The following is a 114089-nucleotide window of genomic DNA, read 5'->3' as shown; positions in this document are numbered from 1 at the left end:
CCGCGGGCGAGGTGGCGGAGGCCCGGCGCGATCGTGACTGCCTTGCGCTGTTTCGCGACCGCGTGACGCAGGCCGCCCTGCTGGAAGCATCGGCCCTGGATGAAATCGACGCGGCCGTTGCCGACGAAATCGAAAGCGCGGTCCTGCAGGCCAGGGCGGATCCGCTGCCGCAGCCGTCGGACCTGCTGGCTGATGTGTATGTGCGCTACTGATCGCGATCACGCGCGATCGGCAGGGGAGCATTATCCCGGAAGCATTGTTCGGGAACCATTGTCCGAAAGAACGAAGAATGAGCAGAAAAAGCTTTCGACAGGCCATTAACGAGGCCATGCGTCTGGAAATGCGGCGCGATCCGAACGTCATCATCATGGGCGAGGACGTGGCCGGTGGCCGTGGCGGTTCCGCCGGGATCAAAGATGCCTGGGGCGGCGTGCTGGGCGTGACCAAGGGACTGCTGGAGGAATTCGGGGAGGAGCGGGTCCTCGACACCCCGATTACCGAGGCCTCGTATATCGGTGCTGCGGCGGGGGCCGCGATGACGGGGCTGCGTCCCGTGGCCGAACTGATGTTCGTCGATTTCGTCGGCTGCTGTCTGGACCAGATCATGAACCAGACGGCCAAGTTCCGCTACATGTTCGGCGGAAAGGCGCGCACGCCGCTGGTGATCCGCGCGATGTATGGCGCGGGCTTCAACGCCGCGGCACAGCACAGCCAGGCGCTGTATCCGCTGTTTACCCACATCCCCGGCCTGAAGGTGGTCATCCCGTCCTCCCCCTATGAGGCGAAGGGCCTGCTGATCGAGGCGATCCGCGATGATGATCCCGTCATCTTCCTTGAAAACAAGGTCATGTATGACGAGGAGGAAGACGTCCCGGACGAGGCCTATACCATTCCGTTCGGCGAGGCGAACCTGACGCGCGAGGGCGCGGATGTCACCATCGTCGCCTTTGGCCGCATGGTCGGCCTTGCCAATCAGGCGGCGGACCGTCTGGAACGCCAGGGCATCGGCTGCACGGTCATCGACCCGCGCACGACCTCGCCGCTGGATCGCGACACGATCCTTGAATGCGTGGCGGACACCGGGCGTCTGGTGATCGTCGATGAATCCAGCCCGCGCTGCAACATGGCGACCGACATCGCGGCCCTGGTGGCGGAGGAGGCGTTCGATGCCCTGCGCGCGCCGATTCGTCGCGTGGTGCCGCCCCATACCCCCGTGCCCTTCGCGACGGTGCTTGAAAGCCTCTATCTTCCCAGCGTGGAGAAAATCGAGGCCGCCGTCACATCGGTCATGAACACGCGCGTTACGGAGAAAGCCTGACATGGCAAGCGAAATCACAGCCATCACCATGCCGAAATTCGGCCTTGCGATGACCGAGGGCAAGATCGCCGGATGGATGATCGCCCCCGGCGCGAAGGTTCAGGCGGGCGAGGAACTGGTTGATATCGAAACGTCGAAGATCACGAATGCGTTTGAAAGCCCGGTGTCGGGCACCCTGCGCCGGCAGGTCGCGTCCAATGGCGAAACGCTGCCGGTTGGCGCGCTGATCGCGGTGGTGGCGGATGCATCGGTGCCCGATGCGGAAATCGACGCGTTCATCACCCGGTTCCAGTCCGAGTTTTCCGAGGCCAGCGGCCCGGCCGAGGCCGCGGGCGCTTCGGCGGAGCCTGTCCTTGTAACGGTGGGTACACACACGCTGCGGGTGCATGAGCTGGGCGGTGGCGACGCAACGCCGCTGGTGCTGGTGCATGGCTTTGGCGGTGATCTGAAAAACTGGATGTTCAACCATGCGGCGCTGTCGCACGCGCGGCGGGTCATTGCCTTTGACCTGCCGGGACATGGCGGATCGTCAAAGGACGTGGGGCCGGGCACGCTGAAATTCTTTGCCGACGTGACGGCGCAGCTGCTGGATCACCTGAACCTGTCGCGGGTGCATGTGATGGGCCATTCGCTGGGGGGCGGGGTCGCGCTGACGCTGGCGCGCGATGTGCCACAGCGCGTGGCCTCGCTGTCGCTGATCGCGCCCGCCGGGCTGGGGCCGCAGATCAACATGGCGTTCATCAACGGCTTTATCGAGGCGGATCGCGCGCGCGCCATGCAGGACGTGCTGAAATACCTTGTGCATGACAAGTCGCTGATCGGGCGGCGCATGGTCGATGACGTCCTGCGCTACACGCGCCTCGATGGCGTGCAGGCCGCGTTGCGGACGGTGGCGGCCGCGTGTTTCCCCGACGGCAGGCAGGGGGACGACCTGCGCGACGTGCTGGAGACGACGCAGATTCCCGCGACCCTGATGTGGGGGGCGGCGGACGAGATCCTGCCCGCGACGCAGGGCGATGGCCTGCTGCCGGATGGCGCGCGCCACGGCTTTGGCGATATCGGGCACATGCCGCAGCTGGAATGCGCCTCCGACGTCAATGGCATTGTCGGGACGTTCCTGGAACGCCACGATGGCTGAGATACCAACGCGTAAGATATTGGCGTGCGGTAGCTCACCCATCCGGTGATGGCACGGGTGCAATCCGTGGAAGGGGATGCGGGGATTTGCCCCTGCGTCCCCTTCTTTCGCATCCCACCATCGTGGTCGTGATGCAACGCTGTGGCATTTTCCCGCTGACCCGTCCCGATAACCGGAAGGTGTGCAGCACGTGCTTGCCAAGCCGCATTGCGTGTGTTTTCAGTTGTAACAACACACAGAACGGCAAAGCAGTACATGCCGCACGGGACGGCGCCACGGGCGTGGTTCCCGCCGGTACGGGATAATAATAACAATGTTTGTCGGAATCGATCTGGGCACGTCGGCCATCAAGGCCGTGCTGGTGGATGACAGCCAGACGGTGGTGGGCAGCCAGTCCCATCCCCTGACCATCAGTTCCCCGCATGACGGATGGAATGAACAGGACCCCCATGACTGGTGGGTGGGGACGCTGGCGGTGCTGGACGCGCTGGCGGCGGCCCATCCGCAACAGATGTCCGGGGTGCGCGGCATCGGCCTGTCGGGACAGCAGCATGGCGCGGTCCTGCTGGATGCAGGCGGGGAGGTGCTGCGTCCGTGCATCCTGTGGAACGATGTGCGCGCCACGGCGGAATGCGCCGAATTCGAACATCGCTTTCCCCACAGCCGGCAGGTATGCGGCAATGTCGCCATGCCGGGCTTTACCGCGCCCAAGCTGATCTGGGTCGCGCGCCACGAACCCGAAATCTTTGCCGCCACCCGTCATGTCCTGCTGCCCAAGGCATGGCTGCGTTACCGCCTGACGGGCGAGATGATCGAGGACATGTCCGATGCCTCCGGCACGTTGTGGCTGGATGTGGGGCATCGCCGCTGGTCCGATGACGCGCTTGCGGCGTCCGGGCTGACGCGCCACGCCATGCCCGCCCTGGTGGAAGGCACGGCCCCGGCCGGTCGCCTGCATGACGTACTTGCCCGGCGATGGGACATGAAGACGCGACCCGTCCTTGCGGGCAGTGCCGGGGACAATGCCGCCGGGGCCGTGGGGCTGGGGGCCGTGCAGGCCGGTTCCGCCTTCCTCTCGCTGGGCACGTCGGGGGTCCTGTGGGTGACGACGGATCGTTTCCGTCCCCACCCGCAGGGCGGGATTCACGCATTCTGCCATGCCGTGCCGCGCATGTGGCACCAGATGGGGGTCACGCTGTCGGCGGCCTCGTCCCTTGCATGGTGGTCGCGCACCACCGGGGTGACGGAAACGGCGCTGCTGGCGGAACTGCCGCCGCAGGTGACGCGCCCGTCGCCCGTCCTCTTCCTGCCTTACCTGTCGGGGGAGCGCACGCCCCATAATGACGGGACCATCCGGGGTGTTTTCGCGGGCCTGTCATCGGGCACGACGCGGGCCGAAATGACGCAGGCCGTGCTGGAGGGGGTCGCGTTCTCGTTCCGCGACGTGGTCGATGTGCTGGCGGAGGCGGGATCGCACCTGACGCAGGCGGACGTCATTGGCGGCGGATCGCGCAGCCGCCTGTGGATTTCCATCCTGGCCTCGGTCACGGGCCTGTCGCTGCACCGTCTGGCGCATGGGGAACAGGGCGGGGCGTTCGGCGCGGCGCGGCTGGCGCGGCTGGCCGTAACGGGGGAGGCGGTGGACAGTGTCTGCCTGCCGCCGCAGCGGGTGGAGACGGTCTCCCCCGATGCGGCGCTGGCGGCGACCTATGCCACCCCGCTGGCGCGTTACCGTGCCCTGTATCCCGCCGTGCGCGACGCCATGCGCGTTTCCGCCCCCTCAATGGTGTCCCCCTGACCGGCATGTCGGCCGTTGCGGCGTGGCAGGGCCGGTCCCCGATGAACACAGGGAACGACATGGCATGTCCTGTCTTCATGGTCGCGTTTGACGAAAAAGCCGGTTTTCCCGCCGGTCCGATCGGTACAGCGGGGCCGTTCGGGAAAAGCGGTCATGGGGGCATGCGCCGCGCGCCATGGCATGTAAATATCGGCCTCCCGCTCCGGCCGTTGGTCCCGGATGGCAGAAAAAGGAAAAAGCCTGCATGAACATTTTCCCGTTTTCCCCCCGTTCGTATCGCGCCATGCGGGTGATGGGGCTGATGCTCCTGCTGGGCGCGCCGCTGCAGGCGCATGCGGGCGACAGCGTGGATCATGGCGCGATCCCCACGCGCAACATCTCTGTCGTTGCGCGGTTTTCCGACATGCAGCCCTCCGGCATCGCGGCGCTGCCTGACGGGCGCCTTGTGCTGGCCTTTCCGCGCAGCGCCGCCGATCACAGGGGGCCGCGCCTTGCCGTGCTGAAGGATGGCAGGCCGGTGCCGTTTCCCGACGCGGCGACGCAGGACCGGCTGATATCCCCGCTTGGCATGACGGTGGATGCGACCGGACGCCTGTGGGTCGTGGACGAGGGGACGGTCGCGGGGGAAAAGACGCCGCCCCGTCCGGCCCTGATCGGGATGGACGCCCGCACGGGGAAAATCCTTGCCACCATCGCGCTGGACCCTTCCACGGGGGCGACGCGCGATGACGGTCACGTCAATGACGTGCGGGTGGACATGACGCATGGCGCGGGCGGCACGGCGTATGTCAGCGACACGTCAACGGCGGACCACCCGGCGATCATCGTGGTGGATATCGCGACCGGCAGGGCGCGGCGCGTTCTGGAAAATGCGCCCTCCACCCGGGCGCAGCCGGATTTCGCCATGGAACTGGATGGCCAGATGCTCCAGTACAGCCCGACCCATCCCGTCATGGGACAGGGCGGCATCGACGGCGTGACGCTGAGCGCCGATTCATCGCGCCTGTACTGGCAGCCCCTGTCGAGCCGCAGGCTGTACAGCGCGCCGACGGCCGTGCTGTCGGATCCCGCCGCGACCCCCGCGCAGGTGGAACGCGCCGTCCGGGACGAGGGCGAGACGGTGGTCGTCGACGGGATGGCCACCGCGCCGGACAATTCGCTGTACCTGACCGATATCGAACATCATGCCATCGTGCGGCGCGCGCCTGACGGGCACCTGTCGATGGTCGCACATGACCCGCGCCTGATCGCGCCCGACAGCCTGGCGCTGGTGGGCAAGACGCTATGGCTGACGGTGGGGCAGTGGTCGCGCCTGCCCGTCTTCCATGACGGACACGACATGGAGGAACGTCCGTGGCTTCTGGTCAGGATCTCGCTTCCCTGACCCCGGCTACATCGCCGGACATCGAACTACGCTGAAGAAAGAAAAGAATAATGGCGCAGGACAAGAACGTGGCTTCCACCCCTCCCATCGTCGGGCTGATCGCGGCCGTCGCGGCGACGGGGGGACTGCTGTTCGGGTATGACACGGGCATCATCTCCGCGGCACTGCTGCAGATCACGGGCGATTTCGCGCTGGGCACGCTGGGGCAGCAGGTGGTGACGTCGGCGATCGTCGCGGGCGCGCTGGGTGGATGCCTGGTGGCCGCCCCGCTGTCGGACCGGCTGGGGCGGCGTTACATGATCATGTTCGCGGCACTGGTGTTCATTTTCGGCACGCTGATGGCCTCGTTTTCCCCCGGCGTGTCGCTTCTGGTCTTTGCGCGCTTCATCCTTGGCCTTGCGGTGGGGATGTGTTCGCAGATCGTGCCGGTCTATATCGCGGAAATCGCCCCGCCTGAAAAACGTGGGCAGATGGTGGTCCTGTTCCAGATGGCGGTGGTGGCGGGCATCCTGATTTCCTTCATCGCGGGCTATGTGCTGCGTGATCAGTCATGGCGGCTGATGTTCGGGCTGGGCGTGGTGCCGGCGGTGGTGCTGTTCGTGGGCATGTCGCTGCTGCCGCGCAGCCCGCGCTGGCTTGCGATGAAAGGCAACCTCGAAGGCGCGTTCGAGGTGCTGCAGCGCCTGCGGCGCGACCCCGCCCTTGCCCGTACGGAGCTGGAGGCCATCGTCGCCATGCATGACGAGCAGGCGCCGTGGTCCGCCCTGTTGCAGCCCTGGGTGCGGCCTGCGCTGGTCGCCTCGGTCGGGGTGGCGCTGTTCTGCCAGATCACGGGCGTCAATGCGGTGCTGTATTACGCGCCGACCATCTTCGCGGGGGTGGGGTTTGGCAAAAGCTCCGCCCTGCTGACCTCCATCGCCATCGGGGTCGCGATGCTGGCCTCCACCACGTTCGGCAGCTGGGCGGTCGATGCGTGGGGACGGCGCACGCTGCTGCTGCGGCTTATTCCCGGCGCGGTGGTGTCGCTGCTGGTGCTGGGGACGATGTTTGCCATTGGCGCGACGCAGGGGATCAATACCTGGATCACGGCGGCGGCGGTCGTGTGCTATGCCATCTTCAACGTCGGCAGCCTGTCGGTCGCGGTCTGGCTGGTGGGGGCGGAGGTCTATCCCCTGTCATGCCGCAGTAAGGGGATGAGCCTTGTCGCCGCGACGCACTGGGTGGCGGACCTGGTGGTGTCGCTGACGACGCTTTCGCTGGTGCAGACGCTGGGTGCCGCGGGCACGTTCTGGATGTTCGCGGCGCTGAATTTCGCGGCGTTCGTGTTCGTGCTGCGCTATGTCCCCGAAACGCGCGGACGCTCTCTGGAAGAAATCGAGGCGTCGCTCAAGAACGGGACCTTCGGCGTGATGGGCTGAAAGTAAAGTCTCAAGCATAACGGCGCGGGGATGGATGTGACATTCCCCGCGCCGGGCCGGTATCCCGCCTTGTGGCCGTCTTGCTCAGCTCGCGGACGGGGTGGGCGGCAGGGTCTGGGCCCCGCCATCGCGCAGGTCGTCAAACGCCTCATCCAGCGTTCCTTCGGAGACGAAGCAGACCAGCACGTCCTCGCTTTCCTCCTTGGCGCGGCGCGCAGGCGTGATCACGCTGTCCCAGTCGCGGCGCAGGGAGTGGACACGGCCGATTTCGGGGCTGAGGAATTCCCATGATCCCCCCTTGGTGGTCGATCCCATGACGGTGGTCAGCAGGAAAATCGCCGGCTGGTCCGGGAGGTCCTCCGGCGGGCGCTTGAACTGGTAGATCGTGCCCGATTTTCCGAACTCGGTGAACGAATGCCATGGTTCCATCGTGGGTGTCTCCTTTTCATCTTCCCTGTGCCATAGGCCTGTCCATTCTCCTGCATACAAAAGCGCATGCAACCAATGCGTACGGGCGCGGGGCGTGCTTACTTCGTGCCCGTCAGCGGCCCGTCGGTCATCACCCCGTGCTGCCATACCTGCGCGATATGGTGCATGTCCCCGATGTCATGGTCGGGATGTCCCTCCACCACCAGCAGGTCGGCGCGCCTGCCCGGTGCGATGATCCCGCGGTCCGGCAGCTGCAGCAGTGCCGCGGCATTGCCGGTCGCCAGCGAGATCGCCTGCAACGGCGTAAGTCCCGCCGCGACCGAGAGGTAGAGTTCCCGATGTTCGGCAAATCCGGGGATGCGCGTGGGCATCGCGCCTGAATCGGTGCCGAAGCCGACATGGATGCCCGCGCGGTACAGCGTCAGCAGGTTGTGCATGTTCATCGCCAACGCCTTGCGCGATGCCGCCGTCAGGGGCGCGGACAGGGTCTTTGCCCGCCACGCGGGATCGGCGAACTGCGCGCGCAGGGCGGGATCAAGGCCCGCGGAAAGGAACGGGTCATCCAGCCATTCGGGGTGTTCGGCAAAGATGTAGTTGGCCTCGTCCAGATCAAGCGTCGCGATGTACCATGTGCCACGCTGTTCCATATCTTCGATCAGCGCGACATCCACCGCCTGGTCGCGCACGCCATGCGCCAGGATGTCCACCCCCGCCGCGACCAGGGCGCGGGCATCGGACAGGTCGTGGATATGCGCGGCCACCCGCTTGCCACGCAGGTGGGCCTGCGCGATGGCGGCGCGATAGACTTCGGGTGACATCTTTGGCAGCGGCTTTGCCCCCGGCACGCCATTGCGGAAATCATCGACCCACAGCTTGATGAGGTCCGTGCCCTCGTCCGCCATGCGGTCCACGGCGGCGCGGGCCTCATCCGCCGTGGTGGGGCGGAAGACCTCGTCCGGGGCGAGGTTGAAGCGGTTCTGTGGCGGGACGCCATCCGGCGCGCCAATGCCCTGGTCCACGCCGAACAGGTCCGCCCCCGGATTGCGTCCCGCGTGCTGTTCACGGCGCAGTTCGTCGAACAGGGGGGACTTGTTCAGCCCCAGCGCCGTGACCGTCAGCACGCCATACCGTTCGTACTGGCGCAGGGCGGACAGGATATTGGCCCGCGTGTAATTCTGCGACCCGTTGGTGGTGCCCGACACCTGTCCGACATGACTGTGGTCGGAAATCAGGCCCGGCAGGACCGTGCGGCCCGTCAGATCCACCCGTTGCGCATCGCGGGGCGCGGACAGGTCGTGTCCCACGCCCACGATCTTTCCCCCATCCATCAGGATGGAGGTATCGGCCTGCGCCTGTGCGCCCGTCCCGTCGATGACGGAAGCATGTTCCAGCAGTACCGGACGTGCAAGGGCGCTGCCGCCATAGGCCAGCGCGAGGGTGGTCGCCAGGATGAATTTTCCCGCAGTCTGCATCTTTACGTCCTTCGTGCCGGTCAGGAGGGCAAGCATGATAGCAGTAAAACTGCATACAGGCGCCGTGTGGCGAAAGCGCCCGAAAACCCGCAAGGTCACGTAATGCTGTACACTCAGGCAACGGGCAGGCAACGGACAGGCAGCATGCAGGCGGCGGGAATGCGGATTGTCTTTACGAACGGCGGCTGCGACCTTATTCACCCCATCAGGAAGGGAGACCTTGCCCCGCCCGCCGATGGGCATGGCATGGCGCGACAGGCAGGCCCACGGGTGGCCCGGAGTGGAAAAGGCGCGGACGGGCCATGCGGGGCGCGTCGGTGGGAACACGAAAGAGGGTGTCGAATTGTCTCAAGACGCATGGCGTCTCTGGCTGTCGCGGGGCGCGCTGCCCCTGTGGTCGGGAATCGGCTTTGATACCGCGCGGCGCCTGTTCCACGAACGCCTGACGTTCGACCGGCGGCCCATTCACCTGCCTGAACTGCGCCTGATGGTGCAGGCGCGCCAGATTTCCACCTATTGCCGCGCGCAGCTTGACGGATTCTGTCCCACCGCGGGACAGGCGCTGGAATGCCTGCATGAGGTGGAACGCCGTTACTGGCGCAGCGACGACGCGCCGGGGTGGATCTTCTCCCTCGGGCCGGACGGACGGCCCGCGGACCGGCGGCGCGACCTGTATGCCCATGCCTTCATCCTGTTCGCCTATGGCTGGGCCTACCGGGCGTCGCGCGATGACGCCTACCTTGCGGTCGCGCGTGAGACGGCGCTGGAAATCGACCGGATATTCCTGACGGGGCAGGGCGGCTATCTCGACACCGTGCCGCCTGCCGACACCATCCACCGGCAGAACCCGCACATGCACCTGCTGGAAGCCTATCTTTTGCTGTTCGAGGTTTCGGGCGAGCTTTTTTATCTGGAGCATGCCCGCGATCTGGTCCTGCTGGCGCTGGAACATTTCATCCTGCCGGGGACGGGCATGCTGCTCGAAACCTTCAACAGTGCATGGGCCCCGCTGCAGGCGGCGGGACATAACCGGGTGGAACCGGGGCACCTGCTGGAATGGTCGTGGCTGTTTTCGGAATTCGCGCGGCTTGCACCACGGGCGGCGGAGGTCCCGGCGGTGCTGGCGGCCCGGGACCGGCTGGCGGATACGGCCATCACGTGTGGCGTGGATCCCGACAGGATGGTGGTGTGTGACGCGATTACCGAAGATGGCGCGCGGCTGGAGGAATCAACGCGTATCTGGCCGCAGACGGAACTGATGCGCATACTGGCCCGCCGGGCGCGTGATGGCGATGCGCGCGCGGCCACGGCGCTGACGCGGCAGAGCGGGAATTTCTTCGAACATTATGCGCCCGCCCGCCTGCATGGTGGATGGATCGACCGGCTGGACGTGCATGGCGTCTCCCTGACTGATCATATGCCCGCCAGTTCGCTGTATCACATCTATGGCGGGGCGGTGGATTTCATCCTCGGCCGGTGAAGGGGGCAGGCCCGTTCACGGATACGGGAGGGTCCTGTCCAGATCATGGCCGGGGCGTGCCCTGTCGCCTCCATCGGTGACATCATTGCTGATAGTGGTGGGTGCATGTCCACAATCATTGCGGAAAGCCCCCATGCCGATACCTGTTCTTTATTCGCCCGATGATGTCCGCAGGCTCGCCGCAGAGGGAAAGGCCCTTCTGATCGATGTGCGGGACAAAAAGGACTTTGACGCCGGGCATATCGCCGGGGCCGTCAGCATGCCCGACATCTTCACCTATCTGGCGGAAACCACGCAGGACGGTCTGACAACGCTGCAGCGGACCTTTGCCAGCCTTTTCGCGGAATACGGGCTGGATGGCAAAAAGACCGCCATTGTCTATGAAGATGCGCTGCATACCCGGTATGGGGCGTCCTGCCGTGGATACTGGATCCTGCGTTACCTGGGGTATCCCAGCGTCGGCATCCTTGATGGCGGGCTGAGCGCGTGGCGCAGGGCGGGGGGCACGTTCACCACCGAAACCACGACGCCCGTGCGCACCGAATTTCCGCTCACCATAAATGGCGGCCTTATGGCCACGTATGAGGACGTGATGGCCGCCCTGCGTTCGGGTGGCGTCAAACTGCTGGATAATCGTGACAGGGTCGAATGGCTGGGTGAAAGTTCATCGCCCTATGGCGTCGATTTCGCGCCACGCAAGGGACGGATTCCCGGCGCGGTGTGGATCGAGTGGTACGATTTCATGAAAGTCACGGACAATCACGCCTCTTTCCGCGATGCGGCGGAAATCCGTGCCCTGGCGGCGTCACGCGACCTGCATCCGGATGATGACATCATCATCTACTGCTTCAAGGGCGCGCGGGCGGCCAATACCTATGTCGCCCTGACGGCGGCGGGCTTTACCCGCCTGCGCATATATATGGGGTCGTGGAACGAATGGTCCCGCAATCCGGCCCTGCCGATCGAGGACGGCCTGCCCAAGGCAGCCGCGCCCTATTCGGGGCGTTAGGAAATCGTCAGAATATAACAGAAGTTTTTGGGTGTCGCCTTTTTTTAAAAAGGCGGCGTTCTTCGAAGATTTTTGCAAAAAGCTTTATCAGGAACGTCCCTGATGAGTGCGCCGGACGTTCGCTGGGGATGGGGGACACTTCCCTGAACGCAGTGTCCGGCGCATTTCCGATCAGGCATATGACGGAACCAGATGAAGAGATGCCAGACGAACACCTGATCTTCAGGTGATTTCGTGTTCAATGATTCATGAAGAATAGAATGATGTCCTGACAGGCATGGCATGAAAATCTGCCATGAATCAGGAAGGCAGGCATTTCCATAATAATGGAAAGCACTTACATGCCGTGGCGTCCCGTACGGGATTCGAACCCGTGTTGCCGCCGTGAAAGGGCGGAAGGAATGCTATGACTTACCTTGGAATTTTGCAGAAAATCCCTGACTTCCGCCACTTTTATATAACCGGACGTCACTGCTTGTCACGGGGTATCTCCCTCCATTTGGCTCAAAATTGGCTCAATGGCTCAGGCCGAAACATTGACATTTTGGGCTGCCTCGCCCAGAAATTTCATTGATAATTTTGTAGCAGAGTGATGGCGTCCGAACTTCCTGAAGGTATGAGGCCCGCTGTCCTGACATACGGGCAGGCGGCAGAATATCTGGGCATCAGTCCAGGGCGGTTGCGGAATCTGAAATGGATGGGCCGAGGGCCCCGTTCTGTCACATATGGAACTCGCGACGTAAGGTTCCGAATCGCTGACCTCGATGCCTGGCTGGATCAGAAAGCTGGTATTCAGCCTGCCCCACAACCTGCACGGAAGCGTGCGCCACGGCCCAGACGTCGCGGCGTCGGTACGTTGGCTACATTGGTGTTGCTTGGCGGCATGGCGATATTGGCAATCTTGATTAAATTAATTTTTGAATAAAACGCAACCGCACTCGCGACGTATTCGGGGTTAATTGAGGCGTCGCCTGTCTCGTTTAGGTCATGGCAGGTACCAGAAACCGCAGACTGGCATCCGAAGCAGAAGTCAGTATCCGCGATGATCGTCAGCAGGTGCAGGACTGCTCCCGTCTATGTCCCTCTCGACGATTAAGACCTGATCAGGCAAATTGTAACGACCTGTTCTGGATAGTGAAAGCCTGTTTCCATGCCTCGTGGCCGCCCCCGTAAGAATCCGGACGCTGCTCCGGCCCCAAAAAAAACAACACGGACGAAAGCGAAGGCGACTACCGCCAATCTCGGTTTTGAGCAGCAGATGTTCCTTGCTGCTGATAAGCTACGCAAGAATCTGGAACCCTCAGATTATAAGCATGTTACGCTTGGGCTGATCTTCCTGCGTTATATCTCCACCGCTTTCGAAGCGTATCATGAAGCCCTTCTGCATGATGATCCGGCGGCGGCGGAAGATCCGGACGAATATCTGGCCGAGAACATTTTCTGGGTGCCGGAGACGGCTCGCTGGTCGCATCTTCAGGCTAATGCCCGCGCATCCAACATCGGCAAAATGATTGATGATGCCATGCTGGCGATTGAACAGGCCAATCCGGACCAGCTCAAGGGCGTTCTACCCAAGGATTACGGACGCCCTGCACTTGATAGTGTGATGTTGGGTGAACTGATCGACCTGATCTCCGAAATTGGCATGGGTGGCAGCGAGGATCAGGCCCGTGACGTTCTGGGGCGTGTCTATGAATATTTTCTTGGCGGCTTTGCCGGTGCGGAAGGCAAACGCGGGGGGGAATTCTACACGCCATCTAGTGTCGTGCGCACGCTGGTCTCCATGCTCGAACCTTATAAGGGCCGCGTGTATGACCCCTGCTGTGGGTCCGGTGGCATGTTTGTTCAGTCTGAACGGTTTGTGGAAAGTCATGGCGGCAAGCTGGGCGACATAGCCATCTATGGGCAGGAGAGTAACCACACGACCTGGCGTCTGGCAAAAATGAACCTCGCTGTTCGGGGCATTGGTGCAGACATACGCTGGAACAACGAAGGCAGCTTCCTGCGTGATGAATTGAAAGATCTGCGGTTCGATACCATCCTTGCTAACCCACCATTCAACATCTCGGACTGGTGGAATGCCTCGCTGGAGGATGACCCGCGCTGGCAGTATGGCAGGCCCCCTGCAGGCAATGCCAACTATGCGTGGCTCCAGCACATCCTGTGGCACCTCGCCCCAAATGGCACGGCAGGCGTGGTGCTGGCCAACGGGTCCATGTCGTCCAACCAGAACAGCGAAGGCGAAATCCGCCGCCGCATGGTCGAGGCAGACGTGGTGGACTGCATGGTTGCGCTGCCCGGCCAGCTTTTCTATTCGACACAGATACCGGCCTGTCTGTGGTTCCTTGCCCGCAGCAAGAACCCGAAAGGCTGGCGTGACCGGCGCGGGGAAATGCTGTTCATCGATGCCCGCAAACTCGGCAGCATGGTTGACCGCACCCGTCGTGAACTGACGGATGCCAATGTCGCCCGTATTGCCGATACCTATCATGCTTGGCGCGGGGAGAAGGACGCGGCCCCCTACGAGGACGTTCCCGGCTTCTGCAAATCCGCCACACTCGATGAGGTGGAACAGCACGGCTTCGTGCTGACACCTGGCCGCTATGTCGGCGCGGAAGAGGCCGAGGAAGATAGCGTGCCGTTTGCCGAACGCTTCGCGGCGCTGGAGAAAACGTTGCAGGAGCAGTTCCGTCAGGGCGAAGAACTGAACGCGAAAATTACAGCGTCCCTGAAGCTGGTTGTTCCGCAGGAGGCTTCATGACCCTTTATCTGATCCCGCTGGAACGGGCGCTGGACCGCCTGAAGGAAGGGTGGGCGCGACATGTTGCCCATCCTTATGATGAGCAGCTACGCGACGGGTTGATCCAGCGTTTCGAGTTCACTTACGAACTGAGCCACAAGACCCTGAAGCGGTTTCTTGAAGCCAACGCGGCCTCGCCGGAAGAATATGACCGCATGGGCTTTCCGGACCTCATCCGCTCCGCCAATGAAGCCGGGCTTCTTAAAAGCGCCTGGCCGCAATGGAGCGTGTTTCGCAAGATGCGGAACATGACCAGCCACACCTATAACGAAGCCTCTGCAAAGCAGGTCGTGGCGACAATCCCGGATTTTATCGACGAGGCGGCGTTCCTGCTGGCCGTTCTGAAAGACCGGGCCGCGTGACGGATAAGATCGACATTACGCCTGAAGAGCGGGCCATCGTGCTGCGTATTCTCCACGAGATCGTGCCTGACCGGGAGGTGCGGGCATTTGGCTCGCGCGTGACGGGCGATGCCAAGCCGTTTTCTGATTTTGACTTGGCAGTGATGGGGAACGAACTGTTGCCGCTGGAGACGCGGGCACGGTTGGAAGAGGCGTTTTCCGAGTCTGATCTTCCGTGGAAAGTGGATGTGCTGGATTGGGCGCAAGTCGATGAAGGTTTCAAACGTATAATTTCTAATTCTTGGATCGTTTTACAGTGATCGCTTGGACAAAAGTTACAATCTCGGATGTAGCAAACGAGGTAACTGTCGGGCACGTAGGCCCAATGGCCAGTGAATATGTAGACAAAGGAATTCCGTTCCTACGTTCATTAAACATCGAACCATTCAACATAAAATACGATGGGGTGAAGTTTATAACCCCTTCTTTCCACAAGCGATTGCAGAAGTCGTCTTTACGGCCTGGCGATGTGGTTATCGTTCGCACCGGAAAGCCGGGAACGTGTGCTGTCATTCCGGATTGGCTTCTTGAGGCGAATTGCTCTGATGTCGTCATTGTACGTTGCAGTGAAAGAGTAAGACCTCGCTTCCTCTGTTACGTCGTCAACTCCGTTGCTGGCCACCATATCTCGTCTCACATCGTGGGAGCTGTTCAACAGCATTTTAACGTTGGTTCAGCCCGCACTCTTGAATTCCTGCTGCCCTCAATTGAGGGACAAGACGCAATTTTAGCCATCCTCGGAACCCTTGACGACAAGATCGACCTCAACCGTCGGATGAACGAGACGCTAGAAGCGATGGCGCGGGCGTTGTTTCGGGACTGGTTTGTTGATTTTGGCCCGACACGGGCGAAAATGGCCGGGCAAACGCCTTATCTCGTCACCGAAATCTGGGAGCTTTTCCCCGATAGGCTGGATGATGAGGGAAAGCCGGAGGGGTGGAGTTTCTCTAGCATTTATGACGTGGCGTCAGTGGTTTACGGCGCACCTTTTGCGTCCAGCCTATTTAATACTCAGTGTGATGGCATTCCGCTTGTAAGAATCAGGGACTTGCCGTCAGAAAAACCGGGGGTTTGGACAACGGAAAACCATCCCAAAGGTTTCAAAATTCTACCCGGTATGATTGTCGTTGGAATGGATGGTGAATTTCGCGCCCATTTATGGGGCGGTGAGGAAGCTTGGCTCAATCAACGAGTATGTGTATTTCAACCCAATGAGGGAATATCTTCTGTATTCTTAAGAGAAACCATAATTCCTCAATTAAAATTCATTGAAGATACAGAGGTTGCGACCACGGTAATTCACCTTGGAAAAGGAGATATTGATGGTTTTACTTCATTATTTCCCGGTAAAACTTTAATTTCCGCTTTTAATGATGGAGTGGAAGTATTTTATAAGAAAATTGTGCAAAATAAGAAGGAGGCTCAAAGCCTCGCCCAACTCCGCGACCTTCTCCTGCCCAAACTGATGTCCGGCGAAATCCGCGTTCGTGACGCTGAAAAGATGATGGCGAACGCGCTATGAGTTTCCTGTCCGAAAATGAGATCGAGGACTGGGCCTGCGAGATCCTGCGGGAGAGTGGCTACACCATCACCACCGGGCCGGAGATTTCCCCCGGCGGTGCCCATCCCGAACGCACCTCGTTATCGGACGTCATTCTCAACAAGCGACTTCAGGCCGCCATTGATCGCCTGAATCCGCATCTGTCGCAGGCCGCACGGGACGAAGCCCTGCTGGCGCTGAAGCGCGAAGACACGCCGGATGTTGTGGACGAAAACCACCGCCTGCATGGGTATCTGGTCGATGGCGTTCCTGTGGACGTGGTGCGCGAAGACGGTACGCAGTCCGGAGACCGGGCGCGGTTGATCGATTTTGACCATCCAGAACGCAATGACTTCCTCGCCGTGCGCCAGTTTGTGGTGGAAAAGGACGAGGCCAACCGACGGCCCGATATCGTACTGTTCGTCAACGGATTGCCTCTGGGCGTTGTTGAACTGAAAAGCCCGAGTTCCGAACAGGCTACGCTGGACTCCGCCTGGAACCAGTTCCAGACCTATCGCGCCTTCATCCCCTCCCTGTTCCGTTTTAATGAAGTACTGGTGATCTCCGACGGCACCGAGGCCCGCGTCGGCTCGCTTACGGCAGACCGTGAGCGTTTCATGCCTTGGCGCACGGTTGATGGCGAGGAACTGGTGGCAAAGAACCATCAGGAAATGGAAACCGTGCTATGCGGCGTGTTCACCCCGCGCTGGCTGCTCGCACTGATACGGGACTTCGTGCTGTTCACGGAAAAAGATGGCAGTCCCATCAAGATTCTGGCCGCCTATCATCAGTTTCATGCCTGCCGTAAGGCTGTGGCACAGACAGTCCGGGCGACGGCGCAGGGCGGTGACCGGAAAGCGGGGGTCATCTGGCATACGCAGGGATCAGGCAAAAGCCTGCTGATGACGTTCTATGCCGGGGTCATTGCACGTCACCCGGCAATGGAAAACCCGACGATTGTTGTGCTGACCGACCGCAACGATCTGGATGACCAGCTATTCGCCACTTTCTCAGGGGCGCAGGCGCTGCTGCGTCAGACACCGGAACAGGCAGGCAGTCGTGATGAGTTGCGAAAACTGCTCAGGCGGGCTTCTGGAGGCGTGATCTTTACGACGCTTCAGAAATTCCAGCCAGAAGGTGACGAAGCAACCGTGCCGCTGCTGACGGACCGCCGCAACATCGTGGTCATGGCAGATGAGGCACATCGTAGCCAGTATGGGCTGGAGGCAAAATTTAATCGTGAAACGGGCAAGGTCTCCTACGGCTTTGCCAAACACCTGCGCGATGCTCTGCCCAATGCGTCTTTCATTGGTTTTACCGGCACGCCGATTGAAACGGCGGATGTAAATACCCGTGCCATCTTTGGCGATTATATCGACATCTACGACATCGCCCAGGCGGTGGAAGATGGTGCAACGGTGCCGATCTATTACGAAAGCCGTCTGGTGCGCATCGAACTGGATGATGACGTCAAGGAAGAACTTGATGACGAACTGGCGGAGATTGTCGAGGGACTGTCTGAAAGCGAAGAGCACAAACTCAGCCAGAAATACTCGCGGGTCGAAGCGCTGGTCGGCGCAGAACCACGTTTGCGGCGGGTTGCCGAAGATCTGGTCAAGCACTTCGAAAACAGGCTTGAGGCTCTTGATGGCAAGGGCATGATTGTCGGCATGAGCCGCGCCATCTGCGTGGCACTTTATGACGAGATCATCCGTATTCGCCCGGACTGGCACAGTGATGATGACAACGCAGGTGTCATAAAGGTTGTGATGACCGGCAGTTCCTCCGATCCGGCAGGGTTCCAGCCGCATATTGGCAAGCGCCCCAAAGCCCGCCGCGAATTGCTGGCCAAGCGCATGAAGGACAATCCCGACCCGCTGAAACTGGTGATCGTGCGGGACATGTGGCTGACGGGCTTTGATGTCCCTTCCATGCACACGATGTATGTGGATAAACCCATGCGCGGGCACGGTCTGATGCAGGCGATTGCCCGCGTAAACCGCGTATTCAAGGGCAAACCCGGCGGCCTGGTCGTGGATTACATTGGCCTCGCCCAGAACCTGAAATCTGCTCTGGGTGAATATTCCGCCGGGGACCGGGAGCAGGTCGGGATTGATGAAGCTGAGGCCATCCGCGCCTTGCAGGAACGCTACGAGATTGTCCGGGCCATGTTCAATCCGGAACAGGCTAGGGGTTTTGATTATCGTCCCGCACTTGTTCCGGGGACCGCACCCAAAGTCAAACTGGCGATCATGGCCGGAGCACTGGACCATATTCTGGGCCAGCAGCAGCGGGAGACTGCGCAGGCGACGACTGACGAAGCCCGCAAAGCCGCACAGAAACGTTTTCCCGATGCGGTCAAGGCGCTGTCGGTTGCCTTTGCGCTGGCCTCCGCCAGTGATCAGGCAGCAGCCCTACGTGATGAAGTGGGGTTTTTCGAGGCTGTCCGGGCTGCGCTGGTAAAGAAGAGCGGTGAAGACACGGATGGTAGAAGTTCGCAGGAGCGAGAACTGGCGATCAAGCAGTTGGTCAGTCGGGCGGTAGTGTCCACGGACATTATCGACATCATGGAGGCGGCCGGGATCGGGCGTCCGGACATTTCCATCCTTTCGGATGCCTTCTTGCAGGAAGTGCGTGAGATGCCGCAACGCAACCTGGCAATCGAGGCCCTACGAAAGCTTCTGGAAGGTCAGATCCGTAGCCGCAGTCGCTCTAACCTGACGGAAGCAGAGGCGTTTTCGACGCGTCTTGAGCAGGCAGTCAGCCGTTATCATACCAATGCCCTGACCTCAGCCCAGATTCTTGATGAACTGATCCGCCTAGCCCATGAAATGGCAGCGGCACGGGCGCGTGGTGAGGAACTCGGTCTGACACCGGAAGAAGTGGCTTTCTATGACGCACTTACGCGTAATGACAGTGCACGGGAAGCAATGAGCGATCTTGGCCTGCGCGTGATTGCCACGGCTTTGGTCAAGACCATTCGAGAAAATGCCACGGTGGACTGGAACGTCATGGCCCCAACACGCGCACGGATGCGTACGGCGGTCAAACGTCTGCTGCGGAAATACGGCTACCCACCAGATATGCAGGACGAGGCTGTGCAAAATATCTTACGTCAGGCCGAAGAGTTTGCACCGATGTGGGCGGAGATTTCAGGGTAAAATATATGATTAAATAGTGGAAGAAGTATGCCTGCGTATGCCCACGTCTCTGACTTATATCGTCCCGATTGACTTTTCCAGCAGCTGATAGTCTGCAGTCGCAGAGTTCCAAAAAGCCGATTTTAGGTATAGTTATCAATCATGACTTTTTGAGATTTCCAAGTACAGAAAAAATAAAAATAGAATTTTAAAATCTTCCATATGACTGAATGAAATTTGTATCTAAGAAGGGAAAAGAGTGAGTCCGCCGTATTTTTTTGTCGGTGAATTAAATATAATGGAGCGATATCCGCATCTGACTATAGGAATACCTTTTTTGATAGCGGATATTTTCAGAGATGCTCCACTAAAAATAAGCTGAACAACATGCTCTCTTTTAGGTGACAAAAATACCCTATCTGCAACACTCTTTAAAAATGAATCTTGTCCATTAAGAGAAAGGAAATCCTTTTCCGATATATATTCAATGTGACACCAGATAACAGCAGGAAGTGTCCCAGAGCATTGCTTCGATGCCTCTGATATCGTGGCATAAATGCGGTTTTTAAAAGTATTTCGTATTTTTGTGGGAGTTAATCTTAAAATTAGGCGGGGATGAACAAATCGCAAAATAACATTTGTAGCCGTGGCATCTCTATCTCTCTCCGAATTGAATTTCATATGTTCTGCGGATGTAAAGGGAACCGCACCGAGATATTTCACCCGTGTGTTGTCACCAATATCAATTTCATCAGTGATTTTTTGCGCAGTTGAGCTGTTAACTTGGGCCAAGATTCTTCGATGATAATCTTGATTGGATGAGAAACGCCCATCGAAGGACACGTTAACAATTGGAACTGTGTTTTCGTCTTCCCACGCAGTAAATCCAGAACGAACCAAATTCCAAAGTTTGTCTTGATCCGCAGGATTTACCGGTAAACCGATGAAGTTAGTAACATTTTTGGCTTCGACATCAAAAGCGAGCTCGCCTCTCGAAGCAACTATATCAGGCGTACGAATACCCGCGGATAGGCTGTCTGTTTCTAAATCAGCAAAGTGTACGTCGTAGCCGACGTTTGATATTCGTTCTGCGACACGAAATTCGTGATTCAGGGCACGTAGTTTATCATCGCTTATTCCAGTCTGAATTGAGTCTGATAGTTTCTTTTTTCCATTCTCAGACAAATGTGGAATAGTCTGACCAATTCCCAAAAGTAAATTTGCCCCTTCGGGGCATGTCTGAAAGATCCGGGTCGACAACTTTTTGCGTCTGCGTTCAGTTTCAATAACTCTTAGTTCTTGAGTCAGAGAGAGAATCTTCTTCTCAAACGGAGCAATATACCCTTTGGCTTCAGCTTTCGATATTCGGGCATTCAAAATATCCCGATAAGCTTTCTGCCCTACGAGATTCGCTACCGACAATGCAGAAGCTATAATGTCATCATCTGTGTTAATGTCGCGGTATCTCATCAGTTATAGAATTTACATGAAAATAACGCTCCTGTCACGCATTTATACATGATCCAGAAGAATATATTGATCAGGTAATATCTTCGTATTTTCAGATCCGAATAGCATGCGAAGGAGAGTTCGGTGGTAATTGGAATGTTCAGATGCTGTTAGGTCGTAAGGTTGCCAATTATCAGCGGAGGTATTTCCTAAAAAAGAATTTCTGTGTTCTTTATGCTCAATTTCTCTACTCCCCTTCTCCAAAATGATTATCCAACCCATCGAAATGAGCGCGAAAATGTCTGCTATTTTAAATAGTGATATGAATGACTATCGAAGAAAGTGGGATTCATTACTAATAAAACCAAATAGAGTTCTGATGTTGGTTCGAGTGAATATTCAATTTCTAAGTTTTTCACCGGAAACGGATATTCTGTTTCCTCCGCAGAGTTGCCTGCTTATTATTGCAGCCATCGACAATAGAAAATTTATCTTTGCTAAAAATAGGACCTCATATCCTAAACGATGAAGCTTGGCACACATTTTACGAACCTGTCATTTCAGGTCAAAAATCGCATTCAACCACATCACTGAAGATAGAGATTTGGTCTTGTCTGTCGTGATGGAGCAGAATCGTAGCCTCAATAGTGTGCTCTTGATCATATTTCGTAGGTTTTCATCGGTCATATCAACAAAATAACGACCGTTTTCAACCCTTTCACCTGTTCCTACTTTGAATGAGGCATAACCCGTTCCCGAGGGTTTCAATGCATATCCTAGGGTTGTCAGAACCTTTCTCTGTTCTGTCTGGGGAAGATGCAGGAGAGACGCGCAGGCCCAGAAACCATCGAACCGGTTGGTCCAATCCAGTTCCGTAAACGTCATGTGATGCACCGAAACCGGGTATCCTGCTGTTCTTTCACGTGCCAGCCTGACCATGGCAGCGCTGCCATCAATGGCGGTAACGCGATACCCGGCGCGGGCAAAGGCCAGCGCATCGCGTCCAACTCCACAACCGACGTCCAGAATATGTCCGCCGGGGGGAATGTTAGGCAGGAAAAGTCCATAGATTTCCATCATGTCCACACCAGCAGTACGATCCTCGAAACTGCTGGCGTTTCGATCATACCATGCCAGCGTATCGGGAACCTCAGTCATGATGTTCCTCTACTGGTTCCCACGTATGGATCAGGGCATCACGGGCAATCTGCTGCCGGGTGCGTAGGAAGCTGCGCCGGGCCTCATCGCTCTGGCCTGTCTGTAGCATGATGGTTTCACGCAATGGGTGATGGCTTTCTACCAGCCATGAATTGCGAGCATGCAGTCGTGCGACAAGCCTGTCGGATGGCACGCTGGCAAACTTGCCACCTTCGCCCCGGTTACAGTCCCGACAGGCTAGGACAAGATTCCATACCCCGTCAGCATCCGGCATCAGGCCACGTTCCCGCAGCATCCAAGGGAAGAAATGGTCCACGTCCGCTGTTGCCAGTGGCATGTCGCACCCGCAATAGAAACAGTGGCCTTTCTGATATCCATTCAGGGATGGCCGGACGCGGCTGAGTGAGACCCGCCGGACTTTCTGCACGAATAGTTCCTGCGTTTCGCTGTCCAGTTGCACGGCTACATTGGCGCGCGGAAGGTCATACTGCCATGCGCCTTCCACCAATCGCCACCGGGCTTCCGTTTCATCCGCCAGATCATCGGCCCGGAACTGTTCCCGTAATTTATAGAGTTCGTCCGTCAACCGGATGGCAGGGGGGCCGCCTGCCGTTCGTTCATCCATGAAAAAGCGATGAGGAACTGGGCCTTTCCCGACCATGTGGAAAGCATCGATTACGTTGACAAAACCCAGCTTAGTCGTGGCATCGCGAAGTTGCGTTGCGGTGATTTCGTCGCGGTTGAATGCGCGGCAGGTATCGAGAAACCGACTGGATCGTGATGTGCTCTGCCGGTCCACACGAGCCAGATGCTGGCACAGATGCCGTGAAAACGGTTCTGCCAGATCAGTCAGAAGAACCTTGGTTGTGGGCCTCTCTGCCATTTCCAACAGGCTTTGCGCGAGTGCGAATTTGTAGGACGCGACATTGCGCCCGAACAGCACGACCGCACGCCATGATGTATCCAGTTTGGGAAGGTCTGAAAGAAAAGCGGTCATGTCGCAGGATCAAACAGGTGAGAAAGCTGGAAGGCGCAGGATCCATGGCGAAACATGAACACTGGCTCAATTGTGCCCCGCCGATGACTACGGTGCAAGGTGACCGCTCCGGCCCTCATGCGTGGGGCTGATCTGCTCCATGGAGGTCAAAACTACGTGCTGTCGAAACGTGGCAATAAGCCATGCTGGCTCGGTACGGGAGGGGGTCAACGGGGGAGGTCACTCCCCCTTGTCAGGCAGGGAATGAGGACAGGGAGCGCAGCGAAATGTGCTCCATTCCCGATGCCTGGCTCTATCCCAATCCCATGCCTGTTTCCTGTTTTCGGAATCATGCACCGAAAGGTGGTATGATGGGCTGTCATCATGGGGAGTGATGACAATGACCGACACCCGAAAAACATATAACGCCCATATCCGCCTGACGCGACAGGAGCATGAGCGGATTGCTGCCGCCAGCGGTGGGAACATGTCCCGCTGGTTCCGTGCTGTCGCCCTTGACGCCATGGCGAATGGTGGCCCCCATCTTCATGCCGACATGCTGGATATCCGCAACCAGTTGGCAGCGCTTGGCAATAACCTGAACCAGTTGGCCCGACGGGTGAACGCAGGGGTGGCGGTAACAGGGCTTCAGGAGGCTGCGGATGAAGTCAGGGTGATGGCACTCCGGGTGACAAAGGTGCTCCGGAAGGTCCGTTGACATGATCATCAAGTCAACGCGCATCCGGGCGACCGCACGCAGCATGACCCAAATTGTGCGCCACCTTCTGGAAAAGCCCGATGAAAATGAGGTCATCCACATGATTCGGGGATCACGGACGGATGTAAGAATGGCGTTCGATGACGCCCGTGATTTTGGCCGGAAGAACGCGGTGGCCCACTTCATCCTTGCCAGTCAGGAAAAACTGGACCCACGGCAGGTTCGGGATGCCATTGCGATGATTGGCGAGGAATTCGGCTTTTCACGTGACGACGTGAAGCTGTGTGTCCGCCACCAGAAAAGCCGCCATGATGGGGAAAGCTGGAACCAGCATTTTCATCTTCTGGTGCAGATGGTGAATCCGGAGAATGGCCGCGTCATGGACATGTCATACAGTTACGCACGACAGGAAAAAATCGAACGCATTTTTGAGGTGAAGAACGACCTGCGCCTGCTGAAAGGACGACACAACCGGGCCGTGCTGCAAGCCATTACCGACCCGACGATCCGGGACCGTCTGGCTGGTTTGGCCCAAGGCGGTCTGGATGGACATGCCTATACCGCGACGGCCAAGGAAACCGGCAAACGACTCGGTGTGGACAGGGCTGCGATCCGGCAGGAAGTCCGGACACTCTGGTCCCAGTCAGATGGCTGGAAAGCCTTTCGCACCGCCATCGAGGAGCGGGGATGGCGCATCGGGCCGGGGACACGAAAACCGGACGTTATCATACTGACGGACGGTGAAGGCCGGATGCTGGGTTCCCTGTGCAGGCTACTGGGAATGAAAAAGGCGGAACTGGCATGGCGTATGTTGCCCGATGGCATCACTCCCGAAGCGTCCGGCCCATCTTCCGGGAAACAACTGCCCGAGAAGGTGACGCAATCATCATCGGGACGCAATCAGGCTGAAACGCCCAGCAGGCAGGGAAAAACCACACCGATTACCCCATCATCAAAAGGGCACTGGCTTGACCCGGTCCGTGAGCAGATCATCTCCACCATGACGCTGAACCTGCAAGGCACGTCAGAGGAATTCCGGCGTGCGGAAATTGCGACGGCGGAACGCGCAAAGGCCCAAGCGGAGGCGATCACACAGCAACTGGCAGACCAGAAGAAATTTTATAGGAATTTCTGCCGTATGATTGATGAACTGTTGGCATCAAGGCAGGCGGTCCTGCCACCAGCGCCACAGATCAGGGCCATCAGCGAGATTGCAGCGGAATGCGAGTCTCAAATCACCAGCGCATACACGGCATACCGGAAGGCGGATGAGTGGGGCTTCCTGAACCCATGGCGGTTTCTACGCCGGCGGCAGTTGGATGCAGCGCTGAAGGCATCGGGCTTTGACGCTCATGATATGAATGCCGCCACCGTCATCCGTGAAGGCCTGCCAGCGGCGATGACGCAAGTGGCGCAGGCCATACAGAGGCAGGAACGCAAGAAGCATCGGGAATGGGAACGGCATCCCGATGTCCAGGCGTATGAGGCTTTCAGGACTGATCTTCGCCAGCTTCAAAACAGGCTTCATGACCTTGCCGACAGCCGCCTTATGGAAATGGCGCTGAAAGACCCATCCGCCGCTATACGGGAAATGAAGCGGCAAGGCGTCACTGGGGCACAAAAATCGGATTACGGAGAACGAATATCTACCAGTCCAGCCCCGCAACCGTCGCCTAAACGGTCAAGGCAACCAAAGAACGGGATTTCGGACATTGAAATATGAAAGCCATGCAAGCACAGCTTTCATATCCGTTTTCAGCGGGTCTGTTTTGCTGCTCGATCAGCCAGATCGGAAAGGTCAGGCTGGTAATACCGATCCAATGATTTCAAGTCGCGATGGCCCGTGATCCGCTTGAGGTCCATTGGGTTGGGAAACAGTTTTGCGAGGCGAGATGTCGCTTCATGGCGGAGGTCATGGAACGTCAGATCATGAACTCCGAATTTTTTTATCTGTCGTCCGAACCGAAGGGAAAATGAGTCTTCTGATCCCACATCAAATACATGCGCCTCAGGATCAGAAACGGATGACCGCATCGCCAGCTTTTCCAGCAGGATCGATTTTGCACCGGGCATGAGGGGACGGATTTCCGGCCCCTGTACCTTGGCGGTTCGCATGTTCTTTGTTTGCAGCAGGCTGAGCAGGTTGCGCTTCATGTCAACATCACGCCAGCGCAGAGCCATGGCTTCTCCCCGACGTGTGCCCTGTTCAATTGCAAAGCGCACAATCAGGGCATCATCGGGATATTCCGTCTTGGACATGGCTTCCAGGATCAGGTCGTATTCTTTCCCGACCAGGCGGCGATTGCGTTTTTTATCCGCGCCTTCCGGACGTTTGACGATCTTGGCAGAGGCATTGTTGTCCATGTGGATATCCCACTCGGACACTGCGTGGCGAATGATGCTCGCGAGCAGGTTGAGGCGCTTGACGACCGTGCCTTTCGCAAAGCCCGTCTCAATCATCCGGTCACGAAATCCACGTACGTCAGCAGGTTTCCATTTGCCTGCCATGCAGGATGCCACAGGATCATCAAGGAGGGCAGGGATGTGACCGATGCGGTCATTCTCCCTGTGGAGCATGCACTCATCCCGATAGCGTTCGATCAACTGACGGATCGGGATGCGGTCGATGGCGGAGGTATCACGGAACTGGCCCAGATCGATCTCGGCCCGTTTTTCATTGAGCCAACGTCGAGCCAAAGCGGCTGAGGCAAATGTTTTGCGGATACGTTTGCCGTCCACCATCTTCCGGGCTTGGTACTGGCTGGGGCCACGATACCAGACGCCTTTTGGCAGCGCTCTGCCCGTAGTGGGGTCGATATTCGTCTTTTGTGATTCGCTCATGAGAATCCCTGATATCACTGAGCCATCCCTGAGTGACGGAAACCCGTTTGGCTCAGGATTGGCTCAAAGTCCAACTAATTGGAAATCAGGAAAGTGCCTGTAATCAGCCAAGACCCGCAGTAAACTGCGGTAAAGTAGCTGGCGTCCCGTACGGGATTCGAACCCGTGTTGCCGCCGTGAAAGGGCGGTGTCCTAGGCCTCTAGACGAACGGGACTAAAGGCGTGAGCGGGTAGATATCCCGCCACGGGGGGGCGGTCAAGCCCCTGAAATGAAAATATGAAAATTAATTGGCAAACGCTGCGTCACGGATGAAGAAACTTGCGGTCGTGCGGCCGTTCCAGCTTTCGGCGCGCAGCCATCCGGCCAGGTGCAGCGGCGCGGCGTTGCGGTCCTCCAGCACGGGGGTCATCGGGTTGTCGCCCGCGCGGAACAGCAGCGCCTTCAGGCGCGGGCCACCACCTTCGCCTTCGATCAGCAGGCGCAGCGTATTGCCCTCCCGCCCGATGCGATCGGCGCGCACCACGCGCACGCGCGGCAGCGCCAGCAGGGGTTCGTCATTGCCCGCGCCGAATGGGGCCAGCCGTCCGATATCGCTTGCCAGTTCGACGGAGGCCGCGGCGACGCCCACGATGCCTTCGATGCTCAGGTCCACCGCATCGGGCAGGGCCGCCGCCGTGGACAGGCGTTCATTCAGGAATTCATGCAGGGCGGGGATGTCGTCGGCCCTAAGGCCAAAGCCCGCCGCCATGGCATGGCCACCGCCCGATGTCAGGTGGCCGGCCTGCCGGGCGGCGATGATGGCCGTGCCCAGGTCGATCCCCGGGACGGAGCGGGCCGATCCCTTGACCGTCCCGTCCTCCAGCATCGCGCCGACCAGGACGGGACGGTTGAATTTTTCCTTGACCCGGCCGGCCACGATACCCACCACGCCGGGATGCCAGTCGCGACCGCACAGCAGCAGCACCGCATGCCCTTCCTCGCGCTGGCGGGCGGCCATGTCCATGGCGATGTCAAGGATGTCGGTCTCCACCGTCTGGCGGCGGCGGTTGACCGCATCCAGCCGTTCCGCCAGACGCCGTGCCTCCAGCGCGTCCTCGCATAACAGCAGTTCCAGCCCCAGCCCGGATTCCGCGATCCGTCCGCCCGCATTGATGCGCGGTCCCAGCGCGAACCCGCAGGTAAAGGCCGAAAGCGGGTCGGTCACGCCCGCGACCTCCATCAGCGCGTTCAGGCCGGTACGCTGGCGGCGGGCCATGATTTTCATGCCCTGGGTGACAAAGGCCCGGTTCAGCCCCGTCAGCGGCATGACGTCGCACACGCTCGCCAGTGCCACGAGGTCCAGGTAATCCATCAGCTGAGGCGCGGGACGGTTTTCGAACCATCCCTGCCGCCGCAATATCCCGGCCGTGGCGACGACGCTCATGAAGGTCACCGCCGCCGCGCAGGATCCGTTCAGGCGGGAGGCGCAGTCCGGGCGGTTGGGATTGACCGTCGCGACGATGCGCGGCAGGTCGCCCTGCACCTTGTGATGATCCAGCACGATGATGTCGGCCCGCGCGGACAGGGGCGACAGGACATCGGACGCCGCCGTGCCGCAGTCCACACAGACGATCAGGCCCGCCCCATCGGCGATCATCGCCTCCAGCGCCGGGGTGTTCGGCCCGTATCCCTCGCTCATGCGGTCGGGAACGTGGGTGATGACGCGACAGCCCATCTGGCGCAGGAAATGCGTCAGCAGCGCCGCCGAACATGCCCCATCGACATCGTAATCGCCAAAGACGCCAACGGTCTCGCCCGCCGTGATGGCCTGCGTCAGTCGTTGTGCCGCCCGGTCCATGTCGGTCAGGCAGGCGGGGTCGGGCATCAGCGCGCGCAGGGTGGGGGTCAGGAAATCCGTCACCCCGTCGGGCGCGATGCCGCGCATCGCCAGCATGCGGCCAACGATTTCGGGCACCCCGGCCTGCTGCATGATGGCCATGCCCATGCGCGCCGTCACCCCGGCGTCACGGGTGATTTCAGGATCGCGCCACAGCCACCGCCGCCCGGTCAGGCTTGAACGCACGCCTAGCACCAGCGGCGTGTCGTCCTGCGGGGGAAGCGGACTTTCCGCCAGCATGTCATCCGCCATGTCCGTCATGCCCGTGCCCCTTTTTTCGTTCCTGTCTTGCGCGATGGGGGCTGGGGGATGCGGGGCATGGGGTATCCTTGGCGACGTGATGGGATGTCGGGCGGAGGTCAGGGGGCGGCTCAGTCCCCTTCGATGCGGATCATGGCCGGTTCGTCGAGCACCGATTTGAGCAGCGCGATGTGTCTGAGCGCATGCAGCATCGCGGCCTCGCTGGTGTGGTGCGTGATCAGCACCAGCGGCACGCTGTAGGTATCGTCAGGCAGCAGGGTGCGGGCCTGCGCGTGCTGCAGCATGGTATGTAGCGACACGCCATCATCGCGCAGCACCGCCGTGATGTCGGCCAGGACGCCGGGACGGTCCACCACGTTCAGGCGCAGGTAATACCGCCCCGTGAACTGCGTGCGCGACAGGGCGACCGCCTGCGTCAGGCCATCGGTGCTGCGGCCCCATACGGGAATGGCGTTGCCACGCGCGATGTCGATCAGGTCGGCGGTGACGGCGGTGGCGGTCGGCCCTTCGCCCGCGCCGCGTCCCTCCAGCATCAGGCGGCCGACAAACGCGCCTTCGACCACGACGGCGTTGAATACGCCATCGACCTGCGCGATGGGGGTGGACAGGGGGACAAGGCAGGGATGAACCCGTGCCTCGATCCCGTTTTCATGCTGCCGCGCGATGCCCAGCAGCTTGATGCGATAGCCCAGTTCGCGCGCGAAATGCAGGTCCAGCGCGCCGATGCGACGGATCCCCTCGATATAGACCGAGGCGAAGACGACCGGCCGCCCGAACGCCAGCCCCGCCAGGATCGCCAGCTTGTGCGCCGCGTCCACGCCGTCCACATCGGTCGAGGGATCGGCCTCGGCATAGCCGAGCTTCTGCGCCTCGGCCAGGATGTCGGCGAAATCGCGCCCCGTCTCGCGCATGGCGGTCAGGATGTAGTTGCAGGTGCCGTTGAGGATGCCGCCGACCTTGAGGATACGGTCCCCCGCCAGCGCCTCGCGCACGGTCTTGATGGCGGGAATGCCGCCCGCCACCGCCGCCTCGAACATCAGGGGGACATCGGCCTTCTGCGCCAGTGTCGCCAGTTCCGCGCCGTGGATGGCCATCAGGGCCTTGTTCGCGGTGACCACCGGCCGGCCATTTTCCAGCGCGCCCGTCACGATCCTGCGGGCGATGCCTTCCGCGCCGCCCACCAGTTCGACCACGACATCCACGTCGGGATGCGCGCACAGCCCGGCGGCGTCATCGCACCATGCGACATCCGACAGGTCCACGCCGCGATCGCGCGTGCGGTCGCGCGCGCTGACGGCGGTCACGATCAGGCGCCGTCCGGCCCGCGCGGCGATCAGCGCGGCATTTTCACGCAGCATCCTGACGACGCCGACGCCAACCGTCCCCAGCCCCGCGATACCGACACGCAGGGGAGGGGGTTCAACAGGGGAAGCAGCAGCAGTCATCTCTTTTCCGTAAGGGTGGGGGGGCATTCATGAAACGGAATCCGTTATGGCCGGATCGCGCCGGGCGGGGGTGTCGGCATGTCCCGCGTTGTGGGCGGTCATGAAATGACGGATCGCGCGGGTTGCCTGACGCAGGCGCTGGGTGTTTTCCACCAGCCCGATCCGCACGAAGCCTTCGCCATGTTCGCCAAAGCCGAGGCCCGGCGCGACCGCCACGCCCGCCTCCCTGAGCAGCAGCTTGGAAAAGTCCACGCTGCCCATCTCGCGGAACTGCGGGGGGATGGGGGCCCATGCGAACATCGACCCTTCGGGGGAGGGAACGTCCCACCCGGCCGCGTGCAGCCCGCGGATCAGCACGTCGCGGCGTTCGCGATAGATGTCGCGGATTTCGGCAACGCAGTCCTGCGGTCCGCTGAGTGCCGCGACGGCGGCGACCTGGATGGGGGTGAACGCCCCGTAATCGAGGTACGACTTGATGCGCGTCAGTGCCGCGATCAGGCGCGGATTGCCCGCCGCAAATCCCATGCGCCACCCCGCCATGGAATAGGTCTTGGAAAGGGAGGTGAACTCCACCGCGATGTCCTTCGCGCCCGGCACCTCAAGGATCGAGGGGGGAACCCGGTCGCCAAAATAGATCTCGGCATAGGCGAGGTCGGACATGATCCAGATGTCATGCCTGCGCGCGAAGGCCACCAGTTCGCGGTAGAAGTCGAGGTCCGCGACATAGGCGGTCGGGTTTGACGGAAAATTGACAATCAGCGCCGTGGGTTTTGGCACCGAATGATGCACCGCCCGGTCCAGCGCGCGCAGCATTTCCTCGTCCGGGGTGGCAGGAATGGACCGCACGGAGGCGCCGGCGATGATGAATCCGAACTGGTGGATCGGATAGGACGGGTTGGGCACCAGGATGGTGTCGCCGGGACTGGTGATGGCGGAGGCAAGGTTCGCCAGCCCTTCCTTGGACCCCAGCGTTGCGATCACCTCGGTTTCGGGGTCGAGGCCGACATTGAAGCGGCGTTCGTAATATCCCGCCAGCGCCCGGCGCAGGCCGGGGATGCCGCGGCTGACGGAATAGCGGTGCGCGCGGGGATCCGCCACGGTTTCCACCAGCTTCTGCACGATGTGCGGCGGCGTGGGGGTATCGGGATTGCCCATCCCCAGATCGATGATGTCCTCGCCCCGGGCGCGCGCCGTGGCCTTGGCCTTGTTCACCTCGGCGAAAACATAGGGCGGCAGACGGCGGATGCGATGGAATTCTTCGGTCATGGGACTGCTCTGCGGCTGGCGGGACAGGATCGCGCCGGGTTGGAAATCTGAAGTCCCGTCCGACAGGATGACGGACGGGCGCGCATATTAGCGCACGATGCCGATTCTTGCACCAGTCCCGAAGGCGCTGGCATGCAGGTGGATTGCCGATACCGGTACCCCCTGCGCCACAAGGGCGCGCGCGATCGTCCGGCCGCGCAGGATCGCAAGTGACATCGCCTGCGCCTGCCCCCCCGCGCTGGCGGAGGTGGCGTCGCCATATCCGTTGACCGCGATGTCGCTGTCGCCGCGCGTGCTCACCAGGTTGGAAATCGTGCGGTCCTGCCCCGGCTGCATCTGGTCCGATCCCGCCTCGAAACGCACGGCCTTGCCCTGGTCGTCGGCAAGCCGGTAGTCGGGCAGGGGACGGCTGATGACATCGTTGCCGCCCATGGCCCCGACCCCGTCAAGGACCACCGGCGCGGGCGGTGCCGCGGCAAGGGCGGGCAGGTTTTTGGGCAGGACCTGTTCATCGGTGGGCAGGGCGGACGTGACTTCCGGCATCGCGATCGGGGCGTCCGTCGCGCTGGCGGCAGGCGCGGCGGCCTTCTGCGGCGCGGGCGTGGCCGCGGCGAACTGCGCGCCGCCGGCATGGGTATCGGTCACGGGCGGGGGCGGCACGTCCGCGACGGAGGGAATCGGCCCCATCGTCGCGTCCTGCCGGTGGATCAGGTTGCGCTGCGCCTCCAGGTTCGTGGTGATGTCGTCGCGCAGGTCCTGCGATGGCAGGACGGGCGCATCCTTGGGGCCAAGGCCGATATGGGGATAGGGATCGTGCGCGCCCGGCGGCGGGGGGCGCTGCTGTCCGATGACGCCGCCCTGGTGGGTGTGGTACCAGTCCGTCAGGGTATCGACCGCGTCGCGGTGGCCCGAACATCCGCCCAGGACGGCCATGCCCGCCACGACCCATGCCATGCGCGCCCCGCCGCCCGATGCGTGGCCGATAATCCGCCGGATAAGGCGCCGGTGCGTAAAAAAGGACGCACCGGAACTTGGCGCGGGCGCAGGATTGCCCATATCCACTCCGTCAAAAGAAAACTGTCACACGATAGCTTCCTACTACCCTGTCGCGCCCGTCTTAGCGAGGGGAGGTTCCACCCGATGATACGGACGGGGCTTGGCACCGCGTCCAAGGCAGCGCAGGATAGGAGGATGACTATGCCAGCCCCGGAGAAGAGGGAGAGCCCCATGAACGGCATGCAGCCGAAAGATCGCGTCCGCATGGATGACGAGGATCCCCGCGATCCCGACATCCCCGAACCCCAAGGCCCGGAGACAGAGGAACCCGATCGCAACCGCACGCTCTCCTCGCCCATCAGCGAACTGGAAAGCCGCCTGTTCGATCAGCGCAAGGTGCTGGTGTTCGGCCCCATCAATGACAAGATCGCGCGTGATGTCACGGGGCGCCTGCTGGCGCTGGCCGGGGCGTCGGACCGGCCGATCGACGTCTATGTCAATTCGCCCGGCGGCCATGTCGAAAGTGGCGACACCATCCACGACATGATCCGCTTTGTCGATTCGGTGGCGCCGGTCAACATGATCGGCACCGGCTGGGTCGCGTCGGCCGGGGCGCTGATTTTCGCCGCGGGCAACAGGGAGCGGCGCTTCTGCCTGCCCAACACGCGTTTCCTGCTGCACCAGCCGATGGGCGGCGTGCGCGGTCCGGCGACGGACATCGACATCGAGGCGCGCGAGATCGTCAAGATGCGCGAACGGCTGAACCGCCTGTTCGCGCGTGAAACCGGGCAGTCCTATGAAAAGGTCTGCAAGGATACGGATCGCAATTACTGGATGTCCGCGCAGGAGGCCATCGACTATGGCCTGGTCACCCGCGTGATCGACAAGATCTCCGACATTCATTGATCCATGACAAGGGCGTCGGCACCGGCAGGTTCCATACTGCCGGTGCCGTCACGGCGCACACAACAGGGTCCGTCAGGAATCCAGCGTCCCTGCGCAATGAAGAGCAGTTCCTTGCCCCGTCCGTGCGGACATGATCACGCGCGGACCGGGCGACGGGCTGTTTTTTTGATGCCAGCCGAGCGGTGAGTTCCAGCGATACCGTTTCGATCAGCGAGCTGACACATGAATTCACTTTCAGACATCTATACCAACCTGCCAGAAGCGCGCGATCCCGGCATGGCCACGCCCGAAGCCGTGGCAAAGGCCGATTACACTGCCCGGCACTGGTCCAGTCCGGTGGCCGGTCCGCTGCGGCCCGGTTCGGCCGAACACAAGCGCGCCGTGGCCGAGATGTTCCGCGATACGTTCAATCCCTACAGGCCCTCGGTCATCGACTGGCCCAAACTGGACCCCGAGACGCTGCATCGCGTGACCTCCCTGCCGATCTGGGACATCGCGGTCCAGACCGAAGGCAAGGCCCGCCTGCGCATGGCCGCGTACGCCCGCCTGATTGACGACCCGGACATGAAGGACGCCCTGTCGCGCAACGCGTGGGAGGAGAACCGCCATAAGGAAGTCCTGTCCAAGATGGTGGAGGCGTATGGCATCCCGCTGGCGTCGGAGCCAACCTATCACGAGCCGCGCGATGTCGAATGGGCCTATCTTGTCACCGGCTTTTCCGAATGCGTGGACAGCTTCTTCGCCTTCGGCCTGTTCGAGGTGGCGAAGCGTTCCGGCTTTTTCCCGCAGCCGCTGATCGACACGTTCGAGCCGGTGATGCAGGAGGAATGCCGCCATATCCTGCTGTTCGCCAACTGGCTGGCATGGCACCGCGCGACGATGCCGCTGTGGCAGCGCCCGTGGTTCGAAATCCGCGTCCTCGCGGTGTGGGTGTTCCTGGTGTACGAACGGCTGGGCATGGCCAAGACCATGGACGCCGAGGGCAATGTCCATGAACAGGACAACAACTTCACCGTCAACGGCACCAAGGAGGTGGCCTCGATGGACATGCCGCTGCGTGATTTCCTTGATCTGTGCCTTAATGAGAACGAACGGCGCTTTGCCGGGTACGATCCGCGTCTGCTGCGGCCGAAGCTGGCGCCGAACCTTGCGCGGTTCCTGCGCTTTTTCCTGCCGCGCACCCCGCAGTCGCGCGCGCTGGAAAGCGGGCAGGCCGCCGCCTGATTGCATTTCCCGCCCATGCCGCGCGGCAGTGGGCGGGGCGGCCGACCCCCGTTGCGTTGCATGATCGTGGCGCAACGGGCGTGCCTTCCTACAGCGTCGCCTTTGCCGGGGCGGGCGCGAAGTCGAGCTGCCCGAGATAGGCATGGCGCTTGGCCGGCACGATGTCGCCGATCTGGCTGCCGCTGATGCGGGCATAGCCGAACACCTTGCTTTCCTCTTCATCCGATCCGATGGCGAGGCCGGCGAAATCCTGCCCTTTCTCATCGCTCAGGTGCCAGATGTCGCCGCGCACCACCGCGTCGAACTTGTAGCGGAAACCCGGCAGGACCTTTGTCAGGACCGGGCTCAGCACATCCGTCACATCCAGCGCGCTGCGCACGAATTCGGTGCAGAATTCGTCCGGGGCGAAATATCCCTTCATCTCCGGCGTCATCAGGATCAGGCCCGGCCGGATGCCTTCGTTCGACACAAGACGGCTGCGGATCACGAGCTTGGGTTCGTCGCGTGAGATTTCGGAGGTCAGCAGGACCGTCCCCACCGGAACGGCGAGCAGGTCGGGCACGACCTTCATCTGTGTCAGGGGAAGGGTGGACAAGGTGGTCATCGGTTGTCTCCGCTTGCGTGCGATATCCTGCCAAGAAGACGGCCGGGCGACTGTGCGCTTACTGTCCGGCCGACGCAACCGGCGGGTGGCCCAGCCGTCCGGCTGGGGTATGGCTCGGTCGCGTCTGTTGCGGGGCGCGGGGAAAGGGACGTGGGACGACCATCCGGACGACGGGACGGAGAAGCGGCGGAATATGATGAAAAACCACGGATTAGACCGCGCGGTCGCCTGATGGTCATCTGATGGTCGGCGGCGGTTGCCGTCATGGCGGGGACTGCCTGACGGTTGCGGGGGCCTTCAGCTATGGGTGAGGATATTGGATATTCCCCGGATAGGGCGTTATCCTGCCCTTCCGACCCGGGGACCTGTCGCGCATGGACAGCCTGAGGCACAGGCAAAGGGGCTGGGTAACAGGGCAAGTGCGATGAGCGGAGGATGGATGATGGTCGGATACGGAAGAAATACCCCAAGGCGGCTTCTGGTGGCGGGCCTTCTGATGGCGGGCGTGATTGGCGCGACGGACATGGCGCAGGCGCGTCCCAACCCCTCAGGTGGCAGTGTCAGTGGTGGCAGCAATGCCAGTGGCGGGGCCTATGGCGCGGGCTATAACGGCGACAGCCGACTGGACAATTATGGCCCCAGCGGCACGATGCCGCAGTACAGTGCCCCCGAAATGGGCACCGGCAGCGGGGACGGGATTCCCGGCAATGGCGATGGTTATGGCGGCTATGGTGATGGCGGCGGCATCCAGCCGCAGAGCACGATCCCCGGCGGTTCCAGCGAGGCCGTGCCCGGCATGGGGTCGCCCGATGGCGGCACGTTCAGCAACATGAACATGGGTGGCGTGGACAGTTCCGCACCCCCCGGCATGAACTGAGCGGGGATCACGTGCTGCGCCCTTCCATGTCCCTGACGCCGGAGCCGTCTCCTGTACGGTACAGTGTGGAGACACGCTGGCTGCACTGGCTGACGGCGGTGATGGTTCTGGTGCAGTTCGGCCTTGGCGAAGGCTGGGGCTTCCTGCCGCGCGGTACACCCCCGCGACTGTGGATGATCGCGGCCCATACCTCGATCGGGGTACTATTGGCGGCGACGTTCCTGACACGGATCGTATGGGCCGTGACTGGCGGGCGGGCCATACGTTTTGCGGTGATTACTCCGCTCGACCATCTTGCCCGTCTGGTTCACTGGCTGCTGTATGTCATGCTGGGGACGGAAATCGGGCTGGGCTACATGCTGCGCTGGTCGCGCGGGCGGCCGGTCATGGCGTTTGGCGTGCCGATCAATTCCCCATTCGCCGATATGGGCGTGGCGGTACAGCGGGTCGTGGGGCAATCCCATCACTGGCTGGCCTGGGGCCTGATCGTGGTCGCGGCGTTCCATGCGCTGGCCGCCCTCTATCATGCCGTCATCTGCCGCGATGGCGTGCTGCAGCGGATGCTGCCGCAGCGCGGATAATCCCCCGCATCCCAAATATTACATAATTGTAACCATACTGAATGCGCATGCGGTCGCCGCAGCCGAAGCCATGTAAGGTTTTGTGACGCGCTAGGATTGTGTTCCTAAACAGTCGGCGGATTGGTGCGGATGAATTACTTCAAGTATAGGATAGTATTCTTATTATTATCCAAAGACTCCGCAAATACTCCATAACAATGCCAGACATATACGGAATGTGTGGAAATCTTGGCGAAAATCCCACAATTCAGACGTAAAATGAAAATACCTATCGAAAAACAGGGCAGGCGACCTGCGTTCGCAGGTGGGAAAAACTTGAGTTATTGCATTGATAAATAACAATAATGTAGATTGATGCCGTCCGGGTTTTCCACCGGATGGGGCATATGTTCAATTTCCTTGCATCAGATATGTATCTTTGCCCTTGCCATCCGGTGTCAGTTTCTTTAATAAATTACCAGCCTTGAAACAGGTATCCTTCAATATATTATTTGTACATCTATTCATGCCCTAGAGGCATGCGAGATTTGTTATCACGAGATCCAAAGTATAGATGTGCATGTTGCAATCAAAAAAAATAGAAACTGTGATATTCGTCAAATGATGCTGAAGTTGCATTGAAGTTACGTTTCGGTACCAAACAGGATGTTTTCATTTCCTGCCATGATGCCGCCGGGCATGTGGCAGCGTTCAGGCCGCGATACCCGTCCGGTGCCGTTTCCTGATCTGCTTACGACTGTGGACCCATGACCCGATGAACAAGATCGATACAAAAAACGAACCTTCCCTGCCGCCAATGGATGCCATGATCGGCCTTGACCTGCTGGAACAGGCATCGGACGGCGTGGTCATCATTGATGACAGGAACAGGATCATCTTTTTCAACAGCGCAGCCGAAGCGCTGTGGGGTTATGCCAAGCATGAAGTGCTGGGCCGGAATGTCAGCTGCCTTGTCCCCGGCATCTACCGCCAGGAACATGACAGCTATATCGATGCCAACCGCAAGACGGGCATCAACAAGATTGTCGGAACCTCGCGCGAGGTCACGTTCGAAAGCAAGGCCGGGGATTACATCTCTGGCGAGATGTCGATTTCGACCGCGCTGATCGGGCCGGAGAAGAAGCGCTACTACATGGCGTTCATGAAGGGCGTGACGGAAGAGGGACATCGCAAGCGGCTGCTGGACCTTCAGAAAAGCGTCTTTGACGCCCTGTCGGGCGAAACCGTGATCCAGGACGTGGCGGACATGATCTGCCAGGAGGTCGAGGGCTTCGTGCCCAATACGGTCGCCGTCCTGATGCTTCTGGGTGAGGACGGGCACCTGCAGATCCTCTCGGGTCCCGGCCTGCCGCGCCGTTTCGCGCTGGCGCTGGAACGGATGGACCTGACGCCCGCCGACCTGCAGGCGCTGGATCAGGACCCGACCGAGGCCATGTCCATCGTGTGGGAAAGCTATCACGCGCTGGGCGTGTCGCTGGGCCTGTATTCGTGCTGGGCGCTTGCGATCAGGAACCGCAAGGGGCGCACGCTGGGCATCTTCGCCCTGTATTCGCGCAACCAGCACAAGCTGAGCAACTGGCCGCAGAAGATCGTCGAAGGGTGCGTGCCGTTCTGTGGCCTTGTCATCGAACAGCACGAGGCGCGGCAGCACATTTCCCAGCTGTCGAATTATGACCCGCTGACAGGGTTCCTGAACCGTTCGGTTGCCCACCGGATGATCAAGACGATGATCTCGCTGCCCAATGATGCGCAGTTCGCGATCTACATGATCGACATCGACCGTTTCCGCGACATCAATGACGCGCTGGGCCACGTCAACGGCGATGCGTTCCTCAAGACGGTGGCGGAACGGCTCAAGCGCCTGTCGCGCAGCAATTACATCCTCAGCCGTTCCGGCGCGAACGAGTTCATTGTCATCGTGCCCAATATCAGCGGCCCGGCGGTGATGGAACTTGCGCGCAAGATCATGAACAGCATGCGCGAGCCGATCAATATCTCGGGCAACCAGATCGTGGGGACGGTCTGCATCGGGATCAGCCAGTTTCCGGACCATGGGCCGGATGGTGAATCGCTGCTCAGCTACGCCGAACAGGCAATGCGCAATGCGAAGAAACAGGGGCCGGGCACGTTCCGGGTTGCCTCCAACGAGGATAACAAGGCGGCGCAGGACCGTCTGGTACTGGGCCTTGCGCTGCGGGAATCCATCGCTGATGGCCTGCTGACGCTCTATTACCAGCCGCAGGTGAAGACCAGCACCGGGGAGCTGTACGGGGTGGAGGCCCTGTCGCGGTGGAACCATCCGACGCTGGGCAACATCTATCCCTCGCGCTTTATCGCGGTGGCGGAAGAAACCGGCCAGATCGAGGCCATCGGCAAATGGTCGCTGGAACAGGCGATGCGCCAGATCACGCAGTGGGACAGGGCGGGCGTCCATGTGCCAACCGTTTCGGTCAATCTGTCGGCGGGCCATTTCAGGGACCGTTCGCTGCCGGGATACCTGTCCAGCCTGCTGAGTGAATATTCCGTGCCGGCGCATCGCCTGACGGTGGAAATCACCGAAAGCATCATGATGGAAAAAAATGGCGATACGCTTGGCGTGCTGGAAAAGATCCGCAAGCTGGGCATTGGCCTGTCGATGGATGATTTCGGGACGGGGTATTCCTCCCTGTCGCGCCTGATGCGCCTGCCGCTGACCGAGATCAAGATCGATCGCAGCTTCATCATGAACCTCGATCACGACGCCAACGCGCAGGCCGTGACCACGGCGGTTGTCGGCATCGGCTCGCGCCTTGGCATGGCCGTGGTGACCGAAGGCGTGGAAACCGAACAGCAGTATGAAATGCTCAAGGCCCTGAACTGCGACGTGATGCAGGGATACCTGTTCGCGCGTCCGATGCCCCCGGAAGAAGTGGAAAAATGGGTCCACGCGCGAGAGGCCAAATAAAAGACCATCTGAAACCAGCTGGCTGATAAAAATAAGAAAAGTTTCTGGGCGCCGTCTTTTTTTTAAAAAGGCGGCGTCTTTCTGACTGTAGCTTTTCGTCAGTTTGAAAATAACCTTTGATAAAATGACAGAAGTTTTTTGGGTGTCGCCTTTTTTCAGAAAGGTGACGTCTTCCGAAGCTTTTTGGAAAAAGCTTCACCAAAAACTTTTCATGATTTCAGCCTGTTACTGAGCTTACTTTTTAAACAGTCTTTTCCAGACAGTCTGTGTCCTGCAGGACGGGGCAATGCGTGACCGCCGGCTCCGCTGTCTGCTTCCACGATGGCACATATTGTCATCTGCGGGACGCCTGTTTGCGGTTGTAGGGAACGCCGCTGTTCTCCCATGATGGCTGCCGGTCGTACGGTGGCGAAGGGAAACGGGATGACGTGTTCTTACAGGCGGATGGCGTGGGCGGCCGTTCTTGTGGCGTCGCTGGCGGCGCCTGCGGCCCATGCGCAGGGTCATGTCGTCACCATGCAGAAACTGGACTGGTCCACGGCAGAGCGGCTGGCATCCGAAGCCGTGCGGTACTGTCAGGCGCAGGGCTATTCCGTGACGGCGGCGGTTGTCGATACGACAGGCCACCAGCAGGTTGTGATCAAGGGAGACAGCGTGCCGCTACAGTCGCTGTCGGTTTCCTATCGCAAGGCCTATACCGCCTATTCCTATGGCCTGGCCTTCAACATGAATACGACCAGCGAACTGATCGCGGCAAAGGTGACGGGACCGGCCAACGGGGCGCTCAACACCATTCCCGAGGTCCTGTTCGTCCCCGGTGGCGTCACCCTGCGCAAGGTGGCGGATAACAGCGTGCTGGGCGGCATCGGCGTGTCAGGCGCGCCGGGCGGCGACAAGGACGAAGCCTGCGCCCAAGCCGCCGTGGCAAAATACCGCGCTGATTTCAAATAGATCCCGACAGGATTACGGGTTGGCGACAGCCCCCGGGGCCTCATGCGATCAGGCGATGCCCCTGCAATGCCCGGTTCCCGGCGTAGGAACATCATGACCCACCATCAGGATGCGATGGCATTCATGGATGGGCATTTCATGCGTCGGATCAGATTTTCAGGAATGAATGGTGCCCAAGGGCGGGATCGAACCACCGACACTGCGATTTTCAGTCGCATGCTCTACCAACTGAGCTACTTGGGCACCGGAGCCGTTGTCCGGCAGGCCGGGGCGGGGTGAACCGCCCTGACGATGTGCAGGCTTTACCCTACCTCTTCATCGGGATCAACCCGTCTTGTATGATTTTCGTCCATATCGTTGAAATCACTTCCTGCCGGGACCCGGTACTGCCCCGTGAACCAGCGGCCAAGGTCGATATCCGCGCATCGGCGCGAACAGAACGGGCGATAGTCGCGGACCATCGGCCTGCCGCACACGGGGCAGGGGGCTGGCGCGTTTTTGGGGGTGTCAGTCATGGTCGTACCTCCATCCTGTCGGGGGCAGGTCGGGTGCGATGGCGATGCGCAGGGGACGCGCGGCAAGGCGCGTGAAATCCTCGCCCCATCCGGGGAATGTCCGCATCAGGCGCACGATATCGCATCCGCCACACAACGTGACCGGTCGCAGGGACGCCTGCATCCCGCGACAGGCCCGCACCTCCTGTCGCAGGGAGCGCAGCAGGCGTCCCGTGACGCTGTCAAGAAGTTCGTGCAGGGGCGGATGAATGCGCGGGCGCACGATTTCCGCCAGCCCCAGCGCGCTGATGCCCAGAAAGCGCGGACGCAGCGGGTCGGCCGCCAAGGCCTGTTCGATCGGTTCGGCCAGCGCGCGGCGTTTACGGACCGCAAGCCCGGCGGCATCAAGGACGATCGCCCCCGACAGGTTGCGCAGCCGCAGCTGATGCAGAAGGTCGGGCAACGCCGCGCGGTTTGCCGCGAACTGGGCCGTCTGCTTGGGGCGGCGGTCCATGCTGGCATGCCCGCCATCCATGTCGATCGCGACCAGCGCGGGCGTGGGGGTGATCGTGGCCGACATGCCCCCTGGCAGCGCGACGGTGGGATCGGAAAGGGATTCGGCCGCGACCTCGGTTTCCGCGTCGAACGCCAGGGGCTGGCGTTCAAGGCGGCCATGCAGCCCCTCTGGCAGGCGGGCACCCACGGCGGGGTCGTCAATGACGATGGGCGCATCGGGCCAGCGTGCGGCCAGACGCTCCACCGGGCCCGCACCGCGCGATAGCAGGGTGGGCGGTCCCTCGGCGGCGCGGGGATCGGGAATGCCACGCAGGCTCAGCCGCACGCCCTTGCCGCCCTGTGCGCTGCGGCTGACGCGCACCAGCAGGGCGGTACCCTGCGTCATGGAGCCGGCCCCTTCCGAATCCGGCAGGAAACCTGCCTGCCCGTCCGTCAGGTCAACGAACGTGCCACCCAGCGCGGGGACATGCGCATTGACGCGGCCACGATACAGGTCGCCCACCCCATCGGGCAGGTCGGGCCGCCACAACGCGTAATCAAGCAGGCGGTCGCCATCGGTCAGGGCAACCCGCATTTCGCCCGGACCACTTGCCACGCGGATCAGCATGCTCACGCAATCCAGTCCCCGTCCTGCCCGCGCAGCATCTGCGCGACCTCGAACAGCGGCAGGCCGACCACGCCGGAATAGCTGCCCGACAGGAACCGCACGAAGGCCGCGGCATGGCCCTGAATGGCATAGCCGCCGGCCTTCCCCTGCCAGTCACCGGCGGCGATCAGGGCCTCGGTCTGGCGGGGGGTAAGGCGGGAAAACGCGACGGTGCTGCTGACGATGCGCGTGCTGGCGCGTCCCTGCGTCCACGCGGCGGTGGGACGCAGCGTTACGGCCGTCAGGACACAGTGGCGACGCCCCGACAGCAGCGAAAGGCAACGCCGCGCGGTCGGCGCGTCCTCGGCTTTGGGCAGGATACGCCTTCCGGCTGCAACCACCGTGTCGGCCCCGATCACAAGGGCAGGAACATCAAGGGAGGAGGCGACGGCATCGGCCTTTTCTTCGGCCATGCGCAGCGCATAGGCACGGGGAAGTTCCCCCTGCATCGGACTTTCATCGATATCGGCGGCAATGACCCGGTCGGGGGTCAGGCCGATCTGCCGCAGGAGATCAAGACGCCGGGGCGAGGCAGAGGCAAGAACAAGCTGCGCGCCCGTTCCCGTGGCGGAGGAACCGGGGGTCCGGGTCATGATCGGACGGTCCGTCTTATTTGAAACGGAACGTGATGCGACCCTTGCTCAGGTCATAGGGGGTCATTTCGACGTTCACGCGATCCCCGGCCAGGACGCGGATGCGGTTCTTGCGCATCTTGCCGCTGGTGTGGGCCAGGATCATGTGTTCATTATCCAGCTTGACGCGGAACATGGCGTTGGGGAGCAGCTCGGTAACCGTGCCGCTGAATTCGATCATGTCTTCCTTGGACATCGTATCCTTCAATCGTGTTGGTTGGGTATGGTGAAAAAAGGCCGTGCGCGACGCGGAAAAAACTTCCGCGCCGCGCCGACAGGAATACAAGGGTGGATATGTGGGGATTGTTCCCCCATGGTCAAGCTTTACCCGACCCGCGCGCCAGATCCTCCAGCCGGACCGACACGCTCAGCGCATGCGCGTCCAGCCCTTCGGCCTGCGCCAGCGCCACGGCGGCGGGCCCGATTTCACGCAGCGAGTCCGCCTTGGCGTCGATAAAGGTCGTGCGCTTGAGGAAATCGAACACCGACAGGCCGGAGGCGAAGCGCGCGGTGCTGCTGGTGGGCAGCACATGGTTCGGGCCGCCGACATAATCGCCGATTGCCTCCGGGCAGTAACGGCCAAGGAAGATGGCGCCCGCGTGCCGCACCTTGTCAAAGACCGGCTTCGGATCATCCATCACCAGTTCCAGATGCTCCGGCGCGATTTCATTGACCAGCGCGACCGCCTCGTCCAGGTCGCGCACCGTGATGATCGCGCCGTGAGCGTCCCAGCTTGCCCTGGCGATTTCCGCCCGTGGCAGCGTGCGCAGCTCGGCCTCCACCGCGTCCTGCACCGCCTGCGCCAGCGCGGCATCAGGCGTGATCAGGACGGCCTGCGCCATGGGGTCATGTTCCGCCTGCGCCAGCAGGTCGAGCGCAAGGGCGCGCGGGTCGTTGGCGTCCGCCGCCACGATCACGATTTCAGACGGACCGGCGATGCTGTCGATTCCCACCCGGCCAAAGACCTGGCGCTTGGCCTCAGCCACATAGGCGTTGCCTGGCCCTACCACGCGATCGACTGCCGGGATGGTCGCGGTGCCATAGGCCAGCGCGCCCACCGCCTGCGCCCCGCCGACGCGGTAAATCTCGCTTACCCCGGCGCGGCGGGCGGCGGCCAGCACCAGCGGGTTGAGCACGCCGTCAGGCGTCGGCACGCACATGGCCAGCCGCGCGACCCCCGCGACGCGCGCGGGCAGCGCATTCATCAGCACCGAGGAGGGATAGGCCGCCGTGCCGCCCGGAACATACAGCCCCACCGCATCCAGCGGCGTCCAGCGCATGCCCAGCGTCACCCCCTGCGCATCGACATAGCGCAGGTCGGCGGGAAGCTGCGCGCGGTGGAAGGATTCGATCCGGGTCGCCGCCACGTCGAGCGCCGCATGCAGCTTCAGCGGCACCTCCGCGCAGGCGGCGTCGATTTCCGCGTCGGAAATGCGCAGGCGCGCGGGCGTGACATCCATGCGGTCGAACCGCCGGGTAAACTCGCACAGCGCGGCATCGCCATCGCGACGCACTGCCGCAAGGATTTCGGTAACGGGGCCATCGACCCGCGCGGTGTCGCTGTCGCGGTCCGCCAGCAGTCGTGCGAAATCGGCGCGGAAATCAGGGCTGCTGGTATCAAGGCGGTTCATGGCCGGGTGTTATCCCTCGGACTGTGTCGTGCCGGACGCAAGGGCCTGGCGGAAACGGTTGATGATGCCCCCGATGCGTTCGGGCTGCGTCTTGAAGGCCGTGCGGTTGACGATCAGGCGACTGGTGACATGCGCGATGGTGCGCACCTCCTCCAGCCCGTTGGCCCGCAGGGTGGATCCCGTGTCCACCAGATCAACGATCAGGTGCGACAGCCCCAGCACGGGGGCCAGTTCCATCGCGCCATGCAGGTGCACGATGTCGGCATTGATCCCCTGCGCCGCGAAATGCCGCCGCGTGACGGAGGGGTACTTGGTCGCGACGCGCACCTGCGACCACTGCTGCTGGTCATCGAACTGGTGGCTGCCACGCGGCTGCGCGATGGAAATGCGGCATCCGCCGATGCGCAGGTCCAGCGGCGCATAGATTTCGGGATAATCGAATTCCATCAGCACATCGGCCCCGCACAGCCCCACCTGCGCCCCGCCAAAGGCCACGAACGTCGCCACGTCAAAGGAACGCACCCGCACCACGTCAAGCAGCGGGTCATTGGTGGAAAAGCGCAGCAGCCGGCTGCTTTCATCCGTGAAATCCGGGGCAGGTACGATGCCTGTCGCCTTCAGCAGGGGGGCGGCAGCCCTGAGGATACGCCCCTTTGGCAGGGCGATGATGATCGGGCTATCCGTTTCCGGAACAAAGCTGGAGGCCGGGGTCAGGACGGTCACTGCATTCTCCGCACAAGTGCAAACGCGCCCGGACCGCATCACAAATGGCGTGACAGGCGCAATAATGTCGCAGGGGCGCATACCACACTCCGCCCCCATGCAGAAAGGGCGCTTTTCACCGGAATTGCCCATTCCGGCGACCTGCCGTGCGGATTACGCGGGGGCGCGGGCCACCGGATGGGTGCCCGCGCGCGCCGGATCAGCCCGCGACGCGTTCGATCTGCGCCCCGCACTGCGCCAGCTTGCGTTCCACCGCCTCGTACCCGCGGTCGAGGTGATAGACGCGGCTGAGGATCGTCTCCCCATGGGCGGCAAGCCCCGCGAGGATCAGCGAGAACGAAGCCCGCAGGTCGGTCGCCATGACCGGCGCGCCCGACAGGGAATGCACGCCACGGATGATGGCGGACGACCCGTGCACATTGATGCGCGCGCCCATGCGGTTAAGTTCGGGGACATGCATGAAACGGTTTTCGAAAATCGTTTCCGTAACCATCGACGCCCCTTCCGCGACCGACAGCAGCGCCATGAACTGCGCCTGCATGTCGGTGGGAAAGCCGGGATAGGGCTCGGTCATGATGTCCACGCCGCGCAACGCGCCGGTGCGCCGCACGCGCAGCGCCCCTTCCTCCTGAAAGACTTCCGCGCCTGCTTCCTCCAGCGCACGCACGACGGCGCCAAGATGCTCGGCCCGCCCGTCGATCAGGCGCAGGTCACCACCGGTAATCGCGGCGGCGCAGGCATAGGTGCCGCATTCGATGCGGTCGGGCATCACCCGGTATTCGGTGCCATGCAGCGCATCGACGCCCTCGATCACCAGCGTCCCGCTGCCCGCGCCGGTGATGCGCGCGCCCATGGCGTTGAGGCAGCCGACAAGGTCGCCGATTTCAGGTTCGCGCGCGGCGTTGACGATTTCGGTGCGTCCCTTTGCCAGGCATGACGCCATCAGCAGGTTTTCCGTCGCCCCCACCGATGCGAACGGCAGGATGATGCGCGCGCCCGTCAGGCCACCGGACGCATGGGCGTTGATATAGCCATTTTCCAGCGTGATCTTAGCGCCCAGCGCCTCCAGCCCCTTGAGGTGCATGTCCACCGGGCGCGTGCCGATCGCGCATCCGCCGGGCAGGGAGACCCGCGCCTCCCCGCAGCGTGCGAGCAGCGGGCCGAGGACAAGGATCGACGCCCGCATCTTGGAGACGATGTTGTAGGGGGCCTCGGTATTGGTGATCGGCCCGCCGACGGACAGCACCGATCCCGTCCCGTCGAGGTCCTCCACCACAAGGCCATGCTGCTGCAGGAGGGTGCGCATCGTGCGGATGTCCGCGATGCGCGGGACATTCGACAGGATCAGCGGTTCGGAGGTCAGAAGCCCCGCGACTAGCAGCTTGAGCGCCGAATTCTTGGCCCCGCCGATGACGATGTCGCCATGAAGGCGGTGTCCGCCGCGGATGATGAAACGGTCCATTGCCCTGCTCTCCTACATCCGTGGCGGGGCGACGCCGCGCTGTCCCATGTATTTTCCCGCCCGGTCCGCATAGCTGACCTCGCACGGTGATGCGCCCTGAAAGAACAGGAACTGGCAGATGCCCTCATTGGCATAGATGCGCGCGGGCAGGGGGGTCGTGTTGCTGATTTCGATCGTGACCTGGCCTTCCCATTCCGGTTCCAGCGGCGTCACGTTGACGATGATGCCGCACCGGGCATAGGTGGATTTGCCAAGGCACACGACAAGCGTGTCGCGCGGGATGCGGAAATATTCCACCGTGTGCGCCAGGACGAAGCTGTGGGGCGGGATGGTGCAGCAGTCGCCATGGCGGGTGACGAAGCTGTTTTCCGCAAAGTTCTTGGGGTCCACCACCGCGTTGTCCACATCGGTGAAAATCTTGAATTCCGACGCCACGCGCGCGTCATAGCCGTAGGAGGACAGGCCGTAGGAAATCACGCCCTCGCGGTTCTGTTTTTCGACAAAAGGTTCGATCATGCCGGATTCGACGGCCATGCGGCGAATCCAGGAGTCAGGCATTATTGGCATGAGGTCCCTTTCTTCATGCATCGGGGCGGGCATGTCCCACGCGGGCAGGCAGCGACCACTAGCGAAGGTGGTCGAGTCGCGCAATCGTGTTATGCGCCGGGGGGCGTGCTTTATGTCCGGGGCGTGCCGTCAGATGGTGGCGTTGTGTCCGGCGTGGCGCGCGCGCGCATCTGCTGCTTGCGGCGGCGCAGGTTGTCACGCAGGGCCTGTGCCTCGCGCTGCTGGCGGGCGAGGCGGCTGGCCTCGGCACGCGCGCTGTGTGCCTTGCTTGTATCGTGGCCGGTATCGGGCGGCGGGGACGCGTCTGTCATGCGGGCGGGAACCGTCTGGCCCCGCCGCGTGGATGGCGGCGGGGCGGGGATGTCAGGGGGGCGAGGGGATCAGGCCGCGCCGGCGGGGGCGGGGTTCGCCGTTTCGGGCATGCCCTTGCCGGCCGGAACGCCGCAACGCACCAGCAGTTCGCGCAGCGCCTTGACCACGGGGAAGATTTCCACGTTGCGGTCGCCGCCCTGTTCGTTCCATGCCTGCTGTTCCAGTTCCACGATATCCTTGTCCTCAAGGAAGATGCGGTTGGTGAACCAGCCCAGCGCGGGCCAGATCAGGTCGATCAGCAGCGGCGTCTGCGGGCGCAGCACCGACAGCAGGCCAAAGGACTGCGTGACGCGCTGGTCCTTGTCCACGGGGACATAGGCGACCCACAGGTCCATGATCAGGTCGCCATCCTTGTCGTGGATCTGCAGCGTCTGGTACGGATAGGTCGTGCGGATGGTGACGACCTCCTCCACGGGCTGTTCGGCGCCCTTGAGGTCCTTGTGCTTGCCAAAGATCAGGCGTTCGGCCAGCGGCTGCTGGCCCGCGCTGCGCATGAAGCTGTAACGGGCCTCGATAAAGTTCTCGCCCTTGTCCTGCCCCAGGAAACGCGCCTTGATCTGGCCCATCTGGCGGCGGTGCAGGAACTGATGGTTCATATCCATCAGGTTTTCGTGCATGAACGTGTAGTGGCAGTCCACGCGCGGGCTGAAATGCTTGGTCTTGTAGGCGGGGTTGTCCACGCTTCCCAGCTTGGGGAAGGGAACGGTGTCCGCCTTTTCCGGATCGCCGGGGAAGATGAAGACAAGGCCGCCGGCCTCGCGGCAGGGATAGGTGCGCACGCCGTTGGGCAGCTTGCCCTTGCCCAGGTACGGAACGTCGATGCAGCGTCCCGACCGCCCGAAGGCCCACCCGTGATAACAGCAGCGCACGGTCTGTCCGTTGACGGTGCCCTTGCTCAGCGGCACCTGACGGTGCGGACAGCGGTCATAGAGCGCAAAGACGCTGCCTTCCTCCGGACGGACCAGCGCGATGGGCACGCCGGCATAGCGTACGCCAAACGCCTTTCCCTTGCGCACCTGCGACGACCATGCGACCGGGAACCAGAAATCGGGGTCCGTATCGACGGTGCGCAGGTCGGGATGTGACGTGGCGGACGTGGCTGGCGCCGTTGTGGCCTGGTCCCGCTGCGGGGCCTCCGTCTGGACAGAAAGTGTATCGCTCATGTTGAGGCCCCGAAATTCCTGTTTGTTATGATCTGCGGATCGTACGTCATCCGGTTGCATGGCGTATCCATGAAATTCTTGCACGAGAATTTCAATCGCCTTGCGGCTTGTAAATCCCCTGTGTGCATATGGCATATGCCGTGACGGGGTGGCTGCGGTGCTTCCGCCATGACCCGTGCGGCAGATCAATGCCGCATGGCACGCGACATGCCATGCTGGTGCTACGGCGTCGTATGTCTCCGACTGAGCCCCCGGTCACGAGGCCTGCTGGGTCAGGTCGTAATCATGCATCGGGGTGCTGGTGTTATGGAGGAAGGCCTCCGCCAGTCCGGCATGAAGAAGCTCGTCATAGACCGCCAGCGTCGCATACTGCATGCCGTGGCTGGTATAATGCGCCATCACGTTTTCCCGCGCCGTGGCGGCCATGGCCGCGCGCTGTTCGGGCGTCATGCCCAGGGCCGTGCGTATCGCCTCCGCCAGGGCGATGGCGTCGCCGGGCGGGAAGGTGAAGCCCGTCACCCCGTCTTCCACCGTCTCCAGCGCCGCGCCGTGGGCGGCGACCACGACGGGACGGCCCATGGCCTGTGCCTCCACCACGACGCGGCCAAAGGGTTCGGGCCGCAGGGACGGGACGACCACAAGGTCCGCCAGCATCATGGCGGCGGGCATGTCCGGACAGTGACCGGCAAAGCGCACCCGTTCACGCAGTCCCGTCTCCTTCGTGCGTTCCACCAGCGCCTGCGTGTGCCTGTCGCGTTCCTTTGCATCGCCGACGAAGACGCAGACCCATTCCCGCCCGCATCCCCCCGTCCGTTCCATCCGCGCCAGCGCGTCGAGCAGCAGCATCTGCCCCTTCCACGCCGTGATCCGTCCGGGCAGCAGGATGATGGCGGCCTGATCGGGCAGGTCCCATTTGTCCAGCAGTCCCTGCACCCTGTTGCCACGCACGCCCTGCGGGTCGAAGCGCGTCACGTCCGCCCCGCGCGGGATCAGGCGCAGCCGGTCATCTCCTACCCTGTATTCCGTGCGCAGCCTGTGGGCGATGTATTCGCTGACGGCGATGACCCGCTGCCCCGATGCCATGACGGCGTTGTACCGCCGCTTTCCGGGGATGTTGTTGCCATATACGCCATGCCACGTCGTCACCAGCGGCACGCCCGTCCGGCGGCAGGCGGAGGCCGCAGCCCATGCCGGCGCGCGTGAGCGTGCGTGCACCAGCCTTACGGAATACTGGCGTATGATCTGCGCCAGACGCAGCGAATTTCGCAGGATGGAGAACGGGTTCTTGGCCCGCAGGTCCAGATGGACCGGCGTCGCGCCGACATAGCGCAGTTTCGGGATCAGCCGTCCGCCCGCGCTGGCGACCAGGGCCGTGCCGCCGGCCTGCGTGATGGCGGCGGCCATTTCGATGGTGCCCTGTTCGATGCCGCCTGATTCAAGGGCTGGCAGGACCTGAAGGATGACAGGGCGCGTGGTCACGAATTCCATTTCGGAATATGTATCACGTAAGCGACAGTTCTGCACCGCCTGTTGCAACATGTTGGGGTATCATCGCGTGTAGGTACTTGACGTTGGCCGGGCAGGGGAGGACGAAGGAATCATTATGATAACTTTTCCATGCATGTTTCCGTCGGCCTGCATCCGGTTTTCCGCCCGGCGTTCCGCGTTTCACGGCGCGTCCGCCATGCGCTGGCCCGGGCTGTGCATGCGTGCCATGCAACTGGGAATGATCGTCGTGGCGCTGGAGTCGGCAGGCACTGCCGCGATCGCCGCGCGCGCGACCACCGTGGCGCGCGATACCCCGGATGAAAGCGGCGCCACGCATGCGCGCCAGGACGGGACGGCCCTTCATCCCGCCGCCCCGGTTGCAGCGGGGCAGGGCGGCGCGACAGGCGCGGAGGGGCGCGGATTTTCCTTTTCCACGTGCCAGTCGCACCTGTCGGACGATCCCGACGGCACCCGCGATTACGCCGAGGACTGGCAGGAACATGGCGGCGGCGCGGAGGCACAGTACTGCGGCGCGCTGGCGGAAATGGCGCTGGGCGACGTGGGCGACGCGGCGGGGACGCTGGACCGCCTGTCGCATGTCGCGCACTGGCCCCTTGGGGAGCCCGCGAATCAGGGAAAGGTTCCCTTCCCGACCGCAAGGGAAAGGCAGGCCACGCCCGCCGCCCCGGTGGATGACATCGCCCATGACACGCCCGACTCCCTGCGTCGCCGCGCCCATGTGGCGGAGGAGGCCGCGCGGGCATGGCAGGCGAACGACAGCCCGCGACAGGCCCTCGACAGCGCGGCCTATGGCCTGCGGCTTGATCCGGGCGACATGACGCTGCATGTGATCCATGCCCGCATTTCGGTGAACATGGGCATGGCGCAGCAGGCGATATCCGACCTGACGCCGCTGCCGGACGATGCCACGCTGCGGGTCGATGCGCTGGTGACGCGCGCGGCCGCCAACCGCGAACTCGGCCATATCGACCTTGCCGCCGCCGATATCGCCAGCGCCCTGCGGCAATCGCCCCACAATGTGGCCGCCGCGCTGGAATGCGGCATTCTCAATGAACGTGAGGGCAAGCTGGAGGAAGCGCGCGCCAACTGGCAGGAGGTGATCGCGCTGGCGCCCGATTCGCATGAGGCGGACCTCGCCCGGCAGGACCTTTCGCTGCTGGAGGCCGACCCGGCCGCACCCTGATGGAAGTCGGGCGGCCTTCGGGTTGTGCGGGCCGGAGAATGGGGCGATAGGTACCGGCATGCAGCGTATCCTTGTCATCCGCCTGAGCGCGCTGGGTGATTTCGTCCAGTCCTTCGCGCCTTTCGCGGCCATTCGCGAACATCACCGCCATGACAGCGTCACCCTGCTGACGACCGCGCCGTTCGTGGAACTCGCCCGGGCATCACCGTGGTTCGACCATGTGGAGGTCGATCCCCGCGCGCCGTGGCATAACCTGCGCGCGGTCATGGCGATGCGCGGGCTGCTGCGCCGGTACGATTTCATCTACGACCTTCAGACGTCGCGGCGGACGACGCGGTATTTCCATCTTTCGGGGCATGATGCGTGGTCGGGCATCGCCCGTGGCGCCCGCGCCCGCCACGACAATCCGCAGCGTCAGGCCATGCACAACCGCGCCCGCCAGCGCGACCAGCTGCGCCGTGCCGGCATCGCGGAGGTGCCGGAGCCGGACCTGTCGTGGCTTGCGGCGCATGGGCCGCACCTGCCCGGACCCTATGCGCTGCTGGTGCCCGGCACGTCGCCCCGCCATCCCGTCAAGCGCTGGCCCGTCGAACGTTTCGCGGGCCTTGCGTCGCGGCTGTGGGCACGGGGACTGCGGCCGGTCGTCGTCGGCGGCGGGGCGGACGCGCCGCTGGCGGCCGCCATTTCCGCCGCATGCGACGCGACGCTGGACCTGACGGGGCGCACCAGCCTGCTGGAACTGGGCGGGATCGCCGCGCGGGCCGCGGTTGCGGTGGGAAACGATACCGGGCCCATGCACCTTGCCGCCGCGATGGGCGCGCCCTGTGTCGTGCTGTTTTCGCATGCGGGCGACCCCGCGCTGAGCGCGCCGATGGGGCGCGGTCCGGGACAGGTGCGGGTGCTGCGGGCGCATGATCTGGCCACTTTGCACATCGACAGGGTTGCAGCCGCGCTCGGCTGACGCCATTACAGCGTGACATATTTTTTTCGGAGCACCAGAACATGCCTGCCATCACCCTGCCTGACGGATCCGTACGCCGCTTTGACGGGGCGGTGACGGGCACTACGGTGGCGCAGTCCATTGGCGCGGGCCTTGCGCGCGCGGCCCTTGCGATGGAGGTGGATGGCCGCCTGATGGATATCGGCCGCAGCATCGACCACGACGCGCGCGTCCGTTTCATCACCCGCAAGGATACCGAGTCGCTGGAGATGATCCGCCACGACGCCGCCCACGTGCTGGCCGAGGCGGTGCAGTCGCTGTGGCCGGGAACGCAGGTCACGATCGGCCCGTCGATCGAAAACGGCTTCTATTACGATTTCTATCGCAACGAGCCCTTCACGCCGGAGGATTTCCCCCGCATCGAGGCACGGATGCGCGAAATCATCGACGCGAACACCCCCTTCACGCGGGAGACATGGCCGCGCGAGGAAGCGATCTGCTTTTTCGAGGACCGGGGCGAGCGTTTCAAGGCCGAACTGATCCGCGATCTGCCCGCGGATGAGGAGATCTCCATCTACCGCCAGGGGGAATGGCTGGATCTATGCCGTGGGCCGCACCTGCGTACCACGGGCGACATCGGCAAGGCGTTCCGCCTGATGAAGGTGGCCGGGGCGTATTGGCGCGGCGACCATCGCAACCCCATGCTGACGCGCATCTATGGCACGGCATGGCGCGACCAGAAGGAACTCGACGCGCACCTCCACCAGCTTGAGGAGGCCGAGCGCCGCGACCACCGCCGCATCGGGCGCGAGATGGACCTGTTCCACATCCAGGAGGAGGCGGTGGGCCAGATCTTCTGGCACCCCAAGGGCTGGCGGCTGTATTCGGTGCTGCAGGACTACATGCGCCGCGCGCAGAACCGCAACGGATATCAGGAGGTCCGCACCCCCCAGCTGGTCGATCGCGGCCTGTGGGAGGCATCGGGCCACTGGGACAAGTATCGCGAGCACATGTTCATCGCCACGGTGGAGGACGAGGACAAGACCCTCGCGCTCAAGCCGATGAACTGCCCGTGCCATGTGCAGATTTTCCGCCACGGGCTGCGTTCGTATCGCGAACTGCCGCTGCGCATGGCGGAATTCGGGGCCTGCCACCGTTACGAGCCGTCGGGTGCGCTGCATGGGATCATGCGGGTGCGCGGCTTTACGCAGGATGACGCCCACATCTTCTGCACCGAGGACCAGATCGCGGACGAGACGGCACGTTTCGTGCGGATGCTTTCATCGGTGTACAAGGACCTCGGGTTCGAGCATTTCCGCGTCAAATTCGCCGACCGTCCCGAACAGCGTTCCGGTGACGACGCGACGTGGGACCGTGCGGAAAATGCGCTGAAGGTCGCATGCGACATGGCGGGCGTGACCTATGAGCACAATCCGGGCGAAGGCGCGTTCTATGGCCCGAAACTGGAATTCGTGCTGCGTGACGCCATCGGCCGCGACTGGCAGTGCGGGACGCTGCAGGTCGATTACGTGCTGCCTGAACGGCTCGATGCGTCCTATGTGGGCGAGGACAGTGCGCGGCACCGTCCCGTCATGCTGCATCGCGCGATCCTTGGTTCGTTCGAACGTTTCCTTGGCATCCTGATCGAACAGCATGCCGGGCGTTTCCCGATGTGGCTGGCTCCGGTGCAGGTCGTCGTCGCCTCCATCGTCACCGACGCGGAACCCTATGCCCGCGAGGTGGTGGAAAAGCTGCAGGCCGCGGGCCTTGTGGTGGAAGCCGACGTGCGCAACGAGAAGATCAACGCCAAGATTCGCGAACACAGCCTGGCGCGCGTGCCCGTCATTCTGGTGGTCGGCCGCAAGGAGGCGGAGGAACGGACCGTCGCCCTGCGTCGCCTTGGCGGCAAGGCGCAGGAAATACTGTCCCTTGACGAAGCGGTGACGGCCCTTGCGCACGAGGCCACCCCGCCGGACCTGCGATAGGGCATCCCCGACGCAACGCGTTTTCCGGCTAACTGACTGATAACAGACGGTTAAAGGTCTGCGGGCGCCGCCTTTTCCAAAAGGCGGCGTTCGTGCGGGGCCTTGTGGAAAAGCGTTTCCCACGGACCGTTTCATAATGTTTCACGGATCGGTCGCCTGAAACATTCCGCCGGTTGCATCTGGCAGGGGGCTGCGTGCAAGCCACGCATGGCTGGCCCCGTGCGGGTTATTGCACACGGGACTTGATCTGGCCCTTGTGTTTGCGCCACATATTGCCACATCAGCAGAGTCCGCAGGGCCACATGCCATCGTTTCCGTCCGGGTTCGGGCGCATTTTGGCGTGGGACGCCGGCGGTTATCACGCCGATATCTGAATGCACAGTCACAGGAGATGACCATAGCCAGACCCCCGATGCCCACTCCGCCGAACCGAGAGGGGCCCCGTGTCAATGAGGAGATACGCGTTCCGCAGGTCCGCCTGATCGATGCAGACGGCGAAATGCTGGGAATCATGCCGATGCGTGACGCCCTTGCGCGCGCGTATGCAGCGGGTCTCGACCTGCTGGAAATCAGCCCGAACGCCGAGCCGCCCGTCGCGAAGATTCTCGATTACGGGAAGTTCAAGTACGAGCAGCAGAAGAAGCGCAACGAAGCCCGCAAGAAGCAGAAAGTCATCGAAATCAAGGAAGTCAAGGTTCGTCCGAATATCGACGAAAATGACTACCAGGTGAAGATGCGGGCGATGAAGAGCTTCATTGGCGAAGGTGACAAGGTCAAGGTAACGCTGCGTTTCCGTGGTCGCGAAATGGCGCATCAGGATCTGGGCATCAAGGTTCTGGAGCGCGTTCGCAATGAAATGGACGAAATCGCGAAGGTCGAGCATATGCCCAAGCTCGAAAATCGCCAGATGATCATGGTCCTCGCCCCGCGCTGATACGCGTCTGGCGGCAGGTCCGATCATGCGAAAGCCCGGGTCATCCGACCCGGGCTTTTTTCATGCCCGCCGGTTACGGATGCAGCACGAAGGTTGCATCCGCCTGCGCCGTGACGTCCTGATCGGCGGCGGGGGCCTGCGGGGCGGCGACCGCCGATCGCGCGGCCATCATCATCATGGGCATCGGGCGCGGCATTTCCTGATCGTTCAGCGTGACCGACTCGATCCGCGCAATCTTCAGACCCAGCGCCGCCGCCGCCGCGTGGGCGCGCTGCTGGAGTTCATGCAGCGCCAGCCCTTCCGCCTGTTGCACCAGCGCCGTGCGGCGATCGCGTGACAGCGACCAGTCCAGCTGCGACAGGGCAAGGTCTTCCGACTGGATGCGGCCCAGCAGCGGAAGCAGGATGCTGCCGTCCGTCGCGCTGACACGGATGGTCTGGCGCGCGACCCACTGCGCCGGGCGACTGGCATGGGGGTCGGCGTCCTGATGGCGGACTGAATAGGATTCCGCACTGATGGTCAGGCCCGTGATGGCCCGCATTGTCGTCATGGCCTTGTCCACCTGCGCATTGACCTGTCCCTGTGCGCCTGCGGCGGTGGGGGCGGTGGATTCGGCAAAGAAGACGGCCGTCAGCCTGTCGGGGGGCGCATGCACGGTGCCGGTGGCCGACAGCATCAGCTTGGTGTTGGTATCATCGGACGTCATGGCGGAACCTGTCGTGGCGGTGGCCGCATGGGCGGACATGGCGGTACCCATCATGCCTGCCCCGATCAGAAGAACGGAAAAAAGGCCACGCGGGCCATGTCGCCATGCCCGGTTTTGCCGGGACGCGCGCACGGGGGACAGGGCATCGGTCATGAATGTGTGGTTTCCTTGAGTTCGACCAGCGCGCGGCGCAGCCTGATGATGCCCGAACGCACATGTCCCTCCCGGCACAGGTCGGCGCCCTGCGCCCGCAGGTCGTCGATGTCGTGGGGCAGTCCGGGGCCATAGGCATCGATGATGCCGATCAGGCGGTTGCAGAAGGCAGGGGTGTCGCTGGTGATGATGACGGGCTTGTCCCCGCTGGCGCGGGCGACGCCGGTGGTGGCGACATTGTCGCCCGCCATGGCGGCCCCGGGATGGCCACACAGGCAGAGGCTCATCACAAAAAAGGCGGGGACCGTGACCGGTTGCATGCTCATGCGCCTATAATACGTCACTGTTGGTGTCGTGCTGATGGGAGAAATGTGAAGTTCGTGTCATGTCTGGCATGTCGTCGTCGAACGGGTCATATCCGTATTCCGCCAGAGCGGAGGACGCGACCGGCAGGAGCAGCCGGACCACGAGACCCGGCTGCTGGCGGGAGAGCTGTATTTCCCCCCCATGCAGGTGCACGATGGCCCGCACCATCGCCAGCCCCAGCCCGGACCCTGGCGTGTTGCGGGCCTTTTCGGCGCGGAAGAACCGTTCGGTGGCGCGTTCCATGTCCTCGTCGGTCATGCCGATTCCTTGGTCACGGATTTCCACCTTCAGGATCGCGCCGCCCGCGGGCGTGACCAGGCGCCCCGTGGCGACGGGGGCGATATGGGCCGAAAGGCGGACGGTCGAATGTTCGGGGGAAAACTTGATGGCGTTGTCCAGCAGGTTGGCCACCGCCTGCTGGATCAGGGAACGGTCGCCGTAAAAGGGCAGGACGTCATCCATGTCCAGCTCCAGCCCGATGCCGTGCGTTTCGGCCACGGCATCGTACAGGTCTGCGATATCGAACAGGACGGGCCGCAGGTCGAACGTGGCAAAGGCGGAACGGCGGGCCCCCGTCTCGATCTGCGCGATGCGCAGCAGGGCCTCGAACACGGCGGTGATGTTGTCGAGGTTGCCGACCGCGCGTTCGATGGCCGCGCGCAGTTCATCGGCGTCGCGGGCATGCAGCGCCGCGTCCTCCAGCTGCGTGCGTGCGCGCGTGATGGGGGTGCGCAGGTCATGGGCGATGGAATTGGAAACCTCCCGCACGCCGTCCATCAGGCGCACGATCCGGTCGAGCATCTCGTTGATGGCCTCGGCCACCTGGTCCATCTCGTCCCCGTTGCCCACCAGCGGCATGCGGCGGTTCAGGTCGCCGTGGGCGATGGCCGACGTGGTGCGCGCCACCGTCTTGACCATGCGGCGGAAGATGCGGTGGACCAGCATCGCCCCGCTGACGGCAAGCAGCGTGACCATCACCCATGCCCATAACAGCGAATCCGTCAGCAGCCGGCGCAGGATGCTGCGTGCGCGCATGTCGCGCCCCACCAGCAGCTTGTATCCGCTATCCAGCTGTCCCGCCGTATGGGTCTGCGCCGTGCCCGGCAGGCGATAGGCATGCAGTTCCGCAAGCCCGCGCAGCCCCGCGCGCGTATCCGGCAGGGAGTACCAGCGGTCGGTATATTCCACCTTCGCCGGCCATGACGACACGTTCCCCGCAAGGTAATTCCCCTCCGGATCGATCACCATGTAGATCGCGTCATCGTCGAGGTTCTGCTCCAGCCGGTCCTCGATCGTCAGGGCCAGCGTGGGCACGCCCCCCATGACCCAGCGTTCGGCCAGCGCGCGGGCGTCGGCGTTGATCGCGGTTTCGACCTGACGTTCGAGGAAGCCGATTGTCCCCCACCATATGAAGGACATGAACAGGATGGACGACAACGCGAACAGCACCCCGTAAGCCAGCGAAAAGCGCAGGCTGGCGGAGCGGAACGCCCGCAGCCGCGGCCTGCACGGCGCGGTGTCATGCAGGGGGGCGGGATCCTTCACGGGTGGCGATGTCCCGCCCGCCGGGCCACGTCATTCCGCACGCAGCATGTATCCCGCGTTGCGGATGGTATGGATCAGCGGCGTGCCAAACGGCTTGTCCACCTTCTGCCGCAGGCGTGAGACATGGACGTCGATCACGTTGGTCTGCGGGTCGAAATGGTAATCCCACACCCCTTCAAGCAGCATGGTGCGCGTCACGACCTGCCCCGTATGGCGCGTCAGATATTCCAGAAGGCGGAATTCACGCGGCTGCAGGTCGATTTTCTGTCCCGCCCGGCGCACGGTGCGCGACAGCAGGTCGATTTCAAGGTCGGCGACCACCAGCTTGGTCTGCGGCACCTGTTCGGTGCGCCCGCGCCGGCCCAGCGCCTCCACCCGGGCGAGGAGTTCGCTGAAGGCGAAGGGCTTGGTCACGTAATCGTCGCCGCCGGCCTTCAGTCCCTGCACGCGGTCATCCACATCCGCCAGCGCCGACAGCAGCAGCACGGGCGTCGTGTTGTTCTGCGCGCGGATCGTCTCCAGCAGGCGCAGGCCGTCAATCCCGCCCGGCAGCATCCGGTCGAGGATGATGAGGTCGAATTTCTCGCTGACTGCCAGGAACAGCCCGTCCTTGCCATTGTCTGTCAGTTCGGTCAGGTGGCCTGCCTCGCGCAGGCCCTTGGCCACGAAGTTGCGAACCGTCGGGTCGTCTTCCACCACAAGAATATGCACGTTACCTCACTGATCGGCAGTCCGGTTGTCATTCTACGCCCGTCGCGCGACAAGGCCAGAGCGGATGCGGCGCGCGGACATTACCGATGTTACATATGGATTGGTGGCCCGGCCGTTAAGGGGCGGACGGACCGCGCCCGCGCGGTTCAGTCGTCCGTGTCGTCGGGGCGGTATCCGACGACCGCCGGGATGGCCAGGGTGTCATGGCGGCGACGGATATGCAGCACGACGGTCGAGGCCGGGCGTTTCGCGGCGATGGAACGGATCAGCATGCGTGAACTGTCGATGGGCTCGTCATTCACGGCGGTGATGTAATCGCCGATATGCAGGCCCGCCTTCATCGCCGGGCCACCCCGGTCGATGCCCACGATTTCCACCCCCGGCACATGGGTGTCGCCCCCGTCCGTCAGCGTGACGCCAAGCCAGCCACGGTCGATATGCCCGTTGCGGCGCAGTTCCTCCACGATCGGGGCGACGATTTCGGACGGGATGCCGAAACCGATTCCCACCGATCCCCCGGTGGGCGAGACGATGGCGGTATTGAGGGCCACCACCTGCCCGCTGAGGTTGAAGGACGGCCCGCCCGAATTGCCGGGATTGATCGGCGCGTCGAGCTGGAGGAAGTCGTCGAACGGGCTGGTCCCGATATCGCGTCCCCGGGCGGACACGATGCCCGCCGTCACGGATGACCCCAGCCCGAACGGGTTGCCCGCCGCCATGATCCAGTCGCCGATATTCACCAGCCTGCTGTCGCCCCACCTGACGAAGGGCAGGGGATGGGGGGGCTGGACCTTGATGACGGCGATATCCGTCAGGTCGTCGCTGCCGATCAGGTGCGCGGGCAGTTCCGTTCCATCCGTCAGCGAGACGGTGATGTGGTCCGCATCGCCCACGACATGGGTATTCGTGACGACAATGCCGTCGGGGTCGATGATGAATCCCGATCCCGCGCCCAGCATTTCCTCCCCGTGGGAGCGCATGCGTTCGCGGAATTTATGCTCGAACGGGGTGCCCCGCACGCTCGGCAGCACGCGCTGTCCGTTGCGCTGGCCGGTGGCGTCCTGCGTTACCGCGATGTTGACCACCGCCGGTCCAACCATCCGCACCAGCGGGGCGAATGTCAGCGGCCCCGACGCGACCACTGGCGGGGCGGGCGGCGCGAACAGCGACGCGGCATCCGGCGACACGGGTGCGGGTGCCGTGACCGGCGCCACCGCCTGCGCCCGTGCGGCGTGAGAAAACGACATGGCGCAGCAGCAGGCCAGGGCCAGGGGCGCGATTACAGGCGGGCGGGAAAGGCGGCGGGCCATATATATCCGTAACGGGTCAGGGCGCGGGGTTACCCACTGAACCGTGATGATAGGCGAAAAAAAAGGCAATGACATGGCATGTGGCAAAGGTGTGGCAAATCATTGGCGCACTGCGGCGTTCATGTCACGTTCCGCGGCGTGGTGGCCGCCGCGACGGCGTGGCCTGCGCCGGGTCCTCGGGCCAGTCGTGGCGGGGATAGCGGCCGCGCATGTCACGGCGCATGTCGGCCCATGAACCGGCCCAGAACCCCGCAAGGTCGGCGGTGATCGCCTGTGGCCGCCCCGCAGGCGAAAGCAGCGCGATCCGCAGTCCGACGCGCCCCTGCGCAATCCGTGGCGTCTCATTCAGGCCATAGAAGGCCTGCGCCCGCGCGGAGGCAAGCGGCACCGGCTGGAGATAGTCGATCCCCACGCGTCCCCCCGGCAGGTCGAGCGCGGGGGGCAGCGTCGTATCCAGCCAGCGCAGCGCGTCATGCGGGATCATGGCGCACAGCACCGCCAGCAGGTCGAGCGCGCGGATTTCGCTCATGCGTGCCATGCCCCCGATCCACGCGCCCAGCCATTCCCCCACGCTGGCGGCCAGCGCCGCGTCGGACAGGTCCGGCAGGTCGGCGCGGTCCAGCACGTCGCGCGCAAGGGCGACGCGGGCCTGAAGCTGCCGGCACTGCGGCGTCCAGTCAAAGGCGGCCGCGAGGTTCTGTCCGACCTGCCGGATCAGCAGGTCGGCCACCTCCGTCGCATCGGCGGTCACGGTGCGATCCCGCAGGACCAGCGCGCCAAGCCGCAGCCGGCGACGCGCCATCACCGCGCCGGTGGCGGGGTCGATGGTGGTTTCTACCTGCTCATGCGCACGGGCCAGCACGCTGTCCGGCAGGTTTTCGGGATCGAGTGGCGCGGCCAGGCGGATTTCGCACGCGGTGCGGACATGCATTCCCGCCACCGCCAGAAGCGGCAGGCTGGCGAGGGGATCCGTCTTTCCCATGCGGGCGCTGCCGCCGCCCGACAGGCGGAACGACCCGATATCGCCACGCCGCTGCGCGATGCGGTCGGGAAAGGCCGCCGCCAGCAGCGCCGCGCAGTCGCCGTGGGCCTCCTGCTCCCGGCCCAGTCCCATGCGGCGGCGGTACTGCCGCGCGGCCTGACGGATGCGCGACAGCGCCCTCCGGTCCGCGGCCGGATGGTCGCCGCCCGCGATCAGGTCGAGGCGCAGGCGGATGTCGGCGGGGGGAATGATGTTGCCGCCCGGCCCGCGCCCTGACGGGCGTGGGCGCAGCGGATCGCGTTCCTCCAGCAGGGCGGCAAGGTCTGCGGCCAGCGCGGCCTCGCCCGGCGTGCGGGCGGCCAGCATCATCGCGGCAAGGCGCGGATGCGCGCCAAGCTGCGCCATCCGGATGCCGGTCTCGGTAATCCGGCCGTCTTCGGACACCGCCCCAAGCGCAAGCAGCAGGCTGCGCGCGGCCTCGAACGCGCCGTTGGGGGGCGTGTCGGCAAAGGGCAGGTCCGCGGGCGGCGTGCCCATCGCCGCCTGCCATGCCGCCGTATCCAGGCGCAGGCCGGTCAGTTCGGCTTCCATGATTTCGGGCCGGTCATGCGGCGGCATGGCGCGCGATGTCGTCTCGCTCCACAGGCGTATCGCGATGCCCGGCGCCACGCGGCCCGCGCGGCCCGCGCGCTGGGCGGCGGCGGCACGTGATATGCGCGCGGTCTCCAGCTTCGTCAGGCCGGTGCCCGCATCAAGGCGCGGCGTGCGACGGAAACCGCCATCGATCACGATCCGTACCCCCGGCACCGTCAGCGACGTTTCCGCGATGGAGGTGGACAGGATCACCCGTCGCCCCTGCGTATGGGGCCGCAGGACGTAATCCTGCTCCCCGGGGGGAAGTTCGCCATACAGTGGCAGGACCTCCGCCGCCACGTCGGCCAGGGCGGCCTGCGTGCGGCGGATTTCGCCAACGCCGGGCAGGAAGGCGAGGATGTCGCCTTCTTCCTCCGCCAGGGCGGCGCGGATCGCGTGCGCCATGGCGTCGGGCAGGTCGCGCTGGTGGGGGATGTCGCGACGCGCGTGGCGGATTTCGACGGGGAACATGCGCCCCGCGCTTTCGATGACCGGCGCGTCCATCCGTTGCGACAGGGTGGCCGCGTCCGTCGTGGCCGACATCGCCACCAGCCGCAGGTCGGGCCGCAGTTCGCGCTGCAGGTCAAGGCAGAAGGCCAGCGCCGCGTCCACATCGACGGAGCGTTCGTGGATTTCGTCAAAGATGACGCAGGCGACGCCATCCAGCGTCGGATCCGCCAGCAGCCGGCGCACCAGCAGCCCCTCGGTCACCACCTCGATTCGCGTCGCGGCGGAGGACGCGCCGTCAAGCCGCGTGCGATACCCGATCAGGCCGCCCGGTTCCTCCCCGATCAGTTCCGCCATCCGTCGCGCGGCCGCACGGGCGGCCAGGCGGCGGGGTTCAAGCATCACGATGCGCCCGTCCCCCCGCCACGGCGCGGCCAGCAGCGCGAGGGGGACCAGCGTCGTCTTGCCCGCGCCGGGGGGCGCCACCAGCACCGCGCCGCCCCCCTGGTCCAGTGCGGCGCGCAGCCGCGGCAGTGCCTCCGCCACGGGCAGGTCGGTGCCGGGTGCCGCGCCGGGCGGGAACAGGTCGGGTGGGAAAAGCGGATTTTGCAGGGATGGATCGGACGCCATATCGTGCTTTATGACGTGTGCGACATGCGCGCGGCAATGCCTGAACGGCCGCATACGATTATATAATACAGGCCTTTCGCCCCCATCGACCCTGACGGAGTGTTCCTGCGTGGCAATCTTGCGCTTACTCTTCACGCTGTGCGTCGTGACATGCCTTGCCCCCGTCCTGCCGCGCACCGGGCTTGCCGCGCAGAGCACGCCGGTTTCCAGCCCGCACGGCACGGCAACGCTGCTCAGCGACAGCGACACCTTCATGCCGGGACAGGAGATGCATTTCGGCCTGCGCCTGCAGCTGGCGCCGGGATGGCATACGTACTGGCTGAACCCCGGCGACGCGGGGGAGGCGGTGACGCTGGCGCTGCATGCGTCCGGTGGGGCGGTGGGCGAAGGCGGCCCCATCGAATGGCCGGTGCCGCAGCGGCTGAGTGACGGGCCGCTGATGTCCTATGCCTATACCGGCGACGTGCTGCTGCCGGTGCGCCTGGAACCGCGCGAGGCGAAGGAGGGGGCCGACATGGTGGTGGACGCCACCGCCGACTGGCTGGTCTGCGCCACCGTCTGCGTGCCCGAACATGGCGAATTCAGCCTGACGCTGCCGCGCGGGCCGCTTTCCCCTTCCGCGCAGGCGCCGCTTTTCGCCCGCGCGGCGGCGCAGCGTCCGGTGGCCTCCCCCTTTGCCGCGCGGATCGCCGCCGACGGCACGCTGTCGCTGATGGGGGCGGGACTGTCGCCCGCCATGGTCCGGGAGGCATGGTTCATGCCTGAACAGCCGGGGCTGATCGATCACGATGCGCCGCAGCCGCTGCATGTGCGTGACGGGCTGCTGCAGCTGGGGCTGAAGGTGGCGGACGGGTTCCACAAGGATGCGCCCCTGTCTGGCATCGTGGTCATCCGCGACGTGTCGGGCCGCGAACAGGCGCTGGCGATCACCGCGCAGCCGGGGGGCGCGCCCGCGATGGCGTCCGCCCCCCCTGCGGGCGGCGGCGCGGGGCTGCTGCGTCTGGTGGCGCTGGCCTTTGCGGGGGGGATGATCCTGAACCTGATGCCGTGCGTGTTCCCGGTTCTGGCGATGAAGATCCTCTCGCTCGAACGCATGGCGCGGGGGGAACGCCGCGCCGCGCTGACGGGGGCGGCGCTGTATGCGGGGGGCATCGTCGCGACCTTCGTGCTGCTGGGCGTGGTGATCGTGGGCCTGCGCATGGCGGGCAATGTCGTGGGGTGGGGATTCCAGTTCCAGTCGGTGACGTTCGTCACGCTGATGTGCTGGCTGCTGTTCGCCATTTCGCTCAACCTGCTGGGGGTCTTTTCCTTCGGGATGCGCATTGCGGCGCTGGGTGGCGGGGGGACGCTGTCGGGGCATATGGGGGATTTCCTGACCGGCGTGCTGGCGGTCGTGGTCGCCACGCCCTGCACCGCGCCGTTCATGGGGGCGGCGGTCGCCGGCGCGCTTTCGGCGTCGCCGGTGGTGGGAATCGTGATCTTTGTCGCCATGGGGCTGGGCCTTGCCGCACCTTACCTGCTGCTGGCGATGGTGCCGGGGCTGGTTCGGCTGCTGCCGCGTCCGGGGGCGTGGATGGAAATCGTGCGTCAGGCGCTGGCCTTTCCCATGCTGGCGACATGCGTGTGGCTGGCGTGGGTCGCGACATTGCAGGGCGGTCAGGTCGCGGTGCCGGTGCTGGCGGGGGGAATGGTGCTGATTGCGCTGGCGACGTGGCTGGTGCGCATGGCGCAGGACGCGGCGATGACCGGCACGGGGAAGGAGGGCTTCATCCTTGGCTGCCGGGGCGGGGCGCTGTTTGCCATCGGCCTTGCGCTGGGTGGCGTGCTGATGGTCATGCCTGCCCTTGCCCCGCAGGGCGCGGACGCCACGCAGGCTCAGGCCACGGACGGGACGGAGGCATTTTCGCAGGCGCGGCTTGACGCCCTGCGGGCGCAGGGCAGGCCGGTCTTCATCGACATGACGGCGGCATGGTGCATTTCATGTCTGGTGAATGAACGTGTCGCCCTGTCGCCGCAGCATGTGCGCGATGCCTTTGCCCGGCAGGGTGTCGTTTACATGAAGGGCGACTGGACCGGGCGCGACGCGGCGATCACCGCCTTCCTGCGCGATCACGGGCGCGACGGGGTGCCGTTATACGTCTATTACCCCACGCATCAGGAGGGGATCGTCCTGCCCCAGATACTGACGCCGGGGCTGGTGCTGCGGACGATCGGCGCGCAATAGGGCGCGCCGGGACGGCGGGAAGGCCACGCCTTCCCGCACCGGATCAGTTGGTGCCGCTGGTGCTGTTTGTGCCGGAAGGCGGCAGGGTCAGGTATCCCGGCTGGGGCGAACGCAGGCGGGGCGTCCTGGTCGTCGTTGTCGTGGTCGTGGCGGAGGGTTCCCCGTCGGGAAAGATGGGGTCGGGTCCGTCATTCGCCGCCGGAGCCGCAGGGGCCGCCGGCGCGTTAGACGTTGCGGCGGGCGTTGACGAAACGGCGGCCGGCGTGTCCGACGACGTCGTGTTGGGCATGGGCATCGTCACGGTCTGTGCCCCGCCCGTGCCGGGTGACGCACCGTCAAGCGACTGTTCCGACACCGCCCCTGCGACCGGCGCGGTTGTCAGCCAGTTGCCGAGGTTGTTGCGGATCTGGGATTCCAGTTCCCGGTTCATGTCCTGCATCATCAGGTTGACGAGTTCATACAGGTTCGCGGTCGTATCGGTGTTGCCCTTCGTCGCCTTGGGGTCGTAGGAGCGCGTGACCTGCGCCACCGCGTATCCCTTGCGCAGCCCATCGGCGGACACGACGTCGAGATGGACATTCATCTGTCCGTCAAGGATGCCGCCCGGTTCATGCAGGATGGAGGCGCGGTCGATGGTGAACACGCCATGCCCCCCGGCACCGGATGCGATCAGCCGGTCATGCGCCATCTGTCTGAGCGCCTGGTCCGGGGGCGTGGGCGCGCGGTTGGACAGGTCGCCGGGCACCATTCCGGGCTGACCCCGGTCAACGATGGAAATGCTGGCCACGTTCAGGTTCAGCGGCGCGAGGTTGCTGTAGCTGAGCGGCGCGAACGTCATGGTCGGCTGCTGCTGGTCATTGTGGCACGCCCCCAGCATGACAAGCGGCAGGCCAAGCGCCATCAGCCGCGCCATGCGCATGGCCCGCACGGCGCGGGAGGGACGGGGAACGGTCGGACAGGGCGGATGCATGAACGGATTTCCCGAAAAAGCTCTGGCGTCCGGTCCTGGCCCGGACGCGCCACAGGTCAAGTTGAAACGTCGGCCATCATGGCACATTCCGCCCCCCGTAAAACAGATGGGGCGGGCCGGGGGAACGGGCCGGGGGCTTATTCGGCGGCGCGTCCCACCTCGTCACGGCGGAAATGGAAGGCATGGTTGCAGAATGAACAGTTCATGGTGATCGTCCCGTCCTCGGCCATGTGGTCAAGGTCGTCGGTCGGGAAGGTCTCGAGGATGCCCGCCAGACGCGCGCGGCTGCAGCGGCAGCCGAACGCCAGCGCGCGGGGATGGCCGATGCACGCGTCCTCGGCATGGAACAGGCGGTAGATCAGCGTTTCGGAGGAAAGGCTGTCATCAAGGATTTCCGCCTCCGTCAGGGTGGAGGCAAGGGTGACGGCAGTTTCCCACGCATCGTCGCCATCCTCCGGCGCGGTGTCGGAGGTATGCCCACCCTCGGTCGCGATGCGTTCGAGGATCAGCGCGCCGGCGCGCCATCCACGTTCGGTCCTGCTGCAGAACAGCCGCACCCAGCAGGCATGCTGCTCGCTGGTGGTAAAATAGTGCGCGGCCATGTCCGACAGGCTTTCGCCCGTGATTTCCACGATGCCCTGATGGATGTCGGTATCGGGCCCCTGATCCACGCTGAACGCCAGATAGCCCGATCCCAGAAGCTGCGCCGCCGTGGGTTCGGGATGCTCCTTCAGCAGGGCGGCGACCTTTTCATCGTCGGAACGGACGTGAAAGCGCAGGGCGCCCGCGTCGGTGCAGTCCGCCACCAGCAGGCTGACCGCGCCATCGCCCTTGGCCTGCAGGGAAAACGATCCCTTGAACTTCAGCGCGGAGGCCAGCCCCGCGACAAGGGCCAGCGCCTCGCCCGCCAGGCGCAGCACGACATCGGGATTGTCATGGCGCGTCAGCAGCGTGTCGGTCAGGACGCCCGGACGCACCAGGCGGCCCCGCACCGGGCGGCTGGCAAGGTAGAAGGGCATGACGCCCTGTTCCACCACAAGGTCGGGGGTATCGGGACGGTTGGTGTCGAGGAAGGCTGGCGTGTCAATCATGTGTCATCGGATCTCATGCGGGCGGAGGGAACGCGGACGGCCGGGATTTTCACAGGTTGGCGGTAATGTCCGCCTCCAGCGCCTCCAGACGCTGGGCCAGCGCCTGCGTCGTCGCGGTATCCAGCAGCTTCCGCTCCGTCACCTGGTCCAGCAGGGCCTGACGGCAGGTATCGTGCTCGGTATCGATGTCCTCCCCCCGGCCCGCGCCGGCGAGGCAGTCGAGATAGGCATCGCGCAGCGCGTCAAGCGGCGCGCCCGACCCCGCCCCCGATCCCGCCCCCGGCAGCGCGGCAAAGATGTCATTGACGCTTTTTTCCACCCATCCGGGGACACTTGCGGTGTCTTCCGTCGTGCTGGGCAGGGCGGGCTGTTCTGCGGGGCCGGTCATGTCAGGGATTTTCCTTTCCAAAGCTCTGCCAGTCATCGCCGCACAGGGCCCAGACCAGCAGCCCCTTCTGGGCATGCAGGCGGTTTTCGGCCTCGTCAAAGACCACGGAATGCGGGCCTTCGAACACGTCGGCGGTCACTTCCTCGCCTATATGGGCGGGCAGGCAGTGCAGGAAAAGGGCATCGGGGGCCGCACGCGCCATCAGGGCCGCGTCCACGCGATAGGGTTCGAACGCGCTGGCGCGCTGTTCCGACGCGTTGTCGGACATGCTGACCCATGTGTCGGTGATGACGGCATCCGCCCCTGCCACGGCCTGCGCCGCATCCGTGCACACCGTGATGTCCGCCCCGTTGGCGCGCGCCCATTCCACCGCGCGCGCGTCCGGCGCATGCGTCGGCGGCGTGGCGAGGCGCAGGCGGAAGCCGAACCGGGCCGCCGCCTCGATGAACGAGGTGGCGACGTTGTTGCCGTCGCCCACCCATGCCAGCAGCCGCCCGGTAATGGGGCCGCGATGTTCCTCGAACGTCATGATGTCCGCCAGGATCTGCACCGGATGGGAATCCGGCGTCAGGCCGTTGATGACGGGCACGCTGCTCCATTTCGCAAGCTCGCGCAGGTTTGCCGTCCTGCCGGTGCGCAGGACCAGCGCATCGACGAACCGCGACAGCACGCGCGCGGTATCGGCGATGGTTTCCCCGCGCCCCAGCTGCATGTCGCCCGGCGACAGCAGGACCACGTCACCGCCCAGCTGGCGCATCCCGACCTCGAACGATACGCGCGTGCGGGTTGACGGCTTGGACAGCATCAGCCCCAGCGCGCGCCCCCGCAGCGGCAGGCGCGGATGCAGCGGACGGGCGCGCCCGTGCTGCATGCGCTTGATCCCGGCCGCGACGTCAAGAATGGCGCGCAGGGTGGCGGCGTCCAGATCCTTCAGGTCGAGGAAGTGGCGCGGCTGTGCCCGGCTGGGCATGTCGGGTCTGATCGCGTTCATGCCACGCTCTCCGCCCGTGCGGCCGAGGCAGCGATGTCGGCATGCACGCGCCGCGCCGCGCGGTCCAGCATTTCGCCCGCCATGCGGCAGTCTTCTTCCGTGACGGTCAGGGGCGGGACAAGGCGCAGGACGTTGCCGCCGGCCGTGACGCTGAGCATCCCTTCGTGCATTGCCGCGTCCTGCACCGCGGACACGGGTGCGACGCACTGCAGGCCGATCATCAGGCCGACGCCGCGATGGGCGGAAAAGACATCGGGATAACGCGCGACGAGCGTATCGAATTCGCGCCCCAGCATCGCCCCGCGCGCCTGGACCTGTTCAAGGAAACCGGGGGCGAGGATGACGTCGAGGACCGCGTTCGCCGCGGCGCATGCCAGCGGGTTGCCGCCGAACGTCGTGCCGTGGCTGCCGGGCGTCATGTGGCGGGCGACCTGTTCGGTCGCCAGGATCGCCCCCATGGGGAAGCCGCCTGCGATGCCCTTGGCCGTGGTCATGACATCGGGGGTGACGCCCGACCATTCATGGGCGAACAGCCTGCCCGTCCGTCCCATGCCGCACTGGACCTCGTCCATGCCAAGGAACAGGCCGTACTCGTCGCACGCGGCGCGCAGTTCGCGCAGGAAGCGCGGATCGGCAAGGTTGATGCCGCTTTCGCCCTGCACGGGTTCGATCATGATGCCCGCCGTCTCGTCCGTGATGGCGGCGCGCACGGCGTTCATGTTGTTCAGCGGCACATGGTCGAAACCCTCCACCACCGGGCCGAACCCGTCGAGGTATTTCGCATTTCCCGTCGCCGCCAGCGTCGCCAGCGTGCGCCCGTGGAACGCGCCGTTGAAACAGATGATGCGCACGCGCTCCGGATGGCCGCTCTTGGCCTGCGCGCGGCGGATCATCTTGATCATGCCCTCGTTCGCCTCGGCGCCCGAATTGCAGAAAAAGACGCTGTCGGCAAAGCTCGCGGCGACGAGTCGCTCGGCCAGCTTTTCCGCCTGCGGGATGCGGTAGAGGTTGGAGACATGCATCACCCGCGCCGCCTGCTGTGCGATGGCGTTGACGAGGTGGGGATTGTTATGCCCCAGCGAGGAGGTCGCGATCCCCGCCCCGAAATCGAGGAATCGTCGCCCGTCCGCCGTGTACAGCCAGGCGCCTTCTCCCCGCTCGAAAGCGAGGTCGGTGCGATTGAATGTCGGCATCAGGGCGGGAATCATGGAATTGCCTTGTGATTTCGTTGCTCGGTTGGAAAGCTTTTCGTGGAAAACAACGTGAAAAGCCCACGCCGTGAGGGTGGGCCTGCGCTGCGTTTCCGGCTTCCGTGACTGGCGTGTCATGCCTCATGCGGACACACCCTTATTTCACGGAATTGGAAAGAATATTGCCGCAGTGGCGCAAATGCAACCATCTATCGGTATTCACCCTGTCGTGGGTTCCATGCGTGGGCCGCGTTTTTTTTACGGCATTGCCCGGCGTGGCGCCTGCCGGCCTGTCGCCCTGGCGGGGCGGGATATGGCACAATGGGGCCATGACGGATGATACGGATGATCCTGGCATGCCCACGCGCCGCCCCGCATCCTGCCGCGCGGGCCGCACCACGCGGCGGGGGGACGCCCCGCGTCCGGCCGGTCCCGCGCCGGATCGCGCGGCGCTGCGGGCGGCGGCGCTGTCGCATGTCGCGCGTTTTTCCACCACCGTCGCGGGGATGGAGCGGGTCCTGACGCGGGTGATGCAGCGCTGGGGCCGCAGGGCGCAGGCCGAGGGCATGGAGCCTGCGGACATCGCGGGCCGCATTGCCGAATCCGCCCCGGACATCACCGCCGTCATTGCCGACATGCAGGCGCTTGGCGCGGTCGATGACGCGCGGTTCAGCGAATCACGCGCGCGTTCCCTGACGCGGGCGGGCCGGTCGCGCCGGGCGATCGGCGCGCACCTGGCCGCGCGGGGCGTCGATGGCGCCGTGGTCACGCAGGCGATGGAGGAAACGCTGGGCGCGCGGGGGGAGGAGGGCCGCGAAACCGAGCTTGCAGCAGCCCTCGTATTCGTGCGCAAGCGGCGGGCCGGTCCCTTCCGTCGCCCCGAAGAGGAAGGGGAGGCCGCCGCCACGCGGGACCGCCGTGCGATGGAGGCGATGGCGCGATCGGGTTTTTCGCGCGATATTGCCCTTCGCGCGCTGGAGATGGACGCGCAGGAGGCAGAGGAACGCATATGGCGCATGAAATCCGCGTGATGCCGCAAGAAGGGGGCGGGCGGCGTTTCGGACAGGGCGGACAACGGCGCGACAGGGTGCGAAGCACGGTGCGTGTGGCGATATGCCGGGCGGCGCGGATCGCGGTGGTGGCGGTGCTGCCGGTCGTGGCGGGCTGTGCCGGTGGCGGCAGCGGAAGCTGGCATGGACCGGTGCAGTGCGCCCCCTATGCCCGGCAGATCACGGGGGTGAACCTACATGGGGCAGCGGCCCAGTGGTGGGCGGAGGCATCGGGCCATTACCCGCGTTCGCACGCCCCCAGGCCCGGCGCGGTGCTGGTACTGCGCGCGACCGGCCGCCTGCCGGACGGGCACGTGGCGGTGGTGCGTTCCGTCCGTGGCCCGCGCGAACTGGTGGTGGAACAGGCGAACTGGGTGCCCGGACGCATCGGACGCGCTGATCCCGTCATTGATGTATCGAGTCGCAATGACTGGTCACGGGTGCAGGTCTGGTGGAGCCCCATTCACGGCATCGGCAAAAGTGTCTATCCTGCGTATGGTTTTATCCTGCCGCTTAAATAGGGCGGGGACAGGACCCGATACGGGATCGGGGCCGCATGCTATGCCGCATGCTATCATGTGGTGGAAAAGCGGCGGGGCGATGCTTGCATCAACGACTGCGTGGCCTCATGTGAGGGAAGACGCGTCTGGCACATGTCATGGCGGCATGGGTCGTGGAAAAACAGCTTTTGCGTCGGCGACGCGGAAATCGAGGGTGTTATGGGTAGCTTGAGCTGGGGACATTGGCTGATCGTTCTTGCGGTCGTGCTTGTGCTGTTTGGGGGCGGGGGCAAGATCAGCTCGTTGATGGGCGACATGGCGCGCGGCATCAAGACGTTCAAGAAGAACATCGCCGATGACGAACCCGTCACCCCGTCGCAGCAGAACGCGGGCGGCCACATATCCGGCCCCGCCACGCAGCAGCGCGATGCGAACTTCACCGAAAGCAGCCAGCCGTCGGGCCACAACGTAAAATAGGCAGGGCGGCAGGCGGGGCGGCATGAGGCCACCTGCGGCCAGACAGGCCGTGCGGCGGATCGCCGGGGCAGGCCTGCCAGAGCAGTCGTGAAGGTTCGATGGACAAGGTTATTTCTTCCGACCCGCGCGCGGTCGCGGTGGACGACATCATCGCGGCGGGACGCCGGATGGATCGTTTTGGGTGGGTGCCCGCGACGGCGGGCAACATCAGCTGTCGCCTGCCTGACGGGCTGATCGCGATCACGCGTTCGGGCGGGCACAAGGGCATGCTGACGCCCCATGGCGTGATCGAGGTCACGGCGGATGGCACGCCCGTGCATGCCGGCGACCGGCCCAGCGCCGAAACCCTGCTGCACTGCCAGATCTATGCCGCATTCCCGCGCACGGGGGCGGTGCTGCATGGTCATTCCGTGGCCTCCACCGTGCTGTCGATGCTGGCGGATGACGCGCTCGTCCTGTCGGGATACGAGGTGCTCAAGGTGTTCGAGGGGCAGAAAACCCACGATGTCAGCCTGCGCCTGCCGGTCTTCGACAATGACCAGGACATTGCCCGCCTTGCGCAGGCTGTCGCGCCGCACCTTGCCGAAATGCACATGGGATACGTGATCCGGGGGCATGGCGTTTATGTCTGGGGCGACGACATGGACATGGCCCTTGCCCGGCTGGAGGGGCTGGAATTCCTTCTGGCGTGCGAACTGGAAAAACGGAAAATCCGGGCATGAGCAGCCTTGCCCTCTATCGCGACGACAATCCCGCAACCCCGCTCCTGCGGACCGGGGATGGGGACGAGATGGCCGCGATCCTCGGGAAAATCGGCGTGCGTTTCGAACGCTGGGACAGCCCCGTGATCCCGCCCCGCGACGCCCCGGCGGACGAGGTGCTGGAGATCTACCGCCCCTATCTCGATCAGCTGATGGGCGAAACGGGGGCAGGGTCCGCCGATGTCGTCAGCATGCACGGCGCGGGCGAGGGCTGGGACGCCGCGCGGCGGAAGTTCCTGAGCGAGCATGTCCATGCCGAGGACGAAATCAGGTTTTTCGTGCATGGACATGGGGACTTCGTCCTGCATGTGGACAGGCAGGTATTCAATGTCCGCTGCACCGCCGGCGACCTGATTTCGGTTCCCGCCGGCGTGCCCCACTGGTTCGATGGCGGCGCGGATCCCGATTTCGTGGCGTTGCGGGTCTTTACCAATCCCGATGGATGGATCGCGCGCTATACCGGCGATGACATCGCGCTGCGCTTTGCCGCCCCTGACGATAAAAGGGTGTAAAATTGCCACCTGATCCCTCGCCATCCCGTTCCACGCCGCCCCGTGCCGTCCTGCTCGATATCGAGGGGACGACCATCCCGGTCTCCTTCGTTCATGACGTGCTGTTTCCCTATGCGCGCGCGGCGCTGCCGGCCCTGCTGCGTGAACATGCCGACGACCCGCAGGTCCGTGCCGCGATCGCGGAGGTCACGCGCCTTGCCCCCGGCGTGGATCCCCTGACGCAGCTTGAGGCGTGGATGGACCGTGACGAGAAGATAGCCCCGCTCAAGACATTGCAGGGAATCGCCTGGGCGCAGGGGTATCGCACGGGACGGCTGAGCGCGCGGATGTATCCCGACGTCCTGCCCGCGCTGCGGACATGGTCGGCGGCCGGGATCCGGCTTGCGGTCTATTCCTCCGGCTCCGTCGCGGCGCAGAAGCTGATTTACGGCCATACGGACGAAGGCGACGTGACGGCCCTGTTCGACGGGTTTTACGACCTTGCGATGGGGGGCAAGCGCGCGGCCGCGAGCTACGCCCATATCATGGCGCAGGCCGGGTGGGTGGCGGCGGACGTGCTGTTCCTGTCCGATGTCGTGGCCGAACTCGATGCGGCGGCGCAGGCGGGGCTGCGGACATGCCAGATCGCGCGGTCCGAGGATGGCACCGTCGCCGGGACGACCCATCGCGTCGCCGCCACGTTCGGGGAGGTCAGCCACATGTTCGGCCTGCCGGTGGCGGCATGAGGGCGCATCTTTACACCGACTGGCGCGACATTCCCGACAGCGCGCGCGGCGCGGTCGCGGCGCTGGGCAATTTCGACGGGGTGCATCTGGGCCATGTCCACCTGCTGCGCACGCTGCATGCCGCGCGCCCGGACCGCGAACTGGCGGTCGTGACGTTCGAGCCGCATCCCCGCGAACTGTTCCGGCCGCAGGACCCGCCCTTTCGCCTGACGCTGCCTGACGAACGGTTTTCCGCCCTCGTGGCGCTCGGGGTGAAGCACGTCTTCCAGATACCCTTCACCCCGCAGTTCAGCGCCATGAGCGCCGAGGAATTCGTGACCGATGTCCTGCATGCCGGCTTGGGGGTGCAGCATGTCGGCTGTGGCGCGGACTTCGCGTTCGGCCATCGCAGGCGCGGCAATGTCGCCTTCCTCGCGCAGGAGGCGCAGGCGCTGGATATCGGCCTTACGGTGGTGCCCGCCCTGTGCGACGCGGCTGGGCCCTATTCCTCCACCCGCATCCGCCGCCTGCTGCAGGAGGGATATCCCGAACGCGCGGCGGAGGAACTGGGCCGTCCGTGGTCGATCCGTGGCCAGGTGGAACATGGGGACAAGCGGGGGCGCCTGCTGGGCTTTCCCACCGCCAACATCGCCCTTGGCCGCCATCTGGAACCCGCGCGCGGGGTCTATGCCGTCAGCGTGCGCATGACCGATGGCCGCACCTGTCCCGGTGTCGCGAACATCGGCCGCCGTCCGACCATCAATGACGGGCAGGAAAGCCGGCTGGAGGTCCACCTGCTGGATTTCGAGGGCGATCTGTACGGCCATACCCTGTCGGTAGCGTTGCATACCCTGCTGCGCGAGGAACGGAAATTCGACGGGCTGGACGCCCTGCGCGCACAGATCGCGCGCGATACGCAGGCCGCGCGCGACTACCTCCTCGCGATGAACGGGACGTGAGTGGCCGGGACAGGCAGGAAAAGCGGCAGGCAGGGCTGTCGGCAGGACGGTCGGGGGAAAGCGAACGCCGGGCGGGCGCGTCGCGAAAGCTTGACCGCGGGGCCGCCGCCTCCCCATAAGGTTGCGTTGCGGTTGTACGGGGCATGTCCCGTCCCTCCATGTTTCTTTGGATCAAGCAGTCAGAAAACAGGGTCATGACCGAGTCAAAACCACAGGATCTCTATCGGGAGACGGTGTTCCTTCCCACCACCTCCTTTCCCATGCGCGGCAGCCTGCCGAAACGGGAGCCCGAGATGCTGGAGCGCTGGGCCGCGGAAGGGCTCGACGACAGCCTGTTCCAGCAGTCGCAGGGGCGGCAGGTCTTCATGCTGCATGATGGCCCGCCCTATGCCAACGGCCACCTGCATATCGGTCATGCCCTGAACAAGATCCTCAAGGACGTCATCAACCGCGCGCACCGCATGTCGGGTTATGGCGTGCATTACATTCCCGGCTGGGACTGTCACGGCCTGCCGATCGAATGGAAGATCGAAGAGGAATACCGCAAGCGCGGACAGGACAAGGATGGCGTTCCCGTCCTGCAGTTCCGTGCCGAATGCCGTGCCTATGCCCAGAAATGGCTGGATATCCAGGCCGCCGAATTCCGCCGCCTCGGCGTGCAGGCGGAATGGGCGCGACGTTACGCCACGATGGATTTTTCGTCCGAGGCGGCGATCGTGGGCGAAATCGGGAAATTCCTGCTCAACGGGCTGCTGTATCGCGGCCTGCGCCCCGTCATGTGGAGTCCGGTTGAAAAGACCGCCCTGGCGGAGGCGGAGATCGAATACCGCGATCACGAATCCACGGCCATCCACGTGGCCTTTCCCATCATCCACGACCCCACCCCGGCCCATGCGCTGGAGGACGTGGCGGCGGTCATCTGGACCACGACGCCGTGGACGATCCCCGCCAACCGCGCCATCGCCTATGGCCCGGACATCACCTATGCCGTGGTGCGGGTGGATGACGTGACCGACGGCGCCCTGCTGGAGCCTGAATCGAAGGTCCTGGTGGCGGAGGACCTGATCGAGCCGTTCTGCGCCGCGGCGGGCATCAGCGCGCATCACGTGCTTTACACCCTGCCGGGCCGCGCGCTGAAGGGCGCGGTCTGCGCCCATCCGCTGCGGGGGCAGGGATATGATTTCGACGTGCCGATGCTGCCGGGCGAACATGTCACGACCGAAGCGGGCACCGGGCTGGTCCATACCGCCCCGGCCCATGGCGAGGACGATTTCAGCCTTGGCCGCCAGTACGGGCTGGAAATCACCGAACTGGTGATGGATGACGGCCGCTATGCCGAATGGGTTCCGCTGTTCGCGGGTGTGCATGTCTTCAGGGCGGCGGAGCCGGTCTGCGCCGCGCTGGCCGATGTGATGCGCCATGCCGCTGCCGCGGGACAGGCCCCGGCGGGGCTGGTGGCGCGGACGGTCATGGTCCATTCCTATCCCCATTCATGGCGGTCGCGCGCGCCGATCATCTATCGCGCGACGCCGCAGTGGTTCATCCGCATGGATGGCGAAGGCTCCCTGCGCCAGCGCGCGCTCGAGGCGCTGGAGAAGGTGACGTTCGTCCCCGCGCAGTCGCGCAACCGCCTGACCTCCATGGTGGAGGGGCGTCCCGACTGGTGCATCAGCCGCCAGCGCGCATGGGGCGTGCCGATCGCGGTGTTCGTTGAAAAGCGCACGGGCGAGGTCCTGCGCGACCCGGCGGTGATGAAGCGCATCGTCGATGCCTTCGCGGCCGAGGGGGCGGATGCTTGGTATTCCTCCCCGGCGGGGCGTTTCCTGGGCGAAGGGCGCGACCCGGAAGATTACGAACAGGTATTCGACATCGTGGACGTGTGGTTCGAAAGCGGTTCGACCCATGCCTTCGTGCTGGGCCATGACGGGCTGCCGTTCCCCGCCGATGTCTACCTCGAAGGTTCGGACCAGCATCGCGGCTGGTTCCAGTCCTCGCTGCTCGAAAGCGTGGGAACGAAGGGCGTGGCACCGTTCCGCACGCTGGTGACCAATGGCTTCGTCCTTGATGAGCAGGGGCGCAAGATGTCCAAGTCGCTGGGCAATGTCATCGCCCCGCAGGATGTCAACGACTCGCTCGGCGCCGATATCCTGCGTCTGTGGGTGATGAATTCCGACACCAACGAGGACCTGCGCATCGGCAAGGACATCCTCAAGCAGCAGGGTGAGCTTTACCGCCGTCTGCGCAATACGCTGCGCTGGCTGCTCGGCGCGCTCGATGGTTTCTCCGAGGAGGAGCGGGTCGCCTATGACGACCTGCCGGAACTGGAACGCTGGGTGCTGCACCGTCTGGGCGAACTTGGCGGGCTGGTGGCGCGCGCGGTGGAAACGCATGAATGGGTGGGGGTCTATCCCGCGCTGCACGGCTTCTGCGCTGCCGACCTTTCGGCGTTCTATTTCGACGTGCGCAAGGACGCGATCTACTGCGATGGTCCCGCCAGCCCCAAGCGCCGGGCGGCGCGCACGGTTCTGGACCATCTGCACCGCTGCCTGTGCGCGTGGCTGGCCCCCGTTCTGGTCTTCACGGCGGAGGAGGCGTGGCTGGCGCGGCCGGGCAATACGCAGAGCATCCATCTGCAGCCTTTCCCCGACATCCCGGCGCAGTGGCACCAGCCCGCGCTGGAGGATCGCTGGGCCATGCTGCGTGGCGTGCGGCGCGTCATCACCACCGAAATCGAGACCGCGCGTCGCAACGGCATCGTGGGGTCGTCGCTGCAGGCGGCGGTCACGCTGCCGCTGGCGGAGCAGGAGGCCAGCGTTTTCGGCGAGGTGGACTGGTGCGAACTGGCGATCGTCTCGCAGGTGGATGTTTCGATCGAGGCGGGCAGCGCCCCGATCTATCTGGACCAGCCGGACGGGGTGCAGGACGGGGTGCAGGGCACGCCGCATGGCGGTCCCGTCGTCCGCGCCGCGTCGGGCCACAAGTGCGCGCGCTGCTGGAAGGTGCTTGAGGAAGTGGGAACCATCGCCGCGCATCCGCAGCTGTGCCTGCGATGCAATGACGTGGTGCAGGGCGGGGCGTGAGTTTATCCGTCATGTCAGGATCTGGCATGCTTGATCCCGCGCCGCGACGGCGGCGCAGGGTCAGCCGGGCGGGATGGACGGTCCTGTTCTTCGCCCTTGTCCTTGGCCTGGATCAGGCCACCAAGCACTGGATCCTGCACGGGTATGACCTGCCGGGACGCCAGAGCGTCGCCCTGATGCCGGGGCTGAATTTCACCATGGTCTGGAACCACGCCATCACCTTCGGGATGCTGGGTGGCGTGGGGACGGCGGGCCGCATCATCTTTTCGGTCGTGGCGCTGGGCATCGTCGCGTTGCTGGGCGTATGGGCGGCACGCACGCCGCACCCGTGGGTCGCGGGCGCGCTGGGCGCGATCATGGGGGGGGCGGTCGGCAATGTCATCGACCGGCTGCAGTTCGGCGCGGTGGTCGATTTCGTGCACCTGCATGCCTATGGATGGTCATGGCCGGTATTCAACCTTGCCGATGCGGCGATTGACTGCGGTGTGGCAGTGCTGATTATTGATAATCTTTTCGATCGCGACAGGGGATAGGACAGAATGTCACAGCGGCGCTTGCCGAACCGTTACGGGGGCGGTAATAGGCGAATCATGGCATCCATGGCTTTCAGAACCCTTTCCCTTGCTCTGGTCGCGACGGGCGGTCTTTCCCTGACCGGCTGCTCGGGGGGGGATGTTTCGCGTGCGTTCGGGCTGGAACGCAGCATGCCTGACGAATACACCGTCACGACGCGCACGCCGCTTTCGATGCCTCCTTCGGACGAACTGGGCGCGCCCAACAGCGCGGCCATCCAGCATGCGCAGGATTCCAACCCGCGCATGCAGGCGCTGGAAACCCTGTCGCCCAACGTCGCCCTCCAGGGGTCCTACGGGCAGGACAGCCCGGGCCAGACCGCGCTGGTGGGCGAGGCGAACGAGGCGTCCAATGCGCCCGATCGCGGGGAACTGGGCAAGGCGGGCACCAGCTTTGTCGATCACCTGATGTTCTGGCACGGTGGCGGCGCGGGCAACGTGGTCAATGCCAAGGCGGAGAATGCCCGCCTGCGTGAGGACTCGGCCCTTGGACGCAACCTGACGCAGGGCGCCACGCCGACGCTGAGCGCGCCGAGCAAGAAGAAATAATCCCGCGCGCCATGGCCGCAGGCGCCTCGCGCCCATGGCCGGGCGGGCAGCCTGTGGGCTGATTTGCAAAAGTCTGGCGATCCCGCCCTGCGCCGTGCGTCCCCGTGCTGGAGATGGGCGGCCCATTCCGCCATGATGCCGTCATGACCGAACATTCCCCTTCCCCGGAACGCCCCGTGATCCGTCGCCTGTCCGAACAGGTGGTCAACCGCATCGCGGCAGGCGAGGTGATAGAGCGTCCCGCCGCCGCACTGAAGGAACTGGTGGAAAACGCGCTGGATTCGGGCGCGCGACGGATTTCCATCCTTCTGGAGAACGGCGGCATCGACCGCATCGAGGTGACCGACGATGGCTGCGGCATGACGCCGGAGGACCTGCGTCTTGCGGTGGAGCGTCATTGCACCTCGAAACTGTCTGACGAAACGCTGGTGCGTATCTCCACGCTGGGATTCCGGGGGGAGGCCCTGCCGTCGATCGGCGCGGCCGCGCGGCTGTGCGTCACGTCGCGCACCCATGGCGCGCCGTCCGCATGGTCCATACGGGTGGAGGGCGGACGGATCGAGGAGCCACGTCCCTGCGCCGGGGTCGCAGGCACCCGCGTGGTGGTGGAGGACCTGTTTTTCGCCACCCCCGCGCGGCGCAAATTCCTCAAGAGCGCGCGGGTCGAATCGGGCCATGCCGAAAATACCGTCCGCCGCCTGGCCCTGTCCGCGCCCCATGTCGCCTTCCGCCTGCAGTTTGATCAGCGCGTGGTCCTTGACCTTCCGGCGCAGGATACGGCCGCGCGGGCGGCGGCGATTTTGGACGCAGGCCAGGCGGATGGCCTGATCCCGGTGGAAGGGGAGCGCGGGGACCTGCGCCTGTCGGGCTATATCTGCGCCCCGTCCGTGCATCGCGCCACCGCCAACGGGCAGCTTCTGCTGGTGAACGGACGCCCGGTGGTGGACCCGGTGCTGCGTACGGCGGTGCGGGTGGCCTATCGCAATGTCATGGAACATGGACGTCATGCGGTGGTGGCGCTGTCGCTGCATATCCCGCCGGAACAGGTGGATGTGAATGTCCATCCGGCGAAAACCGAACTGCGTTACGCCGACGCGGCGGCGGTGCGGGCGCTGGTGATCGGCTCACTGGGGCGGGCGTTGGGAATCGGGGCTGGCATCGCGGGCGTCAGGCCCGGACTGCTGCAGTCACGGCCCGCGGGCGGGGCGCGCATCTGGTATCCGCCCGAACCGTCGTCGCGGCCTTCGCCTGAGGCGGACGGGACGGCCTTTTCCGCCGCACTGTCGGGGGCGGCTGGTGGCGGGGACATGGGTACCGGGGACATGGGCGCCGGGGTCGCGGAACGTCGCCTGCCGCTGGCGGACCTGCCGCCCGCCGCACGCCGGATCATGGAGCCGGCGGCCCACTCCAGCGCCCACTCCGATGCGGAGGCGCCGGGGGGACGCGAATCCGCCCCCCATGCCGGGGCAGAGGCGGATTTCCCCCTTGGCGCGGCGGTGGCGCAGGTTCTGGGCACCTATATCCTTGCGCAGACATCGGCGGGCGAGCTTGTGCTGGTCGATCAGCACGCCGCCCATGAACGCCTGACGCATGAACGGCTGCGCGCGCAGTATCTGGGGGGCGAGGTCAGGGCCCAGCGACTCCTGCTGCCCGAAGTCGTGGACGTGCCGCAGGGCCGGGCGGAACTGCTGCTGTCCTTTGCCGATACGCTGTCGACGCTGGGAATCGAGATTGATGCCTTTGGCGGCAATGCCGTGCTGGTGCGCACGGTGCCCGCGCTGCTGGGGGGAGGCGACGCCGCGGCGATGCTGCGTGACCTGGCGGAGGAACTGGCGGAGGACGATCTGGTGACGCCCGCGCAGACGCAGGCAATTGACGGGCGGCTGGATGCGATCATCGCGCGCATGGCATGTCACGGGAGCGTACGCGCGGGCCGTCGCCTTACACACGAGGAAATGAACGCCCTGCTGCGGGACATGGAACGAACCCCGCGCGCCGGGACCTGTTCACATGGTCGCCCCACGTGGCTGAAGCTGGAAAAAGCTGACCTGGAGCGGATGTTCGGTCGTCGCTGACGTCGGCGCAGGCCCTGTTCCACGGGGGCGCGAGGGGGCTGAAAATACGCGAATGTGAGCCCCCGCTCGGCAGAACGTGAGCGGCGGGCGGGTGGATTTCATTTCCGTAACGCCACTAAGGTCGGTCCATCCTTTCATGGCGATGAGACTGACGTGCACCCGATCCTGCTTTCCCTCGTCACATATCTGCCCCTGGCGGGCGTTCTGGCCATCATGCTGACGCGAGGTACGACCCAGGCGGTCGAAACCGCCGCGCGGTGGGTGGCGCTGTGGACCAGTGCGATCGTGTTCGTCCTGTCCCTCGTGATGTGGGTGCAGTTCGATCCCACCCATGCCGGGCCACAGTTCGAACAGATCGCGCCGTGGGCTTCCGCCTTTGGCGTGTCGTACCATGCCGGCGTCGATGGCATCAGCCTGATGTTCGTGCTGCTGTCCACCTTCCTTACCCCGCTTGCGATCATCGGGGGGTGGAAGCTGGTGAACACGCGCGTGCGTGATTACATGGTGGCGATGCTGCTGCTGGAAACCACGCTGATCGGCCTGTTTTCCGCGCTCGACCTCGTGCTGTTCTATATCTTTTACGAAGCGACGCTCCTGCCGGGCAGCCTGATGATCGGCGTATGGGGCGGGCCGAAGCGGGTCTGGGCCTCGCTGCAGTTCTTCCTGTTCACCTTTGGCGGTTCGCTGTTCATGCTGGTGGCGCTGCTGGTGATGTGGAATGTCGCGGGCACGACCGACATCCCGACGCTGCAGCACACGACCTTTTCCCACGCGATGCAGGGCTGGCTGCTGGCGGGATTCATCGTGGCCTTCGGGGTCAAGCTGCCGCTGTTCCCGCTGCATGCGTGGCTGCCCGATGCCTATACCGAGGCCCCGACCCCGGCTTCCGTCATGCTGTCGGGCGTCCTGTCAAAGGCCGGGGCGTATGGCCTGCTGCGCTTTGGCGTGCTGATGTTCCCCGACGCGGCGCGAGTCTTTGCCCCCTATATCCTGACCGTGGGGGTCGTGGCCGTCATCTATGCCGCGATCATCGCGCTGGCGCAGACCGACATGAAGCGCGTGATCGCCTATTCCTCCTTCTCCCACATGGGGGTCATCGCCATCGGGCTGTTCACCCTGACGCCCGAGGGAATCGACGGCGCGATCTTCCAGATGCTGTCGCATGGCATCGTGATCGCCGCGCTGTTCTTCTGCGTCTCGGCCGTGTCATGGCGGGCGGAGACGCGCAATATCTCCGCCTTTGCCGGGGTGGCGCACAAGATGCCGGTCCTGGCGACGCTGACGATGCTGTTTGTCATGGCCAATATCGGCCTGCCGGGCACCGGGGCGTTCGTTGGGGAACTGCTGGTGATGGTGGGGGCGATCCACGTCTCGTTCTGGCTGGCCTTCCTTGGCGGGTCGAGCATGATCCTCGGCGCGGTCTATATGCTGGTGCTGTATCGCCGCGTGATGTTCGGGCAGACGGCGGGCGGCATGGTGGCCCTGCTGCGTGACCTGACGGGCCCGGAACTGGCGGTGCTGGTTCCGCTGGCGGTCGTGACGCTGTGGATGGGCGTTCATCCCGGCACGTTCCTGCGGGTCTTCAACCCCACCGTGGTCAGCCTGGTGCAGCCCGCGCCAGTGGTGGCGTCCGATACCATCACGCATGATGTTCTGGTGAAGGCGGGCTGACGACGTGCTTCGCACTCAGTAATGGATGCACAAAAAAAGGGGAAACCTGCCAGATGGCGGTTCCCCTTTTTCATTGCCCCGAAACGTGGCGCCAAAAACGTGGCCCCGGAAATATGGCTTCGGAAAAAACGCGAGCCTTCCGAAAAAGCCGGTCGGGTCAGATATCGAGGTTTTCGACCTGTCGCGCGTGTTCCTGAATGAACTGGAAGCGCAGTTCGGGCTTGCGTCCCATCAGGTGTTCGACACGTTCGCGCGTCAGGTTGCTGTCCTCCATCGGGGTGATGACCTTCAGCAGCGTGCGGTGTCTGGGGTCCATGGTCGTCTGCTTGAGGTCGGCGGGCGGCATTTCGCCCAGCCCCTTGAAGCGCGAGACCTCGACCTTTGCATTGGGCTTGAAATCCCGCTTCAGCCTGCGTTCACGATCCGCGTCGTTCATGGCGTAGACGGTCCTGCCCCCCTGCGTCAGGCGATATAGCGGCGGCTGCGCCAGATAGACATGGCCGCCGCGGATCAGCGCAGGCAGTTCGCGATAGAAGAACGTCATCAGCAGGGAGGCGATATGCGCCCCGTCCACGTCGGCATCCGTCATGATGATGATGCGGCCATAGCGCAGGCGGCTGGCGTCGAAGCGTTCGCCAATGCCACAGCCCAGTGCTTCTACCAGATCACGAAGTTCCTGATTGGCGCGCAGCTTTTCGGCAGAGGCGCTGGCAACGTTCAGGATCTTGCCGCGCAGGGGCAGGACGGCCTGCGTTTCGCGGTTGCGGGCCTGCTTGGCCGATCCCCCGGCCGAGTCGCCTTCGACAAGGAAAATCTCCGTCTCGGCGGCGTTTTCGCGGGTGCAGTCCGTCAGCTTCCCCGGCAGGCGCAGGCGGCGCGTGGCGCTTTTGCGCGGGGTGTCCTTCATTTCCTTGCGGCGCAGGCGCTCTTCCGCGCGTTCGATCACTACCGCCAGCAGGTTGTCCGCCTGCGGCGGGTTGCCCGCCAGCCAGTGGTCGAAACGATCCCGCAGCGCCGTTTCCACCAGGCGGCTGGCCTCGCTGCTGGTCAGCTTTTCCTTCGTCTGGCCCTGAAACTGCGGATCGCGGATGAAAACCGACAGCTTGGCCGAAATCAGGCCCATGATGTCATCGGCATTGATCGCGGCCGCACGCTTGTTCGACCGCTGCTCCCCCCAGTTGCGCAGCCCCTTGGTCAGGGCGGTGCGGAAACCGGTTTCATGCGTGCCGCCATTGGGCGTGGGGATGGTGTTGCAATAGGATGACAGCCCGGCCGAGCCCCGTTCGACGAACGCGATGGCCCATTCCATGCGTCCGGTGCTTTCCCCGTCCGCGGCCGTCGGCAGGTCCGCATCCCCGGCCCAGATATCGCTCAGCAGCGCGGTATTGCCCAGTTCGTCGCACAGGCTGTCGGCAAGCCCGCCGGGGAAGTGCAGGACCGCCTCTGCCGGGACGTCCGCGCCCTTGATGAGCGAGGGATCGCACGACCAGCGTATGGTCACGCCACGGAACAGGAACGCCTTGGACCGGCACAGGCGATACAGCCGCAGGGGGGAGAAATGCAGTTTCCCGAAGATCTGCGGATCGGGGACAAAGCGGATCTGCGTGCCGCGCCGGTTCTGTGTCGGGCCGACCTCCTGCACCGGGGCAAGCGGAACGCCGCGTTCATAGACCTGCTGCCACAGCGTGCGGTCGCGCGCGATTTCCACCTCCATCCGGGCGGACAGGGCGTTGACGACCGATGACCCGACGCCATGCAGGCCACCAGACGTGGCATAGGCCTTGCCCGAGAACTTGCCGCCCGCGTGCAGCGTCGTCAGGATGACCTCCAGCGCCGAACGCTTCGGAAACTTGGGATGGGGATCGACCGGGATGCCGCGCCCGTTGTCGCGGATCGTCAGCCAGTTCCCAGCCTCCAGCGACACGTCAATGACCGAGGCATGGCCGGCCACGGCCTCATCCATCGCGTTGTCGAGGATTTCCGAGGCGAGGTGGTGGTACGCGGTTTCGTCCGTGCCGCCGATATACATGCCCGGACGGCGGCGGACGGGCTCCAGCCCCTCCAGCACCTCGATCGCGCTGGCGTCGTAATCTTCACTCTGGGTCCGTGTGGCCTCCGCCGACGCGCGGGATTTGCGCCGGGGGGCCTTGTCCGGGGCTGCGGCCTTGGAGAAAAGATCGTCGTTCATGAACTGTTCTTTGTGCCTTCGGACCGGGTGGTGTCAAGATAAAGCCGCCTGCATGCCGCCATGCCGCTTATCGGCGCACATAATGCCCCATGCGGAAGGCGACGCACGCAAAAAAGGCCGGACATGGCTGACCGGCCTTGTTCTTGCGCGACGCTGCGGGCAGGGCTGGCAGCGTCAGCTGCGGACCGTGCGGCGCGCGGTGCGCGTGGTGGAGCGGGCGGCCGCGGGCGCCGGACGGTTCGGTGCGGTGCAGGTCAGGTAGGACGCGGGCTGGAGGATGTCCTTGGCCTGCGCATAATGCGACAGGTCGGCCGACGTTTCGAGGACCTGCACCTCGTCAAACATGGAAACGCGCTGCTGGCAGAACGCGGTGCCGGATTTCAGCCCGCGTTCGGACTGCACGTTCGCAAGCTGCGTGATGTAGTCATCATGCTGGCGCTGCGCGCTGCGGCCATAGGTGGTGTGGAAATAGGAGGTCAGGACCTTTTCCTCGCTCGCCAGGTTGGGGCGGAACTTGGTCACGAAACTGTTGTACTTGTCCTGCGCGCCGCAGGACAGGGCCGTGACCATCAGCTCGCTCTTCAGGCCCTGCACATCGAAGGCTTCATGCGCGGGGGAGGGGGAACAGGGACCGGCAGCCAGCGCATGACCGCTGTTGATAAGGCCGGCCAGAGCCAGACCGGCGGTTGCGGCGCGCCAAAACGACAAGGACATCAGGGCGGTTCTCCAGATCTTGCGGCGTGATTGTCGCCGGATCCGTGGACCTCCACATGAGCCGGCATAATAAAATCCTGTCAGGCTCTATAGCCTAATCGGATAGTCCCCAAAAGGGAGGGGAAGGACCACCGGCCAAAAAAAGTGTGTTGCCCACAGCAGTGTCATCGACTCGTGCCGGATTGAGGATAGGTCTTTCGCGCGGGGCCATGTTGCTCTAGAGCGGGGCGGTAGCATTCTGTCCACGATCTTCCCCGCGCCTGAAATGGCCGGGGTCGGACGGGCGTGCCCAATGGATACGACTATTAGAGAGCGGAGCTGATCGAGTGCGACTGCGACTGTCTGCAATGATGATGACGACGGGCGTTCTGCTCGCCGGATGTATGAACAAGCCGGCTGTGAATCTCGGCGGCCCCCCCAATCCCTACAATTATATGAAGGTATCGGGCCTGTGCCACGTGGACCCGCTGACGTCGGCAGGTGCCAATACGCAGGCCACGACGATGCAGGTGCGCAGCGATGACGGCTATTGCGCGGTCGAGGTGCGCAAGCCCGACGGTCGTGCCTATGCCTCGTTCGGGGTGTCGCCCGCGCCGGAACATGGCAAGGCCTTCATCTATAATTACAACGATCACACATATGTGACCTATACGCCCAATACGGCGTATGCCGGCAACGACACGTTCCGCGTGCAGCTGATCCGTGGGGAAAAGGAACCGCGCGATACGCTGAACATCACCGCGCATGTCGAGGCGCCGAGCGTCAGCACGGCGGCGAAGTGACATCAATCACTCACACGCGATGACTGGCATCCGTCGCCCGCTGCGGCGGATGCGCCCCACCGGCAGCTGTGCTGTCGGATGGCCTTATGATTCAGGGAATTACCCGTCCGCCTTGCACGCGTGACACGCAAAGGCCCGAAGCACCTGCCGCGATGACGGGAAAAAATATCCTCAGATCGAGAATGTGATCGGTTCAGGCAGGGGACGGCGCATGCCGCTATGCTCGGCCCGCTTCACCAGGTCATCAAGCGTCAGCTTGCGGCACCGTTTTTCAACCATGTCGTCAAGCTCCTTCCAGCAGGGCTCGATCACCTTGTCGAACAGCTGCCCTGTCGGGCCGCCATCGCCGGACTCATCCGCCGTCACGACCTCCAGCACGTCCGACAGCAGGATGTCGCGCCGTGGCCGACCCAGGCGATATCCCCCCCGTGGCCCGCGGATGCTTTCCAGCAGCCCCGAACGCGACAGCGTCTGGAGCAGGGGTTCGATCCCCCGCCGGGCCAGATTGGCGCGTTCGGCAATGTCCGCTGCGCTGACAGTTCCATTGCGACCTGCATGAAATGCCACATCAAGCATGATCAGTATCGCGATCATGGTCCTGTCACACCGGAGAAGCATATCGTACGGTCCCATTTGTGAAACAAATTCATCCGTGGCGAATTTATCAGCATTTGTCTGGATGATCCACGCTTCTGTTCAGGATGGCAGTGGATTATGTCAGGGGCACGATTGCATATTGATCCATCAGCAGGAGTTCGACGCATGAACGATTCGACCGACCAGGACATGACATTCGGCTTCGCCCAGCCACGGGGCAGGGTGTACGGATCCATTACCGAGACGGTCGGCGGAACGCCGCTGGTGGAGCTGCCACACCTGATGCGTGAGGATGAGCTGAAAAGCCGCCTGCTGATGAAGCTGGAATTCTTCAATCCCCTCGGGTCGGTCAAGGACAGGATTGGCGCGGCGATGGTGATGGACGCCGAACGGCGGGGCGAAATCACGCCGGGCAAGACGACGCTGGTGGAACCGACATCGGGCAATACCGGCATTTCCCTGGCGTTTGTCGCGGCGGCGCGCGGGTATCGCCTGATTGTCACCATGCCCGAAGGGGCCTCCACCGAACGGCGCAAGATGCTGCGCCTGCTGGACGCGCAGCTGGAGCTGACGCCCGCGCGTCTGGGCATGGCCGGGGCGATCGCGCGGGCCGAGGCCATCCTGAAGAACACGCCCGGCGCGTGGATGCCGCGCCAGTTCGACAATCCCGCCAACCCCGCGATCCATGCCGCGACCACGGCGGAGGAAATCTGGGTCGATACGCGCGGGGAGGTGGATATCATCGTAGCGGGCGTGGGAACCGGCGGCACGGCAAGCGGCATCGCCCACGGGCTGAAGCCGCGCAAGAAGGGGCTGCAGGTCTTTGGCGTGGAGCCCGTGGAAAGCGCCGTCCTGAATGGCGATGAACCGGGGCCGCATGGCATTCAGGGGATCGGGCCGGGCTTCTGCCCGCATACGCTGGACCTGCACAGCCTTGATGGCATCCTGACCGTTTCCGAGCGGGAGTCGATTGCAGCCGCGCGGCGGTGCGCGCGCCTTGACGGCGTGCCGGTCGGCATTTCGTCAGGGGCTGCGCTTCATGCCGCCATGCAGCTGGCACAGCAGCCCGAGAACGAGGGCAAGACGATCGTGACGATCGCCCCCTCCTTTGCGGAGCGTTACCTGTCCACCTCGCTGTTCAACGGCCTCGTCTGAGCTCTTCTGGCCCGCAGGCACGAAAAAAGGCGGCTCCATGAGACGGGGCCGCCTTTTTCATGTCCGTCTTCCCCACGCGGTGGCGCGTGGCGGGATTACGAAAGTCAGTGCAGGATGATTTCCACGCGCCGGTTCTGTGCCTCGCGCGTGTTGGCGGCCGTGGGCACCAGCGGGTTGGCGTCGCCAAAGCCATGAATGTCGATCGAGGGACCGGGAACCCCGTCACGCACCAGTTCCGCCTTGATGGTCTGCGCGCGGCGCAGGGACAGTTCCTGATTGTAGCGTTCGCCCTGCGGTCCGGGATGGCCGGTCGAATTGTCGGTATATCCGTTCACTTCGATCCGGGTGGTCTGCGTATTGGTGGAAGCCTGCGCCGCGACGGCCACGATGGCGCGCGCCCGGTCGGTCAGCGTGCTCTTGTCCCAGTCGAAGAAGACAAGATACGTGCGGTTCTCCACCGGGGCGGGGGCTGCAGGCGCGGTTACGGGCGGCGGGGGCGGCGGCGCGGGATTGAACTCATACCGCAGGCCCAGCATCACCGAATGGTTGAAGTCGGTGCGCGTGTCGCGGTTGCCGTTGCGGAACCCGTAATCGGAACTCAGCGCCGCCGTGGCGGGGCCGGAAATGACGGAATGATGCGACTGCGGCCCCAGCATGGTCCAGAACCGGTATTCCGCCGTGGCGGACAGGCCCACCGCCCACGGAATGGGGAAGGACAGGCCAAAAATCCCCTGATAGGCAAAGTTGCCATAGGTCCCGCCGACGTGCTGGCTGTAGGCCTGCCCGGCATAGTTGCCGGTGATCAGGGCGTTCATGTTCTGCCAGCCATAGCCGATGCCCGCCCCGAAATAGGGGAAAAGCCAGCTCTTGCCGATATCAAGGTCGAACAGGGCGTTGGCCATCAGGCCGGATTCTTCCTGCCGTCCGTTGGTATGGGCATTGTACTTGCCGCCGGTCGAGCCAAGGGATTCGAGGTTGTTGTGGCGGTAATGGCCCTCAAGCTCGACACGGAAGCCATTGCCAAGCCCATAGCCAATACTGCCGATTCCCACTGCGCCGGGGCTGTACTTGTCGCGCGCGGAGGAATTGCGCACCACCTGTCCCTGCGGCAGGCTGGCGCCGCCTTCGCCCGACATGTACAGCCCCTGCACGGGCTGGGCGAGTGCCGGAACCGATACAAGCACGGAGCCCAGGGTAACCGAGCCAGCCAACAAAGACCCTGCAAGCAGTCCGTACCGCAGATTCATACTCTTCTTCTCCCTTCGACGGGCCATTTCCAACATGTTGCCCGGTCGGGTGAACGTGCAATGTTCCTCTGGGCGGTCAGTCTGTGCATTCTTTTGCGGAAAGATGCCCATCCTGACAATCCATAAGCGGTGACCATACTGCCGCTTGTGGCGACATGGCCCACTGTCATTTTCAACTGTGTGCGAGATGTCACACATGACAGCGTACCAGATAAGCTTTCTACCTTCGCAAGATCACGCGCTTCATATCAGCCTTGCCTCAAATGGTGGCGTCAGATCAGGCGTCTCGACTTCCACGACCCACAGGTCGGGATCCCGTCTCATCTGCCGTTCGACGTACGTGTCCACGGCGGCCTGATCCACAGCCGCCTCCCCTGTAGCCCGGAACCATGCCCGCCGTCCATCGGCTGTGCGGGTCTGTGCCAGAACCGTCATCATGTCGTGACGGTCGCGCAACACCACCAGCACTCCGCCCGCGTCGGCATCGCCACGATGCAGGACAACCGCAGGATTCCCCGTCAGACTGGCCTGGCGCAGGACCGCGCTGACCCAGATTCCGGTTTTCAGGCGCCCTTCATCTTCCATCATCGCGGGTCCAGTTTTGCATAAATACAGAGGGAGGCATGCAGGAATAACACAATATATTGCTATTCCGGCCCGGCGTGAGCGGGCGGGGTCGCGGGATCGTCGGGAATGGTCGCCAGCGCGGCGCGGTATTCCTCCGGATTATCCAGCAGGGAATGGGCGGCATCAAGGTCGTTGTCCGTGCCGATCGCGGCGGGACAGGACTTGCGGATCGCCAGCGTGTGCGACACCTCCACCGGAAAGCGCGTCAGGCGGGAGGCATGGATCCATGCGGTGCTGTCGGCATTGCCGCTGGCAAGGTCCTGCAACTGCTGTTCAAGGTTCGCCTCCCCCAGGCTGGAACAGACCTGCGGCATGACCCCCAGCCCCTGCAGCGGCCAGCCCAGCGGCGCGAGAACCCGACTCCATGTCACGAACAGCTCCGCCCCGTTGGGCATCTGTCCGATGGTCTGGACCAGCCCCTTGCCCAGCGTGGCGCTGCCGACCACGACGGCGCGTTTCTGGTCCGCCAGGGCCGCGGCCAGGATTTCCGCCGCGCTGGCGGTGCGTCCATCGACCAGTATGACGATCGGCAGCCCGTTGGTCATGTCGCCGCCCTGCACCGCCCAGACATGGTTGGCCTGCGGGTCGCGTCCCTGCGTGATCGCCGCCACCCCGTGGTCGAGCATCAGCGCCGACGTCGTGACCGCCTGCTGCAGCACGCCGCCGCGATTGCCCCTCAGGTCGAGGATCAGCCCGCTCAGGTGCGCGATGTTCATGGCCTCGTCGAGGTACTGGCTCATTTCCTCGGCGGTGTTGGCGGAAAATGCCGTGATGTGCAGGACGACGTGATGTCCGCTGGTATAGGCGAAGACCGTTTCCGGCGGGACGGATTCCCGACGGAGCGAGACGGTCGTGCGACGCCGCCCCGGCGCCCCGACCAGCAGCCGCACCATGCTTCCCGGCGCCCCCTGAAGCCATGTGGTGACCGTCTCGACCGAACGGTCCTGCGTGGAGCGCCCGTTGACGGCATAGATGACCTGCCCCGCCGAAAGGGAGGTCGGCCATGCCGGGCCATTCGCGTTGACGGCCGTGATGATGATGGCGTGATGGTCCAGCCCCAGCGTCAGGCCCGCGCTGGCGGCGCCCCCGCTGCGGATGTCGCGGTCCGATGTCGCGGCCTGCGGCGCGACATAGCGCGAATAGGGGTCGAGGTGATTGAACAGTTCGTCAAAGAATCCCTGCAGCATCCCGTCCTGGCCGGTCGCGCGCATGTCCGACGAACGTTCCCACGCGGTTTCCATCATGCGCGTGATGACGTCCGTCCATCCCTGCAGGTCGTCGGCGGCGGGACTGGCGAGCGCAAGGACGGTATGCTGGGCCACCGACAGGTGCAGCATGCCATGCTGTTCCTCCACCGTCAGGGACGGGTCGATTGCGCTCAGCCCGTTGAGACCCCACAGGCTGAAATCGTGGACCGTATGGCTTTCCAGCGTGCGGGGCAGCAGGAAGGACAGGCTGGCCTGCACGACAGACGATGTCAGGGCAGGGTCGAAATGTTCGCCCGGCGCGTCCGCCGCCTGCGCCGGCAGGGGCTGCGGGGTGGCCGGGGCGGCAGGGACCAGCGGGTCATCGGCATAGGCGGCGGTCGTAAGGCGCGCGACGACAAGGATCATGATGAAGGTGTCGCGCGGCACCTGCAGCATCATGCGCAGCCCACGCGACTTTTCAGCCATGGGCGCGCGCGTGATGGTGATGGAGACCATCGCGCACAGGGGGGGCAGCAGGGAACGGGTGCGACGCTTCATCCGCGCCGCCTGCGCGCACGCGGGCGTGGCGCGTCCACCCGCGCGACATCATCGGGCAGGGCGAACAGCAGCGCGCCCGTCAGGGCCGAGGCCTCGGTCAGGCGCGGCGCGATTTCCTGGCCCAGCCGGAATGAAAGCCCGCTGTGCCGTCCCGTCAGGGACTGCGTGACCTCGTCATGCTGCCACTGGTCCGTCGGCAGCGCCGCCTGTGGCAGCAGTCCCGTCGTGCCGGTCGCGTCCAGCGTCACGAAGATGCCGAAACGCGACACGCCCGTGACCCGGCCCGTCATCACGCTGCCGATTCGCCCCGACAGCCACGATGCGGCATAGCGTTCGATCGCGTCGCGTTCCGCCGCCGCCGCGCGGCGTTCGGTGGCGGTGACGGCGCGGCCGATTTCCTCCAGCTGGCCCAGCGCCGCGCGCCCGTGATCCGGGCCGCCACGTTCCAGCCCCGTCGCGTCAATCAGCGCATGGTGCGTGACAAGGTCCGCATAACGGCGGATCGGGCTGGTGAAATGGGCGTACGATGTCAGCGTCAGGCCGAAATGCCCGATGGGATCTGGGCTGTATTCCGCCTGGTTCTGCGCCCTGAGGATCAGTTCATTGACCAGGGGCGCGCACGCACTCCCGCGCGTCTGGCGCAGCACGGCATCAAGGTCGGATGCCGTGATCATGCCGGCAGGCGGCAGCCGCACGCCAAGCGTGTCGAGCGCCGTGCGCAGGGAATCGAGCTTTTCGGGCGAAGGAGGGGCATGAATCCGATAAAGGCACGGATAATGACGGTTTTCCAGTTCCCGCGCGGCGGCGACATTGGCCGCGATCATGAATTCCTCCACCACGCGGTGACTGTCGAGGCGCACGCGCGGCCCGATCGTGCCGACATGCCCGTCGGGCGTCAGCGTTACCCTGCGTTCCGTCAGGTCGAGGTCAAGCGTCCCGCGCCGCGCCCGTGCCGCCGCCAGCACGCGCCATGCCGCGAACAGGCATCCGATCATCCCTTCCGGCAGGGCGGCGGTCGTGCTGTCGTCATGGCCGTCGGCTGCGGCCTGCGCCTGTTCATAGGTCAGGCGCGCCGCGCTGCGCATCAGGCCGCGTCCGAAGCGGTACGAGGTGATGGCGCCGCCCGCATCGACATGGAGTTCCACGAACAGGCAGCCGCGATCCTCGCCAGGGCGGAGCGAGCACCATCCGTTCGACAGGGCCTCGGGCAGCATGGGGATCACGCGGTCCGGGAAATAGACCGAATTGCCACGCCGCAGCGCCTCGCGATCCAACGCGCTGCCGGGACGGACATACCAGCCGACATCGGCGATGGCGACCAGCAGGCGAAAGCCCGTGCCGTCCGGCTCGGCATAGATGGCGTCATCAAAATCCCGCGCGTCGGCCCCGTCGATGGTGACCAGCGGCACATCGCGCAGGTCCGTGCGTCCCGCCGGCGGCACGGCGCGCGCGGCTTCGGCTTCGTCGACGGCGCGGGTGGGGAAGGCAAGGGGGATGTCGTGGGCGCAGGCGCACATCAGGCTGATGGTGCGCGCGCTGTCCGCCGGACCGATCCGTTCGACAATGCGCGCGGGATGCAGGCCCGGCCCCGACTGGGGCAGGGGCATCGCCATGACGATTTCGTTGTCGGGGGCATCTATGGCCTCCCCGGCGGGAATGCTCCATTGCGCGCGGGCGCGGCGGTCTGCCGGGATCAGGCGTCCGGCCTCGCGATAACGCGCGGGCGTGCGGGCGGCATCGGGATCGTCGGGCGGGGTGGCGCGGTACAGGCCGACGATCCGGGGTGGTGCCTCGTCAATGCGGCGCAGGGTGCGGCCTTCGTATTTGCCCGGCCCGATCTTCTTCAGGCGCGCGACCACGCGCTCCCCCGGTGCCAGGGCGGGACGGCCCCGGACCTCGGCATGCATGAAGATGACGGGGGGCGCGCCCGCCTCTTCCCATATGACGGGACGCGCGATCGGGTCGCCGTCGGGATCGGTGCCGGTAACCTGCACCACGGCGGATTCAGGCAGGCGGTCTGAGGCACGGAAACGCCGCGCACCGGCCGGAGCCACGCTTCCTTCCAGCGCCAGTTCGCGCAGCATGTCGCGCACCGCCGCCCTGTGTTCCGGCCCGAGGCCGAAGGCACGGGAAATCTCGCGCTTGCCCACGCGTCCCGTCGCATTCGCGATGAACTGCCGCACGGCCTCGCGCCCGGGCATCTGTCCCGTCCCGTCCCGCGGGGTTTCGGTTCGCATGTCCGGCACCGCGTCGGACGGGCGCGGCTGTCGCATCGTCAGTCGGCCTTGTCCGTCGGGGCGTCGGCCGCAGCGTCGGTCGGGGCATTGGCCGGGGCCTTGCGGCTTCTGGTGGCGGTCGCCTTTTTCGGGGCCGCCTTTTTCGTGGTGGCCTTTTTCGCGGCGATCCTGCGCGCGGGCTTCTTCGCCGGGGCCTCTCCCTCCGCCGTGTCAGCGCCATCAGCCGTTTTCGACGCCTTCGCCTTGCGCGTCGTGGTCTTTGCCTTCGCCTTGGTGGTCTTGCCTTTCGCCTTGGCCTTCAGCGGCTTGCCCTTTTCCGCCAGCAGGGCCAGCGCCTCGTCCATCGTAACATCGTTCATATCCTGCCCGCGCGGCAGGGTGGCGACAATCTGCCCATGCTGGACATAGGGGCCAAAGCGGCCCTTGCGCACCATCACCGGCTCCCCGTCCTTGGGGTGCGGGCCGATGGTGCGGATGGAGGCAAGCTTTTTCGCCAGCGCGTCGACCGCGCGGTTCAGCCCCACCGTCAGGACATCGTCATCCTTGTCGAGCGACCCGTAAACCGCCCCCATCTTCACATAGGGGCCAAAGCGGCCAAGTCCCGCCTCGATCGGCTCTCCCGTTTCGGGATGGATGCCCACGATGCGCGGAAGCGACAGCAGGCCGAGCGCCTGTTCCAGCGTGATCTTGTCCCCCTCGATCCCGCGCGGGATGGTCGCGCGCTTGGGCTTGGCCTTCTTGTCCTCGGGGTCGGGTTCGCCAAGCTGCACATACAGCCCCCACGGCCCGCGCCGCACGGTGACTTCCGGGCCGCCATCGGGCGCGCTGCCAAGGACGCGCATCCCTTCCTTGAGGGAATCCGCGTCCTCCGCCTCCTTGGGATCGACCACGAGGCGGCGGGTGTACTGGCACGTGGGATAGTTGGAACAGCCGATGAATGCGCCGTAACGCCCCAGCTTAAGCCCCAGCCGCCCGGTATGGCACGCGGTGCAGACGCGCGGGTCGCCGCCATCCTCCCTCGGCGGGAAGAAATAGGGGGCAAGGTCCGCGTCCAGCGCGCTGATGACGTCGGAGATCTTGAGGTCTTTTGTCTGGTCCACCGCGTGGGAGAAGTCGGTCCAGAAGGCCGACATCACGTCGCGCCAGTTCGCCCGCCCGCCCGAAATATCGTCAAGCTGCTCCTCCAGTCCCGCCGTGAACTGCGTATCGACATACCGTTCAAAGAAGGAGGTCAGGAACGCGGTGACAAGCCGCCCGCGATCCTCGGGGATGAAGCGGCGGTTTTCGAGGCGGACATAATTGCGGTCGCGCAGTACCGTCAGGATGGAGGCATAGGTGGAGGGACGGCCGATGCCGATTTCCTCCATCTTCTTGACCAGCGATGCCTCGGAATACCGTGGCGGCGGCTGGGTGAAATGCTGGTCCGCCGTGACGTCCCCGCGTCTGAGGCCGTCGCCCTCGCCCATGGCGGGCAGCATGCGGTCCTGATCCGAATCCTCGTCCGTCTTCGTCGCGCTGTCGTCGCGCCCTTCGCTGTAGAGGCGAAGGAACCCATCGAACGCGATCATCGACCCCGTCGCGCGCAGGGTGCAGCGTCCCTGCGCATCGCGGATGTCAACCGCCACCTGGTCGAGTTCGGCCGACTGCATCTGGCTGGCGACGGAGCGTTTCCAGATCAGTTCATACAGCCGCTTCTGGTCCGCGTTGAGGTAACGCGCCATGTCGGCGGGCGTGCGGCGCACGTCGGTCGGGCGGATGGCCTCGTGCGCTTCCTGCGCGTTCTTGGCCTTGGTGGAATAGACGCGGGCCTTTGCCGGCACGTAATCGTCGCCGAACGTCCGGCCGATATGCGAACGGATCGCGCCGATGGCCTCGCCCGCCATCTGCACGCCGTCGGTTCGCATATAGGTGATCAGGCCGACCGTCTCGCCGCCGATATCGATGCCTTCATACAGCTGCTGGGCCGTGCGCATCGCCACCTGCGCGCCCATGCCGAGCTTGCGCGACGCCTCCTGCTGCATGGTGGAGGTGGTGAAGGGCGGCGGCGGGTTGCGCTTGACCTTGCGCCGTTCCACCGCGCCGACGCTGAAGCTGCCGCCTTCGACCGTGGCCTTGGCGGCCATGGCGCGGGCTTCGTCATTGAGGTCGAACTGATCGAGCTTGCGCCCGTCAAGATGCGTCAGCCGCGCGGTGAAGGACGCGCCCTTCGGCGTGGCGAAGATGGCGGTGATCGACCAGTATTCGCGCGGGCGGAAGACCTCGATCTCCGCCTCGCGCTCGCAGATCAGGCGCAGGGCGACGGACTGCACGCGGCCCGCGCTGCGCGATCCCGGCAGCTTGCGCCACAGCACGGGGGAAAGCGTGAAACCGACGAGATAGTCCAGGGCACGCCGCGCCAGATACGCCTCGATCAGCGGGAAATCGAGGTCGCGCGGATGCGCCATGGCGGTCTGGATGGCGCTTTTCGTGATCTCGTTGAAGGTCACGCGCTGCACGTCTACGCCCTTGAGGAGGTTTTTCTCCTCAAGCATGGAGCGGACATGCCACGAGATCGCCTCCCCCTCGCGATCAGGGTCAGTCGCCAGATACAGGTGCCGCGCCCCGCGCAGGGCACGCGCGATCGCCGCCATCTGCTTGGCGCCGCGCTCGTCGGCTTCCCACACCATGGCGAAGCCCTCGTCCGGGCGCACGCTGCCATCCTTGGGCGGCAGGTCACGCACATGCCCGAACGAGGCGAGAACCGTGTAGTTGTCACCCAGATACTTATTGATCGTTTTCGCCTTGGCTGGCGATTCGACCACCACGACGTCAGTCATTGTGTCTCCGGATCACGCTTTATCAATCCATCGGTTGTCCGTGGCCATGCCGGGGGGCGGAAGACAGGACGACCATGTCCCCCGCAAGGACGTCGATCAGGCCCGACATTTCCATTTCCGACAGCACCGCAAGGACGGTTGCCGTCGAGAACTGGCAGCGCCGTACGATATCGTCAACACTCGATGGCGCGAAAGACAGCAGTTCACGTACCGCCTCATGCGCCCCGCGGGCGTCCATCCGGGGGGCGGAAGGGGCGTTTTCCGCCATTTCCGGCAGGGTCGGCGCGGGATTGGCGACTGGCATGAAAAGAGGCGGCGATACAGGCCCCGACGGCAGTTCGCGCAGGATGTCGCGCTCATTCTCCGTCAGGACTGCGCCCTGGCGCAAGAGGTCGTTGCTGCCATGACAGCGCGGGTCAAGCGGGGAACCCGGAACCGCGAACACGATCCTGTCATAGTCGAGCGCCATGCGCGCGGTAATCAAGCTGCCGGAGCGAAGGGCCGCCTCGATCACCACGCAGCCAAGGCTGATTCCCGCGATCAGGCGGTTGCGGCGCGGGAAATGCCGCGCCTGGGGCACGGTGCCGGGCGGGGCCTCCGTCACCAGTGCGCCATGCTGCGCGATTTCATGATGCAGGCGGGCATGTTCGGGGGGATAGGGACAGTCCAGCCCGCCTGCGATGGCGGCCACGGTGCGGCGCGCGGGCAATGCGCCACGATGGGCGGCGGCGTCGATTCCGCGCGCCAGCCCCGACATGACGCACACCCCCGCCGCCGCCAGCATGACGGACAGGCTTTCGGCGATGCGCATCCCGCCGGAGGAGGCATTGCGCGCGCCCACGACGCCCACGACCCGCCCGCGCATCAGCGCGGCATCCCCCATGACCGAAAGCACCGGCGGCGCGTCTGGCACGATGGCAAGGGCGGGGGGATAGTCAGGATCGCCATGGACAATGACGCGCCCGCCGATCTGCGCCGTGCGCTCCATCTCCCGCGCGATGTCATCGGCGCAGGGCACGCGGTCGGCGTCGCGCCCGCGCAGCAGGACGTCAAGTGCGCCCGCGGCGGAGCCATGGACGCGGATCAGGCGGTGATAGGAAACCGGGCCGATGCCCCGCGTGCGCGCCAGCCGCAGGCACGCGGCCACGGTGGCGGCGGGGACAGGGCCCGGCCCGTTCATTTGCCGCCCTGGTTGCCGCCCTGGCCGATCCGTGGTTCGGTGCCGGTAAAGATGCGGGTGATGTTGGCGTGATGCCGCGCAAGGATCAGCAGCGCGATCAGCACGCCCGACAGGTAGGTGGGCGATGAAAAGGGGATATGGCCCGGCCAGATCATCAGCAGGGGCAGGGCCGCGAACGCCACCAGCGCCCCGGCGGACGATATCTTCGTCACCTTGGCGAAAATCAGCCACACGGCGCAGCAGCACAGCCCGATGGCAGGCGACAGGGCGATCATGCTGCCCAGCCCCGTGGCGACACCCTTGCCGCCCTTGAATTTCAGCCATACCGGAAAGCAGTGCCCGGCCACCGCGCAGGCCGCCGCCAGCGCCTCTGCCGCGCCGGTATGGAAGGGACACAGCACGAAGGCGCAGAACACCGCGAACGCGCCCTTGGTCGCATCAAGGACAAGCGTCCCCGCCGCCAGTTTCCTGTTGCCGGTCCGCAGGACGTTGGTCGCACCGATATTGCCCGACCCGATCTGGCGGATGTCACCCTCCCCCGACAGGGCCGTCAGCACCAGCCCGAAGGGAATGCTGCCGATCAGGTAGGACAGGAACCCCACCCCCGCCATGAGCGGCAGGTCATAGGAGGGAATGCCGTAAATCATGGCGCGTCCAGCCCGAAGACCTGTCGCCCGCCCTTCCATGTCGCCAGCACCCGTCCCTCCAGCGCGCGTCCGTCAAAGGGGGTGTTCTGCGCCTTGCCGGGTAGTTCGCCGGCCTCCACCTTCCATGCGCGTTCCGGGTCGAACAGGCACAGGTCGGCCGCGGCCCCAGCCGCCAGCGTCCCGGCCCCGCTGCCCAGCAGGGCGGCGGGACGGTGCGTCAGCAGCCCCAGCGCGTCGGACAGGGCGAGGTTGCCTGCATGCACCTGCGCCAGCGTCACCGACAGCAGCGTGGCAAGGCCCGTTCCCCCCGCCGCCGCGACGGCGAAGGGCTGGCGCTTGTCATCGGCGTCGCACGGCGCATGGTCGGAGGCGATGGCGTCGATCGTCCCATCGGCCAGCGCCGCGCAGACCGCCCTGCGATCCGCCTCCGCCCGCAGGGGGGGCGACAGCTTGGCATAGGTGCGGAAGTCGCCGATCACCGTCTCGTTCAGGTCGAAATAGGGCGGCGCGGTGTCGCATGTGACATTCAGGCCGTCCGCCTTGGCCTGCCGGATCAGGTCCAGCCCTTCGGCGGTGGAGACATGGCCGAAATGCAGCCGCCCGCCCGTCATGCGCGCAAGGCGCAGGTCGCGCGCGATCAGGATGGCCTCCGCCGCCGGGGGAATGCCCGCAAGGCCAAGGCGCGTCGCCAGTTCCCCATCCGTGGCACAGCCGCCACGCGCCAGCGCCGGGTCCTCGGGATGCTGCACCACCATCGCGCCGAACGCGCGGGCATAGGTCAGGAGCTGGCGCATCAGGCGCGTGTCGGCAATGGCGCGGATGCCGTCGGTGAACGCCACCGCCCCGGCTTCGTTCAGAAGGCCGATTTCCGCCATCTCGCTGCCTTCGCACCCGCGCGTCAGCGCGCCATAGGGCAGGATGCCGATCATGCCGGTTTCCTCGCCCCGCGTGCGCAGCAGGCGCACCAGCGCCGGGTCGTCGATCGTCGGCAGGCAGTTCGGCAGCACGGCGATCGTCGTGATCCCGCCGGCGACCGCGGCCCGCGCGGCCGACGCCACGGTCTCGCGGTATTCGAATCCCGGCTCCCCGATGGTGACGCGCATGTCCACCAGTCCGGGGCACAGGACCATGCGCCCGTCGCCACGCACGATGGCCGCGCCTTCGGGCGTGCCTTCGGCCTGCGGCAGGTCGATGCCCGCGATCACGCCATCGCGCACCAGCAGGCGGCCGGGCCGGTCCACGCCGCTGGCGGGATCGATCAGGCGCACATTTTCAAATATGGTCGCGCTCATCGCATGTCCTCCCCGCGGGAGAGGAGGTCGAGCACGGCCATGCGCACCGCCACCCCCATCTCGACCTGTTCGCGGATGACGCTCTGCTCGGAATCGGCGACGCGGCTGTCGATTTCCACCCCCCGGTTCATCGGGCCGGGATGCATCACCAGCGCGCCGGGCCGCGCCAGCGCCAGGCGTTTTCCATCCAGCCCGAAGAAGCGGAAATATTCGCGCGGGCTGGGGACCTGCCCGCCCTTCATCCGTTCGCGCTGGATACGCAGCATCATCACGACATCCACGTCGCGCAGCCCGTCTTCCATCGTGTGGTAAACCTCCACCCCCAGCGCGGCGATGGCGCGCGGCACCAGCGTCGGCGGACCTACGACGCGCACCTTGCAGCCCATCGCGCACAGCAGGTGAATGTTCGAACGCGCCACGCGGCTGTGGCTGACATCGCCGCAGATCGCGACCGTCAGGCCGTGCAGCCCGCTGAAATGGCGGCGGATCGTCAGCGCGTCGAGCAGCGCCTGCGTCGGGTGTTCATGCGTCCCGTCACCCGCGTTGACGACGCTGGCCTCCACCTTCTGCGCCAGCAGGGCGGGCGCGCCGGACTGCGAATGGCGCACCACCAGCAGGTCGGTGCGCATGGCGTTCAGCGTCGCGGCGGTATCCAGCAGCGTCTCGCCCTTGTTGACCGAGGAATTGGCCACCGACATGTTCACCACGTCCGCGCCCAGCCGCTTGCCCGCCAGTTCAAAGGACGTGCGGGTGCGGGTGCTGTCCTCGAAAAACAGGTTGATGAGCGTCCGCCCCCGCAGCAGGTCGCGCGGCGTCTTTCGCGAACGGTTCAGCAGCGTATAGCTTTCGGCGAGGTCGAGGATCGGGGTGATTCGTGTCGGGTGCATGCCCTGCACCCCCAGCAGGTGCCGGGGGGACGCGCGAAAGAACTGCCCTCCCGTCGCGCGTGGAGGAGCGGGGGAGTGTGTCGCGCGTTCATTCATGGGCAACCGCCTTGATCCGGGCGAGGACTTCGTCGCGGCCCAGCGCGAGGAGCGTGTCATCGATGCCGGGCGACATGCTCGACCCCGTGACCGCCGCGCGCAGCGGCTGCGCCACCTTGCCAAGCTTGAGTTCGTTTTCCTCTGCGAAACGGCGCAGCGTCGCGTCGATGCCCGGCCCGTCGAAGGGGGACAGCGCCTCCAGCTGTGTCGCAAGGCGTCCCAGCATCGCGCGGTTTTCGGGCGTCAGCAGCTTCTGCGCCTTCGCCTCGAACGGCAGCGGGATGGAACGGCCGAGGAAGGCTGCGTTTTCCGCCAGTTCCACCAGCGTCTTGGCCCGTTCCTTCAGCCCCGGCATCAGCTGCAGCACGCGCGCGCGCGTCGCGTCACTGGTGTCCACGCCCTCGACCTGCGACAGGCGCTCCATCACGTCATCGGTCAGGCGCGTGTCATCGGCCCGGCGCATCCACACGCCATTGATATGCAGAAGCTTGGCATAATCCATGCGCGAGGGGGAGCGGCCCACCCCGTCAAGGTCGAACAGTCTGATCTGCTCGTCCCGCGACAGGATTTCCGCGTCGCCATGACCCCAGCCAAGGCGCAGAAGGTAGTTGTTCAGGGCCTCCGGCAGGTAGCCCATTTCCCGGAATTCCACCACCGACTGCGCGCCGTGGCGCTTCGACAGCTTGGCGCCGTCAGGGCCGTGGATCAGCGGCAGGTGGGCGAATTTCGGCAGGTCCCATCCCATCGCGCGATAGATCATCGCCTGACGGAAGGTATTGGTCAGGTGATCGTCGCCACGGATGACGTGCGTGATGTCCATGTCATGGTCATCGACCACCACCGCAAGCTGATAGACCGGGGTGCCGTCGGCGCGCAGGATGATCATGTCATCAAGTTCGGAGTTGGCGACCCGGACCTCGCCCTGCACCAGGTCGTGGATGACGGTCTCGCCCTCGTGCGGGGCCTTGATGCGCACGGTATAGGGCGCATCCTTGGGCGCGTCGGCGGGATCGCGGTCGCGCCACATGCCGTTATAGCGCGGGGGCCGGCCCTCGGCCATCGCCGTCTCGCGCATGTCCTTCAGTTCCTCGGCCGTGCAGTAGCAGCGATAGGCCAGTCCGCGTTCCAGAAGTTCATGCGCGACCTGCGCATGGCGTTCCTGCCGGGTGGACTGGAACACGGGTTCCTCGTCCGACTGGATTCCCATCCATGCAAGGCCGTCGAACAGCACATCCACCGCCTTCTGGGTGGAGCGTTCGCGATCCGTATCCTCGATGCGGAGGAGGAAACTGCCGCCGTGATGGCGGGCATAGAGGAAATTGAACAGGGCGGCCCGGGCGTTGCCGATATGCAGCAGGCCGGTGGGGCTGGGGGCGAAGCGTGTACGGACAGTCATGAAACGGCTCCTTAGCATGTGTTGGGTCCAGCCAACAGGGGGCAGGTGCGTCCGGGGCGGCCGATATCGCGTCCGGCGGCCATGATATATACGGGCGAATCGTCCCATCCTTCCGCCCAACCCTGACGGAGCAGCCTTATCCCCGATCCTGCGTCCCCCCGCGCCCCGTGGTGGCTTGTCCGGGCGCTGCCCGCGTGGCTGGCGGCGCGACTGTGGCAGCAGCGCGCGCGGCTGGCATTGTGGCTGCCGGTGGCAATGGGGGCGGGGAACGCGGCGTATTTCAGCCTGTCGCGCGAACCCGGCCCCCTGTGGGTCGTGGTCGCCATCATGATCTGTGCCATCGGGGCGGGGCTGCTGCGCTGGCGTGGCGGACTGCTGCGCACGCGCATTGGCGTGGGGCTTTCATGCGCAGCGTGTTGCGGTTTCCTTGCCGCATGGGGGGGCGCGCACCGTGCGGCGCCTTTCCCCGACCTGCCCCGCCGCGCCACCCATATCGAGGGACAGGTCATGTCGGTGGAGGACCTGCCTTCCCCCACAGGCGCAATGGTGCGCCGGGTGGATCTGGCGCATGTGCGCCTGCGCGATGGCATCGACGCGGACATGCCGCCGATGCGCCGCACGATCCGCCTGCGCCTGCGCACCGATGACGCACCGGGCGGGGACGCACAGCAGGGCGCGCAACGGATCACGCCCGGGCGCTGGCTTACGGTACGCGCGATGCTGCGCCCGCCGATGCCGCCTGACCTGCCCGGCGGGTATGATGCACAGCGACGGGCGTGGTTCACCGGCATCGGGGGTTCGGCCCGCGCGCTGGAGGCGCCACGCATTCGTGATGCTGGGCCAAATGATAATGGCCCGGGTGATGCTGGTCCGGGTGATGCTGGCCTGCGTGATGGCGGGGGCGCCGCGTGGCTGGAGGATGCGCGCACCCGAATCGCACGCCGGATCATGGGGGTGCTGCCCGATGGGCGCGGGGCCATGGCGGCGACGCTGCTGACAGGGCGCGGGGGCGATGTCTCCCCACGGATGCGCGCGGACTTCGCGGATTCGGGACTGGCGCACCTGCTGGCGGTCGCGGGGCTGCATCTGGGGATCGTCATGGGGATCGGCATGGCGGTCACGCGGGGCGCGCTGGCGCTGTCGGAACGCGCGTCGCTGTTCTGGCCCTGCCGGCAGATCGCGGCGGTGGCCGGGCTGGGGCTGGGATGTGGCTATGTCGTGCTCACGGGCGGGCACCTGCCCGCGCAGCGCAGTCTGGTGATGGCGGCGATCGCCACGCTGGCCATCCTGACGGGACGGCGCGTGGTCTCCCTGCGCTCCCTCGCGCTGGCTGCCGCCATGCTGCTGCTGATCGAGCCGGAGGAGATGCAGGAACTGCCGATGCAGATGTCGGTGGCGGCCGTCATGGCGCTGATCGCGGGGGGCGAGGCCTGCGCCGCGTCCCTGCGCGCCCTGCGTGACGCGCCGGTGGCGTGGCATCGCATGGCCGGGCGGATCGCGCGCCTGGTGCTTGCCAGCGTGCTGGCGGGGACGGCGTGCCTGCCGGTGGGCATGGCGCATTTCGGCAATGTCGGGGCGTGGTTCGTGCTCGCCAACCTGATTGCCGTGCCGCTTGCGGCGCTGTGGATCATGCCCTTCGGCCTGCTGGCGCTGATGCTGATGCCGTTCGGGCTGGACGGGCTGGCGCTGGTGCCGATGGGCTGGGGGAATGCTGTCGTCATCTGGCTGGCCCATCATGTCGCCGCGTGGCCGGGCGCGCATGTCGCGGTGCCACGGATGCCGTCATGGGGGCTGGCGCTGTTCTTTGCCGGCCTGTGCTGGCTGTGCCTGTGGACGCTGCGTTCGTGGCGGCTGTGGGGATGCGTGCTGATTGCCAGCGCCCTTGTCACGCCGTGGCTGGCGCGCCCGCCCGATCTGGTGATCCCGGCGCAGGGGCGCATGGTGGCGCTGCGCGACGGGGGCCGCCTGCTGGCGGGGCCACGGGGGCATGTTGACAGGTTCATCGTGGATGACTGGACGCGCGTGCTGGACCTGGCGGCAGGGGAACTGTCCGATGACACTGTGACGCCGGACGGGCGGGTTGCCTGCCGTGCGGGGACATGCGTGCTGGTGCGGCATCATCGCCACATCATCGTGCAGCTGCATGAAGGTGGCGGGGAGATTGCGTGCGCACAGGCGGATTTCGTGGTCAGCCTTGGCGTGGATCGCGCCCCCTGTCCCGGCGTGCCGCGCATTGATCCGCTTGTGCTGTGGCGATCGGGCGCGCAGGCGCTGTATGTCAATCGCGATGGTGGTATCGGGGTGCTTTCCGATCGCGCCACGCGGGGCACGCGCCCGTGGGTGATGGGGCCGGGCCAGCACGGGACGCCCAACCTGCCGATGGCCCGCGCCGAATAGGTTGTCCCCGCCGTTTTCAGGCTGTCGAGGCGGAGGCGTCGTTGCGGATGTCTTCCTTCAGGCGGTACTGGCATGGGTCAAAGGCGGGGCAGCGCCAGCATTCGGGCCTGCGTGCCTTGCACACGTAACGGCCATGAAGGATCAGCCAGTGATGGGCCGGGCGCAGCATATCGGCCGGGATGCGTCTGATCAGCTGCTCCTCCACCGCGCGGGGTGTTGTGCCGGGGGCAAGGCCCGTGCGGTTGCCGATGCGAAAGATGTGGGTATCCACCGCCATCGTGCTGTCGCCAAAGGCAACGTTCATTACCACGTTCGCGGTCTTGCGCCCCACGCCCGGCAGGGATTCCAGCGCCGCGCGGTCATGCGGCACCCTGCCGTCGAACCGGTCCAGCAGCTGCTGCGACAATGCGACGACGTTGCGCGCCTTTGTCCGCCACAGGCCGATCGAACGGATATGCGCGCCCACCTTTTCCTCCCCCAGCGCGACCATCGCGGCGGGGTCGGGGGCGTCGCGGAACAGTCCGACCGTGGCCCGGTTGACCGAGGCATCGGTGGCCTGCGCCGACAGCACGACCGAGACCAGCAGCGTGAAGTCATCCACGAAATTCAGCTCGCTGCGCGCATCAGGGTTGGCGGCCGCAAGCTGTTCGATGAAGGCGCGCACTTCCTTGAGCGTCATGGCGCGCCGGGCGGGTCTGGCACGGGTGCGGGGGGTGGCGTTCATGCAGGGTCCTGCGTCGCGGGAATGGGGTGGACATGTCTTTCTCCACGCTTTGCGGGCTTCTGTAAATCCGTGCCGGTCGCCACTTTGAGGCTTGTTCGGGGCATGGCAGGTCGGATAGTCAGTGCCATTCCCTGACATTATCGCCATATCCCCCGCGCGGCCCCCATGCCGCATGTGCGGGGCATCGGGACATAGATGAGTAATTCCAGCCATACCTCCCGCCCGCTACGCGACCGTGCGCGGCGCACATTCCTCGCGGTCCTCGGCTTTGCCGTCGCGCGGTGGCGGGCGCATCCGCGCCTGCTGGCATGGACGCTGGGCGGGGTGCTGGTCGCGACCCTGACGGACGTGCTGACGCCGCTGCTGGCCGGACGCCTGGTGGATGACGTGTCCCATGGGGCGGGGGATGCCACGCGCGACGCCGCATGGATGGTCGCGGGGCTGGCGGCGCTCGGCCTTGCGGGGGTCATGGGGCGGCGCGCGTCGTACAAGGGGATTACGCACCTCAATGCCCGGGTCATGGAAAGTATCGTCACGTCGGCCTTTGCCCGCGTGCAGCGCTTTTCCAGCGAATGGCACGCCAACAATTTCGCCGGGTCGACGGTGCGCCAGATCACGCGCGGCACATGGGCGATGGATACGCTGGGCGATACCATCATGCTCCTGCTGGTGCCCGAGGCACTGGTCCTGGTCGCGACCACGCTGGTTCTGGGCCTGCACTGGCTGGTGATGGGGCTTCTGCTGGCGGTGGGGTCGGTGGGTCTGGTGGCGCTGTCGGTGACGCTGACGCTGCAGTATGTCGCCCCGGCCGCCCGCCTTGCGAATACGTGGGACACCCGTATGGGGGCGGCGCTGGCGGACGCGGTGACGTGTAATGCCGTGGTCAAGGCCAGCGGCGCGGAACAGCGCGAGGACGCCCACCTGTCATGGATTGTCGGGAGGTGGCGCAGGCGCACGGTGCGTTCGTGGCTGCGGGGCACCAACAGCGCCAACCTGCAGGCGCTGGCGGCCATGGCGATGCGGGTCGGCATGATCGCCGCCGTCGTGGCGCTGTGGGCGCGGGGGCGGGCCAATGCGGGGGACGTCGCCTATGTCCTGACGATGATGTTCGTGGTGCAGGGATACCTGCGCGACATCGGACAGCAGATTTCCATCGTCCAGCGTTCGGTCAATGAAATGGATGAACTGGTCGCCCTGTTCGCGCGTCCGCCGGGCGTGCGTGATCGCCCCGGCGCGGGGGCGATGCAGGTGACGCGGGGGCATATCCGCTTTGAACATGTCACTTTCGGCTATGCCGGACAGGGCGGCGCGCCGCTGTTCTCCGGGCTGGACCTCGACATCCCCGCAGGCAGCCGGGTCGGGCTGGTGGGGCCGTCGGGTTCGGGCAAGACGACCCTGACGAAACTGCTGCAACGCCTGTATGACGTGCAGGGCGGGCGCATCACGATCGACGGGATCGATATCGCCACCGTGACGCAGGCCAGCCTGCGGGCCAGCATCGCCATCGTCCAGCAGGAACCGCTGCTGTTCCATCGTTCCCTGCGCGACAACATCGCCTATGGCCGGCCTGACGCCACGCCTGCCGAAATCATGCACGCCGCGCGGCTGGCCAACGCGGCGGGGTTCATCGAACGCCTGCCACACGGGTACGCCACCATGGTGGGCGAACGCGGGGTCAAGCTGTCGGGCGGGGAACGCCAGCGCATCGCCATCGCCCGCGCGTTCCTGAGCAACGCGCGCATCCTTGTCATGGACGAGGCGACATCAAGCCTCGATTCCGAATCGGAACAGCTGGTGCAGCAGGCGATGGAGCGGCTGATGGCGGGGCGCACGGTGCTGGTGATCGCCCACCGCCTGTCCACCGTCGTGGGGCTGGACCGCATCATTGTCTTCCGCCACGGAAAGGTGTGCGAGGACGGAACCCATGCGGAACTGATCGCGCGTCCGGGCGGGCTGTACCAGCGCCTGTTTTCCATCCAGGCCGCGGGACAGGCGCGGGTGGACGCCTGAACGCGCGTCCCGTAACGGGAGGTGGAAGGAGGGGAGAAGCCGTTCGGGGCGTTATTCCGGCAGCATCGGCCCCAGCGCGCGGCCCGCGAAGATGTGGACATGGAAATGCGGGACTTCCTGCCCGCCTTCCTTGCCTACGTTGGACAGCAGGCGGTATCCCGGCCCGTCAACCTGAAGGATGCGCGCCACCTGTCCCACGGCGCGGGTAAAGCCGGTGATTTCCGCGTCGGAGGCATTCTGGCTGAAATCGGCGAAGGAAACGTAAGGTCCCTTGGGAATGACCAGCACATGGATCGGCGCCTTGGGCGCGATGTCATGGAAGGCAAGGACATATTCGTTTTCGTAAACCTTGTTGCACGGCAGTTCGCCGCGCAGGATACGCGCGAAGACGTTCTGCGGATCGTAAGGCACCGTTTCCTTTGTGGCCATGTCTCTTCCTGTCCTCTGTCAGATGCGCGCGGCGGGCGTGGCGCCATTATGCCGCGTGTCATGAATGTATCGCGCGAAACGATGCGCGGGCAGGGGGCGTGCCCCCGGTCGTCACGCCAGCGGGTCGCGGGGGCGGGCGGCCTTTTCCGCGATGCCGCTGGTGCCCTCGCGCCGCAGGAGCTCGGTCCAGACCTCGGCCGGTTCCACACCCGCGTCCACCCACATGACGATCAGGTGGTACAGCACGTCGGCACTTTCGCTGATGAGCTCGTCGCGGTTGCCCGCCACGGCCTCGATCAGGCATTCGACCGCCTCTTCCCCGAATTTCTGGGCGATCTTGCGCCGTCCGCGCGCCAGCAGGCGGGCCGAATGGCTGATTGACGGGTCGGTGCCCCTGCGGGAGCGCACCACATCGAACAGGCGGTCCAGCACGTCGGGCGTCGCCAGCGGCATTTCCTCCAGCACCACCGCCGGGCCGGGCCGGGCGGCGGCCTGCTTGGGCGCGGTCTTCTTCGCCTTGGCGGGCTTGTCGGCGGCGGTCTTGGATTTGGGGGGCTTGGGCATGGTGTCCTCCGTTGGGGGATGAGGATGTGGCGGCGTCGGGATCAGCAGCTCTGGCGCACGGGCAGGCCTGCCGCCGCCAGCGCCTGCTTGACCTGCGGGATCGTGAACTGTCCGAAGTGAAAGACGCTGGCGGCCAGAAGGCCTGTCGCCCCCGCCTTCGCCCCTTCGACGAAATGGTGCAGTTCCCCCACCCCGCCGGAGGCGACGATGGGCACGCGCACCGCGCCACAGGCCGCGCGCAGCAGGTCGAGGTCGAACCCCTTGCCCGTGCCGTCGCGGTCCATGCTGGTCATCAGGATTTCGCCCGCCCCGCGTTCGGCCACTTCGCGGCACCAGTCGATGACATTGCGTCCGGTGGGGGTGCGCCCGCCATGGGTATAAACCTCCCACGATCCATGCCCGTCCGAACGCGCGTCGATCGCGACGACGACGCACTGGCTGCCGAATTTCTGTGCGGCCTCACTGATGAGTTCGGGGCGCGACACGGCGGCGGAGTTCATGGCGCACTTGTCCGCCCCCGCCAGCAGAAGGCGGCGCATGTCGTCGGTCGTGCGCACGCCGCCACCCACCGTCAGCGGCAGGAATATGCGTTCGGCCGTGCGGTTGACGACATCAAGGATGGTGTCGCGGTTTTCATTGCTGGCGGTGATGTCGAGGAACGTCAGTTCGTCCGCCCCGGCCGCGTCATAGACCGCGGCCTGTTCCACCGGATCGCCCGCGTCGCGCAGGGACACGAAATTGACGCCCTTGACCACGCGCCCGTTCTTGACGTCGAGGCAGGGGATGACCCGCAGCTTCAGCATCAGGACAGCACCCGCAGCGCGTCGGCGGGATTGATCCGCCCGTCATACAGCGCGCGCCCGACGATCACCCCCTCGATCCCCGGCGCACGGGTCGTGGCGGCGCGCAGGGCCTCCAGATGTTCAAGGCTGCCGACGCCGCCGCTGGCGATGACGGGGATGTCCAGCGCGTTCGCCAGTTCCGCCGTCTGGGCGATGTCGATGCCCGTCAGCATGCCGTCGCGGCTGATTTCGGTGAAGATCACGCTGGCGACACCCACGTCGCGCATCCGCAGGCCCAGCTCGACCGCCTTCATTTCCGATGTCTCGGCCCATCCTTCGGTCGCGACCTGCCCGCCGCGCGCGTCGATGCCCGCGACGATGCGGCCGGGATACAGGCGGCATGCCTCGCGCACCAGCTCGGGGTTCTTGACCGCGACACTGCCCAGGATGACGCGCGTGATGCCCGCCGCCAGCCAGTGCCCGATGCTGTCGAGGTCACGCAGCCCCCCGCCAAGCTGCACCGGAACGGTGGCGTTGGCGATGATCGCCTCGATCGCCTCGGTATTGGCGGAGCGTCCGGCGAATGCGCCATTGAGGTCCACCACATGCAGCCATCTGCAGCCCGCGTGGATCCATGCCCGCGCCTGCGCGCCGGGATCGTCGGAATAGACGGTGGCATGGTCCATTTCGCCACGGCGCAGGCGCACGCACGATCCGTCCTTGAGGTCGATTGCGGGATAGAGTGTCAGGCTGTGTCCGGTCACGGCGGCATGTCCTGCGGCAGGGATGGGGGTGGAGGTATCCTGTGGATGGGCGGGCACGATCCGTTCGTCATCCTGCAGGCGCTTGGTAAAGAAAAATCCGCTGACGGTCTGTCCGTGCGTGCGGGCATAGCTGGGATGGGTGCCCCAGTGGTGGAATCCATGGGCGCGGAACAGCGCGATGGCGTCTTTCTGCGTCGCGCGGACATCGAGGTTGAGGATCTGGTATCCCATGGCGCGCGCGCACTGCTCCACCTCGGTCAGGAGCAGCCGTCCAAGCCCCAGCCCGCGGGCATAGGGCGCGATATAGAAATGCATCAGCGCCGCGCTCATGGCCTGCGCCTCGTTATTGCGGGGTGGGCGGACAAGCTGGGCCGCGCCCACGATCACGCTGTTGTGGCGCGCCACGAACAGCTGGCGTTCAGGCACCAGCAGCAGCCCGCGGAAATAGCGTTCCAGCACGTCATGCGGTGGCGGGCTGAGCCATCCGAACCCCCCGCCATCAAGGATGGCGGCGTGTGTGGCCTCGCACAGCGACTGCAGGTCGTCTTCCGACAGGACCTGCAGCCGTTCCGTGGTCATTCGCGCGGTGGATGAGGAATTCATGGCGGCCTATGTCGCATCCATGGCGGGCGTGGGCGTCCAGCGCAGGAAGTTGGCAAGGATGCGCAGGCCCACCTGCTGGCTTTTTTCCACATGGAACTGCGTGCCCGCCCGGTTGCCGCGCGCGACGATGGCCGGCACCGTGCCGCCGTAATCGGTGGTGGCCACCAGCGTTGCCGGGTCATATCCGCCCAGCGCGAAGGAATGCACGAAATAGCCATGGGCGTCGCGCGCCAGCCCGTCCGTCAGGGGATGCGCTCCCGGAATGAAGTCGAGCTGGTTCCACCCCATCTGCGGCAGGCGCAGGCCGGGCGCGGACATCAGGCCGATATCCCCCCTGATCCATCCGAAACCCGGCGTGACGCCATGTTCAAGCCCGCGCTGCGCCATCAGCTGCATGCCGACGCAGATGCCCAGAAACGGCGTGCCCGCGTCGGTGGCGGCGACGATGGCGTCCCGCAGCCCGGGCCGGGCCGACAGCCCGGCGGCACAGTCGGCGAACGCCCCCTGTCCAGGCAGGACGATGCGGTCCGCCGACAGCACGTCGCGCGGATCGGCGGTGATGGTGACATTGGCCGCGATGCCGCAATCCTGCGCCGCGCGTGTCAGCGCCCGCGCGGCGGAGGCAAGGTTGCCGCCGTTATAGTCGATGACGACGATGGACTGGGGCAGGGGGGACATCGGGAATCTCACGCGCGGGAGGGGAAAGGGATGGCGTCACGGGCCGGCCATGCGGCATCCCGCCCCATGGCGGCGACGATGGCGGCACGTCGCGTGTCCCGCCACGCCGCCGGGGGCCGGATTCCAAGGACGCTCACAGCACGCCCTTGGTGGAGGGCACGATTCCCTGCGCCCTGGGATCATGTTCGGCCGCCATGCGCAGCGCGCGGGCCAGCGCCTTGAAGGATGCCTCGGCAATATGGTGGCAGTTGCGGCCCGAACGCTGGATGACATGCAGCGTCACCAGTGCGCTCATGGCGAAGGCGCGGAAGAATTCCTCGAACAGTTCGGTATCCATCTCCCCGATCTTGTCGCGGGTGAACTCGACCGACCATGCAAGATAGGGCCGGCCGGAAATGTCGATCACTGCCTCGCTCAGCGCCTCGTCCAGCGGCACCACGGCGCTGCCGTACCGGCGGATGCCGCGCTTGTCGCCAATCGCCTGGGCAAAGGCCTTGCCCAGCGCGATGCCGGTATCTTCGACCGTGTGGTGATAGTCGATATGCAGGTCGCCCTTCGCCCGCACCGTCAGGTCGCACATGCTGTGGCGGCCGAGTGCCGTGAGCATGTGGTCGAAGAAGCCGATGCCGGTATCGATTTCGGTCTTTCCGCTGCCATCCAGGTCAATGGTGACGGTGATGTCGGTTTCGCTGGTGGCGCGATGAATCGTGGCGGTGCGGGATGTATTCATGGTTCTTTCTTCTACAGAAGGCAGGTAACGGAATCCATAGCGTTCCTGCCTGCTGTTCCGGGGTGTTTCGGGGGACGTGGGGCGTTCGCGTGCGCATGTGGCGGGGCGTCTTGTGCCGCTCCCTTGGCTTCGGGTGGCTTCTGCGGCATGGTGCGGTGCGTATCGCACGGGCACGGCCGGATGCGTGGGGCAGGGCGCTGCCGCCCTCAATGGATCACGCGTGCGGGACAGCCGTCGCGCCAGGGAAATGTCGCTGCGGCATGCCGGCGCGGGTCGCCATCGCGCGCGGGCTGCCCCTGTGTGGGCTGTTGCTGTGCCTGCCGGGTCCTGCCTGTCACGTCCCGTGCCACGCGGCCCGTTGCCAGAGGAACGTATGTTATGACGTCACTTGATCTATTGCTGTCACGCTTTTCCACGGACGCGCTGACCCAGCCCGCGCCGGACCCCGCGCAGCTGGAGCGTATCCTGTCCGCCGCGATGTGCGCGCCCGATCACGGACGCCTGCGCCCATGGCGTTATGTCGTGATCCGCGATGACGCGCGGGCGAAGGCCGCCGAACTGATTGTCGCCAGCATGAAACGTCTGGATCCCGATGTGGCCGAAGCCAAGATCGAGAAGCGGCGCGGCCGGTTTTCGACCATGCCGCTGACCATCGCGCTGGGCATGCACCTGCGTCCCGATCACAAGATCCCCCTGATCGAGCAGGAAATGGCCGTGGCTGCCGCCGCGATGAATGTCCTCAATGCACTGCATTTCACGGGATTCGGCGGCGTGTGGGTCAGTGGCGATGTCACATATGACCCGCAACTTGCGGCACAGCTGGGCTTTCCCTCTCCGCACCGGCTGGCGGGGTTCCTGTTCGTTGGAACGCCGTCGCCCGATGCGAAATCCCCCCGCAGGCGGCCGGTCGATGGCTATGTCGCGCAATGGGATGGCGTACCCGTTCATTTCGCGGCGGATGAAAAATCCGCGGACTAGGTCCGCGTAAAACATTATCTGATCCTGCCCTGGGCGAACCCCGGGACCGGATTTTCAGTAAAGCAGCATCCAGGGCCATGCGTGTCATTGCAGGACCATGCAGGTGCAGGAGTATCAGGACGTGCAAAGCGACGTGACGATTATCGGTGGCGGCCCGGTCGGTCTTGCCACCGCCCTTTCACTGGAGGCGCTGGGCCTGTCGGTCACGGTCATGGAACGCGCGCCTGCCTCCACCCTGGCCGAGGCCCCGTTCGATGGCCGTGAAATCGCGCTGACCCATCATTCCGTGGGCGTGCTCAGGAAAATCGGGGCGTGGGCGCACATTCCGGATGTCGCGATTTCCCCCCTGCGTGAGGCACGGGTGGAAACCGGCCGACATAACCATCCCCTGACGTTTGATACACGCGGGCGCGGGGTGGATGCCCTTGGCTATCTGGTATCCAACCACCTGATCCGCCGCGCCCTGTATGCGCAGGCATCCGAACGGCCGGGCATTACGATCCGTGCCGGAACCGCCACGCGATATGTGCGCAACGGGCGGGAGGAAATGACCGTCGTTCATGACGGGGGGGAGGAAAACTCCCGCCTGGTTGTCGCGGCGGACGGCCGGTTTTCGCAGGTCCGCCGGCTGCAGCGTATCGGCGCGGTCGTGCATGATTTCCGCCGTTCCATGCTCGTCTGCCGCATGGCGCACGAATCCCCCCACCACCACGTCGCCACGCAGTGGTTCGACGAAGGGCAGACCATCGCCCTTCTGCCGGTCAACGGGGGGGCATCGTCCGTTGTCCTGACGCTGCCATCCGACCGGATCGAGGCGCTGCGGCATATGGAGCGTGACGCGTTCAACGCCCAGATCATGCAGCGGGTGGGAAATCGCCTCGGGCGCATGCGCCTGGTCAGCACGCGGCATGTCTATCCCCTGCGGGGGGTCTATGCCCATCGTTTCGCAACGCCCGGCTTTGCGCTGGTGGGGGACGCGGCCGTGGGCATGCACCCGATTACCGCTCATGGGTTCAACCTTGGCCTGAAGGGGCAGGAAACGCTGGCGCAGGAAGTTGCCGTCGCCATGGAAAAGGGAACACCGATCGGCAGCCTGTCGGTCCTGCGGCGGTTTGAACGGCGCCATCGCCTCGCCACGGCGCCCCTTTTCGCCGCGACCAATGGAATCGCGACGCTTTACACGCGCGATGAAATGCCTTTCCGCGAACTGCGTCGCGCCGGATTGCGGGTGGCCGACATGCTTTCGCCGTTCAAGAACGCCGTGACCGACATGCTGATGGATCGCCAGAAAACGGCGTAGAACCGCCAGAATACTGTTTTGAAACGGCATTTTGTTCTGGAATGGCAATAACAAACCCGTCGATTTTTTTCATTTTTTGATTGACGGTGGTGATTGGTGACCGTATATCCCCGTTCACCG

The 114089-nt window shown here is 64.6% G+C and carries 98 protein-coding genes and 3 tRNA genes (1 of these 101 running past the window's edge); 45 read left to right on the top strand and 56 right to left on the bottom strand.

Translation table 11 applies throughout. The features are described from left to right. The 6 genes from NJLHNGOC_RS04230 to NJLHNGOC_RS04200 all read left to right on the top strand — a co-directional run. Nucleotides 1-212, top strand: partial view of a thiamine pyrophosphate-dependent dehydrogenase E1 component subunit alpha gene (locus NJLHNGOC_RS04230; protein WP_113595256.1) — the end only. Its footprint begins 754 nt before the window's first position; the window shows 212 of its 966 coding nt (coding positions 755-966); its start codon lies beyond the left edge, outside the window; it ends in the stop codon at nt 210-212. A gap of 77 nt (nt 213-289) precedes the next feature. After that, complete coding sequence (locus NJLHNGOC_RS04225; RefSeq protein ID WP_113595255.1) at nt 290-1318, top strand: alpha-ketoacid dehydrogenase subunit beta; 1029 nt, start codon at nt 290-292, stop codon at nt 1316-1318. Nucleotide 1319: 1 nt separating this feature from the next. Beyond that, nucleotides 1320-2456 (top strand): acetoin dehydrogenase dihydrolipoyllysine-residue acetyltransferase subunit, encoded by a 1137-nt coding sequence (locus NJLHNGOC_RS04220; protein WP_113595254.1) that lies wholly within the window; start codon nt 1320-1322, stop codon nt 2454-2456. 313 nt (nt 2457-2769) lie between these two features. Further along, the gene (gene xylB, locus NJLHNGOC_RS04215) at nt 2770-4254 is read left to right on the top strand and encodes a xylulokinase (protein WP_113595253.1); all 1485 of its coding nucleotides are present in this window, start codon (nt 2770-2772) and stop codon (nt 4252-4254) included. Nucleotides 4255-4498: 244 nt separating this feature from the next. Beyond that, nucleotides 4499-5638, top strand: a complete 1140-nt coding sequence (locus NJLHNGOC_RS04205; protein ID WP_113595251.1) for an L-dopachrome tautomerase-related protein — start codon at nt 4499-4501, stop codon at nt 5636-5638. Nucleotides 5639-5688: 50 nt separating this feature from the next. Beyond that, nucleotides 5689-7056, top strand: coding sequence for a sugar porter family MFS transporter (locus NJLHNGOC_RS04200; RefSeq protein ID WP_113595250.1), 1368 nt, complete (start codon nt 5689-5691; stop codon nt 7054-7056). Between the two features lie 84 nt (nt 7057-7140). On the opposite strand, the gene NJLHNGOC_RS04195 is transcribed toward NJLHNGOC_RS04200, so the two are convergent. Beyond that, nucleotides 7141-7485 (bottom strand): hypothetical protein, encoded by a 345-nt coding sequence (locus tag NJLHNGOC_RS04195; RefSeq protein WP_113595249.1) that lies wholly within the window; start codon nt 7483-7485, stop codon nt 7141-7143. Between the two features lie 98 nt (nt 7486-7583). After that, entirely contained in the window at nt 7584-8957 is a 1374-nt protein-coding gene (locus NJLHNGOC_RS04190; RefSeq protein WP_113595319.1) for an amidohydrolase family protein, read from the bottom strand. Nucleotides 8958-9177: 220 nt separating this feature from the next. Here NJLHNGOC_RS04190 and NJLHNGOC_RS04185 point away from each other — a divergent pair, with 220 nt between their 5' ends. Then, the gene (locus NJLHNGOC_RS04185; RefSeq protein WP_239021322.1) at nt 9178-10437 is read left to right on the top strand and encodes an AGE family epimerase/isomerase; all 1260 of its coding nucleotides are present in this window, start codon (nt 9178-9180) and stop codon (nt 10435-10437) included. A 133-nt stretch (nt 10438-10570) separates the two neighbouring features. After that, entirely contained in the window at nt 10571-11446 is an 876-nt protein-coding gene (locus tag NJLHNGOC_RS04180) for a sulfurtransferase (protein WP_113595248.1), read from the top strand. Nucleotides 11447-11793: 347 nt separating this feature from the next. On the opposite strand, the gene NJLHNGOC_RS15845 is transcribed toward NJLHNGOC_RS04180, so the two are convergent. Continuing rightward, nucleotides 11794-11888: transfer RNA gene (locus tag NJLHNGOC_RS15845), tRNA-Glu, on the bottom strand. A 150-nt stretch (nt 11889-12038) separates the two neighbouring features. On the opposite strand from NJLHNGOC_RS15845, the gene NJLHNGOC_RS04175 reads away from it, so the two are divergent. From NJLHNGOC_RS04175 to NJLHNGOC_RS04150, 6 genes are all read left to right on the top strand, one after another. After that, nucleotides 12039-12371 (top strand): helix-turn-helix transcriptional regulator, encoded by a 333-nt coding sequence (locus NJLHNGOC_RS04175; RefSeq protein ID WP_113595247.1) that lies wholly within the window; start codon nt 12039-12041, stop codon nt 12369-12371. A gap of 225 nt (nt 12372-12596) precedes the next feature. Continuing rightward, nucleotides 12597-14207, top strand: a complete 1611-nt coding sequence (locus tag NJLHNGOC_RS04170) for a class I SAM-dependent DNA methyltransferase (RefSeq protein ID WP_113595246.1) — start codon at nt 12597-12599, stop codon at nt 14205-14207. Then, nucleotides 14204-14608: an HI0074 family nucleotidyltransferase substrate-binding subunit gene (locus NJLHNGOC_RS04165; protein ID WP_113595245.1), complete on the top strand. Its 405-nt coding sequence runs from the start codon at nt 14204-14206 to the stop codon at nt 14606-14608. The genes NJLHNGOC_RS04170 and NJLHNGOC_RS04165 overlap by 4 nt, the downstream gene beginning before the upstream one ends. Beyond that, nucleotides 14605-14907 (top strand): nucleotidyltransferase family protein, encoded by a 303-nt coding sequence (locus NJLHNGOC_RS04160; RefSeq protein WP_113595244.1) that lies wholly within the window; start codon nt 14605-14607, stop codon nt 14905-14907. The genes NJLHNGOC_RS04165 and NJLHNGOC_RS04160 overlap by 4 nt, the downstream gene beginning before the upstream one ends. Then, on the top strand, nt 14904-16169 hold the full coding sequence (locus NJLHNGOC_RS16125; protein ID WP_206059706.1) for a restriction endonuclease subunit S: 1266 nt from the start codon (nt 14904-14906) through the stop codon (nt 16167-16169). Before NJLHNGOC_RS04160 ends, NJLHNGOC_RS16125 begins: the two co-directional genes overlap by 4 nt. Further along, entirely contained in the window at nt 16166-19348 is a 3183-nt protein-coding gene (locus tag NJLHNGOC_RS04150) for a type I restriction endonuclease subunit R (protein ID WP_113595242.1), read from the top strand. Before NJLHNGOC_RS16125 ends, NJLHNGOC_RS04150 begins: the two co-directional genes overlap by 4 nt. A gap of 222 nt (nt 19349-19570) precedes the next feature. Here the strand turns inward: NJLHNGOC_RS04150 and NJLHNGOC_RS15595 are convergent, their stop codons facing one another. From NJLHNGOC_RS15595 to NJLHNGOC_RS04140, 3 genes are all read right to left on the bottom strand, one after another. Continuing rightward, the gene (locus tag NJLHNGOC_RS15595; RefSeq protein ID WP_133258662.1) at nt 19571-20797 is read right to left on the bottom strand and encodes a hypothetical protein; all 1227 of its coding nucleotides are present in this window, start codon (nt 20795-20797) and stop codon (nt 19571-19573) included. A gap of 534 nt (nt 20798-21331) precedes the next feature. After that, complete coding sequence (locus NJLHNGOC_RS04145) at nt 21332-21934, bottom strand: class I SAM-dependent methyltransferase (RefSeq protein WP_113595241.1); 603 nt, start codon at nt 21932-21934, stop codon at nt 21332-21334. Further along, entirely contained in the window at nt 21927-22877 is a 951-nt protein-coding gene (locus NJLHNGOC_RS04140; RefSeq protein ID WP_206059705.1) for an HNH endonuclease family protein, read from the bottom strand. Before NJLHNGOC_RS04140 ends, NJLHNGOC_RS04145 begins: the two co-directional genes overlap by 8 nt. A gap of 433 nt (nt 22878-23310) precedes the next feature. Between NJLHNGOC_RS04140 and NJLHNGOC_RS04135 the strand changes: the two genes are divergently transcribed. Continuing rightward, nucleotides 23311-23628 (top strand): plasmid mobilization protein, encoded by a 318-nt coding sequence (locus tag NJLHNGOC_RS04135; RefSeq protein ID WP_165837840.1) that lies wholly within the window; start codon nt 23311-23313, stop codon nt 23626-23628. A gap of 1 nt (nt 23629) precedes the next feature. Continuing rightward, nucleotides 23630-25351 carry a relaxase/mobilization nuclease domain-containing protein gene (locus NJLHNGOC_RS04130; protein ID WP_113595238.1) on the top strand — a complete coding sequence of 574 codons (1722 nt, stop codon included), beginning with the start codon at nt 23630-23632 and terminating at the stop codon, nt 25349-25351. A gap of 32 nt (nt 25352-25383) precedes the next feature. On the opposite strand, the gene NJLHNGOC_RS04125 is transcribed toward NJLHNGOC_RS04130, so the two are convergent. From NJLHNGOC_RS04125 to NJLHNGOC_RS04100, 6 genes are all read right to left on the bottom strand, one after another. Continuing rightward, on the bottom strand, nt 25384-26469 hold the full coding sequence (locus NJLHNGOC_RS04125) for a site-specific integrase (RefSeq protein ID WP_113595237.1): 1086 nt from the start codon (nt 26467-26469) through the stop codon (nt 25384-25386). Between the two features lie 139 nt (nt 26470-26608). Further along, nucleotides 26609-26684 (bottom strand) — tRNA-Glu (locus tag NJLHNGOC_RS04120). 69 nt (nt 26685-26753) lie between these two features. Beyond that, on the bottom strand, nt 26754-28598 hold the full coding sequence (gene recJ, locus NJLHNGOC_RS04115) for a single-stranded-DNA-specific exonuclease RecJ (protein ID WP_408890548.1): 1845 nt from the start codon (nt 28596-28598) through the stop codon (nt 26754-26756). 119 nt (nt 28599-28717) lie between these two features. Continuing rightward, nucleotides 28718-30052 (bottom strand): homoserine dehydrogenase, encoded by a 1335-nt coding sequence (locus tag NJLHNGOC_RS04110; protein WP_113595235.1) that lies wholly within the window; start codon nt 30050-30052, stop codon nt 28718-28720. A gap of 27 nt (nt 30053-30079) precedes the next feature. After that, on the bottom strand, nt 30080-31318 hold the full coding sequence (locus NJLHNGOC_RS04105) for an LL-diaminopimelate aminotransferase (protein ID WP_113595234.1): 1239 nt from the start codon (nt 31316-31318) through the stop codon (nt 30080-30082). An 87-nt stretch (nt 31319-31405) separates the two neighbouring features. Next, nucleotides 31406-32374, bottom strand: a complete 969-nt coding sequence (locus tag NJLHNGOC_RS04100; protein ID WP_113595233.1) for an OmpA family protein — start codon at nt 32372-32374, stop codon at nt 31406-31408. Between the two features lie 171 nt (nt 32375-32545). Here NJLHNGOC_RS04100 and NJLHNGOC_RS04095 point away from each other — a divergent pair, with 171 nt between their 5' ends. Continuing rightward, the gene (locus tag NJLHNGOC_RS04095; protein ID WP_110528865.1) at nt 32546-33220 is read left to right on the top strand and encodes an ATP-dependent Clp protease proteolytic subunit; all 675 of its coding nucleotides are present in this window, start codon (nt 32546-32548) and stop codon (nt 33218-33220) included. A 222-nt stretch (nt 33221-33442) separates the two neighbouring features. After that, nucleotides 33443-34444: a ferritin family protein gene (locus NJLHNGOC_RS04090; protein ID WP_113595232.1), complete on the top strand. Its 1002-nt coding sequence runs from the start codon at nt 33443-33445 to the stop codon at nt 34442-34444. Nucleotides 34445-34532: 88 nt separating this feature from the next. Here NJLHNGOC_RS04090 and NJLHNGOC_RS04085 read toward each other — a convergent pair whose 3' ends face one another. Continuing rightward, nucleotides 34533-35048, bottom strand: a complete 516-nt coding sequence (locus NJLHNGOC_RS04085) for a hypothetical protein (protein WP_113595231.1) — start codon at nt 35046-35048, stop codon at nt 34533-34535. Between the two features lie 424 nt (nt 35049-35472). Here NJLHNGOC_RS04085 and NJLHNGOC_RS04080 point away from each other — a divergent pair, with 424 nt between their 5' ends. The 4 genes from NJLHNGOC_RS04080 (at nt 35473) to NJLHNGOC_RS04060 (ending at nt 40401) form a co-directional block, all read left to right on the top strand. Further along, on the top strand, nt 35473-35925 hold the full coding sequence (locus NJLHNGOC_RS04080) for a hypothetical protein (RefSeq protein ID WP_113595230.1): 453 nt from the start codon (nt 35473-35475) through the stop codon (nt 35923-35925). An 11-nt stretch (nt 35926-35936) separates the two neighbouring features. Beyond that, nucleotides 35937-36506 (top strand): cytochrome b, encoded by a 570-nt coding sequence (locus NJLHNGOC_RS04075; RefSeq protein ID WP_338045541.1) that lies wholly within the window; start codon nt 35937-35939, stop codon nt 36504-36506. Between the two features lie 754 nt (nt 36507-37260). Continuing rightward, nucleotides 37261-39450: an EAL domain-containing protein gene (locus NJLHNGOC_RS04070; protein ID WP_113595228.1), complete on the top strand. Its 2190-nt coding sequence runs from the start codon at nt 37261-37263 to the stop codon at nt 39448-39450. 444 nt (nt 39451-39894) lie between these two features. Further along, nucleotides 39895-40401 (top strand): GlcG/HbpS family heme-binding protein, encoded by a 507-nt coding sequence (locus NJLHNGOC_RS04060; protein WP_239021330.1) that lies wholly within the window; start codon nt 39895-39897, stop codon nt 40399-40401. A gap of 167 nt (nt 40402-40568) precedes the next feature. On the opposite strand, the gene NJLHNGOC_RS04055 is transcribed toward NJLHNGOC_RS04060, so the two are convergent. From NJLHNGOC_RS04055 to NJLHNGOC_RS04000, 12 genes are all read right to left on the bottom strand, one after another. After that, nucleotides 40569-40644: transfer RNA gene (locus NJLHNGOC_RS04055), tRNA-Phe, on the bottom strand. A 59-nt stretch (nt 40645-40703) separates the two neighbouring features. Beyond that, a complete protein-coding gene (locus NJLHNGOC_RS04050; protein ID WP_110528885.1) occupies nt 40704-40916 on the bottom strand; it encodes a DNA gyrase inhibitor YacG in 213 nt (70 codons plus the stop codon). Beyond that, entirely contained in the window at nt 40909-42018 is a 1110-nt protein-coding gene (locus tag NJLHNGOC_RS04045) for a ribonuclease E/G (RefSeq protein WP_113595225.1), read from the bottom strand. The genes NJLHNGOC_RS04050 and NJLHNGOC_RS04045 overlap by 8 nt, the downstream gene beginning before the upstream one ends. Before the next feature lie 2 nt (nt 42019-42020). Then, nucleotides 42021-42650 carry a Maf family protein gene (locus tag NJLHNGOC_RS04040; RefSeq protein ID WP_113595224.1) on the bottom strand — a complete coding sequence of 210 codons (630 nt, stop codon included), beginning with the start codon at nt 42648-42650 and terminating at the stop codon, nt 42021-42023. A 16-nt stretch (nt 42651-42666) separates the two neighbouring features. Continuing rightward, complete coding sequence (infA, locus tag NJLHNGOC_RS04035; protein ID WP_003622234.1) at nt 42667-42885, bottom strand: translation initiation factor IF-1; 219 nt, start codon at nt 42883-42885, stop codon at nt 42667-42669. A 121-nt stretch (nt 42886-43006) separates the two neighbouring features. Further along, nucleotides 43007-44320, bottom strand: coding sequence for a histidinol dehydrogenase (hisD, locus tag NJLHNGOC_RS04030; RefSeq protein WP_113595223.1), 1314 nt, complete (start codon nt 44318-44320; stop codon nt 43007-43009). Between the two features lie 9 nt (nt 44321-44329). Then, on the bottom strand, nt 44330-45082 hold the full coding sequence (hisG, locus tag NJLHNGOC_RS04025) for an ATP phosphoribosyltransferase (protein ID WP_110529099.1): 753 nt from the start codon (nt 45080-45082) through the stop codon (nt 44330-44332). A 160-nt stretch (nt 45083-45242) separates the two neighbouring features. Further along, nucleotides 45243-46505, bottom strand: a complete 1263-nt coding sequence (gene murA / locus NJLHNGOC_RS04020) for a UDP-N-acetylglucosamine 1-carboxyvinyltransferase (protein ID WP_113595222.1) — start codon at nt 46503-46505, stop codon at nt 45243-45245. Between the two features lie 12 nt (nt 46506-46517). Then, nucleotides 46518-47072 (bottom strand): dCTP deaminase, encoded by a 555-nt coding sequence (dcd, locus tag NJLHNGOC_RS04015; RefSeq protein ID WP_110529103.1) that lies wholly within the window; start codon nt 47070-47072, stop codon nt 46518-46520. Between the two features lie 110 nt (nt 47073-47182). Beyond that, complete coding sequence (locus tag NJLHNGOC_RS04010) at nt 47183-47383, bottom strand: hypothetical protein (RefSeq protein WP_113595221.1); 201 nt, start codon at nt 47381-47383, stop codon at nt 47183-47185. 69 nt (nt 47384-47452) lie between these two features. Next, nucleotides 47453-48607: an aromatic ring-hydroxylating oxygenase subunit alpha gene (locus tag NJLHNGOC_RS04005; RefSeq protein WP_239021320.1), complete on the bottom strand. Its 1155-nt coding sequence runs from the start codon at nt 48605-48607 to the stop codon at nt 47453-47455. Between the two features lie 255 nt (nt 48608-48862). Further along, nucleotides 48863-50095, bottom strand: a complete 1233-nt coding sequence (locus NJLHNGOC_RS04000; protein ID WP_113595317.1) for a glycosyltransferase family 4 protein — start codon at nt 50093-50095, stop codon at nt 48863-48865. Between the two features lie 115 nt (nt 50096-50210). Here NJLHNGOC_RS04000 and NJLHNGOC_RS03995 point away from each other — a divergent pair, with 115 nt between their 5' ends. From NJLHNGOC_RS03995 to infC, 4 genes are all read left to right on the top strand, one after another. Next, nucleotides 50211-51299, top strand: a complete 1089-nt coding sequence (locus tag NJLHNGOC_RS03995; protein ID WP_206059704.1) for a tetratricopeptide repeat protein — start codon at nt 50211-50213, stop codon at nt 51297-51299. 58 nt (nt 51300-51357) lie between these two features. Continuing rightward, entirely contained in the window at nt 51358-52260 is a 903-nt protein-coding gene (locus NJLHNGOC_RS03990; RefSeq protein WP_113595219.1) for a glycosyltransferase family 9 protein, read from the top strand. A 41-nt stretch (nt 52261-52301) separates the two neighbouring features. Then, nucleotides 52302-54224, top strand: coding sequence for a threonine--tRNA ligase (gene thrS / locus NJLHNGOC_RS03985; RefSeq protein ID WP_113595218.1), 1923 nt, complete (start codon nt 52302-52304; stop codon nt 54222-54224). Nucleotides 54225-54636: 412 nt separating this feature from the next. Next, a complete protein-coding gene (gene infC / locus NJLHNGOC_RS03980) occupies nt 54637-55158 on the top strand; it encodes a translation initiation factor IF-3 (RefSeq protein ID WP_113595217.1) in 522 nt (173 codons plus the stop codon). Nucleotides 55159-55231: 73 nt separating this feature from the next. Here infC and NJLHNGOC_RS03975 read toward each other — a convergent pair whose 3' ends face one another. From NJLHNGOC_RS03975 to hrpB, 6 genes are all read right to left on the bottom strand, one after another. Continuing rightward, entirely contained in the window at nt 55232-56017 is a 786-nt protein-coding gene (locus NJLHNGOC_RS03975; protein ID WP_113595216.1) for an SIMPL domain-containing protein, read from the bottom strand. Continuing rightward, nucleotides 56014-56343: a hypothetical protein gene (locus NJLHNGOC_RS03970; protein WP_113595215.1), complete on the bottom strand. Its 330-nt coding sequence runs from the start codon at nt 56341-56343 to the stop codon at nt 56014-56016. Before NJLHNGOC_RS03970 ends, NJLHNGOC_RS03975 begins: the two co-directional genes overlap by 4 nt. A 4-nt stretch (nt 56344-56347) precedes the next feature. Beyond that, nucleotides 56348-57802, bottom strand: a complete 1455-nt coding sequence (locus NJLHNGOC_RS03965; RefSeq protein ID WP_338045543.1) for a sensor histidine kinase — start codon at nt 57800-57802, stop codon at nt 56348-56350. Nucleotides 57803-57958: 156 nt separating this feature from the next. After that, on the bottom strand, nt 57959-58639 hold the full coding sequence (locus tag NJLHNGOC_RS03960) for a response regulator transcription factor (RefSeq protein ID WP_110528922.1): 681 nt from the start codon (nt 58637-58639) through the stop codon (nt 57959-57961). A 146-nt stretch (nt 58640-58785) separates the two neighbouring features. After that, on the bottom strand, nt 58786-59886 hold the full coding sequence (locus tag NJLHNGOC_RS03955; RefSeq protein ID WP_239021318.1) for a S1C family serine protease: 1101 nt from the start codon (nt 59884-59886) through the stop codon (nt 58786-58788). A gap of 187 nt (nt 59887-60073) precedes the next feature. Beyond that, complete coding sequence (hrpB, locus tag NJLHNGOC_RS03950; RefSeq protein ID WP_113595213.1) at nt 60074-62641, bottom strand: ATP-dependent helicase HrpB; 2568 nt, start codon at nt 62639-62641, stop codon at nt 60074-60076. A gap of 109 nt (nt 62642-62750) precedes the next feature. Between hrpB and NJLHNGOC_RS03945 the strand changes: the two genes are divergently transcribed. Beyond that, on the top strand, nt 62751-64865 hold the full coding sequence (locus NJLHNGOC_RS03945; RefSeq protein WP_408890521.1) for a protein-disulfide reductase DsbD family protein: 2115 nt from the start codon (nt 62751-62753) through the stop codon (nt 64863-64865). Between the two features lie 43 nt (nt 64866-64908). Here the strand turns inward: NJLHNGOC_RS03945 and NJLHNGOC_RS03940 are convergent, their stop codons facing one another. From NJLHNGOC_RS03940 to NJLHNGOC_RS03920, 5 genes are all read right to left on the bottom strand, one after another. Beyond that, on the bottom strand, nt 64909-65835 hold the full coding sequence (locus tag NJLHNGOC_RS03940; RefSeq protein ID WP_113595211.1) for a hypothetical protein: 927 nt from the start codon (nt 65833-65835) through the stop codon (nt 64909-64911). 137 nt (nt 65836-65972) lie between these two features. Then, a complete protein-coding gene (hslO, locus tag NJLHNGOC_RS03935) occupies nt 65973-66926 on the bottom strand; it encodes an Hsp33 family molecular chaperone HslO (protein ID WP_113595210.1) in 954 nt (317 codons plus the stop codon). A 49-nt stretch (nt 66927-66975) separates the two neighbouring features. Then, nucleotides 66976-67314 carry a hypothetical protein gene (locus NJLHNGOC_RS03930; protein ID WP_113595209.1) on the bottom strand — a complete coding sequence of 113 codons (339 nt, stop codon included), beginning with the start codon at nt 67312-67314 and terminating at the stop codon, nt 66976-66978. Nucleotide 67315: 1 nt separating this feature from the next. Beyond that, nucleotides 67316-68305, bottom strand: coding sequence for an ornithine carbamoyltransferase (gene argF / locus NJLHNGOC_RS03925; protein WP_113595208.1), 990 nt, complete (start codon nt 68303-68305; stop codon nt 67316-67318). Beyond that, complete coding sequence (locus NJLHNGOC_RS03920) at nt 68302-69513, bottom strand: aspartate aminotransferase family protein (protein ID WP_113595207.1); 1212 nt, start codon at nt 69511-69513, stop codon at nt 68302-68304. Before NJLHNGOC_RS03920 ends, argF begins: the two co-directional genes overlap by 4 nt. 338 nt (nt 69514-69851) lie before the next feature. Here NJLHNGOC_RS03920 and NJLHNGOC_RS03915 point away from each other — a divergent pair, with 338 nt between their 5' ends. The 12 genes from NJLHNGOC_RS03915 (at nt 69852) to NJLHNGOC_RS03860 (ending at nt 82404) form a co-directional block, all read left to right on the top strand. Then, nucleotides 69852-70526 (top strand): regulatory protein RecX, encoded by a 675-nt coding sequence (locus tag NJLHNGOC_RS03915; protein WP_113595315.1) that lies wholly within the window; start codon nt 69852-69854, stop codon nt 70524-70526. After that, nucleotides 70505-71065, top strand: coding sequence for a CHAP domain-containing protein (locus tag NJLHNGOC_RS03910; protein WP_408890518.1), 561 nt, complete (start codon nt 70505-70507; stop codon nt 71063-71065). The genes NJLHNGOC_RS03915 and NJLHNGOC_RS03910 overlap by 22 nt, the downstream gene beginning before the upstream one ends. A 198-nt stretch (nt 71066-71263) precedes the next feature. Beyond that, nucleotides 71264-71521, top strand: a complete 258-nt coding sequence (gene tatA / locus NJLHNGOC_RS03905; protein WP_113595313.1) for a twin-arginine translocase TatA/TatE family subunit — start codon at nt 71264-71266, stop codon at nt 71519-71521. Nucleotides 71522-71619: 98 nt separating this feature from the next. Further along, entirely contained in the window at nt 71620-72243 is a 624-nt protein-coding gene (locus NJLHNGOC_RS03900; RefSeq protein ID WP_113595206.1) for a methylthioribulose 1-phosphate dehydratase, read from the top strand. Continuing rightward, the gene (locus NJLHNGOC_RS03895; protein ID WP_113595205.1) at nt 72240-72794 is read left to right on the top strand and encodes a 1,2-dihydroxy-3-keto-5-methylthiopentene dioxygenase; all 555 of its coding nucleotides are present in this window, start codon (nt 72240-72242) and stop codon (nt 72792-72794) included. Before NJLHNGOC_RS03900 ends, NJLHNGOC_RS03895 begins: the two co-directional genes overlap by 4 nt. Before the next feature lie 2 nt (nt 72795-72796). Further along, nucleotides 72797-73519: an acireductone synthase gene (gene mtnC / locus NJLHNGOC_RS03890; RefSeq protein WP_113595204.1), complete on the top strand. Its 723-nt coding sequence runs from the start codon at nt 72797-72799 to the stop codon at nt 73517-73519. Then, nucleotides 73516-74457, top strand: coding sequence for a bifunctional riboflavin kinase/FAD synthetase (locus tag NJLHNGOC_RS03885; protein WP_113595203.1), 942 nt, complete (start codon nt 73516-73518; stop codon nt 74455-74457). Before mtnC ends, NJLHNGOC_RS03885 begins: the two co-directional genes overlap by 4 nt. Nucleotides 74458-74651: 194 nt before the next feature. After that, on the top strand, nt 74652-77537 hold the full coding sequence (gene ileS / locus NJLHNGOC_RS03880) for an isoleucine--tRNA ligase (RefSeq protein ID WP_113595312.1): 2886 nt from the start codon (nt 74652-74654) through the stop codon (nt 77535-77537). Nucleotides 77538-77563: 26 nt separating this feature from the next. After that, nucleotides 77564-78070 (top strand): signal peptidase II, encoded by a 507-nt coding sequence (gene lspA, locus NJLHNGOC_RS03875; RefSeq protein WP_113595202.1) that lies wholly within the window; start codon nt 77564-77566, stop codon nt 78068-78070. Between the two features lie 57 nt (nt 78071-78127). Next, entirely contained in the window at nt 78128-78658 is a 531-nt protein-coding gene (locus NJLHNGOC_RS03870; protein ID WP_239021317.1) for a DUF3035 domain-containing protein, read from the top strand. 143 nt (nt 78659-78801) lie between these two features. Beyond that, nucleotides 78802-80733: a DNA mismatch repair endonuclease MutL gene (gene mutL, locus NJLHNGOC_RS03865; RefSeq protein ID WP_113595201.1), complete on the top strand. Its 1932-nt coding sequence runs from the start codon at nt 78802-78804 to the stop codon at nt 80731-80733. Between the two features lie 153 nt (nt 80734-80886). Continuing rightward, the gene (locus tag NJLHNGOC_RS03860) at nt 80887-82404 is read left to right on the top strand and encodes a complex I subunit 4 family protein (RefSeq protein ID WP_113595200.1); all 1518 of its coding nucleotides are present in this window, start codon (nt 80887-80889) and stop codon (nt 82402-82404) included. A gap of 157 nt (nt 82405-82561) precedes the next feature. On the opposite strand, the gene parE is transcribed toward NJLHNGOC_RS03860, so the two are convergent. Next, a complete protein-coding gene (gene parE, locus NJLHNGOC_RS03855) occupies nt 82562-84592 on the bottom strand; it encodes a DNA topoisomerase IV subunit B (RefSeq protein ID WP_113595199.1) in 2031 nt (676 codons plus the stop codon). A gap of 174 nt (nt 84593-84766) precedes the next feature. After that, nucleotides 84767-85306, bottom strand: coding sequence for a hypothetical protein (locus NJLHNGOC_RS03850; protein WP_113595198.1), 540 nt, complete (start codon nt 85304-85306; stop codon nt 84767-84769). Nucleotides 85307-85689: 383 nt separating this feature from the next. On the opposite strand from NJLHNGOC_RS03850, the gene NJLHNGOC_RS03845 reads away from it, so the two are divergent. Then, a complete protein-coding gene (locus NJLHNGOC_RS03845; protein WP_239021316.1) occupies nt 85690-86088 on the top strand; it encodes an Ig-like domain-containing protein in 399 nt (132 codons plus the stop codon). A 171-nt stretch (nt 86089-86259) separates the two neighbouring features. Here NJLHNGOC_RS03845 and NJLHNGOC_RS03840 read toward each other — a convergent pair whose 3' ends face one another. After that, entirely contained in the window at nt 86260-86706 is a 447-nt protein-coding gene (locus NJLHNGOC_RS03840) for an RrF2 family transcriptional regulator (protein ID WP_110528975.1), read from the bottom strand. Nucleotides 86707-86850: 144 nt separating this feature from the next. Between NJLHNGOC_RS03840 and cysK the strand changes: the two genes are divergently transcribed. Beyond that, the gene (gene cysK, locus NJLHNGOC_RS03835) at nt 86851-87840 is read left to right on the top strand and encodes a cysteine synthase A (protein WP_110528978.1); all 990 of its coding nucleotides are present in this window, start codon (nt 86851-86853) and stop codon (nt 87838-87840) included. Nucleotides 87841-87944: 104 nt separating this feature from the next. Here the strand turns inward: cysK and NJLHNGOC_RS03830 are convergent, their stop codons facing one another. From NJLHNGOC_RS03830 to gltX, 10 genes are all read right to left on the bottom strand, one after another. Further along, nucleotides 87945-89087: an OmpA family protein gene (locus NJLHNGOC_RS03830; RefSeq protein ID WP_165837839.1), complete on the bottom strand. Its 1143-nt coding sequence runs from the start codon at nt 89085-89087 to the stop codon at nt 87945-87947. Nucleotides 89088-89330: 243 nt separating this feature from the next. Next, nucleotides 89331-89675 (bottom strand): DUF1491 family protein, encoded by a 345-nt coding sequence (locus NJLHNGOC_RS03825; protein WP_408890514.1) that lies wholly within the window; start codon nt 89673-89675, stop codon nt 89331-89333. Nucleotides 89676-89734: 59 nt separating this feature from the next. After that, complete coding sequence (locus NJLHNGOC_RS03820; RefSeq protein WP_113595197.1) at nt 89735-91459, bottom strand: S41 family peptidase; 1725 nt, start codon at nt 91457-91459, stop codon at nt 89735-89737. Further along, nucleotides 91456-93732, bottom strand: coding sequence for a ribonuclease R family protein (locus NJLHNGOC_RS03815; protein WP_113595196.1), 2277 nt, complete (start codon nt 93730-93732; stop codon nt 91456-91458). Before NJLHNGOC_RS03815 ends, NJLHNGOC_RS03820 begins: the two co-directional genes overlap by 4 nt. Before the next feature lie 2 nt (nt 93733-93734). Next, nucleotides 93735-96512: a type I DNA topoisomerase gene (gene topA, locus NJLHNGOC_RS03810; RefSeq protein WP_113595195.1), complete on the bottom strand. Its 2778-nt coding sequence runs from the start codon at nt 96510-96512 to the stop codon at nt 93735-93737. Nucleotides 96513-96534: 22 nt separating this feature from the next. Then, the gene (dprA, locus tag NJLHNGOC_RS03805) at nt 96535-97692 is read right to left on the bottom strand and encodes a DNA-processing protein DprA (RefSeq protein ID WP_113595194.1); all 1158 of its coding nucleotides are present in this window, start codon (nt 97690-97692) and stop codon (nt 96535-96537) included. Next, nucleotides 97689-98339, bottom strand: a complete 651-nt coding sequence (gene plsY / locus NJLHNGOC_RS03800; protein ID WP_113595193.1) for a glycerol-3-phosphate 1-O-acyltransferase PlsY — start codon at nt 98337-98339, stop codon at nt 97689-97691. Before plsY ends, dprA begins: the two co-directional genes overlap by 4 nt. Further along, complete coding sequence (locus tag NJLHNGOC_RS03795) at nt 98336-99631, bottom strand: dihydroorotase (protein ID WP_113595192.1); 1296 nt, start codon at nt 99629-99631, stop codon at nt 98336-98338. Before NJLHNGOC_RS03795 ends, plsY begins: the two co-directional genes overlap by 4 nt. Further along, the gene (locus NJLHNGOC_RS03790) at nt 99628-100614 is read right to left on the bottom strand and encodes an aspartate carbamoyltransferase catalytic subunit (protein ID WP_275399376.1); all 987 of its coding nucleotides are present in this window, start codon (nt 100612-100614) and stop codon (nt 99628-99630) included. The genes NJLHNGOC_RS03795 and NJLHNGOC_RS03790 overlap by 4 nt, the downstream gene beginning before the upstream one ends. Beyond that, nucleotides 100607-102010 carry a glutamate--tRNA ligase gene (gene gltX, locus NJLHNGOC_RS03785; RefSeq protein WP_113595191.1) on the bottom strand — a complete coding sequence of 468 codons (1404 nt, stop codon included), beginning with the start codon at nt 102008-102010 and terminating at the stop codon, nt 100607-100609. The genes NJLHNGOC_RS03790 and gltX overlap by 8 nt, the downstream gene beginning before the upstream one ends. 255 nt (nt 102011-102265) lie before the next feature. On the opposite strand from gltX, the gene NJLHNGOC_RS03780 reads away from it, so the two are divergent. Then, nucleotides 102266-104407, top strand: coding sequence for a ComEC/Rec2 family competence protein (locus tag NJLHNGOC_RS03780; protein ID WP_239021327.1), 2142 nt, complete (start codon nt 102266-102268; stop codon nt 104405-104407). Between the two features lie 16 nt (nt 104408-104423). On the opposite strand, the gene nth is transcribed toward NJLHNGOC_RS03780, so the two are convergent. Then, the gene (nth, locus tag NJLHNGOC_RS03775; RefSeq protein WP_206059709.1) at nt 104424-105086 is read right to left on the bottom strand and encodes an endonuclease III; all 663 of its coding nucleotides are present in this window, start codon (nt 105084-105086) and stop codon (nt 104424-104426) included. Between the two features lie 240 nt (nt 105087-105326). On the opposite strand from nth, the gene NJLHNGOC_RS03770 reads away from it, so the two are divergent. Continuing rightward, nucleotides 105327-107141 (top strand): ABC transporter ATP-binding protein, encoded by a 1815-nt coding sequence (locus tag NJLHNGOC_RS03770; RefSeq protein ID WP_113595188.1) that lies wholly within the window; start codon nt 105327-105329, stop codon nt 107139-107141. Between the two features lie 51 nt (nt 107142-107192). On the opposite strand, the gene NJLHNGOC_RS03765 is transcribed toward NJLHNGOC_RS03770, so the two are convergent. The 6 genes from NJLHNGOC_RS03765 to hisB all read right to left on the bottom strand — a co-directional run bounded on the left by NJLHNGOC_RS03765 (nt 107193) and on the right by hisB (nt 111691). Then, nucleotides 107193-107570 (bottom strand): histidine triad nucleotide-binding protein, encoded by a 378-nt coding sequence (locus tag NJLHNGOC_RS03765; RefSeq protein WP_113595187.1) that lies wholly within the window; start codon nt 107568-107570, stop codon nt 107193-107195. 111 nt (nt 107571-107681) lie between these two features. Then, the gene (locus NJLHNGOC_RS03760; RefSeq protein WP_113595186.1) at nt 107682-108134 is read right to left on the bottom strand and encodes a phosphoribosyl-ATP diphosphatase; all 453 of its coding nucleotides are present in this window, start codon (nt 108132-108134) and stop codon (nt 107682-107684) included. Nucleotides 108135-108175: 41 nt separating this feature from the next. Then, entirely contained in the window at nt 108176-108937 is a 762-nt protein-coding gene (gene hisF / locus NJLHNGOC_RS03755; RefSeq protein ID WP_113595185.1) for an imidazole glycerol phosphate synthase subunit HisF, read from the bottom strand. Continuing rightward, a complete protein-coding gene (hisA, locus tag NJLHNGOC_RS03750; RefSeq protein WP_113595184.1) occupies nt 108937-110283 on the bottom strand; it encodes a 1-(5-phosphoribosyl)-5-[(5-phosphoribosylamino)methylideneamino]imidazole-4-carboxamide isomerase in 1347 nt (448 codons plus the stop codon). The genes hisF and hisA overlap by 1 nt, the downstream gene beginning before the upstream one ends. A 6-nt stretch (nt 110284-110289) precedes the next feature. Continuing rightward, nucleotides 110290-110961, bottom strand: coding sequence for an imidazole glycerol phosphate synthase subunit HisH (gene hisH, locus NJLHNGOC_RS03745; protein WP_110560341.1), 672 nt, complete (start codon nt 110959-110961; stop codon nt 110290-110292). A 133-nt stretch (nt 110962-111094) separates the two neighbouring features. Beyond that, entirely contained in the window at nt 111095-111691 is a 597-nt protein-coding gene (gene hisB, locus NJLHNGOC_RS03740) for an imidazoleglycerol-phosphate dehydratase HisB (protein ID WP_110529138.1), read from the bottom strand. 378 nt (nt 111692-112069) lie between these two features. Between hisB and NJLHNGOC_RS03735 the strand changes: the two genes are divergently transcribed. Both NJLHNGOC_RS03735 and ubiM read left to right on the top strand, forming a co-directional pair. Continuing rightward, nucleotides 112070-112669 (top strand): nitroreductase family protein, encoded by a 600-nt coding sequence (locus NJLHNGOC_RS03735; RefSeq protein WP_113595183.1) that lies wholly within the window; start codon nt 112070-112072, stop codon nt 112667-112669. Between the two features lie 121 nt (nt 112670-112790). Next, nucleotides 112791-113969, top strand: coding sequence for a 5-demethoxyubiquinol-8 5-hydroxylase UbiM (gene ubiM, locus NJLHNGOC_RS03730; protein WP_239021326.1), 1179 nt, complete (start codon nt 112791-112793; stop codon nt 113967-113969). The last annotated feature ends 120 nt before the right edge of the window (nt 113970-114089 follow it).

The sequence above is a fragment of the Novacetimonas cocois genome (genome assembly GCF_003311635.1).
Classification (GTDB): Bacteria; Pseudomonadota; Alphaproteobacteria; order Acetobacterales; family Acetobacteraceae; genus Novacetimonas; species Novacetimonas cocois.
Note: the sequence above shows the minus strand (reverse complement) of the source record. Positions and strands in the feature narration are given on the sequence as shown.

Excerpts from the sequence above, each read along its gene's own strand:
- NJLHNGOC_RS03915 (WP_113595315.1), top strand. The coding sequence starts at position 69,852 with ATGCCCACGCGCCGCCCCGCATCCTGCCGCGCGGGCCGCACCACGCGG.
- NJLHNGOC_RS04200 (WP_113595250.1), top strand. The coding sequence starts at position 5,689 with ATGGCGCAGGACAAGAACGTGGCTTCCACCCCTCCCATCGTCGGGCTG.
- hisA (WP_113595184.1), bottom strand. The coding sequence starts at position 110,283 with ATGAATTCCTCATCCACCGCGCGAATGACCACGGAACGGCTGCAGGTC.
- NJLHNGOC_RS03930 (WP_113595209.1), bottom strand. The coding sequence starts at position 67,314 with ATGACCGGCCCCGCAGAACAGCCCGCCCTGCCCAGCACGACGGAAGAC.
- NJLHNGOC_RS04085 (WP_113595231.1), bottom strand. The coding sequence starts at position 35,048 with ATGACCACCTTGTCCACCCTTCCCCTGACACAGATGAAGGTCGTGCCC.
- NJLHNGOC_RS04150 (WP_113595242.1), top strand. The coding sequence starts at position 16,166 with ATGAGTTTCCTGTCCGAAAATGAGATCGAGGACTGGGCCTGCGAGATC.
- NJLHNGOC_RS03995 (WP_206059704.1), top strand. The coding sequence starts at position 50,211 with ATGATAACTTTTCCATGCATGTTTCCGTCGGCCTGCATCCGGTTTTCC.
- NJLHNGOC_RS04100 (WP_113595233.1), bottom strand. The coding sequence starts at position 32,374 with ATGGGCAATCCTGCGCCCGCGCCAAGTTCCGGTGCGTCCTTTTTTACG.
- NJLHNGOC_RS04135 (WP_165837840.1), top strand. The coding sequence starts at position 23,311 with ATGACCGACACCCGAAAAACATATAACGCCCATATCCGCCTGACGCGA.
- NJLHNGOC_RS03955 (WP_239021318.1), bottom strand. The coding sequence starts at position 59,886 with ATGTCGTTTTCTCACGCCGCACGGGCGCAGGCGGTGGCGCCGGTCACG.
- NJLHNGOC_RS03870 (WP_239021317.1), top strand. The coding sequence starts at position 78,128 with ATGGCATCCATGGCTTTCAGAACCCTTTCCCTTGCTCTGGTCGCGACG.
- xylB (WP_113595253.1), top strand. The coding sequence starts at position 2,770 with ATGTTTGTCGGAATCGATCTGGGCACGTCGGCCATCAAGGCCGTGCTG.
- NJLHNGOC_RS03885 (WP_113595203.1), top strand. The coding sequence starts at position 73,516 with ATGAGGGCGCATCTTTACACCGACTGGCGCGACATTCCCGACAGCGCG.
- NJLHNGOC_RS03825 (WP_408890514.1), bottom strand. The coding sequence starts at position 89,675 with ATGATGGAAGATGAAGGGCGCCTGAAAACCGGAATCTGGGTCAGCGCG.
- lspA (WP_113595202.1), top strand. The coding sequence starts at position 77,564 with ATGCTTGATCCCGCGCCGCGACGGCGGCGCAGGGTCAGCCGGGCGGGA.
- NJLHNGOC_RS03920 (WP_113595207.1), bottom strand. The coding sequence starts at position 69,513 with ATGATTCCCGCCCTGATGCCGACATTCAATCGCACCGACCTCGCTTTC.
- NJLHNGOC_RS03840 (WP_110528975.1), bottom strand. The coding sequence starts at position 86,706 with ATGCTTCTCCGGTGTGACAGGACCATGATCGCGATACTGATCATGCTT.
- NJLHNGOC_RS03790 (WP_275399376.1), bottom strand. The coding sequence starts at position 100,614 with ATGAATGAACGCGCGACACACTCCCCCGCTCCTCCACGCGCGACGGGA.
- hrpB (WP_113595213.1), bottom strand. The coding sequence starts at position 62,641 with ATGGCGTCCGATCCATCCCTGCAAAATCCGCTTTTCCCACCCGACCTG.
- NJLHNGOC_RS04195 (WP_113595249.1), bottom strand. The coding sequence starts at position 7,485 with ATGGAACCATGGCATTCGTTCACCGAGTTCGGAAAATCGGGCACGATC.
- parE (WP_113595199.1), bottom strand. The coding sequence starts at position 84,592 with ATGAACGACGATCTTTTCTCCAAGGCCGCAGCCCCGGACAAGGCCCCC.
- hisB (WP_110529138.1), bottom strand. The coding sequence starts at position 111,691 with ATGAATACATCCCGCACCGCCACGATTCATCGCGCCACCAGCGAAACC.
- NJLHNGOC_RS04095 (WP_110528865.1), top strand. The coding sequence starts at position 32,546 with ATGAACGGCATGCAGCCGAAAGATCGCGTCCGCATGGATGACGAGGAT.
- NJLHNGOC_RS03815 (WP_113595196.1), bottom strand. The coding sequence starts at position 93,732 with ATGCGACAGCCGCGCCCGTCCGACGCGGTGCCGGACATGCGAACCGAA.
- NJLHNGOC_RS04190 (WP_113595319.1), bottom strand. The coding sequence starts at position 8,957 with ATGCAGACTGCGGGAAAATTCATCCTGGCGACCACCCTCGCGCTGGCC.
- NJLHNGOC_RS03990 (WP_113595219.1), top strand. The coding sequence starts at position 51,358 with ATGCAGCGTATCCTTGTCATCCGCCTGAGCGCGCTGGGTGATTTCGTC.
- NJLHNGOC_RS03760 (WP_113595186.1), bottom strand. The coding sequence starts at position 108,134 with ATGCCCAAGCCCCCCAAATCCAAGACCGCCGCCGACAAGCCCGCCAAG.
- NJLHNGOC_RS04040 (WP_113595224.1), bottom strand. The coding sequence starts at position 42,650 with ATGACCCGGACCCCCGGTTCCTCCGCCACGGGAACGGGCGCGCAGCTT.
- NJLHNGOC_RS03970 (WP_113595215.1), bottom strand. The coding sequence starts at position 56,343 with ATGAGCATGCAACCGGTCACGGTCCCCGCCTTTTTTGTGATGAGCCTC.
- NJLHNGOC_RS04045 (WP_113595225.1), bottom strand. The coding sequence starts at position 42,018 with ATGCTGATCCGCGTGGCAAGTGGTCCGGGCGAAATGCGGGTTGCCCTG.
- NJLHNGOC_RS03940 (WP_113595211.1), bottom strand. The coding sequence starts at position 65,835 with ATGCATCCGCCCTGTCCGACCGTTCCCCGTCCCTCCCGCGCCGTGCGG.
- NJLHNGOC_RS04180 (WP_113595248.1), top strand. The coding sequence starts at position 10,571 with ATGCCGATACCTGTTCTTTATTCGCCCGATGATGTCCGCAGGCTCGCC.
- thrS (WP_113595218.1), top strand. The coding sequence starts at position 52,302 with ATGCCTGCCATCACCCTGCCTGACGGATCCGTACGCCGCTTTGACGGG.
- gltX (WP_113595191.1), bottom strand. The coding sequence starts at position 102,010 with ATGACTGTCCGTACACGCTTCGCCCCCAGCCCCACCGGCCTGCTGCAT.
- NJLHNGOC_RS04060 (WP_239021330.1), top strand. The coding sequence starts at position 39,895 with ATGGCGTGGGCGGCCGTTCTTGTGGCGTCGCTGGCGGCGCCTGCGGCC.
- topA (WP_113595195.1), bottom strand. The coding sequence starts at position 96,512 with ATGACTGACGTCGTGGTGGTCGAATCGCCAGCCAAGGCGAAAACGATC.
- NJLHNGOC_RS03850 (WP_113595198.1), bottom strand. The coding sequence starts at position 85,306 with ATGTCCTTGTCGTTTTGGCGCGCCGCAACCGCCGGTCTGGCTCTGGCC.
- NJLHNGOC_RS04225 (WP_113595255.1), top strand. The coding sequence starts at position 290 with ATGAGCAGAAAAAGCTTTCGACAGGCCATTAACGAGGCCATGCGTCTG.
- NJLHNGOC_RS04110 (WP_113595235.1), bottom strand. The coding sequence starts at position 30,052 with ATGACTGCTGCTGCTTCCCCTGTTGAACCCCCTCCCCTGCGTGTCGGT.
- NJLHNGOC_RS04170 (WP_113595246.1), top strand. The coding sequence starts at position 12,597 with ATGCCTCGTGGCCGCCCCCGTAAGAATCCGGACGCTGCTCCGGCCCCA.
- hisH (WP_110560341.1), bottom strand. The coding sequence starts at position 110,961 with ATGTCCCCCCTGCCCCAGTCCATCGTCGTCATCGACTATAACGGCGGC.
- infA (WP_003622234.1), bottom strand. The coding sequence starts at position 42,885 with ATGTCCAAGGAAGACATGATCGAATTCAGCGGCACGGTTACCGAGCTG.
- NJLHNGOC_RS03735 (WP_113595183.1), top strand. The coding sequence starts at position 112,070 with ATGACGTCACTTGATCTATTGCTGTCACGCTTTTCCACGGACGCGCTG.
- NJLHNGOC_RS03895 (WP_113595205.1), top strand. The coding sequence starts at position 72,240 with ATGAGCAGCCTTGCCCTCTATCGCGACGACAATCCCGCAACCCCGCTC.
- NJLHNGOC_RS04080 (WP_113595230.1), top strand. The coding sequence starts at position 35,473 with ATGAGCGGAGGATGGATGATGGTCGGATACGGAAGAAATACCCCAAGG.
- NJLHNGOC_RS04130 (WP_113595238.1), top strand. The coding sequence starts at position 23,630 with ATGATCATCAAGTCAACGCGCATCCGGGCGACCGCACGCAGCATGACC.
- hisG (WP_110529099.1), bottom strand. The coding sequence starts at position 45,082 with ATGCGGTCCGGGCGCGTTTGCACTTGTGCGGAGAATGCAGTGACCGTC.
- murA (WP_113595222.1), bottom strand. The coding sequence starts at position 46,505 with ATGGACCGTTTCATCATCCGCGGCGGACACCGCCTTCATGGCGACATC.
- mutL (WP_113595201.1), top strand. The coding sequence starts at position 78,802 with ATGACCGAACATTCCCCTTCCCCGGAACGCCCCGTGATCCGTCGCCTG.
- NJLHNGOC_RS04125 (WP_113595237.1), bottom strand. The coding sequence starts at position 26,469 with ATGAGCGAATCACAAAAGACGAATATCGACCCCACTACGGGCAGAGCG.
- NJLHNGOC_RS03910 (WP_408890518.1), top strand. The coding sequence starts at position 70,505 with ATGGCGCATGAAATCCGCGTGATGCCGCAAGAAGGGGGCGGGCGGCGT.
- NJLHNGOC_RS04005 (WP_239021320.1), bottom strand. The coding sequence starts at position 48,607 with ATGAGCGATACACTTTCTGTCCAGACGGAGGCCCCGCAGCGGGACCAG.
- NJLHNGOC_RS04205 (WP_113595251.1), top strand. The coding sequence starts at position 4,499 with ATGAACATTTTCCCGTTTTCCCCCCGTTCGTATCGCGCCATGCGGGTG.
- infC (WP_113595217.1), top strand. The coding sequence starts at position 54,637 with ATGCCCACTCCGCCGAACCGAGAGGGGCCCCGTGTCAATGAGGAGATA.
- dcd (WP_110529103.1), bottom strand. The coding sequence starts at position 47,072 with ATGCCAATAATGCCTGACTCCTGGATTCGCCGCATGGCCGTCGAATCC.
- NJLHNGOC_RS03795 (WP_113595192.1), bottom strand. The coding sequence starts at position 99,631 with ATGAGCGCGACCATATTTGAAAATGTGCGCCTGATCGATCCCGCCAGC.
- NJLHNGOC_RS04010 (WP_113595221.1), bottom strand. The coding sequence starts at position 47,383 with ATGACAGACGCGTCCCCGCCGCCCGATACCGGCCACGATACAAGCAAG.
- NJLHNGOC_RS04000 (WP_113595317.1), bottom strand. The coding sequence starts at position 50,095 with ATGGAATTCGTGACCACGCGCCCTGTCATCCTTCAGGTCCTGCCAGCC.
- NJLHNGOC_RS04105 (WP_113595234.1), bottom strand. The coding sequence starts at position 31,318 with ATGACCGAAGAATTCCATCGCATCCGCCGTCTGCCGCCCTATGTTTTC.
- NJLHNGOC_RS04175 (WP_113595247.1), top strand. The coding sequence starts at position 12,039 with ATGGCGTCCGAACTTCCTGAAGGTATGAGGCCCGCTGTCCTGACATAC.
- dprA (WP_113595194.1), bottom strand. The coding sequence starts at position 97,692 with ATGAACGGGCCGGGCCCTGTCCCCGCCGCCACCGTGGCCGCGTGCCTG.
- NJLHNGOC_RS03830 (WP_165837839.1), bottom strand. The coding sequence starts at position 89,087 with ATGAATCTGCGGTACGGACTGCTTGCAGGGTCTTTGTTGGCTGGCTCG.
- NJLHNGOC_RS03900 (WP_113595206.1), top strand. The coding sequence starts at position 71,620 with ATGGACAAGGTTATTTCTTCCGACCCGCGCGCGGTCGCGGTGGACGAC.
- NJLHNGOC_RS03765 (WP_113595187.1), bottom strand. The coding sequence starts at position 107,570 with ATGGCCACAAAGGAAACGGTGCCTTACGATCCGCAGAACGTCTTCGCG.
- NJLHNGOC_RS15595 (WP_133258662.1), bottom strand. The coding sequence starts at position 20,797 with ATGAGATACCGCGACATTAACACAGATGATGACATTATAGCTTCTGCA.
- NJLHNGOC_RS04165 (WP_113595245.1), top strand. The coding sequence starts at position 14,204 with ATGACCCTTTATCTGATCCCGCTGGAACGGGCGCTGGACCGCCTGAAG.
- nth (WP_206059709.1), bottom strand. The coding sequence starts at position 105,086 with ATGACGCTCAAGGAAGTGCGCGCCTTCATCGAACAGCTTGCGGCCGCC.
- cysK (WP_110528978.1), top strand. The coding sequence starts at position 86,851 with ATGAACGATTCGACCGACCAGGACATGACATTCGGCTTCGCCCAGCCA.
- hisF (WP_113595185.1), bottom strand. The coding sequence starts at position 108,937 with ATGCTGAAGCTGCGGGTCATCCCCTGCCTCGACGTCAAGAACGGGCGC.
- NJLHNGOC_RS03780 (WP_239021327.1), top strand. The coding sequence starts at position 102,266 with ATGGGGGCGGGGAACGCGGCGTATTTCAGCCTGTCGCGCGAACCCGGC.
- NJLHNGOC_RS03820 (WP_113595197.1), bottom strand. The coding sequence starts at position 91,459 with ATGAAGCGTCGCACCCGTTCCCTGCTGCCCCCCCTGTGCGCGATGGTC.
- NJLHNGOC_RS04070 (WP_113595228.1), top strand. The coding sequence starts at position 37,261 with ATGAACAAGATCGATACAAAAAACGAACCTTCCCTGCCGCCAATGGAT.
- tatA (WP_113595313.1), top strand. The coding sequence starts at position 71,264 with ATGGGTAGCTTGAGCTGGGGACATTGGCTGATCGTTCTTGCGGTCGTG.
- NJLHNGOC_RS04220 (WP_113595254.1), top strand. The coding sequence starts at position 1,320 with ATGGCAAGCGAAATCACAGCCATCACCATGCCGAAATTCGGCCTTGCG.
- NJLHNGOC_RS03770 (WP_113595188.1), top strand. The coding sequence starts at position 105,327 with ATGAGTAATTCCAGCCATACCTCCCGCCCGCTACGCGACCGTGCGCGG.
- ileS (WP_113595312.1), top strand. The coding sequence starts at position 74,652 with ATGACCGAGTCAAAACCACAGGATCTCTATCGGGAGACGGTGTTCCTT.
- NJLHNGOC_RS04145 (WP_113595241.1), bottom strand. The coding sequence starts at position 21,934 with ATGACTGAGGTTCCCGATACGCTGGCATGGTATGATCGAAACGCCAGC.
- NJLHNGOC_RS03845 (WP_239021316.1), top strand. The coding sequence starts at position 85,690 with ATGAACAAGCCGGCTGTGAATCTCGGCGGCCCCCCCAATCCCTACAAT.
- NJLHNGOC_RS04090 (WP_113595232.1), top strand. The coding sequence starts at position 33,443 with ATGAATTCACTTTCAGACATCTATACCAACCTGCCAGAAGCGCGCGAT.
- recJ (WP_408890548.1), bottom strand. The coding sequence starts at position 28,598 with ATGGCGGATGACATGCTGGCGGAAAGTCCGCTTCCCCCGCAGGACGAC.
- NJLHNGOC_RS03965 (WP_338045543.1), bottom strand. The coding sequence starts at position 57,802 with ATGTCCTTCATATGGTGGGGGACAATCGGCTTCCTCGAACGTCAGGTC.
- argF (WP_113595208.1), bottom strand. The coding sequence starts at position 68,305 with ATGAACGCGATCAGACCCGACATGCCCAGCCGGGCACAGCCGCGCCAC.
- plsY (WP_113595193.1), bottom strand. The coding sequence starts at position 98,339 with ATGATTTACGGCATTCCCTCCTATGACCTGCCGCTCATGGCGGGGGTG.
- NJLHNGOC_RS04050 (WP_110528885.1), bottom strand. The coding sequence starts at position 40,916 with ATGACTGACACCCCCAAAAACGCGCCAGCCCCCTGCCCCGTGTGCGGC.
- NJLHNGOC_RS03975 (WP_113595216.1), bottom strand. The coding sequence starts at position 56,017 with ATGACCGATGCCCTGTCCCCCGTGCGCGCGTCCCGGCAAAACCGGGCA.
- hisD (WP_113595223.1), bottom strand. The coding sequence starts at position 44,320 with ATGAACCGCCTTGATACCAGCAGCCCTGATTTCCGCGCCGATTTCGCA.
- hslO (WP_113595210.1), bottom strand. The coding sequence starts at position 66,926 with ATGATTGACACGCCAGCCTTCCTCGACACCAACCGTCCCGATACCCCC.